The 113,992-nt window shown below is 57.8% G+C and carries 110 protein-coding genes and 14 pseudogenes (1 of these 124 cut by a window edge); 50 read left to right on the forward strand and 74 right to left on the reverse strand.

Annotated features, from left to right (window positions below; all coding sequences use genetic code 11):
- Positions 1-104: 104 nt before the first annotated feature.
- The 3 genes and pseudogenes from istB to istA all read right to left on the reverse strand — a co-directional run bounded on the left by istB (position 105) and on the right by istA (position 2,683).
- On the reverse strand, positions 105-863 hold the full coding sequence (gene istB, locus GAO09_RS11435; RefSeq protein WP_153354357.1) for an IS21-like element helper ATPase IstB: 759 nt from the start codon (positions 861-863) through the stop codon (positions 105-107).
- Positions 864-1,004: 141 nt separating this feature from the next.
- Positions 1,005-1,190, reverse strand: a pseudogene (locus GAO09_RS11440) (AAA family ATPase); the annotation flags it as partial.
- Positions 1,187-2,683 carry an IS21 family transposase gene (gene istA, locus GAO09_RS11445; protein ID WP_338015072.1) on the reverse strand — a complete coding sequence of 499 codons (1,497 nt, stop codon included), beginning with the start codon at positions 2,681-2,683 and terminating at the stop codon, positions 1,187-1,189. The pseudogene GAO09_RS11440 and the gene istA, both read right to left, overlap by 4 nt.
- 13 nt (positions 2,684-2,696) lie before the next feature.
- Here istA and GAO09_RS11450 point away from each other — a divergent pair, with 13 nt between their 5' ends.
- The 6 genes and pseudogenes from GAO09_RS11450 to GAO09_RS11475 all read left to right on the forward strand — a co-directional run bounded on the left by GAO09_RS11450 (position 2,697) and on the right by GAO09_RS11475 (position 6,649).
- Positions 2,697-3,197 carry a Rossmann-fold NAD(P)-binding domain-containing protein gene (locus GAO09_RS11450; protein WP_153354147.1) on the forward strand — a complete coding sequence of 167 codons (501 nt, stop codon included), beginning with the start codon at positions 2,697-2,699 and terminating at the stop codon, positions 3,195-3,197.
- Between the two features lie 7 nt (positions 3,198-3,204).
- Positions 3,205-3,594, forward strand: a complete 390-nt coding sequence (locus tag GAO09_RS11455) for a GtrA family protein (RefSeq protein ID WP_153354148.1) — start codon at positions 3,205-3,207, stop codon at positions 3,592-3,594.
- Positions 3,591-4,577, forward strand: coding sequence for a glycosyltransferase family 2 protein (locus GAO09_RS11460; protein ID WP_153354149.1), 987 nt, complete (start codon positions 3,591-3,593; stop codon positions 4,575-4,577). Before GAO09_RS11455 ends, GAO09_RS11460 begins: the two co-directional genes overlap by 4 nt.
- Before the next feature lie 267 nt (positions 4,578-4,844).
- Positions 4,845-5,001: pseudogene (locus GAO09_RS11465) on the forward strand (transposase); the annotation flags it as partial.
- Positions 5,002-5,052: 51 nt separating this feature from the next.
- Positions 5,053-5,309, forward strand: a pseudogene (locus GAO09_RS30040) (transposase); the annotation flags it as partial.
- A gap of 128 nt (positions 5,310-5,437) precedes the next feature.
- Positions 5,438-6,649, forward strand: a pseudogene (locus GAO09_RS11475) (IS3 family transposase).
- 156 nt (positions 6,650-6,805) lie between these two features.
- Here GAO09_RS11475 and GAO09_RS11480 read toward each other — a convergent pair.
- The 8 genes from GAO09_RS11480 to tssI are packed head-to-tail and all read right to left on the reverse strand — an operon-like array spanning position 6,806 to position 13,584.
- A complete protein-coding gene (locus tag GAO09_RS11480; protein ID WP_153354151.1) occupies positions 6,806-7,105 on the reverse strand; it encodes a PAAR domain-containing protein in 300 nt (99 codons plus the stop codon).
- 25 nt (positions 7,106-7,130) lie between these two features.
- Positions 7,131-7,805: a GAD-like domain-containing protein gene (locus tag GAO09_RS11485; RefSeq protein ID WP_153354152.1), complete on the reverse strand. Its 675-nt coding sequence runs from the start codon at positions 7,803-7,805 to the stop codon at positions 7,131-7,133.
- A complete protein-coding gene (locus GAO09_RS11490) occupies positions 7,805-8,437 on the reverse strand; it encodes a polymorphic toxin type 15 domain-containing protein (protein ID WP_153354153.1) in 633 nt (210 codons plus the stop codon). Before GAO09_RS11490 ends, GAO09_RS11485 begins: the two co-directional genes overlap by 1 nt.
- Before the next feature lie 8 nt (positions 8,438-8,445).
- Complete coding sequence (locus GAO09_RS11495; protein WP_153354154.1) at positions 8,446-9,396, reverse strand: DUF4123 domain-containing protein; 951 nt, start codon at positions 9,394-9,396, stop codon at positions 8,446-8,448.
- Between the two features lie 16 nt (positions 9,397-9,412).
- The gene (locus tag GAO09_RS11500; RefSeq protein WP_153354155.1) at positions 9,413-9,793 is read right to left on the reverse strand and encodes a DUF4279 domain-containing protein; all 381 of its coding nucleotides are present in this window, start codon (positions 9,791-9,793) and stop codon (positions 9,413-9,415) included.
- Positions 9,783-10,232, reverse strand: coding sequence for a polymorphic toxin type 33 domain-containing protein (locus tag GAO09_RS11505; RefSeq protein ID WP_153354156.1), 450 nt, complete (start codon positions 10,230-10,232; stop codon positions 9,783-9,785). Before GAO09_RS11505 ends, GAO09_RS11500 begins: the two co-directional genes overlap by 11 nt.
- The gene (locus GAO09_RS11510; RefSeq protein ID WP_153354157.1) at positions 10,232-11,227 is read right to left on the reverse strand and encodes a DUF4123 domain-containing protein; all 996 of its coding nucleotides are present in this window, start codon (positions 11,225-11,227) and stop codon (positions 10,232-10,234) included. The genes GAO09_RS11505 and GAO09_RS11510 overlap by 1 nt, the downstream gene beginning before the upstream one ends.
- The gene (tssI, locus tag GAO09_RS11515; protein WP_153354158.1) at positions 11,179-13,584 is read right to left on the reverse strand and encodes a type VI secretion system tip protein TssI/VgrG; all 2,406 of its coding nucleotides are present in this window, start codon (positions 13,582-13,584) and stop codon (positions 11,179-11,181) included. Before tssI ends, GAO09_RS11510 begins: the two co-directional genes overlap by 49 nt.
- A 281-nt stretch (positions 13,585-13,865) precedes the next feature.
- Here tssI and GAO09_RS11520 point away from each other — a divergent pair, with 281 nt between their 5' ends.
- Together GAO09_RS11520 and GAO09_RS11525 are read left to right on the forward strand one after the other, a co-directional pair.
- The gene (locus GAO09_RS11520; RefSeq protein ID WP_153354159.1) at positions 13,866-14,813 is read left to right on the forward strand and encodes an AP2 domain-containing protein; all 948 of its coding nucleotides are present in this window, start codon (positions 13,866-13,868) and stop codon (positions 14,811-14,813) included.
- Positions 14,813-15,974 (forward strand): annotated as a pseudogene (locus tag GAO09_RS11525) (site-specific integrase). Before GAO09_RS11520 ends, GAO09_RS11525 begins: the two are co-directional and overlap by 1 nt.
- 182 nt (positions 15,975-16,156) lie before the next feature.
- On the opposite strand, the pseudogene GAO09_RS11530 reads toward GAO09_RS11525, so the two are convergent.
- A pseudogene (locus GAO09_RS11530) lies at positions 16,157-17,258 on the reverse strand (IS3 family transposase).
- Between GAO09_RS11530 and GAO09_RS30350 the strand changes: the two are divergent.
- From GAO09_RS30350 to GAO09_RS11550, 4 genes are all read left to right on the forward strand, one after another.
- On the forward strand, positions 17,249-19,018 hold the full coding sequence (locus GAO09_RS30350; protein WP_153354160.1) for a sensor histidine kinase: 1,770 nt from the start codon (positions 17,249-17,251) through the stop codon (positions 19,016-19,018). The pseudogene GAO09_RS11530 and the gene GAO09_RS30350 overlap by 10 nt on opposite strands.
- Entirely contained in the window at positions 19,015-19,596 is a 582-nt protein-coding gene (locus tag GAO09_RS11540; RefSeq protein WP_324185543.1) for a response regulator transcription factor, read from the forward strand. The genes GAO09_RS30350 and GAO09_RS11540 overlap by 4 nt, the downstream gene beginning before the upstream one ends.
- Positions 19,597-19,689: 93 nt before the next feature.
- Positions 19,690-20,178 carry a GlcG/HbpS family heme-binding protein gene (locus GAO09_RS11545; protein ID WP_153354161.1) on the forward strand — a complete coding sequence of 163 codons (489 nt, stop codon included), beginning with the start codon at positions 19,690-19,692 and terminating at the stop codon, positions 20,176-20,178.
- Between the two features lie 130 nt (positions 20,179-20,308).
- Positions 20,309-20,479 carry a hypothetical protein gene (locus GAO09_RS11550; protein WP_235938054.1) on the forward strand — a complete coding sequence of 57 codons (171 nt, stop codon included), beginning with the start codon at positions 20,309-20,311 and terminating at the stop codon, positions 20,477-20,479.
- Between the two features lie 79 nt (positions 20,480-20,558).
- Here GAO09_RS11550 and GAO09_RS30530 read toward each other — a convergent pair.
- From GAO09_RS30530 to GAO09_RS11565, 3 genes and pseudogenes are all read right to left on the reverse strand, one after another.
- Positions 20,559-20,780, reverse strand: a pseudogene (locus GAO09_RS30530) (CHAD domain-containing protein); the annotation flags it as partial.
- Between the two features lie 182 nt (positions 20,781-20,962).
- Complete coding sequence (locus tag GAO09_RS11560) at positions 20,963-21,361, reverse strand: nuclear transport factor 2 family protein (RefSeq protein ID WP_153354163.1); 399 nt, start codon at positions 21,359-21,361, stop codon at positions 20,963-20,965.
- A gap of 119 nt (positions 21,362-21,480) precedes the next feature.
- Positions 21,481-22,434 carry an NmrA/HSCARG family protein gene (locus GAO09_RS11565; RefSeq protein ID WP_153354164.1) on the reverse strand — a complete coding sequence of 318 codons (954 nt, stop codon included), beginning with the start codon at positions 22,432-22,434 and terminating at the stop codon, positions 21,481-21,483.
- A 152-nt stretch (positions 22,435-22,586) separates the two neighbouring features.
- Between GAO09_RS11565 and GAO09_RS11570 the strand changes: the two genes are divergently transcribed.
- Entirely contained in the window at positions 22,587-23,033 is a 447-nt protein-coding gene (locus GAO09_RS11570) for a winged helix-turn-helix transcriptional regulator (protein WP_235938055.1), read from the forward strand.
- 471 nt (positions 23,034-23,504) lie between these two features.
- Here the strand turns inward: GAO09_RS11570 and uxaC are convergent, their stop codons facing one another.
- The 6 genes from uxaC to GAO09_RS11600 all read right to left on the reverse strand — a co-directional run bounded on the left by uxaC (position 23,505) and on the right by GAO09_RS11600 (position 30,548).
- A complete protein-coding gene (gene uxaC / locus GAO09_RS11575; RefSeq protein WP_153354166.1) occupies positions 23,505-24,911 on the reverse strand; it encodes a glucuronate isomerase in 1,407 nt (468 codons plus the stop codon).
- A 38-nt stretch (positions 24,912-24,949) separates the two neighbouring features.
- Positions 24,950-26,233: a Gfo/Idh/MocA family protein gene (locus GAO09_RS11580; RefSeq protein ID WP_153354167.1), complete on the reverse strand. Its 1,284-nt coding sequence runs from the start codon at positions 26,231-26,233 to the stop codon at positions 24,950-24,952.
- 101 nt (positions 26,234-26,334) lie between these two features.
- Complete coding sequence (locus GAO09_RS11585) at positions 26,335-27,402, reverse strand: ABC transporter ATP-binding protein (protein ID WP_153354168.1); 1,068 nt, start codon at positions 27,400-27,402, stop codon at positions 26,335-26,337.
- 44 nt (positions 27,403-27,446) lie between these two features.
- On the reverse strand, positions 27,447-28,301 hold the full coding sequence (locus GAO09_RS11590) for a carbohydrate ABC transporter permease (protein WP_410769277.1): 855 nt from the start codon (positions 28,299-28,301) through the stop codon (positions 27,447-27,449).
- 13 nt (positions 28,302-28,314) lie between these two features.
- Entirely contained in the window at positions 28,315-29,256 is a 942-nt protein-coding gene (locus GAO09_RS11595; protein WP_153354170.1) for a carbohydrate ABC transporter permease, read from the reverse strand.
- Positions 29,253-30,548 carry an ABC transporter substrate-binding protein gene (locus GAO09_RS11600; protein ID WP_153354171.1) on the reverse strand — a complete coding sequence of 432 codons (1,296 nt, stop codon included), beginning with the start codon at positions 30,546-30,548 and terminating at the stop codon, positions 29,253-29,255. The genes GAO09_RS11595 and GAO09_RS11600 overlap by 4 nt, the downstream gene beginning before the upstream one ends.
- Positions 30,549-30,723: 175 nt before the next feature.
- Here GAO09_RS11600 and GAO09_RS11605 point away from each other — a divergent pair, with 175 nt between their 5' ends.
- A complete protein-coding gene (locus tag GAO09_RS11605; RefSeq protein WP_153354172.1) occupies positions 30,724-31,644 on the forward strand; it encodes a LysR family transcriptional regulator in 921 nt (306 codons plus the stop codon).
- Positions 31,645-31,917: 273 nt separating this feature from the next.
- Here GAO09_RS11605 and GAO09_RS11610 read toward each other — a convergent pair whose 3' ends face one another.
- On the reverse strand, positions 31,918-32,817 hold the full coding sequence (locus GAO09_RS11610) for a LysR family transcriptional regulator (RefSeq protein ID WP_153354173.1): 900 nt from the start codon (positions 32,815-32,817) through the stop codon (positions 31,918-31,920).
- Between the two features lie 128 nt (positions 32,818-32,945).
- Between GAO09_RS11610 and GAO09_RS11615 the strand changes: the two genes are divergently transcribed.
- From GAO09_RS11615 to rsgA, 12 genes and pseudogenes are all read left to right on the forward strand, one after another.
- A complete protein-coding gene (locus GAO09_RS11615) occupies positions 32,946-33,935 on the forward strand; it encodes an aldo/keto reductase (protein WP_153354174.1) in 990 nt (329 codons plus the stop codon).
- Positions 33,936-34,022: 87 nt separating this feature from the next.
- Entirely contained in the window at positions 34,023-35,027 is a 1,005-nt protein-coding gene (locus GAO09_RS11620; RefSeq protein WP_235938057.1) for a multidrug effflux MFS transporter, read from the forward strand.
- Positions 34,994-35,296 carry an MFS transporter gene (locus tag GAO09_RS30045; protein WP_235938058.1) on the forward strand — a complete coding sequence of 101 codons (303 nt, stop codon included), beginning with the start codon at positions 34,994-34,996 and terminating at the stop codon, positions 35,294-35,296. The genes GAO09_RS11620 and GAO09_RS30045 overlap by 34 nt, the downstream gene beginning before the upstream one ends.
- A complete protein-coding gene (locus GAO09_RS11625; RefSeq protein WP_153354175.1) occupies positions 35,278-36,087 on the forward strand; it encodes an SDR family oxidoreductase in 810 nt (269 codons plus the stop codon). The genes GAO09_RS30045 and GAO09_RS11625 overlap by 19 nt, the downstream gene beginning before the upstream one ends.
- A 51-nt stretch (positions 36,088-36,138) precedes the next feature.
- Complete coding sequence (locus tag GAO09_RS11630) at positions 36,139-37,155, forward strand: zinc-dependent alcohol dehydrogenase family protein (RefSeq protein ID WP_153354176.1); 1,017 nt, start codon at positions 36,139-36,141, stop codon at positions 37,153-37,155.
- A 188-nt stretch (positions 37,156-37,343) separates the two neighbouring features.
- A complete protein-coding gene (locus GAO09_RS11635) occupies positions 37,344-38,558 on the forward strand; it encodes a (R)-mandelonitrile lyase (RefSeq protein WP_153354177.1) in 1,215 nt (404 codons plus the stop codon).
- Between the two features lie 25 nt (positions 38,559-38,583).
- Positions 38,584-39,162, forward strand: a complete 579-nt coding sequence (locus GAO09_RS11640; protein ID WP_153354178.1) for a flavodoxin — start codon at positions 38,584-38,586, stop codon at positions 39,160-39,162.
- A gap of 325 nt (positions 39,163-39,487) precedes the next feature.
- Positions 39,488-41,071: pseudogene (locus GAO09_RS11645) on the forward strand (ABC-F family ATP-binding cassette domain-containing protein); the annotation flags it as partial.
- A gap of 201 nt (positions 41,072-41,272) precedes the next feature.
- Positions 41,273-42,795: pseudogene (gene phrB, locus GAO09_RS11650) on the forward strand ((6-4)DNA photolyase).
- A gap of 46 nt (positions 42,796-42,841) precedes the next feature.
- On the forward strand, positions 42,842-43,003 hold the full coding sequence (locus tag GAO09_RS11655; RefSeq protein ID WP_153354179.1) for a DUF2256 domain-containing protein: 162 nt from the start codon (positions 42,842-42,844) through the stop codon (positions 43,001-43,003).
- Between the two features lie 201 nt (positions 43,004-43,204).
- Complete coding sequence (locus GAO09_RS11660) at positions 43,205-43,420, forward strand: hypothetical protein (protein ID WP_153354180.1); 216 nt, start codon at positions 43,205-43,207, stop codon at positions 43,418-43,420.
- Positions 43,421-43,445: 25 nt separating this feature from the next.
- Entirely contained in the window at positions 43,446-44,468 is a 1,023-nt protein-coding gene (rsgA, locus tag GAO09_RS11665; protein ID WP_153354181.1) for a ribosome small subunit-dependent GTPase A, read from the forward strand.
- Positions 44,469-44,768: 300 nt separating this feature from the next.
- Here the strand turns inward: rsgA and GAO09_RS11670 are convergent, their stop codons facing one another.
- Positions 44,769-45,677 (reverse strand): LysR family transcriptional regulator, encoded by a 909-nt coding sequence (locus GAO09_RS11670; protein WP_153354182.1) that lies wholly within the window; start codon positions 45,675-45,677, stop codon positions 44,769-44,771.
- Between the two features lie 133 nt (positions 45,678-45,810).
- On the opposite strand from GAO09_RS11670, the gene GAO09_RS11675 reads away from it, so the two are divergent.
- The 4 genes from GAO09_RS11675 to GAO09_RS11690 all read left to right on the forward strand — a co-directional run bounded on the left by GAO09_RS11675 (position 45,811) and on the right by GAO09_RS11690 (position 48,634).
- Positions 45,811-46,290 (forward strand): carboxymuconolactone decarboxylase family protein, encoded by a 480-nt coding sequence (locus GAO09_RS11675; protein ID WP_153354183.1) that lies wholly within the window; start codon positions 45,811-45,813, stop codon positions 46,288-46,290.
- A 65-nt stretch (positions 46,291-46,355) separates the two neighbouring features.
- Complete coding sequence (locus GAO09_RS11680) at positions 46,356-47,108, forward strand: SDR family oxidoreductase (RefSeq protein WP_153354184.1); 753 nt, start codon at positions 46,356-46,358, stop codon at positions 47,106-47,108.
- A gap of 38 nt (positions 47,109-47,146) precedes the next feature.
- On the forward strand, positions 47,147-47,569 hold the full coding sequence (locus GAO09_RS11685; RefSeq protein WP_153354185.1) for a cupin domain-containing protein: 423 nt from the start codon (positions 47,147-47,149) through the stop codon (positions 47,567-47,569).
- A 66-nt stretch (positions 47,570-47,635) separates the two neighbouring features.
- Complete coding sequence (locus tag GAO09_RS11690) at positions 47,636-48,634, forward strand: mechanosensitive ion channel family protein (RefSeq protein WP_153354186.1); 999 nt, start codon at positions 47,636-47,638, stop codon at positions 48,632-48,634.
- Between the two features lie 2 nt (positions 48,635-48,636).
- Here the strand turns inward: GAO09_RS11690 and GAO09_RS11695 are convergent, their stop codons facing one another.
- The 6 genes from GAO09_RS11695 to GAO09_RS11720 all read right to left on the reverse strand — a co-directional run bounded on the left by GAO09_RS11695 (position 48,637) and on the right by GAO09_RS11720 (position 53,376).
- The gene (locus GAO09_RS11695; protein WP_153354187.1) at positions 48,637-49,125 is read right to left on the reverse strand and encodes an Rrf2 family transcriptional regulator; all 489 of its coding nucleotides are present in this window, start codon (positions 49,123-49,125) and stop codon (positions 48,637-48,639) included.
- Positions 49,126-49,476: 351 nt separating this feature from the next.
- Complete coding sequence (locus GAO09_RS11700) at positions 49,477-50,634, reverse strand: glutathionylspermidine synthase family protein (RefSeq protein WP_153354188.1); 1,158 nt, start codon at positions 50,632-50,634, stop codon at positions 49,477-49,479.
- Between the two features lies 1 nt (position 50,635).
- On the reverse strand, positions 50,636-51,223 hold the full coding sequence (locus GAO09_RS11705) for a DUF1190 domain-containing protein (protein WP_153354189.1): 588 nt from the start codon (positions 51,221-51,223) through the stop codon (positions 50,636-50,638).
- 11 nt (positions 51,224-51,234) lie between these two features.
- Positions 51,235-51,636, reverse strand: a complete 402-nt coding sequence (locus GAO09_RS11710; protein WP_153354190.1) for a DUF350 domain-containing protein — start codon at positions 51,634-51,636, stop codon at positions 51,235-51,237.
- Between the two features lie 28 nt (positions 51,637-51,664).
- Entirely contained in the window at positions 51,665-52,324 is a 660-nt protein-coding gene (locus GAO09_RS11715) for a DUF2491 family protein (RefSeq protein WP_153354191.1), read from the reverse strand.
- The gene (locus tag GAO09_RS11720; protein ID WP_153354192.1) at positions 52,321-53,376 is read right to left on the reverse strand and encodes a potassium channel family protein; all 1,056 of its coding nucleotides are present in this window, start codon (positions 53,374-53,376) and stop codon (positions 52,321-52,323) included. The genes GAO09_RS11715 and GAO09_RS11720 overlap by 4 nt, the downstream gene beginning before the upstream one ends.
- Positions 53,377-53,493: 117 nt before the next feature.
- Between GAO09_RS11720 and GAO09_RS11725 the strand changes: the two genes are divergently transcribed.
- The 6 genes from GAO09_RS11725 to GAO09_RS11750 all read left to right on the forward strand — a co-directional run bounded on the left by GAO09_RS11725 (position 53,494) and on the right by GAO09_RS11750 (position 60,670).
- Positions 53,494-53,928: a YjfI family protein gene (locus tag GAO09_RS11725; protein ID WP_153354193.1), complete on the forward strand. Its 435-nt coding sequence runs from the start codon at positions 53,494-53,496 to the stop codon at positions 53,926-53,928.
- Complete coding sequence (locus GAO09_RS11730; protein WP_153354194.1) at positions 53,925-54,659, forward strand: PspA/IM30 family protein; 735 nt, start codon at positions 53,925-53,927, stop codon at positions 54,657-54,659. The genes GAO09_RS11725 and GAO09_RS11730 overlap by 4 nt, the downstream gene beginning before the upstream one ends.
- Positions 54,660-55,071: 412 nt before the next feature.
- On the forward strand, positions 55,072-57,309 hold the full coding sequence (locus GAO09_RS11735; RefSeq protein WP_209018693.1) for a TonB-dependent receptor: 2,238 nt from the start codon (positions 55,072-55,074) through the stop codon (positions 57,307-57,309).
- A gap of 57 nt (positions 57,310-57,366) precedes the next feature.
- A complete protein-coding gene (locus GAO09_RS11740) occupies positions 57,367-59,085 on the forward strand; it encodes an ABC transporter ATP-binding protein/permease (RefSeq protein ID WP_153354196.1) in 1,719 nt (572 codons plus the stop codon).
- Between the two features lie 20 nt (positions 59,086-59,105).
- A complete protein-coding gene (locus GAO09_RS11745) occupies positions 59,106-59,852 on the forward strand; it encodes a hypothetical protein (protein WP_153354197.1) in 747 nt (248 codons plus the stop codon).
- On the forward strand, positions 59,849-60,670 hold the full coding sequence (locus GAO09_RS11750) for a ChaN family lipoprotein (protein ID WP_153354198.1): 822 nt from the start codon (positions 59,849-59,851) through the stop codon (positions 60,668-60,670). Before GAO09_RS11745 ends, GAO09_RS11750 begins: the two co-directional genes overlap by 4 nt.
- A gap of 100 nt (positions 60,671-60,770) precedes the next feature.
- Here GAO09_RS11750 and GAO09_RS30050 read toward each other — a convergent pair.
- The 9 genes and pseudogenes from GAO09_RS30050 to GAO09_RS11805 form a co-directional block, all read right to left on the reverse strand.
- Positions 60,771-61,759, reverse strand: a pseudogene (locus tag GAO09_RS30050) (LLM class flavin-dependent oxidoreductase).
- Positions 61,760-61,809: 50 nt separating this feature from the next.
- The gene (locus GAO09_RS11770; RefSeq protein WP_153354202.1) at positions 61,810-62,211 is read right to left on the reverse strand and encodes a DUF1622 domain-containing protein; all 402 of its coding nucleotides are present in this window, start codon (positions 62,209-62,211) and stop codon (positions 61,810-61,812) included.
- 54 nt (positions 62,212-62,265) lie between these two features.
- Positions 62,266-62,943 (reverse strand): annotated as a pseudogene (locus GAO09_RS11775) (YoaK family protein).
- 141 nt (positions 62,944-63,084) lie between these two features.
- Positions 63,085-64,683, reverse strand: coding sequence for an MFS transporter (locus tag GAO09_RS11780; RefSeq protein WP_153354203.1), 1,599 nt, complete (start codon positions 64,681-64,683; stop codon positions 63,085-63,087).
- A complete protein-coding gene (locus tag GAO09_RS11785; protein ID WP_153354204.1) occupies positions 64,680-65,123 on the reverse strand; it encodes a DoxX family protein in 444 nt (147 codons plus the stop codon). The genes GAO09_RS11780 and GAO09_RS11785 overlap by 4 nt, the downstream gene beginning before the upstream one ends.
- A gap of 174 nt (positions 65,124-65,297) precedes the next feature.
- Entirely contained in the window at positions 65,298-67,280 is a 1,983-nt protein-coding gene (locus tag GAO09_RS11790) for an amidohydrolase (protein WP_153354205.1), read from the reverse strand.
- Positions 67,280-67,567 carry a XapX domain-containing protein gene (locus tag GAO09_RS11795; protein ID WP_153354206.1) on the reverse strand — a complete coding sequence of 96 codons (288 nt, stop codon included), beginning with the start codon at positions 67,565-67,567 and terminating at the stop codon, positions 67,280-67,282. The genes GAO09_RS11790 and GAO09_RS11795 overlap by 1 nt, the downstream gene beginning before the upstream one ends.
- A 68-nt stretch (positions 67,568-67,635) precedes the next feature.
- Positions 67,636-68,337, reverse strand: coding sequence for a hydrolase (locus GAO09_RS11800; protein WP_153354207.1), 702 nt, complete (start codon positions 68,335-68,337; stop codon positions 67,636-67,638).
- Positions 68,338-68,711: 374 nt separating this feature from the next.
- Positions 68,712-69,620 carry a helix-turn-helix domain-containing protein gene (locus GAO09_RS11805; protein WP_324185536.1) on the reverse strand — a complete coding sequence of 303 codons (909 nt, stop codon included), beginning with the start codon at positions 69,618-69,620 and terminating at the stop codon, positions 68,712-68,714.
- Between the two features lie 185 nt (positions 69,621-69,805).
- Between GAO09_RS11805 and GAO09_RS11810 the strand changes: the two genes are divergently transcribed.
- A complete protein-coding gene (locus GAO09_RS11810) occupies positions 69,806-70,366 on the forward strand; it encodes a hypothetical protein (RefSeq protein WP_153354208.1) in 561 nt (186 codons plus the stop codon).
- Positions 70,367-70,420: 54 nt separating this feature from the next.
- On the opposite strand, the gene GAO09_RS11815 is transcribed toward GAO09_RS11810, so the two are convergent.
- Complete coding sequence (locus GAO09_RS11815) at positions 70,421-71,353, reverse strand: VOC family protein (protein WP_153354209.1); 933 nt, start codon at positions 71,351-71,353, stop codon at positions 70,421-70,423.
- 113 nt (positions 71,354-71,466) lie between these two features.
- On the opposite strand from GAO09_RS11815, the gene GAO09_RS11820 reads away from it, so the two are divergent.
- A complete protein-coding gene (locus GAO09_RS11820) occupies positions 71,467-72,366 on the forward strand; it encodes a LysR family transcriptional regulator (protein ID WP_153354210.1) in 900 nt (299 codons plus the stop codon).
- A gap of 20 nt (positions 72,367-72,386) precedes the next feature.
- Here the strand turns inward: GAO09_RS11820 and GAO09_RS11825 are convergent, their stop codons facing one another.
- The 3 genes from GAO09_RS11825 to GAO09_RS11835 form a co-directional block, all read right to left on the reverse strand.
- On the reverse strand, positions 72,387-73,106 hold the full coding sequence (locus GAO09_RS11825) for a gamma-glutamylcyclotransferase (protein ID WP_153354211.1): 720 nt from the start codon (positions 73,104-73,106) through the stop codon (positions 72,387-72,389).
- A gap of 73 nt (positions 73,107-73,179) precedes the next feature.
- Positions 73,180-73,638, reverse strand: coding sequence for a Rid family hydrolase (locus GAO09_RS11830; RefSeq protein WP_153354212.1), 459 nt, complete (start codon positions 73,636-73,638; stop codon positions 73,180-73,182).
- A gap of 102 nt (positions 73,639-73,740) precedes the next feature.
- Positions 73,741-74,577, reverse strand: coding sequence for an alpha/beta fold hydrolase (locus GAO09_RS11835; RefSeq protein ID WP_235938059.1), 837 nt, complete (start codon positions 74,575-74,577; stop codon positions 73,741-73,743).
- Positions 74,578-74,617: 40 nt separating this feature from the next.
- Here GAO09_RS11835 and GAO09_RS30055 point away from each other — a divergent pair, with 40 nt between their 5' ends.
- Complete coding sequence (locus GAO09_RS30055; protein ID WP_235938061.1) at positions 74,618-74,776, forward strand: hypothetical protein; 159 nt, start codon at positions 74,618-74,620, stop codon at positions 74,774-74,776.
- Positions 74,777-75,076: 300 nt separating this feature from the next.
- Here the strand turns inward: GAO09_RS30055 and GAO09_RS11840 are convergent, their stop codons facing one another.
- From GAO09_RS11840 to GAO09_RS11850, 3 genes are read right to left on the reverse strand one after another with little or no spacing between them, the layout of a single operon-like run.
- Positions 75,077-76,711 (reverse strand): GMC family oxidoreductase, encoded by a 1,635-nt coding sequence (locus GAO09_RS11840; protein WP_153354214.1) that lies wholly within the window; start codon positions 76,709-76,711, stop codon positions 75,077-75,079.
- 14 nt (positions 76,712-76,725) lie between these two features.
- Positions 76,726-77,253 (reverse strand): sugar dehydrogenase complex small subunit, encoded by a 528-nt coding sequence (locus tag GAO09_RS11845; RefSeq protein ID WP_153354215.1) that lies wholly within the window; start codon positions 77,251-77,253, stop codon positions 76,726-76,728.
- Positions 77,254-77,297: 44 nt separating this feature from the next.
- Positions 77,298-78,722 carry a c-type cytochrome gene (locus GAO09_RS11850; protein ID WP_153354216.1) on the reverse strand — a complete coding sequence of 475 codons (1,425 nt, stop codon included), beginning with the start codon at positions 78,720-78,722 and terminating at the stop codon, positions 77,298-77,300.
- Between the two features lie 281 nt (positions 78,723-79,003).
- Between GAO09_RS11850 and GAO09_RS30535 the strand changes: the two genes are divergently transcribed.
- On the forward strand, positions 79,004-79,921 hold the full coding sequence (locus GAO09_RS30535) for a LysR family transcriptional regulator (RefSeq protein WP_153354217.1): 918 nt from the start codon (positions 79,004-79,006) through the stop codon (positions 79,919-79,921).
- A 145-nt stretch (positions 79,922-80,066) separates the two neighbouring features.
- On the opposite strand, the gene GAO09_RS11860 is transcribed toward GAO09_RS30535, so the two are convergent.
- Complete coding sequence (locus tag GAO09_RS11860) at positions 80,067-80,972, reverse strand: LysR substrate-binding domain-containing protein (protein ID WP_153354218.1); 906 nt, start codon at positions 80,970-80,972, stop codon at positions 80,067-80,069.
- Positions 80,973-81,083: 111 nt separating this feature from the next.
- Here GAO09_RS11860 and GAO09_RS11865 point away from each other — a divergent pair, with 111 nt between their 5' ends.
- Entirely contained in the window at positions 81,084-81,836 is a 753-nt protein-coding gene (locus GAO09_RS11865; protein WP_153354219.1) for an SDR family NAD(P)-dependent oxidoreductase, read from the forward strand.
- A 659-nt stretch (positions 81,837-82,495) separates the two neighbouring features.
- Here the strand turns inward: GAO09_RS11865 and GAO09_RS11870 are convergent.
- The 3 genes from GAO09_RS11870 to GAO09_RS11880 all read right to left on the reverse strand — a co-directional run bounded on the left by GAO09_RS11870 (position 82,496) and on the right by GAO09_RS11880 (position 86,852).
- A complete protein-coding gene (locus GAO09_RS11870) occupies positions 82,496-84,541 on the reverse strand; it encodes a response regulator (protein ID WP_338015075.1) in 2,046 nt (681 codons plus the stop codon).
- A complete protein-coding gene (locus GAO09_RS11875; RefSeq protein WP_153354221.1) occupies positions 84,525-86,033 on the reverse strand; it encodes an ATPase domain-containing protein in 1,509 nt (502 codons plus the stop codon). Before GAO09_RS11875 ends, GAO09_RS11870 begins: the two co-directional genes overlap by 17 nt.
- A 207-nt stretch (positions 86,034-86,240) precedes the next feature.
- Positions 86,241-86,852 (reverse strand): NUDIX domain-containing protein, encoded by a 612-nt coding sequence (locus GAO09_RS11880; protein WP_153354222.1) that lies wholly within the window; start codon positions 86,850-86,852, stop codon positions 86,241-86,243.
- A 104-nt stretch (positions 86,853-86,956) separates the two neighbouring features.
- Between GAO09_RS11880 and GAO09_RS11885 the strand changes: the two genes are divergently transcribed.
- From GAO09_RS11885 to GAO09_RS11895, 3 genes are all read left to right on the forward strand, one after another.
- Positions 86,957-87,712, forward strand: a complete 756-nt coding sequence (locus tag GAO09_RS11885) for a DeoR/GlpR family DNA-binding transcription regulator (protein ID WP_153354223.1) — start codon at positions 86,957-86,959, stop codon at positions 87,710-87,712.
- A 187-nt stretch (positions 87,713-87,899) separates the two neighbouring features.
- Entirely contained in the window at positions 87,900-88,430 is a 531-nt protein-coding gene (locus tag GAO09_RS11890) for a hypothetical protein (protein WP_153354224.1), read from the forward strand.
- Positions 88,431-88,526: 96 nt separating this feature from the next.
- Positions 88,527-89,012 (forward strand): lipocalin family protein, encoded by a 486-nt coding sequence (locus GAO09_RS11895; RefSeq protein ID WP_153354362.1) that lies wholly within the window; start codon positions 88,527-88,529, stop codon positions 89,010-89,012.
- A 194-nt stretch (positions 89,013-89,206) separates the two neighbouring features.
- Here GAO09_RS11895 and GAO09_RS30645 read toward each other — a convergent pair.
- From GAO09_RS30645 to GAO09_RS11925, 7 genes and pseudogenes are all read right to left on the reverse strand, one after another.
- Positions 89,207-89,326, reverse strand: a pseudogene (locus GAO09_RS30645) (DUF6481 family protein); the annotation flags it as partial.
- Positions 89,327-89,492: 166 nt separating this feature from the next.
- On the reverse strand, positions 89,493-89,873 hold the full coding sequence (locus tag GAO09_RS11900) for a DUF6481 family protein (RefSeq protein WP_153354225.1): 381 nt from the start codon (positions 89,871-89,873) through the stop codon (positions 89,493-89,495).
- A gap of 29 nt (positions 89,874-89,902) precedes the next feature.
- Positions 89,903-90,193, reverse strand: a complete 291-nt coding sequence (locus GAO09_RS30540; RefSeq protein ID WP_420796156.1) for a hypothetical protein — start codon at positions 90,191-90,193, stop codon at positions 89,903-89,905.
- A gap of 29 nt (positions 90,194-90,222) precedes the next feature.
- Positions 90,223-90,447, reverse strand: coding sequence for a hypothetical protein (locus GAO09_RS11910; RefSeq protein ID WP_153354226.1), 225 nt, complete (start codon positions 90,445-90,447; stop codon positions 90,223-90,225).
- 127 nt (positions 90,448-90,574) lie between these two features.
- A complete protein-coding gene (locus tag GAO09_RS11915; RefSeq protein ID WP_112732451.1) occupies positions 90,575-90,784 on the reverse strand; it encodes a cold-shock protein in 210 nt (69 codons plus the stop codon).
- A 301-nt stretch (positions 90,785-91,085) separates the two neighbouring features.
- Positions 91,086-91,282: pseudogene (locus GAO09_RS11920) on the reverse strand (hypothetical protein).
- Between the two features lie 263 nt (positions 91,283-91,545).
- Positions 91,546-91,725: a CsbD family protein gene (locus GAO09_RS11925; RefSeq protein ID WP_153354227.1), complete on the reverse strand. Its 180-nt coding sequence runs from the start codon at positions 91,723-91,725 to the stop codon at positions 91,546-91,548.
- A 164-nt stretch (positions 91,726-91,889) separates the two neighbouring features.
- Between GAO09_RS11925 and GAO09_RS11930 the strand changes: the two are divergent.
- Positions 91,890-92,108: pseudogene (locus tag GAO09_RS11930) on the forward strand (transposase); the annotation flags it as partial.
- Positions 92,109-92,342: 234 nt separating this feature from the next.
- Here GAO09_RS11930 and GAO09_RS30070 read toward each other — a convergent pair.
- On the reverse strand, positions 92,343-92,762 hold the full coding sequence (locus tag GAO09_RS30070; RefSeq protein ID WP_235938104.1) for a glycosyltransferase family 2 protein: 420 nt from the start codon (positions 92,760-92,762) through the stop codon (positions 92,343-92,345).
- A gap of 854 nt (positions 92,763-93,616) precedes the next feature.
- On the opposite strand from GAO09_RS30070, the gene GAO09_RS11940 reads away from it, so the two are divergent.
- Positions 93,617-93,913 carry a PRC-barrel domain-containing protein gene (locus GAO09_RS11940; RefSeq protein ID WP_153354228.1) on the forward strand — a complete coding sequence of 99 codons (297 nt, stop codon included), beginning with the start codon at positions 93,617-93,619 and terminating at the stop codon, positions 93,911-93,913.
- 315 nt (positions 93,914-94,228) lie between these two features.
- Here GAO09_RS11940 and GAO09_RS11945 read toward each other — a convergent pair whose 3' ends face one another.
- Positions 94,229-94,831, reverse strand: a complete 603-nt coding sequence (locus GAO09_RS11945) for a DedA family protein (protein ID WP_153354229.1) — start codon at positions 94,829-94,831, stop codon at positions 94,229-94,231.
- A gap of 191 nt (positions 94,832-95,022) precedes the next feature.
- Between GAO09_RS11945 and GAO09_RS11950 the strand changes: the two genes are divergently transcribed.
- Positions 95,023-95,841 (forward strand): DUF1206 domain-containing protein, encoded by an 819-nt coding sequence (locus GAO09_RS11950; RefSeq protein ID WP_324185532.1) that lies wholly within the window; start codon positions 95,023-95,025, stop codon positions 95,839-95,841.
- Between the two features lie 11 nt (positions 95,842-95,852).
- Here GAO09_RS11950 and GAO09_RS11955 read toward each other — a convergent pair whose 3' ends face one another.
- From GAO09_RS11955 to paoA, 10 genes are all read right to left on the reverse strand, one after another.
- On the reverse strand, positions 95,853-96,905 hold the full coding sequence (locus GAO09_RS11955; RefSeq protein WP_153354231.1) for a c-type cytochrome: 1,053 nt from the start codon (positions 96,903-96,905) through the stop codon (positions 95,853-95,855).
- Complete coding sequence (locus GAO09_RS11960) at positions 96,902-97,546, reverse strand: cytochrome c oxidase assembly protein (protein WP_153354232.1); 645 nt, start codon at positions 97,544-97,546, stop codon at positions 96,902-96,904. The genes GAO09_RS11955 and GAO09_RS11960 overlap by 4 nt, the downstream gene beginning before the upstream one ends.
- Complete coding sequence (locus GAO09_RS11965; RefSeq protein ID WP_153354233.1) at positions 97,543-97,926, reverse strand: hypothetical protein; 384 nt, start codon at positions 97,924-97,926, stop codon at positions 97,543-97,545. Before GAO09_RS11965 ends, GAO09_RS11960 begins: the two co-directional genes overlap by 4 nt.
- Complete coding sequence (gene ctaD, locus GAO09_RS11970; protein ID WP_153354234.1) at positions 97,923-100,436, reverse strand: cytochrome c oxidase subunit I; 2,514 nt, start codon at positions 100,434-100,436, stop codon at positions 97,923-97,925. Before ctaD ends, GAO09_RS11965 begins: the two co-directional genes overlap by 4 nt.
- Positions 100,436-101,383: a cytochrome c oxidase subunit II gene (coxB, locus tag GAO09_RS11975; RefSeq protein WP_235938063.1), complete on the reverse strand. Its 948-nt coding sequence runs from the start codon at positions 101,381-101,383 to the stop codon at positions 100,436-100,438. Before coxB ends, ctaD begins: the two co-directional genes overlap by 1 nt.
- 142 nt (positions 101,384-101,525) lie before the next feature.
- Positions 101,526-102,146 (reverse strand): nucleotidyltransferase family protein, encoded by a 621-nt coding sequence (locus GAO09_RS11980; RefSeq protein ID WP_235938065.1) that lies wholly within the window; start codon positions 102,144-102,146, stop codon positions 101,526-101,528.
- Between the two features lie 58 nt (positions 102,147-102,204).
- Positions 102,205-103,143, reverse strand: coding sequence for an XdhC family protein (locus GAO09_RS11985; RefSeq protein WP_153354364.1), 939 nt, complete (start codon positions 103,141-103,143; stop codon positions 102,205-102,207).
- Between the two features lie 10 nt (positions 103,144-103,153).
- Complete coding sequence (paoC, locus tag GAO09_RS11990) at positions 103,154-105,358, reverse strand: aldehyde oxidoreductase molybdenum-binding subunit PaoC (RefSeq protein ID WP_153354237.1); 2,205 nt, start codon at positions 105,356-105,358, stop codon at positions 103,154-103,156.
- A gap of 4 nt (positions 105,359-105,362) precedes the next feature.
- Positions 105,363-106,313 (reverse strand): FAD binding domain-containing protein, encoded by a 951-nt coding sequence (locus tag GAO09_RS11995; protein ID WP_153354238.1) that lies wholly within the window; start codon positions 106,311-106,313, stop codon positions 105,363-105,365.
- Positions 106,310-107,002, reverse strand: coding sequence for an aldehyde dehydrogenase iron-sulfur subunit PaoA (paoA, locus tag GAO09_RS12000; RefSeq protein WP_153354239.1), 693 nt, complete (start codon positions 107,000-107,002; stop codon positions 106,310-106,312). Before paoA ends, GAO09_RS11995 begins: the two co-directional genes overlap by 4 nt.
- Before the next feature lie 213 nt (positions 107,003-107,215).
- Here paoA and GAO09_RS12005 point away from each other — a divergent pair, with 213 nt between their 5' ends.
- Positions 107,216-107,647, forward strand: coding sequence for an OsmC family protein (locus tag GAO09_RS12005; RefSeq protein ID WP_153354240.1), 432 nt, complete (start codon positions 107,216-107,218; stop codon positions 107,645-107,647).
- 117 nt (positions 107,648-107,764) lie between these two features.
- Here the strand turns inward: GAO09_RS12005 and GAO09_RS12010 are convergent, their stop codons facing one another.
- The 6 genes from GAO09_RS12010 to GAO09_RS12035 all read right to left on the reverse strand — a co-directional run bounded on the left by GAO09_RS12010 (position 107,765) and on the right by GAO09_RS12035 (position 110,590).
- Positions 107,765-108,091: an antibiotic biosynthesis monooxygenase family protein gene (locus GAO09_RS12010; protein WP_153354241.1), complete on the reverse strand. Its 327-nt coding sequence runs from the start codon at positions 108,089-108,091 to the stop codon at positions 107,765-107,767.
- 24 nt (positions 108,092-108,115) lie between these two features.
- The gene (locus GAO09_RS12015) at positions 108,116-108,325 is read right to left on the reverse strand and encodes a hypothetical protein (RefSeq protein WP_153354242.1); all 210 of its coding nucleotides are present in this window, start codon (positions 108,323-108,325) and stop codon (positions 108,116-108,118) included.
- 75 nt (positions 108,326-108,400) lie between these two features.
- A complete protein-coding gene (locus tag GAO09_RS12020; protein ID WP_153354243.1) occupies positions 108,401-108,703 on the reverse strand; it encodes a hypothetical protein in 303 nt (100 codons plus the stop codon).
- Positions 108,704-108,786: 83 nt separating this feature from the next.
- The gene (locus GAO09_RS30545; protein ID WP_153354244.1) at positions 108,787-109,026 is read right to left on the reverse strand and encodes a DUF982 domain-containing protein; all 240 of its coding nucleotides are present in this window, start codon (positions 109,024-109,026) and stop codon (positions 108,787-108,789) included.
- A gap of 77 nt (positions 109,027-109,103) precedes the next feature.
- Positions 109,104-109,436 (reverse strand): hypothetical protein, encoded by a 333-nt coding sequence (locus GAO09_RS12030; RefSeq protein WP_153354245.1) that lies wholly within the window; start codon positions 109,434-109,436, stop codon positions 109,104-109,106.
- Positions 109,412-110,590 (reverse strand): NAD(P)/FAD-dependent oxidoreductase, encoded by a 1,179-nt coding sequence (locus GAO09_RS12035; RefSeq protein ID WP_235938070.1) that lies wholly within the window; start codon positions 110,588-110,590, stop codon positions 109,412-109,414. Before GAO09_RS12035 ends, GAO09_RS12030 begins: the two co-directional genes overlap by 25 nt.
- Before the next feature lie 356 nt (positions 110,591-110,946).
- Here GAO09_RS12035 and GAO09_RS12040 point away from each other — a divergent pair, with 356 nt between their 5' ends.
- Both GAO09_RS12040 and GAO09_RS12045 read left to right on the forward strand, forming a co-directional pair.
- Entirely contained in the window at positions 110,947-112,812 is a 1,866-nt protein-coding gene (locus GAO09_RS12040) for an ABC transporter ATP-binding protein/permease (protein WP_153354247.1), read from the forward strand.
- 124 nt (positions 112,813-112,936) lie between these two features.
- Positions 112,937-113,992, forward strand: the 5' portion of a protein-coding gene (locus GAO09_RS12045) for a phospholipase D-like domain-containing protein (protein ID WP_153354248.1). 453 nt of this gene lie beyond the right edge of the window; only the first 1,056 of its 1,509 coding nucleotides appear in the window; the start codon lies at positions 112,937-112,939; the stop codon falls past the right edge of the window.

Here is a 113,992-nt window from a genome sequence, read left to right on the forward strand (position 1 = left end):
GCGGCGGAGTAAAACCAGGCCACTATCGGCGCACGCATGAGACCTCCGGGAGGGCGTAGCCCGAGCGGGGGTCTCATGCGTGCGTGGCGATTTTCACGGAGGGTTTAGCCGGCCTTTCTGGCGCGGCTTTGGGCGAGACGATAGCTGTCGCCGTTCATCTCGAGGATGTTTACGTGGTGGGTGATGCGATCGAGCAGTGCGCCCGTCAAACGCTCGGAACCCAAGGTTTCCGTCCATTCGTCAAACGGTAGATTGCTGGTGATCAGGGTGGCTCCGCGTTCGTATCGTTGCGAGATTAGCTCGAACAGCAACTCCGCGCCGGTCTTCGACAGCGGCACGAAGCCCAGCTCATCGATGATGAGAAGCTGGTATGCAGCCATTTGCTTCTGGAAGCGAAGAAGACGCCGCTCATCACGTGCCTCCATCATCTCGCTGACCAGGGCGGCGGCCGTGGTGAAGCCGACGGACATGCCCTTCTGGCATGCGGCCAAGCCGAGACCGAGTGCGACATGCGTCTTGCCCGTGCCACTTGGCCCGAGAGCGATGACGTTCTCGCGTCGCTCGATCCACTCACATCGGGCCAGTTCCAGCACCTGCATCTTGTTGAGTTTGGGGATGGCTACGAAGTCGAAGCTGTCGAGGCTTTTGACGACGGGGAATTTGGCCGCCTTGATACGGCGCTCGACCTTGCGGCGGTCCCGTTCGATCATCTCTCTTTCGGAAAGCCGGAACAGGTATTCGACATGATCGACGCCGTCGGTGGCACATAGCCGGGCCAGCTTCTGGTACTCGCGCTGGAAGGTCGGGAGCTTGAGGGTTTTGAGATAATGGGAGAGCAGGATCTCGGGCACTTCGTCACTCATGCCGCTTCTCCCGCATCCGATGACAGGAGGCGCATGTACGCCTTCGCCGATGTCGTCTCGACCGTCGCCTTCCTTGGGGATGGCGGCGAAGTCGAAGCTGTCCAAGCTTTTGACGACGGGGAATTTGGCCGCCTTGATGCGGCGCTCGACCTTGCGGCGATCCCGTTCGATCATCTCCCTTTCGGAAAGCCGGAACAGGTATCCGACATGATCGGCACCCTCTGTGGCGCATAGCCGGGCCAGCTTCTGGTACTCGCGTTGGAAGGTCGGCAGCTTAAGCGTCTTGAGATAGTGGGCAAGCAGGATCTCTGGTGCTTCGGTACTCATGCCGCTTCTCCCGCATCCGATGACAGGAGGCGCATGTACGCCTTCGCCGATGTCGTCTCGACCGTCGCCTTCGGCAGGTAGGGATAGATAGACAGGTCCAGTCGAGGCGGCCGGCGCTCCACCCGGCATAGGATCAGGTGCTTGACGGCGTCGAAGCCGATAGCTCCGAGCTGCAGGGCCTGCTTCACCGCCGCATGCAGGTCCGTAAGGTCGAAACTCTCCAGAAGACGGAGAACCTGCACGTACTCACGTCGGCCATGCTTTGCCATGCGGCCTTCCATCAGCCGGCGCAGCGTGGCGAATTCCTCTGGCAAGTCCCACCCCTGGAGAGGCGCTGCCTGATCCAGCGAATTGATCTTTTGCTCGATCAGCGGCAGGTAATGCACAGGATCGAAGATGACGTCTTCCCGTTCCCAGCTCCGGGGATGGCGGGCGATGATCTCGCCACGGCAGCCAATCACCACTTCGTCGACATAACCCCGGACCCAGACATCCTGATGGCCGTAGGCGACCGGCACGGAATAGTCGTTGGTCTTGTAGCGAACGAGCGACTGGGCTGTTACCTTGACGCCGGCCTGGTCGCACGCATCGAAAGGCGATGCCGGTAACATGCGCATGGCAGCCAGATCCCGTTGTAGCCGCTCCCCGATCGTCCCGCTCTCGCCGCGTAGCCTGTCGCTCTGGCGCTTGCGGCATTGCTCTTCCAGCCAGACGTTGAACGCCTCCCATGTTGGAAACTGTGGGATCGGGACCATAAAGTTGCGCCTGCTATAGCCGACGAGACCCTCGACATTCCCTTTATCGTTGCCCTTTCCCGGACGACCATAACGATCCCGGATCAGGTAATGGGACAAGAAGCCGCTGAACAGCGCCGCGCGCTTGCGTGTTCCATCAGGCAGGATCTTTGCCACGAGGCAGCGATCGTTGTCGTAGACGATCGACTGCGGCACGGCCCCGAAGAACGCGAACGCATGGATGTGGCCGTCGACCCAGGCCTCCGATACTGCCGCGGGATAAGCCCGGACATAGCAGCCGTCGCTATGCGGCAGATCCAGCACAAAGAAGTGGGCTTTCCGCTCCACGCCGCCGATCACCACCATCGCCTCACCGAAGTCGGCCTGCCCATGGCCCGGCGGGTGAGCCAGCGGCACGAACACTTCCTGGCGACGCTGATCCCGCTCGCGCATGTAATCCTTGATGATCGTGTAGCCACCGGTGAAGCCGCGCTCGTCCCGGAGCCGGTCGAACACCCGCTTGGCCGTGTGGCGCTGCTTGCGCGGCACCTTCACGTCCTCATCGAGCCAATGATCAATTGTCGAGACGAACGCATCCAGCTTCGGCCGCCGGATCGGCAACTGACGCTGATAGCCCGGCGGCGTCGAATACGACAACATCTTAGCAACGCTGTCGCGAGATATGTTGAAATGCTTTGCAGCCTGACGCCGGGTCATCCCCTCCGACACGGCCAAGCGAACCTTGAGATACAATTCCACGGTGTAGATCCCCTTGTCCCTCCTGCTTCCAATGCAGAAGGAAGATAGGTGGCCGGATTTTACTCCGCCCCTACGGCGTGATTATCGCGCCGTTACCGTGGCAGACTTTTGCACCGCCGCTCTCACAAATTGGCTCATCCCGTCGCTAATTGAGAAGATGATTCGCGGCGACAGGCCCCAAACAACAAGCGGCCGTCAGCTCGCGGACTATCTATTTATAGACGATGTCGGCCAAGCCGTTCTTTCTGTCGCCGAACATGCCGCGGCCCAGGGGATCTTCAATCTTGGTTCCGGTCGCCCCGTTTCGGTCAGGACCATCGTAGAAACCATTCGGAATATCATCGCTCCAGACATGAATCTGGTATTTGGGGAAGTTCCACATAGTGCCAACCAAGTCTGGCATATGGAGGCCGATATAACACGGCTCACGTCTTTGACAGGGTTTTCGCCAAGTGTCAGTATTGATGAGGGCTTGCGTCTGACAGCCGATTGGCACAAAGCGCGCCTACCGTGAGGCTGCCATGTTTTCTGTGAAGCCTTTACGCCTAGTTCGCTTGGTGCGTTTCGGCTTTGTCGGAGTGCTTAACACGGTGTTCGGTTATGGCTTCTATTTCCTGCTCGTATATGTCGGGATGTTGCCAGAACTTGCCCTCCTTGGTGCAACGGTTCTCGGAGTCGTGTTTAATTTTTTTACAACGGCTCGACTTGTCTTTCGTAACAGAGACAATCGTTTGATCGGCCGTTTTGCTTTGACCTATGTAATCATCTATCTTGTCAATGCTCTTGTATTGAGACTGCTGATCGCCACTGGCGCAGATCCATTTCTGTCTCAAGCCGCCATTCTTCCATTTACCACGCTGGGCGCGTTTGCCATCATGCGGATTTATGTCTTTCGGGAAGCACAGCCATGAAAACCATTTCGGTGATTTCACCTGCTTATAATGAAGTAGAGAATGTCCGTCTTTGCTATGAACGTCTGAAAGCGATCTTTGCGGAGCATTTGCCCGATTATCGTTTGGAGCATATTTTTGCGGATAACGCCTCCAGCGACGGGACAGTCGACATATTACGGGAAATTGCTGCGGCCGATGCGAGCGTGAAGGTCATTTTGAACTCTCGCAACTTTGGCCCCTTTCGGTCTCTCTTCAACGGATTGCGATACGCTACGGGCGATGCGGTGGTCGTGTTCATGCCGGTGGATATGCAGGACCCGCCGGAACTCATTCCAGAATTCGTGCGCTATTGGGAGCAGGGAATTGAAGTCGTTGCGGGCGCAAGGGCCGTGCGGGAAGAGACCTGGCTGCTACGCAAGTGCCGATCTGTGTTCTATCATCTCGTCAATTCGCTGTCCGATTTCGAAATAACGCCAAATGTGGGCGAGTTCCAGTTAATAGACCGCAAGGTTTGGGATGCCATCATGCAATATGATGACCACTACCCCTATGTGCGAGGGATCATTGCCTCTGTCGGGTTCAAGCGTCTTATTGTTCCTTATACGTGGGGCGAACGTAAACGAGGCATTTCGAAAAACAACTTTCCTCGCCTTATCGATCAAGCCCTCAATGGGATATTTTCGTTCACGAATGCACCCATGCGATTGTGCATCTATCTGGGTTTCACGATTGCAGCGATATGCATCGCATACGCATTATTCTCTATTTCAATGTTCCTGTTCTTTCCCACTCCTGCACCAAGAGGGACAGCGACAATCATAGCATCAATATTTTTCCTCTCGGGAATACAATTAGCATTTATCGGTATGCTGGGAGAATACGTCACCTCAATACACTCGCAAGTCCGAAAGCGCCCTTTGGTCGTAGAGCGCGAGCGATTGAACATAGATGAAAAGTACTCGCCGAAAAGCAGCAATCGGTCTTTGGAATTGATCGAATAGCTTGGGCCAATTAGAGAGTTAAGCTGCGCGATCGGACCGACATTCAATCCCAGCGGGTGCCCGAAGCATAACTGGAAGCTGCCGCTCGAGGTTCGAACACTCCGACAGATCTAGGAGCGGCCTATACATCAGACAATCTTGACTGCATGGCAAGGGTGGCGGAAAGGGTGTTCTGGCTATTGCACCAACCGGCTAATACCAACCGTCATTGATCAGAACCTGAACTGCCCCCCATTTCACCCGGACAGTCGGCATCAGCACAGGCTTATGTCTCACGCGTATCGACACGTTTGAATTGCTGACGGGTGATGTTCGCCGTAGGCGGTGGACAACCGAGCAGAAGCTGACAATTATTGATCAGAGTTTCGAACCAGGCGAGACGGTATCTTCGACCGCTAGCCGCCATGGCGTTGCGCCCAATCTGGACTTGCTTCGGAAAAGTGGAGAGGTTTGCTTCAGTTGAAGGGAAGCCGTAATGATGAAGAGAGTGCCCTTTACGAAGGACTTCGAGCGCGAAGCCGTTCGCCTTGCCGAAACTAGCGGCCGCACGCGGCGCTAGATTGCTGATGATCTGGGGATGGGATTGTCGACGTTGACGTGGCGGCTCAGCTGCAACCGGGATGCCATCATGGATGAACCCGCCGTCGCGAAGGCGATGAGGATATGGCAGATGAACTCAAACGGCTGCGGCGCGAGAACGAGGTTTTGCGTCAGGAGCGGGATATTCTGAAATTTTATGGTAAACGACTTCTTGCAGGAACTCTATCTGAATGTTGTGGTTCGCCAATGAACTGGCCGCACTTTCACCCGGACAGTCGGCATAAGCAGAAAGGCTCAAGCACAGGCTTGAGGACAGGTTTATATCCAACGCGTATCGACGCGTTGAATTGCTGATTGGTGATGTTCGCCGCAGGCGTTGGACAACCGAGCAAAAGGTGACGATCATCGAACAGAGTTTCGAACCAGGCGAGACGGTATCTTCGACCGCTCATCGTCACGGCGTTGCGCCCAACTGCTTTACTGGTGGCGCAGGCTTTTGAGCGAGGGAGGTGCTGCAGCCGTGGATTCTGACGAGCCGGTTGTCGGCAATTCGGAAGTAAAGAAGCTGGAGGATCGCGTCCGCGAGTTGGAGCGTATGCTCGGCCGCAAGACGATGGAGGTCGAAATCCTCCGTGAAGCACTTTCCAAAGCGGACTCAAAAAAACGGATATCGCGGCCGATCTTGTTGCCGAAGGATGGTTCCCGATGAAGACCGTCGCAGAGACGTTGGGCATCTCCCGATCCAACCTCATCGAGCGGCTGAAAGATAAATCAAAGTCGCGTGGGCCATACAACAAGGTCGAGGATGCAGACCTTTTGCCGATCATTCGCAGGCTGGTGGATCAGAGGTCAACCTATGGCTATCGGCGGATCGCCGTGCTCCTCAATCGCGAAAGGCGATCCGCCGATAAGCCTGTCGTCAACGCAAAACGGGTTCATCGCATCATGGGCAACCACGCCATGCTGCTGGAGAAGCATACGGCCGTTCGCAATGGCCGCCTCGACAACGGCAAGGTCATGGTCATGCGCTCCAACTTGCGCTGGTGCTCGGACGGTCTGGAGTTCACCTGCTGGGATGGCGAGGTCATTCGTCTCGCCTTCATCTCGACACCTTCGACCGCGAGATCATCGCTTGGGCGGCAGTCGCAAATGCAGGCATCTCCGGCTCGGATGTGCGCGACATGATGCTGGAAGCAGTCGAGAAGCGCTTCCATGCAACCCGAGTCCCGCATGCTATCGAGCATCTCTTTGACAATGGTTCAGCCTACACAGCGCGGGACACGAGGCTGTTTGCCCAGGCGCTCAATCTGACGCCATGCTTCACGCCGGTCGCCAGCCCCCAGTCGAACGGAATGTCAGAGGCATTCGTCAAAACCCTGAAAGGGGATTACGTGCGCATATCAGCTCTGCCAGACGCCGAAACGGCGCTCCGACTCATCGACGGATGGATCGAAGACTACAACGAAATCCATCCCCATTCCGCGCTCAAGATGGCTTCCCCTCGGCAGTTCATCAGGGCTAAATCAAACTAGCCGATTTGTCCGGCAAAATGGGGGGCACTCCAGCCAAATAGTATGATTGCGGGTTGGGGTTTAACCACCGATAAGCACTGCTTATCGGTGGTCAGCTAATTCCCGCTTCAGTTTGGTTGACCTCCATCGTAGCGTTTGATGGCACCCGTTCAACACCTACTCAAATGTGATCCATGGCACGCCCTGAACGAGCCGCCCGCCATGTTCACAGGCGTCCCCTATCCGCGCTACCTTCTTGCCATTGATCTTTGCGATTGAAGAACCACCGGTAATGCCGGCCGTGGTCGGCACGCCAGTGCAAATGCACTTGTCGTTGACAGTCGCTACCGGCACGCCTTCGACACAGACGAAATTCTGTGCCGTCGAGACAACCGGACCGCCCACATGCGGACGTGGTCCGGGGGCCACCATCGGGCAGATATGCATGTGGCCTTTGAGTGTGACAAAACTGCCCATAACCAGCCTCCTGGAAGATCACGCGTTATTGGCGACCGAGTTCACGCACAAACTCGCTGCCACCGTCTTCTACACGGCTAAGACGGATTGGGCCCAAATCGGCAAGGAGATGAAAATGCTCAATCGCCGAGACTTTTTTCAAACTATCAAGAGCGCCGCTGCCGCCCATCGCAAGCGCAGGAAAGTAGCCATAAACTTCGCCGAACTTCAACGCCCCATGTGTCTTCAGGAATTTCGAAAGGACAAATTTTTCGGTTGCCGGGTCGAGAAGATCGTAGAAGTCATTGTCAAGGTAGAGGACCGAACTAACCAGCACCCCCATGCCTTCTGATTTCTTGTTTCTGTTTATCAGGCCCGTCGCCTCAAGGCGCGGAAGATCGATTTCAAACGTCTCATTCCAATCCGCATTCCAGACAAACAGTCGCCCCGTTGCGCCATAGCCATAAATAAATGTTCGATCCGGTGTGAAATCTGGATCTCCAGCGAAAATCTTTTCGCTGAGCTCGGCCATGTCATGAGGATTGCAGAATTGGAATCGGCCCTGCCGCCAGACTCCTAGACCTGCCTCTCTCCAGAACTGCAGGAATTCCTCCGGGAATGCACTCTGCAGCGAAGCCAAGGTGTCATCGTCGACCGACCGCTGGTCGGAAAACGCACCGTTTTTGGAAAGAAGGTACTCAAAATCCTCATGCATATTCATCAGACTCCCGGCTTGCACCGCTGCAATTTGATACTCATGTTTTCCGCCCCACTTTTCTTCGCATCCTGCGCCATGTCCAGCAATTCTTGCCGGCGACTGGACCAGCTGCCGCCTATGGAGCGGTTTTCACTTTTAGGCCCGACACCCGACATGGAGCCGTCGCCGCCACCAGCCCAGTCGAGCGTATGCAGGGCATCCATGCCTTTCATCATCCGGCTGACCTCGCTTTTGACAACCCGGTCACGCTCTGCAGCGCCCACTCCTCCTTGGCGCAATTCGTTATCCAGCATGCGTTCCAGCTCGCGACTCGCCTTCGCTCTTTCCCCGGCGCGAGCATTACCGTCACTTGGTCTGCCCTTAAAATTCTTGAGCGCGGTTTCCAGTTCATCAGGCGTCAGGTTATTGAGCGCGGCTTCCTGCATTTCGAGCTGACGATCCAGCTCTTCATCTGTGCCTTTCTTGCCTTTTTTGAAGCATTTAACCCGCTGCTTGCAATTTTTGCAGATCTTCCCGCCCCTTTTGCCGAGACGTTTCAACGTCTGCTTGGATTGGTTCTTCAGATACTGCTTGAGCACTTTTTTTGCCGCGAGGCGCACAAGTATCGCGCCGACAATAACAACAGGTGCAGCCATTGGTATCTCTATCCCTCGGTTGCTGCGGCAGCTTCTATCGCCTTGCGAAGCCGCTGCGCCGGTGTACGTTTCAGATCACGGCGATCTCCACCTTCCCCCGACCTGACGTAGTTTATGAGCTTACGGTCGAGTGTTACCTCTCCCTTGCTGGCCACATAAAGGAAGGCCCAGTCACCAAGATCCTCATCCGTATGCAGGCCGATCCGGTTGCCGGATTTACGGGCCTTATCGATTTGCGCCTGGAGTTCGATGTCATCGAGATCGCTGACCACATCCGGCGCCGCATCACGCAGATAGTTCGCGATGGCAGAAGTGCTACTGTTGTCGATTGCCTGCTGAAGCTGATCGATCTGCTCTATTGTCAGCGTCAACGGCCCGGGCAGAGGCGGCGGCAGCGAAACTGAACGCACCGCGCGTTTCACTCTCTCTTCCCCGGTGTTGAACAGGATCGCAGGGGCCGGACCGAAAAAGCGTGCGAGTTGTTCGGGCGACAGGATCGGAAGCAGATGCGACAACACGGTTGGATCCCAGTGACGGAAAAGAACGCGTTCGTATCTCAACGGTTTTCCGTGGCGCTCATCTTTATCCGTCGCATTCTGGTCGGGAATGCGTATTTGGTTGATCGCTCTCAGGTGCCGCAAGAGTTTCTGCTCGCCATCGGGACAGGACCAGAACACCGCACACGGCGCCTCAAGTGCCAGCGATTCGATATGTTCGCGAATTCTGCGATCGCGGAGCATGACAAGCCAGGGACCATCCCGACGCATCTCGCGGTCGCCACCGCTTAGAAACAGAGACTGACAGGCGATACCCGCCTGCTCGAGATCGTCTTCCAGATCCTCGAAACAGCCGCCGTCAAGGACCGCAAAAAGCGGTGCGGGCAGCCTGTCAAGATTTGCACTGAAGCCAAGCACAAAGGCTTCTGAAACTTGTGAATTGGCGTATTCATCATCCTGCAAGAGGAGCACTCCTCTCTCACTCGTAATAATCTATATCGATATTCGCGCCAATTTTTGAAGCAAAAAAAGACATAGAAGGCGGTATTATTACAGAAGGAAGACGTCCATCGACGTTTATTATTATCGTTATTCTCGAAGTCGCGGACGCAGATACGGCTTCGACATCTTCAACAACAGGACCAAGCTTCGAATATATTTCTTTCCAATAGTGCTCGACATCCATATCACCTTCGCTTGACATCAGCGACCATATGCTCTGCCTGGGCAATGACAGTTTTTCATTTCTTTCGCCTTTGCCCACCTCCTTGTCTGGCTTGATGCCCAAGAGTTGTGTCACTTCTCTCGGGTGTTGAGCGGTATCGAAAAGGCTGAAATCAATTCTGATACTAGAAGCCATTGATGTTTATTCCCATTGATTGTGGGGTCCCCGTCCCTTGCCTCGGTCCAAAATACATATCGCCCTTCCTGTCGACGAAAATGTCGTATTTCGAGTCTAGGCCGTATTCGTTCTTCAAGTCATGCGCATCTTTGAAATCGTTATTTTTGGCAGCTCGATCCAGCTCCTTTTTAGACATCCGCTTGGCGTCTTTCCCCTTCTGCTCATCATCATCGTCTTCCGGTGGAATTGGGCAATCGCCGGTCGGACATGTATCGGCAATTGGGCCTGAGCTAAGCTGTTCCTCCGCCTTTTTATCGGCGTTCTGATCGTCTGAGGACATCGCATTGATGCCTTCGCTTACTCCATAGGCAAACCCCATCGCTGAACCGACAAAGGCGACAGCCTTTCCCAGAGCTACCACGGCAGGCGGTATGGCGAATGCAGCAAAAGCAACCATCAGGAGGCCCCTCGCGCATGTTTCTGAGCTTCACGGAGAAGAATTCTCACCCGCATGTCAGGCGTAAACGAGGGGTCGCGCACCGTCATGAAAGAAATGACGTCGGCATTATGCTTAAGCTTGCCCCCTGCTACGACCTGCATGTAGCACCATCGACCAATGTTCGCTTCTGACAAGACGCCATAAGCTTTGGCTTCCTGCATGTAGGAGTGTGTGAGCCTGTGGAGTTCCGGATCGGGTATTTGCCGAGTGCGATCGGGTGCAGCACTTCGCAGATAATTTGAAATACGATGCACATGGTGATCATGACGACCGCTCTCGATGGAGCGAAGTGTCTCCGGATCTATCCGCAATGCCCCCTTTTCGGTCGGCGGCAGATTGGCCGGACGAACGGCGCGCTTGAAACCACCGTAGTTCACCGCATTGACGATGATTGCATCGCCAGGGCCAAAAAACCGCGCGAGTTGCGGACCGTCAAATTTCGATATGAAGGTTCCCACAACATTCGGGTCCCAGTGCCGGAACAACACCCGTTCATAGTAAATCGACCTATCGCCTTCACCTGTGTTGCGGGCAATACGACTGTCGGGAACCAGTATCTGGTTAATCGTGCGTAGATGCTGCCAGAGAACATTACCGCCAGCTGCGCACGACCAAAAGACGGCACAGGGTTTTGCCATGGCCAGTTCAGCGACGTGCGAGCGTATCTTTTCCTCATCAAGATCCACGAGCCATGGGCCGTCACGCCGCATCTCCTCGCTGCCACCGCGCAAAAACAGCGACCGGCTGTGAATGCCGAGATCGGCCAGTTCATCTTCCAGGTCATCGAAATGGCCGCCGTCCATCACCGCGAAAAGAGGCCCGGAAAGCGTATTGAGCGCCTCCAGAAACGCGCCCAAGTCGAGCTCTCTCTCAGTGCAATCGATGTCAGTGTCCTGCATGGCAATCACACGCGTACGAATGGTGTGGACGATTGCGACATCTTTTTCAGGCAAGACGCGCCTTTACCCGGTCCGCCCTTCTTGAAATTGATGCGGTTTCCTTCGACGTCGATCTTAAGAGCGTAAAGTTTTATCCCCTTCTTCGTTATAGAAATGTACCCTCCCGGCGCGGACAGCCTGATCTCCTCATCGGCAAAGATTTCCCACACCTTTGCCTCGCCGTGGTATTTTTCGCCGGAGACGAGGTTGTAAAGTTTGCCGACATCGACGGAAATTTTTTCGCCGACAGAAACATGCTGTTCCTTGCCGACCTGTCTCATTTCGGTCTGGCCGATATTGGTTACCTTGCTCACGCCGATCTGCTCGGCCTTGGCGACCCCGACGCTGGTGGACTGGAATGAGCCGACAATGGTGTTCATGATGCCTGGCAATGGGAAGAGGCCGGATGCAGCGTCGCCAACACCGGTGCCAGATCCGGCAAGCGCGGTGCCGGCATCCGCACGCGGGCTGGAACCAGCAACAACACCTTGCCGGCTGCCGAGACCGCCTGCGCCGAGAAAGCCGAGAGCAGATGATGCAAGCGTGCCAGCGAAGGCTGCGACCCCCGGACCGCCGCCGCCTGCGAGTTGAGCCGCTTGCGAGAGCAAACCGGAAGTCTGCCCCGCCATGCTTTGCACGGCTCCCATCAGTGCCATCGCCATCGGTCCAGTTCCGCCGACAACGGTGTTCATGGAACCACCGACTTCATGCTTCTGGTTGCCACCGACCTCCACCGTGCGGTTCGAGCCAATTGCCGATACTTCGTGCCGGTCGATGCGCTTGGTCCGGTCGTTCAGAACCCGCGTCGTCTGGTCCTTCTGAGCGTGGAAGAACATATTCTCTTGGCCCGCCTCGTCCTCAAACGTCATTTCGTTGAAGCCCTGGCCCTTGTGCGTGTTCGAGCGCATGACCATGCGCGTCTTGTTGGCTGGCAGGTCGTAAGGAACAGAATTGCTAGGATTCGGCACGACGCCTGTCACCAGCGGCCGGTCCGGATCACCATCGACATAGGCGATCATCACCTCCATGCCGATGCGAGGAATGACCTGTGCACCCCAGGTGCCGCCACCCCAGCTTTGTGCCACGCGCACCCAGCAGGTATCGGAACCGTCTTTCTTGGCCTTGCGGTCCCATGGGAACCATACCTTGATGCGGCCATACTGGTCTGGGTGGATTTCTTCACCCTCAGGTCCGGCAACGATCGCCACCTGCGTGCCTTCGATACGCGGGCGCTTGGTTTCGCGATGGGGTGTCATCGGCACTCGGGAGGGAACGGCTTCGAACTCGTTGCGATATTCCGGCTCGTTGCTATTGGTCTCGTAGGAACGATCCACCACCGTCTGCACCAACTTAATGACGACGTGCTCATCGTAGGCATGATCAGGATGAGCGACCTCGTAGGGCGTGAAGCGTCGGCCGGTCTCGATGATGCGGGATGTCGAAGCACCGTAAACCCGGTCATGGTCGGCTTCAGACGCCTGCGACCTGAGTTTTTGCGCACGCTCTGCCTCTGCCACAGAGGAGATGCGAGCCGGGTATTCGTAAAGCTCGCGCTTTGTTGCATCCGGCATCTGCACCAGCGACGGTGTCATCGTGCCCGGCACCAGACGGGGCGTTTCAAAATTCCAGTCGGCACCTGCGCGCTGGCCCGGTACGTAAGAAAACTGTCGTGCCCATTCGTTAATATGGTTGCGATCGGACGAACCCTGTGCCAGGCGCACCCTGCCCTCGCCTTGTGCAGACAGCGACGGTCCAAGCCAGCCATTGGCAGTGTCGGCCACGTGCAGCTTGTGTTTGCCGTCCTCGTGGCTGAACCAGTAGAACAGCCCGTCCTCCTCGAAACGCCTTGATAAATAAGCGAAATCCGTCTCGTTCCATTGAACGGAGTAATGCTGTTTGGCTGGCGATGTAATCACGCCCGATGTGTCCGGTGCCGGAATGCCGTGTTCGGAAAACAAAGCCTCGGCGATCTCCACCGCCGTCTTGTCCATCCAGATGCGGCAGTCGGAACGACGGGTCAGCAGCCACATCTGCGGGCGCAGCACCATCGCATAGGAGCGCAGGCCACGGGTGATCGGTGGGCCTTCGTTCAACTGGGTAACAAGACCGTTGAACGGACGGCGGACAGCCGATCCCTCTTCGCCGTCACCCTGCTGGACCTCCACCGAGACGTCTAGCAGCCGGCCGATCAGCTCTTCTGGCTTGATCTGCACTTTTTTTGTGCGTGCAACGAGGCGGATCTCGAACAGCGAGGATATGCCTTCCTCGATCGTCACGCGCTCGGGCAGAAGCTGGTCTTCACCCAGCGGGGAGTTGATTTTCAGGATACGGCTCGCCTGGATGAAATCAGCGGCGGAAGATGCGTTGTCCATGGTCGGCTCCGGCAATCTGAAAACCAAGAAAAGCACCACAGGAAGCAAAGGCTGGATCCGGTGATGCAAAAAAATGCACGTCTTAATCGCGGCAAAAACTAGAGCCCGGATCCGTGAGGTCAACCCTGAATGGGCATGGTTTTGCAGATAGGGGGAATTTACGGGGCCCTGCAGTTGCAAAAGCGGCTGGAGAAAGAGGGCATTGTCTGTTGCAAAAATCGGCAAGACCGGCATCTTTGGTGCCGTGCCTCGATCGATCCGGGATCGGCTTGGGGTGCGGCATGAGGCAAGGCAGACAGGCGGGCGAACAGTTGGCCAGGAAAAAAGACGACAGGCAAACGATCGCGCCACCCGCAGATGATGCCGACACCTATGCGCTGAACCGTGAGGAACCAAACGAGCGGCGAGGCGGCGGCTGGACAGTGGCGATCCGCCGAAGGGCCAAAAAGATCGTGCGGCTGTTCAAGGATAGCATCTACGGATCGTCCGAAGCGGCTTACGCCCAGGCACGTGCCTATCGTGATGCCGTCATCACCGCCCTGCCCCCGCCGACCAATCTCGAGCAGGCGGTTAAGATCCGTAAGAATAACAAGAGCGGCATCTCAGGTGTTCGCCGGGTCGAGACCGAAGAGGGTGATGTCTGGCAGGCAACGCTGATGACCAATGAGGGTCAGAAACGCGAGAGCTTTTCCATTGGTCGGTATGGAGAAGAGGCTGCCAAGTCGATGGCGATTGCCCAGCGCATGCGCTGGCTAAAGGCGCTGCCGGTCAAACATCTGGCCTATGCCCATCATGCCGAAGAGATCACACGCCAGAATTTTGACCACCAGCTGGATGTCGTTGCCGATGTGGCGCCGCAGGTGCAAATCAGCGAGGAGGAGGTCGTTGCCCGCATCGCTGAGATCAACGCGCGCTTTGATGTTTACCGCCCTCCCCGCCTGAAAGTGCGTGTCAAAAGCTATGGGCCGGCACGGCTGGCCGTCGCCGTCTCTGATGGCGGCTCTCCTGCAAAACGTAAACTGGCACACGTCAACACGGTGAAGATGATGCATGGTGGCGCGCTGGCCGCTGCCGGCAAGGTTCGGGAGGTCGTCGAGGAGATCTACAACGCTGACGTCGCCCGCTGGTTTGCAAAGGAGCATGGTAACGCCCTGCTGGCGCCGGAGAGCTTTGATCCTGCCGTCGGCTTCAACGTCACCGTCTGGGTGCCGGTGGAGCTGATCCGCTGATGCCGCAGCAACGCAAACCGGCAGCCTCCCTCTCCTCCGTTGTCCGTCGCGCGGCCGAGCTTGATACGATTGCGGCAGTCCTGCCAATCGATCGCCGTGATGAACTCGCCGAGCTGCTGACCGATCAGGATGTCGAAACACTTCGCCATCTGGTCAATGAAGGCATGGGTGACAATACACTGCGTGCCCTCACCTCCGATCTTGCCTATCTGCAAGCGTGGTCATTGGCGGCAACAGGCGCATCCCTGCCCTGGCCGGCGCCGGAAGCGTTGCTCTTAAAATTTGTCGCCCATCACCTGTGGGATCCGAACAAACGCAACACCGATCCCGATCACGGCATGCCGGTTTCCGTTGAGCAAAACCTCCGCGCCCAACGCTTTCTGAAATCCACCGGTCCTCACGCACCCGACACCGTGCGCCGGCGGCTTGCCTCGTGGTCGACGCTGAGCAGATGGCGCGGTCTTACCGGTGCCTTCGCCTCCCCTGCCCTCAAGTCGGCAATCCGCCTTGCCGTGCGGGCCACGCCGCGACCACGTAAACGCAAGAGTGCCAAGGCTGTCACAGGTGATGTTCTGGCCAAGCTGTTGGCGACCTGTGGCAGCGACAGCCTTCGCGATATCCGCGACCGGGCTATCCTGATGGTGGCCTTTGCCTCCGGTGGCCGCCGGCGTAGCGAGATTGCCGGACTGCGAAAAGAACAGCTCACCAATGAGCCACCGATCACCACCGAGGACGGCACCACTCTGCTCTCTCTTACGATTCATCTCGGACGCACAAAGACATCCGATGCCGACCACGATGAGGTTGTCTATCTCACCGGCCGGCCCGTCGAGGCACTCAACGCCTGGCTTGAAGCGGCCCGCATCATTACGGGCAGCATATTCCGCGCCATCGACCGCTGGGGCAATGTGTCCAAACGCACGATCGATCCGCAATCCGTCAACGACATCGTCAAGCAGCGGGCAAAACTTGCTGGGCTTGAGCCTGGGGAGTTTTCGGCACACGGGTTGCGGTCAGGTTATCTGACCGAGGCTGCCAATCGCGGCATACCGCTGCCGGAAGCGATGGAGCAGTCGAGGCATAGGTCTTGTGCAGCAGGCGTCGAGCTATTATAACAGTGCGACACGGCGCAGTGGGAAGGCGGCGCGGCTGCTGAGCTGATCGCGAGCGCCACGGTCAAATCGATGGTAGCGCTTCCGGCGCGGGATAGGTGTTCAGCGTTTCGCGAATGTATCCCTCGATATAGGCGAAGACGGCTACCGCACCCTCGTCTGTTTCAACTGCTCTGATCTGCACTGAGCCCCAACTTTGGATCACCGGGAACTGGAGTTTTCCGGCTCTTATCACGATGACGGGCTGGTTGCGCCACCGGTATTATGCATCGCAATCGGGACCTTATACCCGATTGCTGAATGAGGGCGATCCTCATTGTAGTATCGACGCCAAGTCTCCAACTTTTCGCGTGAATCCGCAAAGGTCAGGAACCAATGCGCGTTCAGGCATTCGGCCCGAAGCTTGCTGTTGAAGGCCTCGATGAAGCCGTTATCGGCCGGTTTCCGGGCCGAGAGAAGTCCAGGGTGACGTTGTTGGCATAGGCCCAAAGGTCAAGGTCGCGAGAGATGAACTCGCTGCCATTATCGACCCTGATCGTTTTGGGGTAGCCAGTTCCCTTGCAGATACTCTCCAGCGTCTGAACCACATCCTCACCCCGATAGGTGAACCGTGCGTCGGTGGCGGGGCAGTAGCGAGAATGGGTATCCACGACCGTCAGGATACGCAGTTTTTTGCCTGTTGCGAGCTGGTCGTGAACGAAATCCATAGCCCAGACATCGTTTGGCCCAACCGCTGTCTGGCGGTCATCCCTGAGCTTTGCCTTTACGCGCCGCTTGGGATGCTTGTTGCGCAACTGTAGACCTAACTCGCTGTAAATCCTGCGTGTCTTCTTCATATTGATCTTCCATCCATTACGGCGCAAGTGGACATGGACACGCCGGTAGCCATACCGCACGCGTGTCTCGCAAATCTCCTTGATCCGTATTTCGAGAGGGGCCTGCCCGGTTCTTCGGGACTTGTAGTGGTAGGTCGACGTGTCGAACTTCAGCGCCTGGCAGGCCCGTCGGATCGATATGCCCCAATCCACCAACATCCCGTCGATCAGCTTGCGCTTGCGGACAGGCCTCAGAGCTTTCGGCGGATGACGTCCTGAAGCATCTCACGGTCGAGTGTCAGGTCGGCGACAATCTTCTTCAGCCGACTGTTCTCATCCTCCAGTGCCTTCAGTCGGCGCATCTCGTCGGGCAGCAGGCCCGCATACTTCTTGCGCCAATTGAAATAGGTCGCCTGGCTGATCCCCGCCTTGCGGCATATCTCCGCTACAGGCACACCGTCATCACCCTGCTTCAAGATGAACGCCTTCTGGGCGTCCGAAAAATTCGATGCTTTCATCGTTTCCGCTCCTGTTCCCAGCCGGGAAAATAGTGCGAAAAACTCCAATCAAAAACGATCCAGTTTTTGGGGATCAGAGCAATCAGAGCAATATAGCGAAACAGATCCGGACCCGAGGTGACGTGATTGAGGCAAACCCGCCGAAGCCGGGGACAGTAGGATTACCGATTGCCGCCTCCCACCCAATGAGTATTGCTTTGACAATCATCAACCACGCACGGAGCGGGTGTCTCTCGGCATCCTGTGTCATGAGACTTTTTCCAAACGAGCAACCTCACCTTGTCAGAGCCGCCATCATATGGATCGCGATCAGTTGGCTATCGATCTTGACGCTGGCGGCGTTCGAATATCGATCGGGCCGGCAGGGTCTTTCAGAAAGGGCGAGCAGCGCCGAAACCCTTCTCGCCGAGAAACTGGCACAACACGATGCGCATCTGAGCGCATTGGGCGCGATCGTTCGGATGTCTCCCGTCGAGCCGTCGCCGAGCCTTCAGGGCCTCTCGGAAAACATCCTGATCCGATACCCTCGAATTATCGACATCGCCGCGTTCCGTCTTGATGCCGGCGCAGCGAAACCTTTCCGGTACGGCCAGACTGGCGGCCCCATCGAGGAAGACGGGCGACCGCTCAAAGAATTGCCAAAGCTTTCCAATGTCGGCGAAATTACAACGCGCGCCCTGCCCGACGGGCAAGCATACGATCTCTTCAAGCTTGTCGAGCCCGGCCGCATCCTGCGTCTGCGCATCGACGCGAATGCACTGCTGGACGGCGAGAAGGCGTCCCACGACTATTCCACGAAGCTGACACTGGACAACGAAACGCTTGCAGCGCATGGCGCCACTGGCAAGGCGCTGTTTGCCGCGACGACAACGGTCGCCATGACCAGCCATACCCAACCACTCCAGTTGGAGGTCAGCCGCAACTTCGGCCTTGGTGAACTGGTTCCGTTGCGATTGGCCGTCCCGCCGATCCTGGGCTGGGCAGCCGTCATCTGGCTGGCCATGTCTTATCTGGAAACCAAGGCCGAGCGCCGTCGTCATGAACAACGTGCGGCTCTGTTGAAGCAGGAAGCGACACTGGCGCATGCCGGACGGGTGAACGCCCTTGGCGAAATGGCATCCGGCATTGCCCATGAATTGGCCCAGCCGGTGGCGGCATTGCTCAGCCAGAGTCAGGCCGCCAGACGAGCATTGGCCATGGGGCGCCAGGACATCCTGGAAAAAGCACTCGACGCCAATGTTCGCGAAGCAAAACGCGCCGGCGATATCCTCGGGCGCATGCGGGCGTATATTTCAGGTGCGCCGGCCGACATCCAAATGGTCCCTCTCCATGAGGCGATCACCGAGGCCATGCGCCTTGTGGAAGCGGATATCAACGCGCGGGCAATCGGCCTCAACATGATCGTACCCCCGGGCCTGCCCGCCGTGCCGATTGATGTGGTTTCCTTTCAGCAGGTCATTCACAACCTTGTCCGGAACGCTGCGGATGCGGTCGCCGGATGCCCCTCTCCTCTCATCACCCTGAAGGCCCGGCGGGAGGGTGACGGCGTTGCCATCGTGGTATCGGACAATGGTCCGGGCATCGAAACGGGTTCACTCCACCGGATATTTGAACCGTTCTTCACCACAAAGGCGAACGGAATGGGACTTGGTCTGCCTCTGTCTTCGAGGCTGATCGAGCGGATGGATGGCAGTCTGGAAGCACACAATGACGGCGGCGCCACTTTCACCATCCGCCTGCCACTGGGAGAGCTCTCGTGATCTACCTCGTCGACGACGACCTCGCGGTGCGTGAGGCCATGACGCTTCTGCTCGCTACCTATGGAAAAGAGGTTACAACCTTTCCCGATGCGGCTCACCTTCTTGCCCATGTGAAAAAGGCAAAACCGGGCGTCATGCTCCTCGATCTCAGGATGCCTGCCATCAGTGGCCTGCAGCTTTTGAAGAAGCTTGAGGAGCTTGATATCCGCTGGCCGGCGATCATGATTACAGGGCACGGCGACGTCGAGGCATGTCGCCGTGCATTCAAAGCGGGCGTGGTCGATTTCCTCGCCAAGCCAGTCGATGAACATGTGTTGATGGAAACGATCGCAACCTGCGAAGCAGCACTCGACGAGCTTCTCGTCCGTCATGAGAACAGTCGGCTGCTTGACCATCTTACCTCGCGGGAACTGGAAGTGATCGAACTGGTGTCCAAAGGCTTTGGAAGCAAGGACATCGCCGTGGCGCTCGATGTGTCCGTTCGAACCATCGACAGCCATCGGGCGAGCATTGCCACGAAACTCGGAACCTCGGCGGCCGCGGAGCAAACGCGCATGTGGCTCATGGCGCATCGGTAATTCTACCGATCCCTCTCGGTGACGGCGCGAATTCACCCCGTCGTGGCGGCCTGTAAACTGTGAGCCATCAAAAACGGAATGAAAGTTGCGAAAATGAAAACTCTCCTGATTGCTCTTGCCGCCAGCGCGCTCGTCACGGCTCCCTCGTTTGCTAAGGACACTGTGCAGCAGACCAGCCTCGCAACCACGCTCGCGGTTGATATTGCCCAGGCGGCAGTCTCGGCATGCACCGGCGACGGCTACAACGTGTCGGCAGCGGTGACTGACCGGTCCGGCGTTCTGCTTGCGCTGGTGCGCTCCGAAAACGCAGGTGCACATACCGCCAACGCATCCACGCAGAAGGCGTTCACCTCGGCGTCATCGCGCAACCCTACGAGCGCAATGGCCGATAACGTGGCCAAGAACCCCGGCGCGGCTGGTCTCGCTGATATTCCGGGCTTCCTCGTCCTGGCCGGTGGCGTTCCGATCAAGGTCGGCAAGGACACGATCGGCGCGATAGGTGTTGCCGGCGCACCGGGTGGCAATCTGGACGAAGTGTGTGCAAACAAAGCGATCGAGAATGTTGGCACCCGCCTCCAGTAACACCTAGATATGTGAGGGCCTCGGCTGTATTGGTCGGGGCCCTTGACTGCCTTCACGCTTGAAAGTTTTCGATATGAATTGGGTGCCTATAGTCTTCGCTACCTTCAAGGTTGTCGCGTTAGGGGTGGCGATGTATTTCGCCGTCAAATGGCACTACGATCAAGGGGATAAGAGGGATTGGCGAGCGTCGCTACGCGCTGGCGGCAAGATGATCGCAGCGTTCCTGTTGACGCTGATCGTCGTCGGGCTCATCGCCTTCGTCGTCAGCAGGATGCTGGGCTTGGATCTGAACCTCTCGTGAGGCCAGTCTCACCAGCGCCAAAACCGCTTTGCATCTAACAGATCGTCGAGCGCGCTTATGCTCTTCAGATGAGGTTTAACTAGTCGGCGTGTGAAACCAAATCATCAGCCCTTGGAAGATCGGCCAGACCTTGCGTCTCCAGAACTTTCGGGGCCGTTGCTAGGTCGTTAAGCCTGCCGAGTTCATCTGCGCGTTTCCACTGATCCCGCGGCACGCTTGTGGCGCCGAGCCCACTCTTATGCGAAAATAGCGAACAGAAGAATTTAGAAGCGTAACGCAGCATTTTCGCGGCCTTGCGCGCCTCGTGCCATGCTTGTCATCGACATACGCCAGTTCTCGGCCAGGCTTTTCCAGCTTCTCTCTCGTTCGTTCGAGCGCCCCAACCGCAGACGCGCTTCCACGGTTTGGCGTGGCCAAAACCGCAGCTTAGGGCTAACGCCGCCTAACTTGTCCGCTGATCTAGCATAAGCGCGCGCGGCTTGATCACCCGAACACTTCCAGGACGTGCAGCAAGTCGGTGTACTCCCTTACCTTTGCGATCCTACCGTCCCTGATGGTGAAAAGCAGCGCGTATTCGTTTTCGTACACTTTCCCGGTTCTGGTCGTAGCGTGTGAGCGAGTTTCGGTGGCCACGATGTCGCCTTCGCCGATGATGCTGACGATCCGCATATCGAGGCCGTCGGTATAGGCTGAAAGCATGTTGCGGAACATTTTTGCTGCCTCCTCTTTGGTTTTCATGCCCGACGACGGAAAGAGGTGCGGCTTGCCGTTGACCCACCAGGTGGCATCGTCTGTCATTGCATTGATCAGACCGTCGGCGTTCGATTTCTTGAAGTGGTCGCAGAACTCGCGCACGACGCGCTTGTTGTCTTCAACGCTCATTTCGTTTCGCAATCTTTGGTTGGAGCTGATTTCTGAGTTTAAGTAGAGGCCGGCTGGCGGCGAGAATTGCGGGAGGGCCGAACTTTCTAAGACTTCCCCATGTTGGGTAACAAGGTTTGTCAAAGACCAAGCTGATGCTTACCGCCGCGCCAGCCCGAGGTTTGAAGGAACTGTTCCCAAGAGAGCGTTTCCGGGTCCAAGCGCCGGCTCCATTCCAGATCGTGTTCCCTGCCGAAATAGCCATATTCGACGGCATATTCGACCATTCCGATTAGCTCCTGCACAAGGAGGTCGTTGGCGCCGAACCCAGGGAAGTAATGCAGCAATTCGTCACGCTTGAAGGCGCTGCGGTACTCGGCCTTGATACCTGTTACACGCTGAAACGTTTCTACCATCTCGCGAGGGGAAATGATGTCGCCAACAATCGGTAGCGTCTTGCCCCTAAAGGTGTCTGGGTCTGACAATACCGAAAGGACGGCCGGTCCGGTCGCCGTTGTCGGATCGACAAACGGTGCGCGGAAGTCTTCCGGCAGGTAGATTGGCATGAGAAGCGTATCCGCTTCCATCATGGGAACGTAATATTCCAACAGGTTTGTATAGAAGAATGCGAGCGACACGAACGAATGCGTGACGGGCAGAGTGCGAATATAGTCAGCAACCAGTGCCTTATCGGTAAAGTGCGGCGTAAATTTTCTACCTGCGGTAATTTTGTCGACATTGTCCAGAGTGGAAAAAACAATGTGGCCTACGCCGGCCTCGACTGCCGCATCGGCAAGCTGTTTGCCAAGCGCAAATTCGACATTGTCCTGCGGTACGAGCTGGGGGGTCATCAGATAGGCACCGTCGGCACCCTGAAATGCCGTAACCAGTTCCTTCTGATGCCCGAGACCGAGTGGCGCGACAACGATTTCCGCCCCCAAATCAGCCAAACGACGGGCTGCCGCTGAAACGGGGTTTCTGGTCAGAGCGCGGACCCGATATCGATTGCTTTTGAGGAGCGTCACCGCAACGCTTTGGCCCTGTTTGCTGGTTGCGCCGACAACCGAGATGAGCGGTTTTAATTCTTGAGGCATCAGAACTCAGTTCCTTGTGTGGGTTCAGTCATTGGAAACGGGCACGCTGGTTTTGGTGCACCGTCTTTCCAAGCGAACTACATAAGGGTAAGCTGCTTGCTCGATAAGTACGTACAAAGAGCGCATGTAGTATCATGAATGATAGTACCCCCATGAAGCGGACGCGCCGCGCAGCATCGAAAACGGGATGCGCTGTGGAGGCGACGATCTCGGTTGTTGGTGGCGTCTGGAAACCGGTCATTCTATTTCATTTGCTCGAGGGCAAAATGAGATTCAACGCGATTTGTCGCCTCACTCCTGCTGCGACGCCACGAATGATTACGCTTCAATTGCGGGAATTGGAGGCCGACGGCATTATCAGCCGGACGATCTATCCCGAGGTGCCGCCCAAGGTAGAATACGAGCTCACGGAACTCGGGCTATCATTGGAGCCATTGCTGGTCAGCATGTGCGAATGGGGCGAGAGGCTTCAGGCGTTGTGTGGTATCCCCTGCGACACGGGAAATTGCAAACCTAGGTCGCAGAGGCAGGTTTTGGCGGGTGGGCCTAATCGCTGGACCTCGGCTGCAGATGAGCCGCCTCTCACTGAGGGGCCATGATTTGCGGACTTGACGCGGTGCGTTCACGCCTACAGGCCGGCGCCTGAGGCTTCGCAGTCCTTTAACCTTGATGGGAACTGAAACCCCGATCCATCAGTCGGCTGTCGCAAACGATCGTTTGTCGATACCATCGCCGTAACGCTGGCAAATTTGCTTAGGAATTCATATGCTCCGAAGCGCTACTTGCACGTTGTGCTTCCCGCAAGATATGGCGAATCAATGCTCATACGGACTGAGCGCTTTCGCCCTGCCTCAGCCTCAATGCGTGCCGGACCTGGGTCGAGGAACACAAAGGGCAGGAACGCGAACGCGTATACTGCGCCAATCACATTTCGCGTTGTGAAACGCTAAATCGGCAGGTTAACCATGAGCCAAATGACAGCTATTTCTCGGGACAAGAGGAATGCTTACCTGCGTTGCCCGAATGTTACGGCGTGTTATCGCGACTGTGGTCGGCATAGTAGACGGCCCTCACATTTTATAGGACCGCTTGGCCAACCCATAAGCAAGATCGCAGGCAACATCTGGAGCCTCATCTTCCCCGAGCCGACCAGAGACGATCAGGCTAGCCAGGAAGCTGCAATCCACGCGCCGCGCGACGTCATGGCGCGCCGGTATCGAGCAGAAGGCGCGGGTGTCATCGTTGAAGCCTGCGGTATTGTAGAAGCCTGCCGTTTCGGTGACCGCTTCGCGGTAGCGCCGCATTCCTTCCGGGCTGTCATAGAACCACCAGGCAGGGCCTATCCGCAGGCACGGGTAGGCGCCGGCCAGTGGCGCAAGCTCGCGCGAATAAGCCGTTTCGTCCAGCGTGAAAAGGATCACCGTCAAGTCCGGTCGCATGCCCACCGCATCCAGCAGCGGCTTCAACGCCGTCACATAATCGGTACGACCGGGGATATCGAAGCCCTTGTCGCGCCCGTACATCGCCATCACCTGAGCGGAATGATTGCGGCGCGACCCCGGGTGAATCTGGAGAACCAGGCCGTCTTCGAGGCTCATCCGCGCCATCTCGGTCAACATCTGGCCACGGAATGCATCCGCCTCGGCCGGTGAGCATTCGCCGCGCAACGCCTTTTGGAACAAAGCGGCAGCCTCATGTTGTGGCAAATCCTCGGTGCGGGCGGAGGCATGGCCGTGATCGGAGGATGTCGCACCAAACTGTTTGAAATAGGCGCGACGGGCGCGATGAGCATCGAGATAGCCGGGCCAGGTGGCGGTATCGAAACCAGTCTGCTCACCCATCAGCATGATGTTATCGGCAAAGCCCGCCATCTCTGGATCGACGACATTGTCGGGCCGGTAAGCGGTCACGACCCGCCCGTCCCAGCCGCTGTCGCGGATCATCTTGTGCCAGCGCAGGTCATCGGTCGCGGCTTCCGTCGTAGCGATCGCCTCGATGTTAAAACGCTTGAACAGGGCACGGGGGCGGTATTCCGGCTGCGAAAGGCGCTCTGAGATATGGTCGTAATACCAGTCGGCCGTCTCGGCGTTCAATCGCCGGTCTATGCCAAAGACCTCCTGGAAGGAGTGATCCAGCCAGAGGCGCGATGGCGTGCCGCTAAAGAGATGGTAGTTTTGTGCAAACAGTCTCCAGATCTTTCGGCCGTCTGTTTCGACAGGCCCGCCATCGGCACGCGGCACGCCGAGATCCGCCATGCTGACACCCTGCGAGACCAGCATGCGAAAGACATAGTGATCCGGCGTCACGATCAACTGCGCCGGATCAGGGAACGCCGCATCCTCCGCGTACCAGCGTGGATCGGTATGCCCATGCGGGCTGATGATCGGCAGGTCGCGCACCTGCTCGTAAAGGTCTCGCGCCAGACGCCGCGGACGTTCTTCAGTCGGCAGCAGGCGATCATCATCCAGCAGTTTCATGGGAATTGCCTTTCCTCAATGTGTCTCAACGGGGCGGGTCAGAAATTGACCAGTTCGGACACGTTCACCGGCAGGCCGGTCTGGAACGAACGGTTGGCGGCAAGGCCGGTCAGGATCGACATGGCGCCATCGCGAAAATCCGCAGCAAAGGCAGCGCCCGAATTCGCTGCGCCAAAAATATCCGCCAGCATGCGGTTGTCACCACCGCCATGACCGCCCTCGCCCATGACGACCGGCACGATACGCGGCTCGCCATGCAGCGGGAAATGATAAAGCTGGATGCCCTTGGCTGCCCCTTCCGCATCTGAAGCACCACCGGCATTGATGTAGGACGTTTCGCGCACCATCAGCTCGATGCGTCCCTTCGATCCGTTGAAAGCAACGTTAAAACCTTCCCAGGGCGCGTAGGTGTTGAGCGAATAGGTCATCACCGTGCGGTTCTGGTAGCGCACCATCACCTGCATCGTATCTTCGATGCTGATGCCATCGCCGAAAACGTTCTGGTCGCGCTGATAACCATCCTCATGTTCGGCGTCCCAATAGAGAGATTTCTGCACCGGGCTGTCGGTGAGGTCGATGGCGAAGGGGTCGGCCTTGGCCGCCTGAACCTCGGTCGTTCGGGTATAGGGCGTGAACAGGCCGCGTTCTTCGGCATTGGCACGGCCATAGAAACGCAGGTCACCCATGCCGAACACGGTCTGCGGCTGGCTTTGCAGCCAGAAATTCACCAGGTCGAAATGATGGGTGGATTTATGCACCATCAGGCCGCCGCTGTTGCGCTTGTCGCGGTGCCAACGGCGGAAATAATCGGCGCCGTGTTTGGTGTCGAGCAGCCACTCGAAATGCACGGAGAACACCTCGCCGATGCCACCCGAAGCGATGATGTCATGAACCGCCGCATTGTGCGGCGCGTAACGGTAATTGAACGTCACCCGTACCGAGCGACCGGTACGCTTGGCGGTATCAATGATCTGCTGGCATTTCACCACATCCGTCGTCATCGGCTTTTCGGTGATGACATCACGACCGGCTTCGAGTGCCGCGATGATATAGAGATGATGGGTGCGATCGATCGAGGTGACGATGACGACATCCGCACCGGTTTCATCGAGCATGCGGCCAAAATCCTCGGCCTTGTAGGTCGGCAACTGCTCGAGGCCGAACTCTTCGACCAGCACCTTGTTGGTGTAATCCATACGGGTCTGGTTGGTATCGCACAGCGCCACCAGTTCGCCATGCTCGCGGTAATCGCGCGCCAAAGCCTCATAGAACATGCGGGCACGGGCGCCGGTCCCGACAAGGACGTATTTTTTCTTGCTCATCGAATATCTCCTCTTCCGTTCACGCCAAACCGTTCCGATCGACGATGCCGATCCGGCGGAACCACACGTTTGTTTTCATTTCATGGGAAGAACGCGTCGCCTTATCGCGGCAAGGCGCGGCCTTCTGTATCGAACAGGTGAATGTTTTTCGGATCGATCCGCAATGCGACATCCTCGCCCGACCGGCACGATCGCTGACCGGACAGCATGACGGTAATCGTCTCCTGCTGAAAGGGTGGAAGGACATGCAGAACAGTGCTGCCGCCAAGATGTTCGACCAGCTCGATCCGCGCATCACAGATCACCTGGCCGGGACCATCGCCGATATCGATATGTTCCGGCCGGATGCCGAGCGTCAGTGTCTTGCCCTGCAGCTGTCTGCCGGTCTCGATCCGGTTACCATTCAGGGTAACACCGGTGGCACCTGCAACGCTCACGTTGGCAAAATTCATCTTCGGCGAACCGATAAAGCCAGCGACAAACTGGTTGGCAGGATTGTTGTAAAGCTCCAGCGGTGAACCCGCCTGCATGACCTTGCCGGCCTTCAGCACGACGATCTGGTCGGCCATGGTCATCGCCTCGACCTGATCATGGGTGACATAGATCATCGTGTTGCCGAGGCGCTCGTGCAGCTTGGTGATCTCGACACGCATCTGCACACGCAGTTCGGCATCGAGATTGGAAAGCGGTTCGTCGAACAGGAAAATCTTCGGGTCGCGCACGATGGATCGGCCGATGGCAACGCGCTGACGCTGACCGCCGGACAGCGCCTTGGGTTTGCGCTCCAGATAATCGGTGATCTGCAATGTCGCAGCCGCTTCACGAACGCGGCGATCGATTTCCTCGCGCTTGTAACCCGCCGTTTCCAGACCGAAGGCGAGGTTCTTGTAGACCGACATATGCGGGTAAAGCGCATAGGATTGGAACACCATGGCGATGCCGCGCTTGGAGGCGGCGACATCGTTCATACGTTCGCCGTCGATGAGAAGGTCACCGGCCGAGATCGTTTCCAGCCCCGCGATCATCCGCAGCAGCGTGGATTTTCCGCAACCGGAGGGGCCGACGAAAACCGTGAATGCGCCCGGCTTGATTTCAAGATCGATGCCGCGGATGACATCCAGTGCGCCATAACGTTTTTCGACATTGTTGAGTTTGATAGTCGTAACCATTCGCGTGTCCAAGCTTCAGCCGCCAAGGGCTGACCAAAAGGGTTTCAGCGTTTCATGCCGGTCGTGGCGATACCTTCGATCAGCAGGCGCTGGAAAAACAGGAAGATCAGGAAGATCGGCACCAGAGACAGGACCGACATGGCAAACAGCTCGTTCCAGCTGGATGTGCCGCTCGAGTCGATGAACGAGCGCAGGCCGAGCTGAACCGTGTAGTTGCGCATCTCGCTGATGTAGATCAGCGGCCCAAAGAAATCCTCCCAGGTCCAGATGAACGAGAAGATCGCAGCCGTTGCCAGAACCGGCATGGAAAGCGGCAGGATGATCTTCCAGTAGATGCGCCATGCGCTGCATCCATCCATACGCGCCGCTTCATCCAGTTCCTTGGGGATGCCGCGAAAGAACTGCACCATCAGGAAGATGAAGAAGGCATCCACGGCAAAATATTTGGGCAGGATCAGCGGCCACCATGTATTGACCCAATCCAGACTGCGGAACAGCACATATTGCGGGATCAGCGTCACGTGGTAGGGCAACATCAGCGTGCCGAGCATCAGCGCAAACCAGAAGCTGCGCCCCCAGAACTGCAGCCGTGCAAAGGCATAGGCCACCAGTGACGCCGCCAGCACGTTGCCGATCGTTGCCAGCACGGCGATGACCAGCGAGTTGAGAAAAAACTGGCCAAAATTGATCTGCAGCCCGAACCAGCCCTTTGGATAGGCCTCGACCGTCACTTGCGATGGAATGAGCCCGGCATCGCCGCCGAACAATTCCGAGGCCGGCCGCAGAGAACCGGACAGCATCCACAGGATCGGGTAGATCATCACGAAACAGATCGCGATCAGGATCACATGGCGGACGGTGCCCGACAGTCTTGGATGCGCGGAGCCGCGCCCCGGCATTTGCTGCACAGCATCAGTCATCGTAATGCACCCAGTATTTTGTCGTCAGGAAAGAGATCGCGGTGAACACGGCGATGATCGCCACCAGCACCCAGGCCAGCGCCGAGGCGTAACCCATGCGGAAATAGCTGAACCCTTCCTGATAGAGATAAAGCGTATAAAACAGCGTCGAATTGATCGGTCCACCCGAGCCGCCGGAGATGACGAAGGCAGGGGTAAAGGCCTTGAATGCCTCGATCACCTGAATGACCAGATTGAAGAAGATCACCGGCGACAGCAGCGGCAGCGTGATGCGCCAGAACTGCCGTGACGGTGACGCGCCGTCGAGACTTGCGGCTTCGTACATATCCGTCGGGATCTGGCGCAGACCCGCCAGAAAAATGATCATCGGCGAACCGAACTGCCACACGGATAGAACCACGAGCGTGTAGATCGAATAATTGGGGTTCGAGATCCAGCTCGGCCCGATAATGCCGAACTGCGCCAGAATACCGTTGACCATGCCATCGGCCGCAAACAGCTGACGCCACAGGACGGCGATGGCAACGGACGTTCCGAGCAGCGAGGGTAGATAGAAGATCGCCCGGTAGATCGGCAATCCGCGCATGCCACGGTTCAACACCATGGCAACGGCCAGCGCAAAGGCCAGTTTCAGCGGCACCGAGAGCACGACGTAAATCAGCGTCACCTTCATGGATGCCAGGAATTTCGGATCAGCCGTGACCATGCGGACATAGTTCTGCGCACCGATGAATTCCGGCGCATTCAATAAGTCGAAGCGTGTGAACGACAGATAAAGCGATGCGAGCGCCGGCCCCAGCGTCAGGCAGAAGAAGCCGATCAGCCATGGCGCAAGGAACATGTATCCCGCGCCGTTTCGCCTGATCGCCCCCATGAAGCGGCCCTCCGGCCGCCTCACTATGCTCGTTTCATGTAAATCCTGCACTGCCATCATCCGGCCCGCTTCAGGATGGCGGTTGCCTCATCGACCAGATTGGCACCGGCCTGCTCAGGCGTCACCGCCTCGAACGCGGCCTCTTGGCTGATGCGGATTTGAACTTCGTTGATTTCCCCGGCACCACGCGGCGGTGCTGGCGGCAGGGCTCCAACCAGCGGCGTGATACTCGAGATCAGATCGACCACCTTCCGGGCATTCGGGTTCAGGTCAGCCGCGATGGCGTCGCGAATTGCCGGCGATGCCGGCACGCCGCGGTCGAGCCCAAGAAGTTTTGCGCCTTCCGGTTCGGCAATCAGGAAGTTGATCAGCCGGGCCGTCGCAGCCGGGTTTTTCGAAGCCGCCGATATCGCAAACAGCTGCGAAGGCTTGAGATACTGGCCGGGCTTTCCGCCGTCCTGTACCGGGGTGCCCGTTGCTGTCAACTCGAACTGAACGAGTTTCTGGCAGCCTTCGAACTGGTTGGAGTGCACGAAATCGATTGCCGAGCGGCCGTTTACGATTGGTGTCGTTTCGGGCGACTGCTTGTGCAGGGCCTGCACATCGGCCGCAACGCAGCTACCTGCCTTTCGCATCTCTGCCCAATAGGCAAACCAGCGGCCGGCATCGGCAGCGTCATAGGCCAGCGTGCCATCGGGATTGTAAAGCGCCTTGCCCTGCGTGCGCAGCCAGATTTCGAACAGGGTTTCCTGACCGCTGCCGTCTGCCGTGGCGCTCACGCGCTTGTTCTTGTTGCCCTTCATGAAAGCCGCACATTTTTCGGCAAAACCATCCCATGTGGTTTTCAGATCCGGCGGCGTAGCACCCGCCTCGCCCCATGCCTTGGCGTCGAACACCAGGGCAAAAGCGTTGACGCCGACATTGCCACCATAGAGCTTTCCATCGACCGAGCAGCTGTCGAGATTGACCTTGCCGAAATCCTCGAGCTTCAACTGGTTACCAAGATATTCATCCAGAGGCCGGATCGCGCCACGACGCGCGTATTCGAACATGTAGCGGTAATCCATCTGGATGAAATCCGGCGCATTGCCACCGGCAACCTGCGTGGCCAGACGCGCCCAGTAATCATCCCAGCCCATGAATTCGGCCTGGATAGCGGTCTGCGGATTGGCCTTTTTGAACAGGTCGATCGCGGCATTGGTACGGCGGGCGCGCTCATCGCCACCCCACCAGATCATGCGGATATTTGCGGCATCCTGTGCAGAAGCACGGGTACCGGCAAGCAGTGGCAGAGTCATGGCTGCCAACCCGGCGCCGATGAACCGACGCCGACCAAAATGGCTCATATTCATGTCATCCTCCCGAGATGATATCCATCATGTCCGACAGGCGGACGAGACAGTTGCTGCCAGCAAAACCCCTCCTTGAGCGTGCTGACGATTCAAAGACTAGCCGTCACCGGCCATATGGACAAATAGAATATTTCGGCTCAATCATTAAAATCCTTTATGACTTGAGGAGGTCGGGATGGATAAGGGGTTGGAACATTTCGTGGCGGTGGCAGAGGCCGGCAGCTTCATGGCGGCAGCGGAAATTCTGCACATTTCCCAGCCGGCCCTGAGTTACAACATCAAGCGCCTGGAACAGTCACTTGGCGTCGACCTGTTCATTCGGTCGGTCCGCGGCGTCGAACTGACGCCCTATGGCGAGACGCTTTATAACAGCGCCATCTTCATGTCCCGCCTGCACACCAACGCGCTGGCCGCAATCGCGAGGCAGAAAGCCGAGCTGGAGGAAGGCATCAGCATCGGCACCGGTTATTCCACATGGATACTGCTTTTGAAGGACTATGTAATCGCGCATTTCAATGCGCATCCGGCCGCTCCAATCAATGTCAGCATCGGCAACATGATGCGATGTATGGATCAGCTGATTGCTGGCGACATTGCACTCTTTATGGGGCACCGTATCGATCATTTAAAGCCGGGGCTGGCTGTGGATTTTATTCCATTGGGCCACGCGACGGATGGATATTACGTCCGCAATGGGCACCCACTTCTCGGCCGCACGCGGTCGATTGATGAAATACGTTCTTATCCGACGACAATGGCCAACCCCACCGACGCTAGGCAGAAACGCCTGACCTTAGGTTCGGGAGCACAGGACCTCGACGTTAGCGGGCATGCATTCGCGTGCAATTCCATGAGCGCATGCATTGAGTTCGCCCTCAACACCGACGCGGTGCTCATACACAGTGACGTCCTGAGGGGATACTTTAGCAAAAAGGGGCTGCAAGAGGTGAAGATCGATAGACCAAGTCCGCGTCGTCAGGCGGTGATGGGTTTCTATGTTCTGTCCGAGATGCGAGCGAAACCGAAAATCCAAGAAATTATTGAGTCGATTTCTACGCGAGCCGAGGTAGCAGGTCTGTTTCCGTCGGCGACCTGACAACCAATTCTCTGACCGGAAGCGTCCGAAGCCGAAACAACTGCCCCCTTAAGACACGCAGCGGCTCTTAGCCAAGCCGATAAACTGACATGAACGTTCGACCAACACTCCGCAGTTCTAAAGAGTTGATGCATGACATTTTTTTAGATTGATACTTCGGTCTCGTTATAAGCCAGGCTGATAGGTCCTGTGCGTAAGGGGGATGCAGCCGACGCAGGCGGCGGTCCGCGGACAGCCCGATCATCCCTGAGTAGGCGATTTTTCCCGCCTGGCCTAAACCGCTCCCCGGAAGCGCAAGTGCTCGACAAGCAAGGCAAATGCGGGGGACGCAAGGCGTCGGCTGGGGTAGTAGAGATGATAGCCGGGGAATGGCGGACACCAGTCTTCCAGCACCCGTACCAACCTCCCCTCCTCGACCAGAGGTCCGAGATGATCATCGGGCAAGCAGGCCAGACCTAATCCATCAAGCGCGGCATCAATGATCATCGGCACGTCGTTGCAGATAAACTGACCATCGACGCGAACATTCAGCGGGCGCCCGTCACGCTCGAATTCCCATGCATACAAACCACCAAGTGTGGGCAAGCGCAGGTTGATGCATCTGTGCTGCGTCAGATCGTGCGGTGTGTTGGGCTTCTGATTTCGCTCGAAATAGTCCGGCGAACCGGCGACCACCATCCTGAGTTCCGGTCCGATCCGAACCGCGATCATGTCCTTTTCGATGCTCTCGCCGAGGCGCACGCCGGCGTCATACCGTTCGGCAACCAGATCGACGAAACGCTGTTCGATCGAGATCTCGACATTCACATCCGGATAATCACACATCAACCGCTTGACGGCCGGCATGAGGATCGTTTCGGCAGCATGGCGGCTGGAAGTTATCCGCACGGTGCCGCCGGGTTGCTGCCGCATGGCGCTCAGCGCATCGATCTGGCCGCGAATATCGTTGAAGGCGGGGCGCAATGTTTCCATCAGCCGCTCGCCGGCTTCGGTCGGCACAACGTTGCGTGTCGTCCTCACCAGCAGACGCACGCCCATCCGCTCCTCCAGCCGCTTCACCGTATGGCTCAAGGACGACTGCGACGTGCCCAACTGAGCCGCTGCGCGGGTAAAACTCCGCTCTTCCGCTACCGTCAGGAATGCGACCAGGTCGCCCAGTTCATCGCGCTTCATTCATGAATCCAGAGTATAGGTTCATGCGTGACTTAGCATCTAATCGAATGGACCTGCCAGGACTAAATCTCCATCCAACGACGAGTTGATCGCATGTGATCACCAATCATCGTGAACGGAGACAGAAAATGAAAAAACGTACTCTCGGAAAAGCAGGCCTGGAAGTTTCCGCACTCGGCTTCGGATGCATGGGGCTCGATTTCAGCTATGCCCACAAGCTCACGAAGCAGGACGGCATCACGCTCATCCGACAGGCGGTCGAGCGCAGCGTAACCTTCTTCGATACGGCCGAGGTCTACGGCCCCTTCACCAACGAGGAAATTGTCGGTGAAGCCCTGAAACCCGTTCGCGATCAGGTGGTGATCGCCACCAAGTTCGGCTTCAATATCGTGGATGGAAAGATGGCGAGCACCAACAGCCGGCCCGAACAAATCCGGGCGGTCGCCGACGCCTCACTGAAGCGCCTCGGCACCGATGTCATCGACCTCTTCTACCAGCATCGCGTCGATCCGAACGTTCCGATCGAAGACGTCGCCGGCGCCGTGAAGGACCTGATCGCAGCCGGCAAGGTTCGCCATTTCGGCATGTCGGAGCCCGGCGCCCAAACCGTCCGTCGCGCCCATGCGGTACAGCCGATCACCACTCTGCAGAACGAATATTCGCTTTGGACGCGCGGGCCGGAAACCAACGGCATTCTCGAAACCTGCGAGGAACTCGGCATCGGCCTTGTGCCTTACAGCCCGCTCGGCAAGGGATTTCTCACCGGCGCCATGAGCAAGGATACCAAGATCGGTGAAGGCGATTTCCGCAAGATCCTGCCGCGCTTCACGCCGGAAGCGATGGAAAAGAACCAGGCGCTGATCGACCTTCTGAAAAAGATCGCTGACGGCAAGGGCGCCACGACCGCGCAGATCGCACTGGCCTGGCTGCTGGCGCAAAAGCCATGGATCGTTCCGATCCCCGGCACCACCAAGCTTCATCGCCTGGAAGAAAACATTGGCGCGGCCGAAGTGGAACTGACCGCGTCAGACCTTGCCGAGATCGAGACGGCAGCCGCCGCGATCCAGATCGAAGGCGAGCGTTATCCGGAGCAACTGATGAAAACCACCGGCCTCTGACGGCGCGCACCAGCGTCCAGACTCGAGCCTCCCAAAAGACCGGGAACGTTGGCGTTCCCGGTCAACCCTTGAAGGACCTTATTCTCCATGTCCTCCCAGTCCAAGCCTCAGTCTCATCAGGCAAAGCCCGATGGCGCGGCTAATTCTCCCGCAGCGCGCTGGCAGGTCCTCGCTGTCCTCAGCGCACTGATGGGTTTTGCCTCCATCTCGACGGATTTTTATCTGCCCGCCATGCCGGCCATGGCCGATGCGCTTGGTGTGACGGCCGGCAGCGTGGAATATACGATATCGAGCTTCCTGATCGGGTTCAGCCTCGGACAACTGTTCTGGGGTGCCGTCAGCGACAAATACGGGCGCCGCATTCCGGTGGCGACCGGCCTCGTGCTCTTCATCATCGGTTCGGCCGGCTGCGCCATGTCCCAGAGCATCGAGGCGATCATCGTCTGGCGCATCGTGCAGGCATTCGGCGCCTGCGCGGGCGTCGTGCTGTCGCGTGCCATGGTCCGCGACCTGTATCAGGGTCCGCGCGCCGCCCAGATGCTGTCGACGCTGATTGCCGTGATGGCCATTGCGCCACTGCTCGGCCCGATCCTCGGCGGCCAGATCGACGCATTCGCCGGCTGGCGGGCGATCTTCTGGACGCTGGTCGTTCTCGGTATAGCAATGCTTGCCGCGCTGTCTACGCTGCCGGAAACGCTCGCGCCCGAAAAACGCAATCCGGCGCCTCTGAGTGGCGCCCTCAGGCGTTACGGCCTGCTTCTGCGCCACAAGCGGATACTTGGCTATGCCGGTTCCGGCGCCTTTTTCTTTTCCGGCATATATGCCTATATCGCCGGGACGCCGTTTGCCTTCATCACCTACCATCAGGTGCCGGCACAGTATTACGGATTGCTGTTCGGCGCCGGTATCGTCGGCATCGTCACCACCAACCTTCTCAACACCCGCCTCGTTCACCGCTTCGGCATGGACCGCATGCTGTCCACCGGCACGATCGTCGGCATGATTGCCGGGCTGGCGCTTGCGGTTGCCGCCTATACGGATTGGGGAGGCTGTGGGGATTGTTCATTCCGCTTTTCGTCTTCGTTTCGATGACGGGCTTCATCGTCGCCAATTCCATAGCCGGCGCCATGTCCGACTTCCCCGAACAGGCCGGCGCGGTTTCCGCTCTCGTTGGCGCCATCCAATACGGCAGCGGCATCGCCGGCTCGGGCCTCGTCGGTGCCTTTGCCGACGGCACACCATGGCCGATGGGCTGGGTGATCGGCCTGATGGGCATCGGCAGCGTCCTTTGCGCCGGCCTCGTCACCTCCACATCTCCGCGCAACGGCGAGCAAAAAGCAGCATGTCCGCAAAACGCCTGAACATCCTTGTCATCGGCGCGACCGGCAGCGTTGGTCGTCTTGTCGTGAAAGAAGCCCTTGTCCGTGGCCATGCGGTGCGCGCGCTTGTGCGTGATATCCGCAAGGGCCGCATGCTCGGCGACAAGGTCGAAATTTGCCTTGGAGACCTCGCCGAAACAGACAGTATCGGGATGGCGCTGGAAGGCGTCGATGCGATCGTCTTCACCCATGGTTCGAATGGCGGAGGAAAACTCGGCTCGGAGCGGGTGGATTATGGCGGCGTCCGCAATACACTCGAGGCGCTGGGCGATCGCAAGGCGCGGATCGCGCTGATGACCGCGATCGGTGTCACCAACCGCAGCGGCAGCTACAATCAGTCGACCGAGGCACATGACTGGAAACGGCGCGGCGAGCGGCTGGTGCGGGCCAGTGGCCTGCCCTACACGATCGTGCGCCCCGGCTGGTTCGACTACAACGATGCCGACCAGCAGAAGCTCGTTTTCCTGCAGGGCGACACGCGCCAGTCGGGAACGCCGCGCGACGGCGTGATCGCCCGCCGGCAGATCGCCCAGGTGCTGGTGGAGAGCCTCACCTCGCATGAGGCCACGAACAAGACGTTCGAACTGGTTGCCGAAAGGGGAACAGCGCAACGCGATCTTAATCCGCTGTTTGCGGCCATGTGCGCAGACGCCGCGAACGAACCCGATGCCATCCGCGACCAGGCCAACATGCCGATCGACGCGGAGCCCGAGCGCGTTGTCGCCGATCTGGCGTCTGCCCGCGCACGCCGCGCCGCAACGGCATCATCCTGAAACCAGCCCCCCGCCATTCACTCACCACACCAAAACAAAGGAAATTTGCCCATGTTGGCGACAATGCTTTACGGCCCCGGCGACATCCGATGCGAAGAAGTTTCTGAGGCGAAAATTCTCCACCCGACGGATGCGATCATCAAGCTGTCGGCCTCGTGCATATGCGGTTCCGACCTTTGGCCGTACCGTGGCGCAAACGAAGTCACCGCGCCCATGGCCATGGGACACGAATATTGCGGCATCGTCGTTGAAGTCGGCAGCGCGGTCAAAACCGTCAAGCCGGGCCAGTTCGTCGTCGGCTCGTTCTGCCTGTCCGACAACACTTGCCCGCATTGCCGTTTTGGTTTCCAGTCCTCCTGCGAGCAGCGTGAATTCATGACCGGCGCCCAGGCACCCTATGCACGCGTTCCATTGGCCGACGGGTCGCTGGTGGCAACCGCCGAACTGCCGTCCGACGACCTCATTCCGAGCCTGCTTGCCGTTTCCGACGTGCTCGGCACCGGCTGGTATGCGGCGGACGCTGCGGGCGTGACGGAAGGCTCGACGGCTGTTGTCGTCGGCGACGGCGCCGTCGGCCTGATGGGCGTGCTGGCCGCCAAGCAGATGGGCGCTGCCCGCATCATCGCCATGAGCCGTCACAAGAGCCGTCAGGACCTGGCGCTGGAATTCGGCGCGACCGACATCGTCTCCGAGCGCGGCGAGGCAGGCATTGCGCGCGTCAAGGAACTGACCAATGGTGTGGGCGCCGAAAGCGTGCTGGAATGCGTCGGTATGGAAGAATCCATGTCGCAGGCCATCAATTGTGCCCGCCCCGGCGGCAAGATCGGTTTCGTCGGCGTGCCGCATGGCGTGACCTTCGATGGCCAGCAACTGTTCTTCCAGCAGAAGAGCCTGCTGGGAGGCCCGGCCCCGGTTCGCCGTTACCTGCCCTACCTGATGGATCTGGTTCTCGACCGCGAGATCAATCCCGGCAAGGTTTTTGATCTCGAATTGCCGCTGGCGGATGTCGCGGAAGGGTATCGCGCCATGGACGAACGCCGCGCCATCAAGACGCTGCTGCGTTTCTGAGAACGTCATGGATACGCCGTAGCGCCTATGGCGTATCCTTCCATTCGCCATTCATGAACAGGGCGCATAGGCCCAATCGGTTTGCGCCATCTAATGTCACCGCCTGCCGCAACCCATCTCATATCCGGGATCTGGTGGTTGTGACTGCCCTACTCCCTCGCCATTTCGCGCCCAAAGAGGAACACAGGATGAAAAACATCGCCGCCAGTATCGCCATGTCCACTCTCGCCGCGACCGGCGTGGAAGCACAGGAAGAGCGTCGTCGTGTGGCTCCACCCGCCGTTTATGACGTGGCGCCGGGGCTTGGTCATTTCACCGATGACGTGCTGTTTGGCGAGGTCTGGGAACGCGCAGAACTGAAACCGCGCGACCGCAGTCTTGTGACCGTCTCCGCGATCGTCTCGACGGGCAAAACGGCACAGATCGGCGGACATGTGCGTCGCGCTCTCGATAACGGTGTCAAGTCAGAAGAGATCGGCGAACTGATCACCCAGCTCGCCTTCTATACCGGCTGGCCGAACGCGATTTCTGCTGTTGCCGAAGTCAAAGAGGTGTTCGACGAACGCAATATTGCGCCCGTGGTCAGCAGCGATGCGGCCAGGATCGAACTCGAAGCCACGGCAGAAGCAGCCCGAACCGCAACCGTCAACACAACTGTCGCCCCAACGGCTGCCGCCCTTGCCGATCTGACCAACCGTGTCCTGTTCGGTGAACTGTGGCAGCGACCGGATCTTTCCGCCCGCGACCGCAGCCTGATCACCATGGCCGCACTGATCGCCGTCGGCCAGCCGGAACAGCTGCCTTTCCATGCCAACAGGGCGATGGACAACGGGTTGAGCAACACCGAAGCCTCGGAGGTTATCACCCATGTCGCGTTTTATGCAGGCTGGCCGCGCGCCATGTCGGCGGTGCCCGTGCTGAAGCGCGTCTTCGAAGCCCGCGCCGACAAGGCGGCAACCCCTCAGAACAAAGCCTCCCAAGGAACAGAAATGAACATTCAAATCACCCGCGCCAATACCTCAGCCACACAGGGATCCGCCGATTATTTCACTGGCGAAGTGCATGTTTCCACGCCTTACAAGGGCAATGAGCCCGCCCGCATCAGTGGCGCGACCGTATCCTTCACGGCTGGCGCGCGGACAGCATGGCACACCCATCCGCTAGGTCAGACGCTATTCATCGTGTCCGGCAAGGGCTGGGTCCAGAAGGAAGGCGGCCCGGTGGAAGCGATTGCTCCGGGCGACGTCGTGTGGATCCCTCCGCACGTCAAGCACTGGCACGGCGCCTCTGCCGATCAAGCAATGTCGCATTTCGCAGTGGCTGAAGCCGAGAGCGGCAGCGTCGTCACCTGGCTGGAAAAGGTTTCCGACGAAGATTACGCACAAGGGGTCGCGATCGACTGATCGGGATGCTTCCAGGGAAACAACGATGCCGCATGATCTGCAAAGACGTCATCTTTTGAGGGCTTTGCCCCTGACCGCCGCCGGCCTTCTGCTGGCGGCGAAGGAGGGTGTAGCGCAGCAACGGCCTAACGGCTCGCAGCGTGTCCTCGTCGCCTATTTTACCCGAACGGGAAATACCGAAGTCATTGCGCGCCAGATCCGTCGGGCGCAGGAAGCATCGTTGTTCAGAATAGAGCCTGCCACGCCCTATCCCGAGGATTACGCACTGACGGTGGCCCAGGCGAGAAGCGAAACCCAATCAGGCTATCTTCCGCCGCTAGCGCAGGTGGTCGCCGATATCGGCCGATACCGGACGATCTATCTCGGTTTCCCCATATGGGGCATGACCGTGCCACCGGTCGTTAGGTCGTTCTTGCGTGCTCACGATTTGTCGGGCAAGACTGTGGTTCCGTTCATCACGCATGGTGGATATGGGATCGGCAACAGCACGGAAATCCTGCAATCGTTCGCCACCGGTGCCGAATTGGCCCCAGCCTTCACGATGGAAGCCGATCAGGAGAGGCGGACGCTGGAGCAGGTTACGGGCTGGCTCTCTCGCAAGTGATCTTGCGAAACGCGAGCCTCTTTTCACCCGATCAACCTTGGAGACCAGTCGAAGAGTACTCGGTCATCGGAGGCATCCTCGCCGTTGGGCTTCGGGGCGCTTTCGCTTATTCAAAAGGCGCTTGAAATCAGACGGTGCCCATCTTCGGTCCACTTTCGGTCTAGGAACGCCATCTCACCCGTCCTTTTCACCTTGATGGGATCAACCTTATTGATCTCCAAATTGTCCATATCGAGATATGGCTGAAAACATGTCCCGTGGCGGCCGAATGGGCTAAACATCTACAACGCTTGCCATTCAACAAGACTTTCTCCACAACGGCGCCATGATATCAATTTCCGATCTTTCCACCCGCATCGCCGGTCGCCTCCTCCTCGACAAAGCCAACGTGACGCTTCCAACTGGCACCAAGGCCGGCCTTGTCGGCCGCAACGGCGCCGGCAAATCCACGCTGTTCAAGGTCATTACTGGTGATCACGGCCCAGAAAGCGGCGCTGTATCAATCCCCAAAAACGCCAGGATCGGACAGGTCGCGCAGGAAGCCCCCGGCACCGAAGACAGTCTTATCGAAATCGTCATGGCGGCCGACAAGGAACGCGCGGCACTGATGGCGGAATCGGAAACAGCGACCGACCCCGATCGCATTGCCGATATCCAGATGCGGCTCGTCGATATCGACGCGCATTCGGCAGAAGCGCGTGCATCCAGCATTCTCGCCGGTCTGGGATTCAATCAGGAAGCCCAGCTCCGTCCGGCTTCGTCTTTCTCCGGCGGCTGGCGCATGCGCGTCGCGCTGGCATCGGTGTTGTTTTCCGAGCCAGACCTGCTTCTGCTCGACGAACCGACGAACTATCTCGACCTCGAAGGATCGCTCTGGCTTGAGGATTACATCCGCCGTTATCCCTACACGGTCATCATCATCAGCCACGACCGCGATCTTTTGAACAATGCCGTCAATGCCATTGTGCATCTCGACCAGAAAAAACTGACCTTCTATCGCGGCGGTTACGACCAGTTCGTGCGCCAGAAGGCCGAAAACGACGAGTTGCAGAACAAGGCCAAGGTCAAGAACGATGCAGCGCGCAAGCACCTGCAAAGTTTCATCGACCGCTTCAAGGCCAAGGCATCCAAGGCAAAGCAGGCGCAATCACGCGTCAAGGCGCTGGAACGCATGGGCACCGTCTCTTCGGTCATCGAAGATCACGTGCAGCCCATAACCTTTCCGACACCGGAAAAGCAGCCTGCCTCACCGATCATCGCCATCGATGGTGGCTCTGTCGGTTACGAGCCAGGCACTCCTATTCTCGACAGCCTGGACCTGCGCATCGATGCCGACGACCGGATCGCGCTGCTGGGTTCCAACGGCAATGGCAAATCGACATTCGCGAAATTCATCTCCGGTCGCCTTGCGCCGGAAACCGGTGATCTGCGCATAGCCTCCACGCTGAAGGTCGGCTTTTTTGCCCAGCACCAGCTCGATGACCTGGTGCCGGACGAATCTGCTGTCGAGCACGTGCGCAAGCTGATGCCGCAGGCGCCGGAAGCCAAGGTTCGCGCCCGCGTGGCGCAGATGGGTCTTGCCACCGAAAAGATGGCAACCGCTGCCAAGGATCTTTCAGGTGGTGAAAAGGCGCGTCTGCTGATGGGGCTTGCCGCATTCCATGCGCCCAACCTGTTGATCCTCGATGAACCGACAAACCATCTCGACATCGACAGCCGTCATGCGCTGATCGAGGCGTTGAACGATTACGATGGTGCTGTGATCCTGATTTCGCATGACCGCCACCTGATCGAAGCGACCGTCGACCGCCTGTGGCTGGTCAACAATGGTACCGTCACCACATTCGAAGGCGACATGGACGAGTACCGCGATCTCGTCGTTTCCTCCGGGAAAAAGAAAAAGAAAAAATAACGTCGTCACCGAACCCGCTGAACACACGCCGGCGCGACACCACCATAAGTCGGCGTGTGAACGCGCATGTCGTCAATACCGCTCGGAAGTGTGGAACCACAGGCGCAATAGCGACATTGATGGCTTCCAGCCCATCAATGTCCGCTGCCATGTAGCCGCTTGTGGCCAGCTGAACCGGCAAGGCGGGGAGGTTCGCATTTGACGAAACTGATATTGATACTCGGCGACCAGCTCTGTCCGCAGATTTCCTCGCTGAATGGCGCCATCAAAAACCGTGACACCGTGCTGATGTGCGAGGTGATGGCAGAAGCCACCTATGTCGGCCACCACAAGAAAAAGATCGCCTTCGTCTTTTCCGCGATGCGCCATTTCGCGGAAGAACTGCGAAAGGCGGGATATACGGTGCGTTACACCCGGATCGACGATGAAAACAACGCGGGCTCCTTTACCGGAGAGTTGAAGCGCGCCATCGACGACCTGAAGCCTCAGTCGATCTGCGTGACCGAGCCCGGAGAGTGGCGCGTGCTCGAGGGGATGAAGCTCTGGTCAGAAGCTTTTGCAATACCGGTCGATATGCGGCCCGACGATCGTTTTCTCGCTTCACACGAGGATTTCAAGACCTGGTCAGCTGGCCGGAAATCTCTGACGATGGAATTTTTCTATCGCGACATGCGGCGCAGAACCGGCCTGCTGATGCAAGGCGAAGAACCGGTCGGTGGCCGCTGGAATTTCGACGAGGAGAACAGAAACCCCGCCAAGCCGGACCTGTTTAGGCCGCGGCATCCGCGCTTTTCACCCGACGAGATAACCCGCGATGTTCTCGCCATTGTCGAAAGGCTGTTTCCTGACAACTTTGGAAAGCTCGACGGCTTTGGCTTTGCGGTGACACGCGCGGATGCGCAAAATGTTCTGGAGAGCTTCATCGCAGACTTCTTGCCTGCCTTTGGCGAAACCCAGGATGCGATGCTGCAGGATGACCCCTTTCTCAATCACTCCCTTCTCTCTTTCTATATCAATGCCGGTTTGCTTGATGCCCTTGCCGTATGTCGCGCAGCCGAGCGCGCCTATTTTGATGGCCGCGCGCCGATCAATGCCGTCGAAGGTTTCATCCGCCAGATCATCGGCTGGCGCGAATATATGCGCGGCATCTACTGGCATGCCGGGCCGGATTACGTGGACAGAAACTTCTTCGAGAACGCACGACCCCTGCCGTGGTTCTACTGGTCCGGCAAACGGACATGAACTGTCTGTCCACCGTGATCAACGAGACCATCCAGCACGCCTATGCCCATCATATCCAGCGTTTGATGATCACCGGAAACTTTGCGCTTCTTGCCGGCATCGATCCGAAGGCCGTGCATATATGGTATCTCGAAGTGTATGCCGACGCCTATGAATGGGTGGAATTGCCGAATGTCGTCGGCATGAGCCAGTTCGCCGATGGCGGATTTCTCGGAACCAAGCCCTACGCGGCAAGTCGAAACTACATCAACCGGATGTCCGATTACTGCGGCACCTGCCGCTTCGATCCCAAAAAGCGGATTGGCGACGACGCTTGTCCCTTCAACGCGCTTTATTGGGATTTTCTGGCGCGCAATCGCGCTAAGTTGCGCTCAAACAGGCGGCTGGCGCAGGCCTATGCCACTTGGGACCGGATGGATGAAGGCACTCAACATGATCTGCGTCGGCAGGCCTCGCGGTTTCTGGCTGAGCTGAAATGACCAGGCCGCGACACCGGTCCATATTATGACCGTATAGGGAACGTTCATGCCGAAGCATGTCAAGAAAGCCGACCTGCCGGCCAAGCTCTGCATCGCATGCGGCTTGCCATTCACGTGGCGGCGCAAGTGGGCGAAAAACTGGGACGAGGTGAAATTTTGCTCCGAGCGATGCCGAAACACAAAGCCAGCACCCAAGCAATGTAAATGAAACTGCGCGCTGAGTGGAAGAGGCGTCGATGTGCGGGTATTACGAACCGTTAGTGAGGCCGCATCCTTTCCGAAATGGAATGAGCTGGACAATGCAGTTCGTATTTTGTGCAGGGAGCTGGTAGACCAATGAACTGTTGAGTTAAGCCGTCGATCATCAAGTTCACATCCCGGAACTTCGCACAGGCACTGGAGGGCTTCAATGGGCTGGAAAACACCGAAATTCGAATACGTCAACGGTTACAAGGTCGTTGAGACAGATGAGCCAACCTTTAAAGTCTATGACGGGGACCGCCAGCTAGGGGACGATTTTCCCTACTCAGGCGAAGCCATCGCATATGCGAAGTCCTTGCCCAAACGAGAGCAATCTATGGCTGAGGCAGGCAACCAGAGCATGATGGGTCGCCACCACTCATGACAGTTTCAAAGATTGCGAAGCGCGCTTGACCCATACCCCACTTCTATCACCGCTTGAGCAGCTCGGTTGGTCGGATTTCTTTGCAGAGCAGGTGAAACCGGAAGAGGCTGGGTTCGCACCGAGGCGCATTTCATCGGTTCATCGAGCCCGCATCGAGGCGATCGATGCCCTTGGTCCGGCCGGTCTGGAACTTCCGGCCAATATCAATACGGCCAATTTCGCGGTCGGCGACTGGGTGCTTGCCGATCCGAGCGACGACATGTTCATCCGGTGCCTAGAACGAAAAACCGTATTTCAAAGGCGCCCCGAAAACGGAAGAGCCCAGCAACTGGTTGCGGCCAACGTCGATACTCTGTTTATCGTCACCTCGTGCAACGCCGATTTCAACCTCCCGCGGCTGGAACGTTATCTGATCATGGCCAATGAGGCTGGGAGTAATCCCGTCATCGTGCTGACCAAGGCAGATACCACCGAGGATGCTGTTACCTTCCAGCAACAAGCCGAAAAGTTGCAGCCGGATCTTCCCGTCATACTTTTGAACGGACGCTCGTCAGAGGCGCGCGATCTCCTGGCGCCATGGTGCGGCATTGGCCGCACGGCTGCGCTGGTGGGTTCCTCCGGTGTGGGAAAATCGACCTTGGTAAACACCCTCGTCGGGCCTGACGCGGAAACGACCCAAAAGACCGGGACCATCCGGGAATATGATGCTCAAGGTCGTCATACCACGACAGCACGATCGCTGCACCGGATTCAGGGCGGTGGCTGGGTGATCGACACGCCGGGTATAAGGACGCTGTACGTCAGTGATGTGGCCGACGGTATCGATAGTTTTTTCTCCGACATAACCGAACGCGCATCGCATTGCCGGTTTCGCGATTGCAGCCATGTCCATGAGCCCGGCTGTGCGGTGCAGGAAGCCGTAATGAGTGGAGCACTTGCCGCCGATCGCCTGGATCGCTGGCGAACCCTGTCTTCTGAAAACCGCGAAAGGACGCCGGTGCTTGGCAGGACACGAGATAACAGGAACTCAAAACCGAAGAGATACTGAAGGCATTGTCGCGCCAAGGCATTTCGTACAGTCAGCGTGCATATCGAAGAGGTGATGGCCTGCGTGCTGGTCAGCGGGTCTTTGCTCCTTTAAATGACATTTCATATTCCATGAGATTTTTCAGCCACGACATGTCGTGCCGACGTCAGTCCTCATGCACGATAAACATCAATTTAGAAGGACGCTTCATAATCGCGGTTAGACCGCGTGATGAACCTTCTTCTGCACCCTGAACCACTATGAACCGCCAGCCGGGCAATTTGCGACCAGCGACTGGTCAAGCCCGGGCAAAGCTGCCGGCTAAGAGGCCGCCCCCGTCATCAACGGGTCCTCCTTAACCGCGTCGGCAAGAAAATCGAGGACCATGCGAACCCGGAGCGGCAAGTTTCGGCGCGAGGCATAAACTGCGGTGATCGGCAGCCGTGCCGGCGGTAGATAAGGCAGAACATTGATGAGCCTGCCCGATGCAATGTCTTCAGCCACGAGGATATGAGAAAGGATGGCTAGCCCTCCGCCAGCGATGGTCGCTCTATAGACGGCGGTCGCATTGTTGAACACCATTCGTGGAGCGATCGCTGCACGCACCTGATCGGCGCCGTCGACGAACATCCAGGCCCGTGTTTCTCCCCCACGGCCGTAACAGATGCAGTCGTGCTGTGCGATTTCATCTGGCCCGCTGGGCATACCCCGCTCGCAAACATAGCCGGGTGATGCAACGAGGAAGGCCGTGGTCCATCCAAGTCGACGGCAGATCAGACTGCTGTCGGAAACGTCGCCGAGACGAACCTCGATGTCTATCCCCTCGCCGACGAGGTCTGACGGTTCCTCGCGAAACACGGTCTCGATCGTCAGGCGGGGATGACGTTTCAAAAGTGCAGGCAGCCGCTCACTGATATGCAAGCCGAGCGGAGCCGGAAGGCTCATCCTTACCCTGCCGGACGTTGTTACGCTTTCGGCCGCCGTCGTATCACCCAGTGCCTCCATGGCATCGATGACCTTGCGCGCCATCGGGATCATCTGCTCGCCTTCCACTGTCAGCGACAAGCCATTGGTGCTTCGATGCAGGAGCCTGGTGCTATAGTGCGCCTCAAGCGATGAGATTTGCCGAGAGACCGCTGGCTGCGTCAGGCCGAGGTCCAGCGCCGCGCTCGAAAACGAACCCGTTTCGGCAACCCGCAAGAAGGTTCGCAAAGCGGCGACCACATCCATTTGTCTTCCCCCTCATACTTCCCCGCATAAAGCTTATGCGGGAAACTTAGACCGGTTTTGGTTGCACGTCCATCTATTACGGATATTTTATATCCATAAGGATATTTAACATCCTTAATAGATGGAGAGAGACATGACACAGCGCCTGAACTACGCAGCCCAATCCCCGGAATTTTTCAAGAAGCTGTCTGACCTTAGCCAGTCACTCAGGGACAGCGTCATCGAGCAGTCGATCCGCGATCTGGTGAACATCCGCGCTTCACAGATCAATGGCTGCGGCTTCTGCCTCGACATGCATGTCAAGGAAGCCAAGATCCACGGAGAGAGCGAGCTTCGCCTTTACCATGTCGCCATCTGGCGGGAGTCGAACCTGTTCGCTCCGCGCGAGCGCGCAGCTCTTGCCTGGACAGAAGCCGTTACCAAGCTGGCTGAAGGCGGCATTCCCGACGAGCTTTACGAGCGGGTTCGCGGTCAGTTGTCTGAGAAGGAAGTCTCCGATCTGACCTTCTCGATCATGACCATCAATGCCTGGAACCGTGTCAGCATCGCATTCAAGGCCGTGCTCGGCTCGGCCGACAAGCTCTACGGCCTGGAAAAAGCCGGCCTCAGCTGAGTTGCCCTTCCACGGCGTCAGCCATTCCAGATCCATTCGGCACGCATCCTAAAAGGAGAACAGACATGAAGATCGTGATTATCGGCGGAACCGGCCTCATCGGTTCGAAGACGACAGAGCGCCTTCGCGCCAGGGGCCATGAGGTAATCGCCGCCTCCCCGAACACCGGTGTCAATACCATCACCGGTGAAGGCCTTGCCGAAGCCCTGCAAGGCACCGACGTCGTCCTCGACCTTGCAAACTCGCCATCCTTTGAAGACAAGGCGGTGATGGAGTTTTTCGAGACCTCCGGCCGCAATCTCCTGACGGCGGAAAAGGTCGCAGGCGTCAAGCATCATGTCGCGCTTTCCGTTGTCGGGACCGAGCGACTGCAGGAGAGCGGCTACTTCCGGGCAAAGCTCGCACAGGAGAAGCTGATCAGGGAAAGCGGCATTCCCTTCACGATCGTCCATTCAACACAGTTCATGGAATTCGTCGGCGGCATCGTGCAATCGAGCATGGTTGGAGACAAGGTTCACCTGTCGCCGGCCTTCGTTCAGCCGATCGCCTCCGATGACGTCGCAGATATAATGGCGGATGTTGCGCTTGGTGCACCGGCAGCCGGGATTGTCGAAATCGCCGGCCCGGATCGCTTCCGTCTCAATGAACTCGTCGCCCGCTATCTGGACTTCACCGGAGACAGCCGCCAGGTCGTCGCCGATCCCGAAGCGAAATATTTCGGGGCACGTCTCGAGGACGGATCGCTGGTCACCGACAACAAGCCCGGACTCGGCAAGATCGGCTTCGACCAATGGTTCGCAACGGCACCGCGCCGGTAAGGCAGCCAAACCCTGCAAGTTCGAAAAAGGACACGATAATGATCAAGCTCAACCTTGCGCCCTTCGCCGCATTGTTTCTCCTTGCCGGCACTGCCGGTGCTCACGACACCTCTGGCGGCTCCGCATCGAAGGTGACACTCGTCTACGAACACGAATTGCCGAACGTGCCCGGCAAAAGCATGAAAGGCGTACTCGTCGAATACGGCCCAGGCGGCTTCTCCGATGCGCATACCCATCCGGATTCGGCCTTCATCTATGCCACCGTGCTGGAAGGCTCCGTCTTGAGCCAGGTCAACGAAGGACCGGTGAAGGAATACAAGGCAGGCGAGAGCTTTTCGGAATATCCGGGCGACCGCCACGGGGTCAGCAAAAACGGCAGCGACACAAACCCGGCCAAACTTCTCGCCGTGTTCGTGGTCGACACAGCCCAAACGGAACTGACCTATCCGATCAAGAAGTGAGACCAGCCAGGGACCGGGTGCAAACGCAGCCCCCGGTCCTTCCTCTTTTCAGGGCCAGAGACCACAATGACCTACACTTCGCTGATGCCAGCCTTTCTGACCGTCGACGTCCTCGGCCTGCTTGGGATCCTCGTGTGGCATATGCAGGGACAACATAGGCCAACGGCCCGCCTGATCGTCCAGATCCTGTTCTTCTCCTCCATGACGGCCGTTTTGATCGTCAGCGGCATCCCGCCGCACCGCGTGATCGCCGGAGAAACCAACGGGTTCGCTGTCTATATGGGCACTGCGGCGCGCGTCCTGTGGTGGGTTCATCTTGCCTGGGCGACCATTGGCTTCATCCGTCTTTATATCGTCCTGGATCGCCGTCCGCAGGAAGCGCGGCTGATCCAGGACCTCATCGTAGCCGCGGTCTATCTCGGGGTCACCCTCTCGATTGTCGGCTTTGTGTTCGGCGCGCCGATCGGCACGCTGGTTGCCACATCGGGTGTCGTGGCGATCATTCTGGGTCTGGCGCTGCAAAACACACTCGGCGACCTGTTTTCGGGGATCGCACTAACGCTCGGGCGGCCTTTTTCGATCGGAGACTGGATTCAGCTGGCCGATGGCACCGAGGGGCGTGTCGTTCAGAACAACTGGCGATCAACGCAGGTGCTGACACCCGCCAACAATCTCGTCGTGCTTCCTAACAGCACGCTCGCCAAAGTCGGCCTAACCAACCTGACCAAACCTGACGAAAGCCATCTCGTTATCCTGCCGATCCGCATCACCTCCGACAGTCGACCGGCCGAGGTCGAGGCAATCCTGAAGTCGGAGTTGCAGACGTGCCAGTGTATTGTCCAGTCACCGGCTCCGATTGTCGCACTCAAAGGCATTGACGCGATCGCCATCGACATGGAGCTTCAGTTTCGGGTCACAGCCCCCGCAGCCCGAACGCCGGCACGCAACGAGGTCATCGACATGGTCCATCAGTGTTGTTCAACTCACGGCCTGTCATTGGCTCTGCCTGCGCAGATTTATCTTGGGAATGCCGGAAATTCGTTGGGGAAAAAGCCCGCCGCCTGAGCTTATCCGGCGCGCTTGAGAACCCAATCGAAGGTTCCGGACCAGATCTCCGGGCTAATCTCCTGATGAAGGATCTTGCCGAGATCCGCAAACGTCACCTTTCGAAGAGCCGCGCGCCAGGCCTCGTCTGCTTCCCACATGATGCGAGCGATAGCACATGGACCACTCTCGCAATACCCTTTCGGGCGGCATGGATTGTTGGCTCGGATATTCTGGCAGACAAACGTCCGGCCACTGCCTTCTACGGCCTCAACCACGTCGAGAAAGCTCAGCTCGTTCGCGGCCTTGGCAAGGCGATATCCGCCGGATGGACCAAGCGTGGTGTGAACAAGACCTGCCTGCGACAAGCTTTGCAAAGCTTTCGACAGATATTCCTTCGGAAGCCCATGCAGCTCTGCGAGTGCCTTTGTTGACAGGTATCGGCCTTCTGGGAGGCCCGAGAGAATGGCGCAACAGTGCAGCGCCCACTCGACTTGGCTTTTGAGGATCATGCGGAATGCCCGGTCACGAATTACGGATACATAATGTCCCTATTCGGTGTAAATGTAAATCCGAGCGGGCGCATTTCGGACCGAAAACACGGTGACTTGATTACGTCCTAGCCGTTCCCAAGACGGTTGCCGGTATCTATGGAATGAACTTTGAGACATGCCGGAACTGAAATCCGAATCCGAATACGGATACTACATAGTGTTGGCGGCAATCGTCACCATGTGCGGCATCCTTCTGCTATCGTTCCAAGCGCTCCGGCTGGATCTAACGTGTTGGAAAACGGCCCAAGCTGAACTTTGCGGGTGTTCGTCAAGAAGTATGAAGACAAAGGCGCCGATCGTCGGCACCTATCAATCCAGTATCACGTGAGCTACGAAGCGCGATAGATTGGCGGTAATGCGCGAGCGATCCTCGCGGATACCCAGAGCGCATGCTCGATCACCCACGACCCAGCTGCCGAGCACGGCATGACCGGCCTCGCTTTCGAAAAGCGGGGCGTAGGCCTGCACGACAAAACCTTCCTCGCCGTACTCCCCCGGAGCCGATACCAGTTCCTCGCCTGCCCGGAAAATGGTGACGTTTTCGCCTTCGCGCGACAGTAGCGGTTTGCGCACATAGTCACTCAGACCGGAGGCTTCAGTATCATCAGCGAAAAAGCTGGCGAGCAGATTAGGGTGGTCGCGGTGACGTTGCCACAAAAGTGGCAACAGTCCTTTGTTGGACAGCACCGCTTTCCACGCCGGCTCGATAAAGACATCACCGGAACCTGCAAGCTGCCGCGCATACGGCTCTCGCAGCATATTCTCCCAGGGATAGAGCTTGAAGCAGCGATCTATGACGCGGTCCTGCAGATCAGTATAACGCCCCTTTTCGTCGATACCGATATCGCGAACATCCAGAAGATCGACACGATGGCCGGCCTGTAACGCACAGTCCATCAGATAGACCGTAGTGCCGCGATCCTCTTCGTTGTCGGTCATGGCCGCGAAGTGGAAGATCGGATCCTTAGGAAAGGCATCGAATGCCTCGACCAGACTTTCCTGCAGCAGGTTGTATTGGTCCGCGTCCTCAGGCAGATGCCCTGCAAGAATCTGGTCTGTCAGCCAATTGTATTGGAAATATGCCGTCTCGAAGACGGAGGTCGGCGTATCGGCATTGTATTCCAAAAGCTTGGCCGGACCGGTTCCGTCATATGCAAGATCGAAACGACCATAAAGATGGCGGTCGCCACGTTGCCAGGATCGCAACACTACATCGCGCAGATCCTGCGGGATGGCCAGGCGATCCAGCAGCTCTTCATTACCAACAATGTCGCCAACCATGTCCATGCACATGTCGTGCAATTCCTGGCTCGGCGCCTCGATCATCGTCTCGATTTCCTCTAGCGAGAACGTATAGGCCGCATCGTCAACCCAATAGGGCTCGCCATACATTTCGTGAAAACCAAAGCCGACGGCGCGCGCCTTGTCGCGCCAGTCGTGGCGTGCCGCAATGCTGATACGCTTCATCTTAGCCGCCGAAACCGAAAGATGAACGGCCGCCGAATCCCGATCGTGAAACGCTGCGGGTATTGACGTTGACGGGCTTGGTCGGGCGCGTCGTGGTGATCGCGGCATCCCTGCTGTTTCCGGTGCCGACCGTTGTCACCGTCTGGCCGGAACGGTTGCGGTAGATTGGCGACGAGCCCCAATAGGAACCGGAAGAGCCGTAGGACGAGCCGCCTTGCTGCTGCCGGCGGTAGCTGTAGTAATCGGTGATATTGTTGATCGTCGAAGACAGAAGATAGCCGGTCATGAACGGCGTGAAAAACGAACCGCCGTTCGAACGCTGTTCGCTGCACTGGTTATCGCCGTAAACCGTTTCGCATTCGCCCTTGACGTTGAAGCGTGGCGCATTTTCGACATGCGCCTTCATGGCATCCTCGTAGGCCGTCTGGCACAATTGACGGTCCAAACCTGCGGAGATGCATTGGTCGGGAGAAGAGTACATGACATCCGAAGGCGCATCCTCGCCGCAACCTGCAAGGATGAGGCTGGATGCGGCAATGGTGCCGAGTGCAAGAATGGGCGGCCTGCGACCGCTGAGACGTCTGCGCATCGTGCCCTCCTTCAATAGGTCATGCAGGCGGCGTTGAGAATGCCGACCACGAGCGCGATACCCCCACCCCACAGGCCTGCAGCCACATTGCCATCGGTAATCTTCTCATGCAGGTCTTTCATGGTGAAATTGGCAATATAAAAAGCCAGAACCTGCGCCAGAAGGCCGATCACGGCCCAGATGATAAAGTCGACGATGCTGACCGAATGAGCCGCCGCCGAAGCCAGCGGCAGGCTGAAGCCAATCAAAGCACCGAGGAAGGCGGTCACCGCGGCGAGATTGCCCTCGCGGATCAACTTGGCTTCCTTATGGGGTGTCAGCCGCGTGTAGATGGCAGAGAAGGCACCGTAGGCGAGAAGGCCGATAAAAAAATACCCCAGGAAAGCGGGCAGGCCCGCGACGTAATCGAACATGAAATTCCCCTCTTGAAAAAATGGATCGTCAGACGCGGCGGACATCGGCAGCCCCAAGCCCGTAACCGATCAGGAATTCGATGGAACTGCCAGCCTGTGCCTGCGTATAATTGAGATCGCGCTCGACATTGATGAGCAGCATTTCGCGGGCGGTGCCAAGCGGGCGATAATAGAGCATGCAGGTCTGGTGGATTTCTCGCTGCGCCTCGCCGTCATCGACAGTCTCCACGAACTGTACAAGATCGGCCCTCCCCTGCCCCTCGCTCCAGAAACGGTGGTAGACAACGCCGTCGGCATCATAACGCGGCTGGCCGATTATGCCGTCGGGGCCCGTCCAGCGGTTCCAATCGCCGGGACCGGCGGGCACGACACTGTCCCATGGGTGATAAAAGCTGATGTCGTCGATGGGATCACCCGGCTTTCCCGTGGTCGAAATTACCTGGATCAGGCGGTGATCTTCATCGTAATAACGCGACAGTATCGTCGACGCATCGAGCTCGACCTCGCCATAAGCAGCAATGATGAACGGTCCGCTTTTCGGCAGCGCCATGGCAGGTTCGCCGCCCAGCACATCCGCTTCAAGCGAAAGAAAATCGATTTCCAGCGCTCCACCGATCCCGGCACCCAGCGGACCAAGCTCCTTCGGCAGCGCGGCCTCGTGTTTACTTTTTCCGAACCAGCCGATCATGATGTTTCTCCGAGAAGTGCCCAGCCGATCGCAGCGGGATCCAGCCGCATTCCGCTGATGTAATAAAGCGTTTCGCCACCCTGAAGCATCGCTGCATCACGGCAGTTTAGGTCAGTCACACCGTTGCTAAGCATGCCAACCAGCGTCACATTATGACGGCGCTTGAGGTTCAGGAAAATATCGCCGTAACGCAGTGGCGCCTGCAAGGCAGGGACCGGCAGTGAAAATGCCGTATCCTTTGACGCGACGGACAGAAGACGCGCGGCAACCTCGGAAGAACCCGGATCACGCGCCGAGCGCGACAGCAATTCTTCAGCCAGCGATCCGACGGCTTCAACGCGAGGCCGCAATTGCTTGACCATCTGCGCCGTGCGATCATCGGAAAAGTAAGCGACTATATGTGCATGGGGAGCATGATCCTCGGCGATCAGGACCGCGGCCAGCGTTTCGTCGTCATTGGCACCGCGCACTATGATCGTGCGTGCTCCCGATCCACCGGCCCTAGTCAGCACCTCGGCATCCGCCAGCCTTTCGGTGCGGATATAATCGGCGCAATCGGCTGCCGGATTTTCGGAAATATCCTTCGCGATGAGCACACTCATCGGTTCTTTCGCCAACCGCTCGGCATTGAGCAGCCGCAATGTCTGGTGGGTTTGCCCATCCTGCCAGCCCAGCACGACGATGTGACCCGTACGGTCCGTGTAATCACCCAGTCCACGCATGCGATTTCTCCAGACCGTGCCGATCCCTGTCAACAGTTTGCCAAGAACGGCGGTGAATATGGCGATGCCGCCGGGAAGGACAAAAACGATGGCAATGATACGGCCCAAACCCGATTTGGGGGAAAGGTCCCCATAGCCGACAGTCGTTGCCGTTACCATGTAATAATAGAGAAAATCGATCGGATTGGAGACCAGATCGCTTTCGCCTGCCACAAAGAAAAGCAGATAGGAAACAAAAACATGAATTGCTAAAATGAGCAGAAGTGCCGACCAAGCCAGCTCGCCCAGCGACAGATATACACGCCGCAAAAAAGTCGCGATAAACAGCAATCGACAGTCCCCGTCCCCTGTGGATAATCCACGCGCAATTAAATAGTGCAGAACACCTTTAAGTATAGACCTGAATACCCAAATACCTTTCGCCCTTTTAACCGATGGAGGACTCTTTTGGAGACCTGGACCCTTACCACCCTGACGCGCCTATTTGCCGCCGACCCGGAAGCGCTCGGTGACGTCGATGTTAGCGTACCCGCGCATGGCGACGTTCTCTGCGTCACACTCAAGGAAAAAGGCGACCTCGATGTCTTCGTCGCGCTGAGCGGTGAACGCGACATACTGGTTAGCGTCATTCTTGCACCTTGCAAGGACGTGCCGAACCGCGAGGCTTTCGAGCGCATGGTGCTGAAGACGCACAAGTTCGTCCCGCTTTCCAGTTTTGGCATCACCACCGTCAACGGCGAGGAATGGTACGAGCTGTTCGGCTCGCTCTCCGCCCGTTCACGTGCTGAAATCATCGTTGAAGAAGTTGCCGTTCTGGCGGCCAATGCTGTCGATGCGGCCGACATGATTGCCGAATGGAAGAATGGGGAGTTTGAGGCATGAGCACCTGGAGCAAGATTTTCACAGCCATCCGCGGCGGCGTCAACGAGGCAGCGGAATCCGTTGCCGACAATCAGGCCATGCGCATCCTCGACCAGGAAATCCGCGATGCCGAACAGTCGCTGCGTCAGGCACGCTCTGACCTCGCCGGCATCATGGCCTCCAACAAAAGCGTTGCCCGCCGTTTGGAGGAAAACCGCGCCAAGGAAACCAAGGACAGCGACAGCGCCCGTTCCGCGGTTTCTGCCGGCCGCATGGATCTCGCGCAGGGCCTGGCGCAACGTATCGCGACGATCCGCAGCGAAGTTCAGCGCGATCAGGAGGAACTCGACCGTCTGTTGCCGCGCCAGCAGCAGATGCTGCGCACCATCCAGGACACCGAAGCGCGCATCACGCAGATGAAGCGCGAGGTCGAAAACGTCAAAGCCAACGAGTCTCTGCTCAAGGCGCAGTCTGCAATTGCCCACAGCCAGTCGGGCATCAACACCCGCCTCGGCAGTGCTGTCGAAAGCCTTGAGCGTATCAAGAAGCGCCAAGAGATGACGGCTGGCCGCATCGAAGCAGGTGCCGAACTCGCCGCACTCGAAAACGGCAACGATCTCGACCGCCAGCTGCGCGAAGCCGGCATCGGTGGTTCCAGCCAGTCTGCCGATGATATTCTCAAGCAGCTGATGGCGCCCGGCGGTTCAGGAGAACAGCTGCTTTTGCCCGCACCTTCCGCCAAAGCATATTAAGCATTTCAATTGGCCCCGGCGACGTCCGGGGCCTTCGCTCTTGTAAAAGCGAGGGGCTGGATTGATCATTCAGTGGAACGCGTGCGTTTCAATCTTGCCTAAACGAGCTGATCGAATGGCAGATTTGGAAAATGCCGCAACGGCCTAAACAGATTACCGCATTAAGAGGATGCGCTATTAAATTTCACCATAGGAAACAGTAGGTTGGCGATAAACGCCTTCTCATCCAAAAATATGACCCGACGACTCATGTTTGAACTTGATTTTTAATGTCATGTTTTATAACTCCTGCACCAGTTAATTCGTGGGGGTTTTCATGTTCTGCAATTCGTCAGCGGCGTCGCGCGCGCCGGTGCTCCGTCGCGCCTATCTTGTGTCCACTTTTTGGCTTTCGGCATGGGCTGGTCTGGCCATGGCCACGACAGCGACCGCCCAGGAAAAGCAGGGAAAACCGGCCCCGAAAGAGGCAGAGACAGTTCTCGAACAGATCGTCGTCCTGTCCACCCGAGGAGGAAAACGCCTTCTCGATGTACCGCAGACAGTCAGTGTCATTGGCCGCCAGGAACTGGAAGACCGCAATGTGCGCGACATTCAGGATCTGGTTCGGCATGAACCCGGCATTTCGGTCAATCGTCAGACCTCCATCACCAATCCATGGGGACAGCTGAGCGGCTTCCAGATCCGCGGCATGGGCGGCAATCGTGTGCAATTGAGCGTCGACGGCTCACGCGTGCAGGAAAGCATCACCGACGGCAGCCGCGATTTCTTTGATTTCGGCAACTTCAAGGCCGTCGAAATCGTGCGTGGACCGAACTCCGTTCTCTGGGGCGCGGACGCACTTGGCGGCGCGGTGATGTTCCAGACGCTCGATCCGTCGGACCTTCTAAAGCGCGACCCGAGCAAGCCGTGGGCGCTCGAACTGAAGACCGGCTTCGACAGTTATGACGGCACATGGCGCAAGCAGATCATCGGCGCCTACGATTTCGGCGACCTCGAAGTGCTTGGAAGCTACGGTCAGGCATCCTCGCACGAGGCAAAACTGCGCAACGCCCGCGCCGATGGCGGTATCTGGGGCTGCACACGTCTCTTCATCGGCTGCAATGAGCTGTTTCCGGCCGATACCGATGTCGACAATGTTCTGCTGAAAGCCGTCTGGACACCGACTGCCGATCATACGATCAAGCTGACGGGTGAACTGTTCGGACGAGACACCAACATCCTGCAGCTTTACGACATGTCGGCATCCGCCACAGGCGTGCCGTCGACGACGGCCTATAACAACGATCCCTATACCCGCGATCTGGAAATGAGCCGCAAGCGGATCGCGCTGGAACACGACTGGGATGTTGCGACCGATTGGCTAGACAACGTCAAGTGGCGCGTTTCCTACTCGCCGCAGAGCCGCACGACCAACAGCAACCAGCGCCGTGTCTATTCCAATCGCTACCAGTTGGTGAACCAGTATCGCGACTATAGCGAGGATTTCTTCGAGGCTGACATCCAGTTACAGTCGAGCTTTGACCTTGGAAGCTCCAGCCATACGCTGATCTATGGTTTCGATGGCGATCGCACCAAAGGCGATTATGCCGGGATCAACACCACATACAGCTCGAATACCAACACGACCGTGACAGCCATCAACCAGGGCTTCAGTTTTCCACGTGTCGTCACAGAGCGGGCAGACCTCTATGTTCAGGACGAGATCAAGCTCCTCGATGACCGCCTGACGCTGACGCCCGGCATGCGCCTGGCCTATTATTCGGTCGATCCGACGGGCGACTCGAGCTATCCGGGCCTGCCGGGTTATGCCCCTGCTGAACAGAGCAAAACCGAACTCCTTAAGCGGATCGGCGCCACCTATAAGCTGGATGACACCTATTCGGTCTATGCCTCCTATGGTGAAGGCTTCAAAATGCCGACGTCTGCCCAGCTGTTCCAGTCAAGCACCGATCCATTCTCCGGAACTTCGATCGTTCCCAATCCAGACCTCCGGCCGGAATCGGTACAGAGCTACGAAGCCGGCCTGCGTGGTGAATTCGCCGATGGCTGGTTCTCGCTCGGTGCGTTCTACGCGGATTACACCGATTTCATCCGCTCCCTGCAGCCGACACCGCTCACCCCCCCCGGCGGCGGTACGGTCTTCGGTTATCAGTCACAGAACGTTCAGGACGTGCAACTGTGGGGCATCGAGTTCGGCGGTGAGTACCGCGCGTTCGAAAACACCACGCTTTCGGCAAATATGAGCTGGTCGAAAGGTCGCCAACGCATTGCAGCGGGCGCTGCCCGGACGGCGTTTGACGGCGCCGTGCCGTTTACCGCAGTTTTCGGTGTCACTCAGGAGCTGCCGGATTATGATCTGCAGCTGCAGGCATTTGCTACGCTGGCTGCCGGCCGCACGGAAAATGCTGCAGCCACTGATTATCTTGCATCCGGCTACGCTCTCTTCGACGCTTACGCCAAATGGACGCCGCGCACGAATTTCGAGCTAAGCGTCGGCGTCGAAAACATTCTCGATCGCCGCTACTTCCCCAACACGCTCAGCACGTATGCCAATGTGCCAGGATCGGCTGCCGTCGCCAACGTCAATCCGCTGGAACTGCAAACCGGTGCCGGCCGTGTGTTCAAGGTCAGCGCCACGGTCAAGTTCTGATCGCTTCGACGGCATGACCGGCGGATCAGCTTCGCCGGTTCAATCTTGTGAGACACGATGGTCAAGATACTCGCTCAATTCGTCAGGTTGCTGCGACCCTGCGTCAAGGCTCCGGGTGGCAAAGCCACGCTGACCTTGGTCGCGCTTGCAATCGCCCTCAATCTCGGGTCCGTTTATGCCAGCCTGCGGTTGACTAAATGGACCGGTGAATTTTACTCGGCCGTCGAAAAGGTCAACGCCCCCGAGGTCGTGAGGCAGATCGGCATATTCGCGATCATCGTAGCGCTGAATTCCTGCAGGGGCCTTGCGCACGAATACCTTCGCAAGGTGATCGAGATACGCTGGCGGCGCTCGTTGACCCAGCACGCCATCGAAATCTGGACACGAAACAAGGCCTATTGGCATCTGGCCAATTCCGGCAGCGAGCGCGTCGACAATCCCGACCAGCGCATCGCCGACGACTGCCGACTGTTCACCAAGGGCCTCCTCGGGGAAGCACTCGACCTGATCGGTGAGGTCGTCGGCCTGTTTTCCTATGTCGCACTGCTGTGGAGCCTTGCAAGCTTTCCGCTATCGCTCGCCTTCGCCGGGCTGGATATGGAAATCCCGCGCTACATGGTCTGGGCGGCCTTCATCTACGTGGCCATCAGCAGCGCCATCACCCATATCCTTGGCAAGCCGCTGCAAGGCCTGATGTCCGGACAGCAGAAGCGCGAAGCCAGTTTCCGCTTTTCCATGGCGCGCTGGCGCACATCGTTTGACGAGGTGGCGCTGGCCGGTGGCGAGGCGGCGGAGCGCCGCATCTTCGAGCAGCGTTTCGAAGCCGTTGTCGGCAATTGGCGCAAGCTCATTCGCCGCGAACTGATTCTCGGATGTTTCACATATCCGTTCCGGCATTCGGTTCTGCGCATTCCTCTATTCGTGGCATTGCCCGGTTATCTTGCCGGCCATGTCGCCTTTGGCGGGCTGATGCAGCTGAGCATGGCCTTTTCCAATGTCGTCACCACACTGTCCTGGTTCATTTTTTCTTATCGAGACCTTGCCGATCTAGTCGCCACATCCGCCCGTCTCGATACGTTTCTGCGCGCCGCCGAGCGTGCGGGAGCCCATGCGGCGGATGGCGCCATCGCGATAAGGCCGCAAGGGCGCCGCATGGCACTGCACCGTCTTCGCGTGCGCACGCCGCATGGACGCGAACTGCTGGCGCTCGATCGTCTCGACATCGAACCCGGTGAAACCGTCTGGCTGCAGGCGCCTTCCGGCACCGGCAAGACGACACTCGCAAAAACGCTGGCCGGCCTCTGGCCGCATGCCGATGGCGAGGTGTTCTGGCCCCGCGAGCAAACGATGTTTCTCTCGCAGAAAGCCTATTGCCCGATCGGCACGCTGGCCGATGCCGTCGCCTATCCACACCTTGCCGCCGATATCGCGGTCGACGACCTGCGGGCGGCAATCGACGATGTCGGACTTGCCGGCCTGCCGGTCGATCATCCACTTGCATCGGATGATGGTTCGACCATCCTGTCGGGAGGAGAAATGCAGCGTCTGGTGCTGGCCCGCGTGCTGCTGCACCGTCCCGAAACAGTCATTCTCGACGAAGCGACGAGCGCCCTCGACCCGCAAGCCGAGACAATGCTGCTCGCCACCCTGCGCCGCCAATTGCCGACATCGACCTTCGTCATCATCGCCCATCGGCGGCCGACCGGTCAGGAAAGGCTGCGCACCGTCACCATCATGCCGACAGCACCTTCGGCATGCACACCCACCCTCGCCTGAAGTTTCAAATGAACAAGGACATGAGCGACAAGATGGACCAACAACCGGAAAAGAAGACCCGATGCATCATCGAGGCTGAGGCCGCCACGATTATTCGCAAACTGCCGGCGCTAGGCAACCTGATGATCATCGGCAAGGCGAACGGCGCAACCCACGAGCGCATCGGCCCGGTCGAACGGATCGACGAAACCGACGGCTGGCTAGCCGCAACCGGCGAACATCACGCCAGCAGGATGGACCCATCTCTCGTCTGTCAGGTTATCCTCGACACATCGAGCATCATGCAGAACCAGGTCTATCCGCGTCTCGATTTTCAAGATGGCGAAGGCAAGACCCTGTTCGCGTTTGTCGGCTTTGCCGGCGAGGCGCCCTTCGAGGCAGCACTCGCCGATCTCGCCCGCACCGAACTCGAGCCGACGCAGGCCGAACGCCCACAGAGGCCGGACGTTGCCCAAAACGACCCCGGCGCAGCCCCGCTCAAGGCGGCCATTGGCACCACGCCGCCCATGACCATCGCCTTCGAAAGCCGCGGCTTTGTTCAGAGCTGGACCGGCATTGTCGAAAAGCTTTCCATGGGCATGGGGTTCATCAACATTATGCGCCCCGATTTCCATCTGCACCTGCTCGGCGGCACTGTCTCGGCATGGCTCGAGGAGGTGACCGAGAATGGCGTGCGGCTGGCGGCACTCGACGCCGACAACAATGTGACCGGCCTCACCCTCTCCGCAGCCGACGCGACGGCGTTTGTCGCCAGTGAACAGGCATGATCGGCAAGGTTTCCCACGGACACGGTTGCTGGATTGATTCGGCAACCGGTTCTGTTGTCCGGCACACGACACTCATGCAAGCGATGGCGAAAAGATCGGCCGTGCTGCTGGGTGAAACCCACGATTCTTATGAAATCCACCGCTGGCAACTGCATGTGATGGCCAGCCTGCATGCGCTGCGGGACGATATCGTCGTAGGTTTCGAAATGTTTCCGCGTAGCGTCCAGCCGGCGCTAGATCGTTGGGTGGAAGGTGAAACCGACGTGGACACGTTTTTGGCGGAGGCAAAATGGGCCGAAATCTGGCGGTTCGATCCGGCGCTCTATCTGCCGATCTTCCATTTCTGCCGGCAGTTTCGGCTGCCGATGATTGCGCTCAACTGCCGGCGGTCCTTGGTGACCGAGGTCGGCGAACTGGGTTGGGAAGGCATTGCGCCGGAGGAGCGGGATGGCCTGACGCCATCGGCTCCGGCCACACCCGAATATCGAAATTACCTTTTCGAGATCACTGGCGGCGCTCATCCCGATCGCAAGGCCCGATGCCCGAAAGATGCCGAATTCGATCGTTTTGTCCGCGCTCAGCAAACCTGGGACCGCGCCTTTGCCTGCGGAATCGCCGCTGCGCGCGTCAAGTACGCAGACCCACTCGTCGTTGGCATCATTGGTCGAGGACACCTCGAATTTGGTCACGGAACGCCGTATCAGCTACGCGATCTTGGAATACTGCAGGCCGCCGTTCTTTTGCCCCACCATCCAAAATCCCAGATGCCTCAAACCGGTATAGCGGACGCCTGCTTCAGGTTGAGCGAAGATAGGTGAATGCTGCCGAACAATTATTTATTGAGCCATTTAGGTTAGTGCGTTTATCGAAACATCAGCTCGCCATCATATCTCGAACCAACGGGATGACCTTTGCCCCTTAGAGTTCGATACTCTTCATAAGGTGCTTGTGCGCCATCGGTCCAGTTGAGTACTTCATCTGGAACCGTGAAATGCCAAGCGTCCGTGCTGTGTTGGCGATCTTCCTTGCGACGGTCTCGGGCGATCCCGCATAGAGCGAGCCGTGCTCGATCTCGTTTTCAAAATCCTGCCCGGTTACCGGCGGCCAACCACGCTCCTTGCCAAAGCGGTCCCGGATCTTCTCGAAATGTGGGAAGAGGTCGCTGCGAGCCCGTCCGTCACTCTCGGCAACGTAACCCCGCTAGTGGACGTCGATATCACCTAACACTCGACCCGCCTGCTCGGATGCTTTTGATAAAGCTCGACGTAAGGCGCGAACCACGCCGGATCACTGCCGATGATAGCCATCATCAGGTTCATGTCATGACGGACGGCAGAAATCACAGTTTCCAGGCTGCCGCCGACACCGGTCCAAGTCTTCAGCCTCCCGCCGGCGATCGGCGGATAGATAGGCTGGTCTTCGAGTGGCGCACGCCAGTCGCCGCGGTAGGTGACCACGTCCTACGCCACGATCTGCGAGAACAGGTCGAGTCTCACTTCAAACAGTTCCTCATATCTCGAAAGATCGTAGCCGAAGAGCGGGAAGGATTCGATGAAGGCCCCTCGCCCGGGAATGACCTCCGCGCGCCCGTTTCAACTTGCATCAATCGTCGAGAACCTCTGAAACACACGGATCGGATCGTCGGAACTTAAAACGGTTACGGCTGAGCCGAGGCCGAATCCTGCTGGTACGCGCCGCGATGGCGGCCAGCACCACTTCAGGAGCGGAAATGGCAAAGTCCTTGCGTGATGTTCTCCGACACCGAAGAAGTCGATCCCGTGCTGGTCTGCGAGAACTGCTTCTTCTACGACATTGCGGATAACCCGCGGCTGCGGAAGCATTTCACCGTCTGAACCGATGGTGACATCACAGAAGGTATCCATGCCAAATTCAATGATTTTCGTCATGATGTAGTCCGATCGATTGTAAAGCGGTGATTTCCGTTTCCGTAGACAAATTACGGCACGCGCACGTGTGCTGGCGGGTTCGACCTCTTCGTCCACGGCCATTGCCCGTCGATCTCGCCTTCCAGCGAGAAACTGAGGAACGTCCGGATCAGCACGATGAGACCGAGCAGGCCCACGCTTTCCCAGGTCAGCGGTGAGATGATCGTGGCGATAATGTCCGCACCGATCAGGATTTCCAGCCCCAACAGGATACCTCGCCCGAGATTGGCGCGGTAATTCTCATAGGCCTCCCGACCACCAACCGAAAACAGGTCACGCCCGTAGGCTATCGTTGCGATCAACACTCCAACCAGAATCACGCCGACGCCAAAAAATTCGAGGCCGATTGCGAGCGGCTTCAAAACGGGAGCGATCAGGCTGGAGAGACCGCTCGGATCATGTCCGATATCCATTGGATGTCCTCTTAAACAACGGGTGAGAGGTAATTTTTGGGCTCTCGGCCACTATCAGGACTCAGCGCCTGCACTGCTCGCGAAGAGCGCGATGACGGCAAGGAGGGCCGGCAAGCTGAAGGCGGCCACAGGCGCGAACATGAAACCGGCAGCGCCAAGCCCGCAGCCAAATGCAAACGTAATGACTGCGGCTCCCATTTTCTTCGCCCGCGCCTTGGCGGCCGCAACCTCTTCGGTTTTCGCGTTGGCCAGAATGTCGGCAAGATCGAGCATGATCTGTGTGGTTGTTCCTGTCATCAGCGTGGATGGCGGCGCTTTCGCCAGATGCGCCTTGTGCAGGCCGTTCTGGATCGCCATCGCCGACACGAGGGTCAGCGCAACCACCAGAGTTATCAGGCTGTTATCGCCGTTGAACGGGCCGTATGCGAAAGCCATCACCGCCACCGCCGCCAGCAGGATCAGCTTGACCACCAGCATGGGGCGGATCGGTGAGCGGTCCCGGCTTTGGAGCTTCAGGCAGATCAGTCGTGACACGAAGACGATCACGTAGAACATCGGAAGCGCCAGAAGTTACGACCACGCGCCATCCAGACCATGAGCCATGGTTGCACCGAGTGTGACGAAGTTCCCTGTGATGTGTGCGGTGAACAACCCGGAAAGCGAAAGGAAGCCAAGCGTGTCGACATAACCGCCGTTGAAACTGAGGAGGGTAGGAAGCGAGGGAAGTTTCATGGTCGTGCTCTCTGTCGACGCTACTGTTATCTCGAGTTTTGCCGCTCACAGCTCGCATGTGCAATTGCATCAACTATTTAGAATCATTGCGCCAGACGACATAATGGAAAGGGCGGCCAAAGCCGCCCTGCCCGTTTCGCTTTATGCCGCCCCGGGCCGGTTGATGGTAAGGAAGTGGCGAACCACCGGCTTTTCGGGACCGACATGGTAGGTCAGAACCTTGCCCTGCAGGTCGGCATCGGCATTGGAAACCCGCTTGTGTTGGCGAAGATGCTCCGCCCAGGATTCCACCATGAACCATTCGACGATCTTTTCCGGATCGGCACTGTCTTCGGTCACACCCCATCCATAGGCACCATCACGGCGGCGTTCCTTGGACAGATGATCGATGGCGTGCAGGAACGCGGCGCGGTGTTGCTTTTCTACCTTGTATTCGATCAGGATCAGAACCGGACCACGATCGTGGGCAACGGGTTCGGCGACAAGCGGTTCTGGCCAATGGTTGGACGGCACCATGTCGGCATCACCAGCCGGGAGTTTGATGCGGTGCATGATGAATCCTGCAACGAGCAGTCCGGCGGCACCGATGAGCAGGGTCGACTGGATGCCAACGGCCGTACCGACAGCACCCCAGCCGAGGCTTCCGGCCGTCATCGCACCGTTGAAGACGGTTAGATAGACGGCAAGACCACGACCACGCACCCAGTTCGGGAGCACAGCCTGCGCCGTGCCATTCAGCGTGGTAAGAGCCGTGATCCACGCACCGCCAAGGAAGAGAAGCGCAATGATGGCGACTATCTTTGGCGGGGCAAGCGACAGCACGCCCATGACGGTTGCGGTAATCAGAGCCGCGCCAAGAAGCAGGCCGTCAGCGCTCAGGCGTTCACGCAGTTTCGGCATGACCAAAGCCCCACCGATTGCACCGGCACCAACGGCACCAAGCAGAATGCCGTAGAAGCTGGCATCGCCACCGAGCAGTTGGCGGGCAACGAGTGGAAGCAGCGCCCAGACAGCACTGGCAAAGGCGAAGAAGATGGCCGCACGAAGAAGAACGACATGGAGGGGGCGGCTTGAGCGGGTGTAGCGAAGCCCGGCACGGAACGCGCCGAAGAAGTTTTCCTGAAGCGCATCATTGGCGTTTTTCGCACGTGGCCACCAAACCAGGGCAGCAATCACGAAGATGTAGCTGGCAACGTCCGCACCATAGGTGATGCCCGCACCGAAGGCGGCAAGCAGCAAGCCACCCGCGGCCGGTCCGATGGAGCGGGCGATATTGATGCCGAGCGAGTTTAAAGCGACAGCACTTTTCACGTCCTCCCGCTTCACCAGTTCAGGCACGATCGCCTGCCAGGTCGGCCCCATCAGAGCCGCACCGATGCCACCAAGGAAGGTCAGGCCGATCAGCGCACTGACGGACAGCATGCCCGTCTGGGACAGAACCATCAGCGAGATACTGACGGATGCCAGCAGAAGCTGGACAGCAATCAGGAACTTGCGGCGGTCGAGGATGTCGGTGAGCACGCCTGCCGGGATAGCAAGCAGGAAGATCGGCAGCGTGCCGGCGGCCTGAACCATGGCAACCGCGGCAGGTGACGCAGACAGATCCGTCATCAGCCAGGAGCTGGCGACATCGCGCATGAAGCTTCCGGTGTTACCAAGAACCGTGGCAATCCAGAGAACCGCGAAGACAGGTTGTGCGAGAGGCGCGAAGCTGCCCCCGGAGGACTTTGCGGCACTCATTTGCCTGCTCCCTTCGTGAGGTCAATTGCTGCGACGAAGATGAATGCGCCTGCCAAGCCGAGATGCTCAAAAAAGGCGTTGGTTGCCATCATGCGATCCATACCGGGAGCCATTTCCCAGAACCGGAGAGCGAGGACAGTTGCCAGAAGCGTGAACCCTGCAAGCGCCAGGGCGCCGGCCCAGCGGAAGAAGCCGGAGACCACCAAGGCCGAAGCTGTCAGTTCGAAGGCGATGACGGCGACAGCAAAGAACGCCGCGGGATGAAGACCGAAATGATCCATCTCGGCCAGCGCGCCGTTGAAATCGAAGATCTTGGTGAGCGGTCCCTGGATATAGGCTGCGCAAAGCGCCAGCAGCGAAACCGTTCGAATGACCGGGGAACCGACGATGCGCGCCAGACTGCTTCTGATGGGGTTCAAACTGTGAGATTGGTAGGTCATGACTGCTCCTGCATGATCGCCGATCAGATCGAGCGGCTGCGTTTGATGGAGCAATATTGGCTGGTCATTACCTCGCCAACAATTGCAGCAATAGTTTCGATTTAATTGCGAAATATGAAATTATCGTAACGGTCTTTCGGGCGATCACGTGACCGCCCGAAAGTGATGCCGAGATCAGACTGCCCAGCAGGAGCAACCGAGAGCGCCGAAGAAACCCTTGAGGTCGGCGATCGGCAGCTTGGATGTCCAGGCTCCCGCGTGATCGTGACCATGCACGCCGCAATCGCTGGCGCATCCGCACGTCGAGATTGCCGTACGGCGCAACGAGCGGGCGCCCGCACCGTCCGGCTCGCCCCAAGCAGCGTACCCACCGAACTTACGCACCGGAGACCAGTCGGGCATCGCGGGAGCCAAGTCACTCTCGTCCAGCGCCTTGAAGTCACCAGCGCCATAAACGATCTTGCCGCCGACCATGGTGAGTTCCGATACGAGGAAGGAGATCTCGTCCTCGGCGCAGGAGAAAAAGTCCTTGTCCGGCACGACGAGATCGGCGAACTGGCCCTTTTCGATGCGGCCCTTCTTGCCCTCCTCATTGGAAAACCATGTGACTTTTTCCGTCCACATGCGCAGCGCCGTCTCGCGGTCGAGGCAGTTGGCGCGCGGATAAAGCTGCATGCCGCCGACGGTCTTGCCGGTTACCATCCATGAAAGCGAAACCCACGGATTGTAGGAGGCGACGCGGGTAGCATCCGTGCCGGCCGAAACGTTGACACCCTTGTCGAGCATGCGTTTGATCGGCGGCGTGGCTTCAGCAACACCGTGGCCGTAACGTTCGACGAAATATTCGCCCTGATAGGCCATGCGGTGCTGGGTGGCGATGCCGCCGCCGAGTGCCGCGATACGGTCGATGGAGCGTTCGGAAATGGTTTCCGCATGGTCGAAGAACCAGTTGAGCCCTTCAAGCGGAATATCCTTGTTGACCTTCTCGAACACATCGAGCGAACGCGAGATCGTCTCGTCATAGGTCGCATGCATACGCCAGGGCCAGCGGTTCTCGGCGAGGACTCGGACGACCTCTTCCAGTTCGCCTTCCATCTCCGGGGCCATTTCCGGCCGTGGCTGGCGGAAATCCTCGAAGTCAGCGGCCGAAAAGACCAGCATCTCGCCCGCACCGTTATGTCGGAAGTAGTCGTTGCCCTGCTTGTATTTGACCGACTGCGTCCAGTTGAGGAAATCCTGCTTCTCTTCCTTCGGCTTCTGGGTGAACAGATTGTAGGCCAGACGCACCGTCATCTGGTTCTCGTCGGACAGCTTCTGGATCACCTCGTAATCGTCAGGATAGTTCTGGGAGCCGCCGCCGGCATCGATAACACCGGTAATGCCCAGACGGTTCAGTTCCCGCATGAAGTGGCGGGTCGAGTTGACCTGGTAATCAAGTGGAAGTTTTGGTCCCTTGCCCAGTGTCGAATACAGAATGCCTGCATTTGGTGTGGCCAGCAGCAGACCAGTGGGGTTGCCATTGGCATCACGGGTAATCTCGCCGCCCGGCGGGTTTGGCGTGTCGCGTGTATAACCGACGGCACGAAGGGCTGCACCATTCAGCAAAGCACGATCATAAAGGTGGAGCAGGAAAACGGGCGTATCGGGGGCGACCGCGTTGATCTCCTCGATCGTCGGCAGGCGTTTTTCCGCAAACTGATGTTCTGTAAAGCCGCCGACGACGCGCACCCATTGTGGGGCGGGCGTGATCGCCACCTGACGCTTGAGCATGTCCATCGCGTCGGCCAGCGAACGGACACCATCCCAGCGGAGTTCCATATTGTAATTCAGGCCACCACGGACGACGTGGGTGTGGTTGTCGATCAGTCCCGGCAGGACGCGGCGGCCCCTAAGGTCGACGATCTTTGTCTCTGGCCCGGCCAGCGCCATGATCTCGCTGCCCGAGCCGGCTTCCTGAAACAGGCCGTCCTTGATGGCGACAGCGGTTGCGTTCGGGTTGCTCCGGTCAAGTGTGGTGAGGCGGCCGTTATGAAGGATCAGGTCGGGATGCATCGTGTCTATTCTGGTCTGGTTGGGATCGGCGGCATTTGCCGTTGCGAAGAGGTTCGAGAACGCCAGGCTCGAAGCGCCTCCGAGAAAGGTGCGGCGCGTGGTCATCAGCCCCTCTCCTCGGTGCGGTGCTCGTCGCGATGAGCAACCTTCACATGATCGCCACCCTTCGGCATGTGACCGAACATGTGAGGCTTGATCTGATGAAGCCATGAGACGGCTGCCGGCTCCTTGCTCCACAGGGTCTTTGCGAGTGGAATGATCTGTTCGCCGACCAGAATGCCGAGAAGACCGACCAGTGCGATGACGGGCGGCGCCGGAGAGCGAACGTTCAGGAGGCTGTAGACAATGCCGACAAGCAGGCCTGCGCCGAGAGACAGAAGGTAGATTTTCATTTGGAGATCCTCCACGGGATAGAGAAAGACCACTCCGACGGGGTGATCGGAGTGGTCTGTTCCGGTCCTTACTTGCCGCTGTTCTGGGCGGGGTTCGGACCGATGCGCTTGCCGTGGGTGACGCGCTCGGCGGCCTTGTGGACATGGGTATAGGCATAGTCGATACCCATGCCGTAGGCGCCGGAATGCTCCTTCACCAGAGTGGTGACCGCATCGTAGGTTTCCTTGCGGGCCCAATCGCGCTGCCATTCAAGCAGAACCTGCTGCCAGGTGACCGGGATAACACCTGCCTGAACCATGCGATCCATCGCGCGATTGTGAGCCTCGAGCGACGTGCCGCCGGATGCGTCGGCGACCATGTAGATCTCGTAGTCTGCAACATCATGAAGAGCCGAAAGCGCGAAGGTCGTATTGCAGACTTCCGTCCACAGACCGGCGACCACGATTTTCTTGCGGCCTTCGGCGGCATTTTTCGCCAGCGCGTCGCGAACGTTCTGGTCGTCCCAGGAGTTCATCGAGGTGCGCTCGAGAATATCGTTTTCCGGGTATACGGCGAGCAACTCGGGAAAAGTGTTGCCGGAAAAACTGTCGGTTTCGACCGTGGTGATCGTGGTCGGAATGTCGAAGATCTTGGCGGCCTTGGCGAGACCGACGACGTTGTTCTTCAGCGTCTGACGGTCGATCGACTGAACACCGAAAGCCATCTGCGGCTGCTGGTCGATAAAGATGAGCTGGCTGTTTACCGGGGTCAGGACTTGGAGCTTGGACATGATCTGGTTCCTCGTAACGTGTTGGCCATCATTGTGGCGTCATGAAATGGGTAGCCGCACTCGATCGGACGCCGCAGTACGGCGTTCGCTCTTCAATCCTTGAGGTTTTCCGGTTCCTTGAGGGAGCCGTTCACCCGTTGTCTTGGCTGCTGATAAGAAAACTATCGCGTCTGACTTAGGTGTAGAATTGCAATATTCATTGCGAATGAATTCCACATTTTGCAATAATCGATCGATGTTCCCCGGTGGCATGCGGATAGTCGTCACGCTTGTCGCTTGAACTATCCGGCGAGGTCTTGTCGATTAGTCAGATCTATAGGATGAAAGGCAGGCAAATCTTGGTTGTCTGTAACAAGGGTGTGAGCAACCGATGCTCAGGACGTGCGCCTCCACGTGCCGGGAGTGACGCCGACAACCGTTGAAAAGACCCGCGTGAAATGGCTCTGATCCGAGAAGCCGCATGCGATCGCCACGTCGGAAAGGGAGGCGTCACTTGCAAGAAGAAGCGTCCGGGCACGGCTTATCCGCTCTCGCAGCAGCCATTGGTAAGGGGTCATCCCTGTCGTCTCGCGGAAGGCATGAATGAAGTAGCCGCGCGATAGATTGCATGCCTGCGCAAGCTCTGCCACCGACACCGCACCTTGAAGATTTTCAAGAATCATCGACTTCGCAGTGTTTTCCTGTAGTCGCGATAGCCTCCGTGGTTTGGAGGCCCTTACGAGAGAGCGATCCCCGTACTGCTGAACGACATGGGTTCCGATCGCCGCCGTCAGTTGATCGACAAATAGCTTGCTTGCCTCTTCCGGATGGTCGAGAGCCGGGATCAGTGCCCGCGCCAGATTGGCGAGGACGGGATCGGGCTGCGCGGTGATGGTCTTCAGTGCGGATATTGTTGGCAGATCGGCTTCCTGCGCGATGGTCTCGAGAGAGGAATGCGAGAGTTCCAGGAGCAGGAAATCAAACGGACCATCGAGATCGGCTTTGTAGTCCTCGGCCAGGCCGCGGATGTAGACGGTGTCGTGCAGGAAAACGTGGGTCGTAACGTGATGTGCATGGAAGATGCGTCGCGTATGGCCTGGAAGCGTTGAAACTCCAACGACGAATCCACGATCGCTAGCTGGGCTCTCCACCTGCTGCAGAAACGCGTCGCGAGAACCTTTACGCAAGACGGTCAGGCCCGCCCCGCGGATCATCTGGTTCTTATAGAGTTTATCAAACGGGCAGCCGTAGCTATCGGTCGATTCGTCGGCAGGATTTTTCGAGGCAGTGGTATCTTTCCTCAACAAATACGCTACCTTCCAGTTTGAACGAGCCAGCAGGAAACCTCGGAACCCGTACCTATCCGGGATATCCGCGACACTTCACTACCCCAACACGGCAACAAGCGCCACAACGGCGGATTGAACGAATTTGCAACGCAACGGCTCGGACACTTTGACATTCCGATACCATTTCATACGAGATTATTGTGATTGAAACATCGGCTGCAGCCGAAAACATGGGGGGCTGGTTTCAGGCTGGCAGTGTCCCCACAATCGTAACAAGGCCGCTGGGATTTGCCGAAGTGACGGTTGGCTATGTCGTCCGCGACTACGACGCTCAAGACCCTGCCGTGGTAATTCCGGCCTGCGACGCTTTCCTTATCATGTTGTATCTGACCGATGTCGAGCATTCCGACATATGGCCGGACAAGCCTGCCGCGCCTCTGAAGATGTATCCTGAAGGATCCATCTGCCTGATCAGCCTCGCACGTGGGGCGGCGATTGCTGTTCGTGGCTCGCTGGAGGCGCTGGTGATCCACCTTCCGCGCAGCCACCTGTCCGAACTGGCTGAACACACCGGAGAGCCCTGCGTCGATGATCTGGCAACATGCCGTGGGATGGATGACCCGACGGTGCGTGATATCGGCGCGGCCCTCCTCCCCCTCATCGATCAGGATCATTCCGATGGCTCTCTGGTCAACCATATCGCGCTCGCGCTCAACGCCCATCTGGTTCATCGTTATGGCCGATCGCGCAGCACGCATTGACACGCCGCGATCCGAAGATCGCGACGTTGCTACATATTGACGTTGGTGCTTCGATCAATCCGCTAGAGGCGCGAGGTTTGCCTGGATCTCATCCCGGAACTCCTCATATCGGCTAGGGAGCTTGAGCGCTTCGCCAAGATGTGCGGTGTCTTCATCCCTGTTGAAGCCAGGTTCGTGCGTGGCGACCTCGAAAAGAACGCCGCCCGGCGTGCGAAAGTAGATCGCCCAGAAATAGTCGCGATCGATAACGGGAGTGACCTGATATCCGGTATCCATCAGTGCCTTGCGCACTTCGAGCTGCTTCTCGCGATTGTCGACAGCGAACGCGATGTGGTGGACGGAGCCTGCACCTGGGCGAGCGAATGCCGTCTTGGGAAGCGATGCAAGATCGATCGTGTCCGCTCCGTTACCATTTGGAATGATGAAGCGGGTGACATCCCCTTCCTTATCGGCCTTCTGATAGCCCATGAAGCCAAGCAGCTCCTCGGTTGCGGCGGTATCGTGCAGGCTAAATCGTGCCCCGGCGAAACCGCGGATGGCAGCATCATCAGGGATGCCCTGCGAAAGCCACGGAGCGCGTTTGTCGCCTGCGGATTCGATCAGGGAAAGACTGTCGCCGTCTGGTCCCATGAAGCAGAGACGCTCGGCTCCAAACACGGTATCGGTTTCAAGACCATCGACACCCTGAGCAACAAAGCGATCCTGCCAGAACTTCAGAGAACCCTTTGGAACGGAGAACTGCGTCTCGCCGACCTCACCTACCCCCGGACGGCCCAACATCATGTTCTGGAATGGGAAATAGGTCATGACCGTTCCAGCAGAACCGTTCTCGTCACCGTAATACAGATGGTAGACGCTTGGATCGTCAAAATTGACCGTCTGCTTGACGCGGCGCAGCCCGAGCGTTTCCGTGAAGAAGCGGTTGTTCTGACCGGCATCCGATGCCATCGAGGTCACGTGATGCAGTCCCTTGATATCCTTGATCATGACGAAGCCTTCCTTGGCGTTATTTGATCTGTTGAAATGAAACTACGCCTGTTGATCACCTGCCGGAATTGCAATATTAATTGCGAATGAGTTGCAATATTTGAAATAATGCCATGAACGATTACAAAGCCCTCCGTACCTTCCTCCTCGCTGCTGAGAAGCGAAACTTTGCCCAGGTAGCGCGCGAACTGGACATGACACCCGCAGCCGTCACCCGTGCCATCGCGGCACTCGAGGCAGAGCTCGGTGTTCAGCTTTTCGTGCGCACCACGCGGCAGGTGTCGCTAACCACCGACGGTGCGATTTTCGCCGCGCAGATCCAGCCTGCGGTGAAAACGCTGGAAGACGCACGTCGCGAAGTGATGAATGCGCACAAGAGTGACGAAGGACGGCTTCGGATCAGCGCGCCGACATGGTTCGGCAAGACCGTGCTGCCGCCGATCCTGTCAGGGTTCAAGGAACGTTATCCGAAGATGAGTTTCGAGATCTCGTTGTCCGACGGACTGGTGAACATCGTCGATGACGATTACGACCTTGCGATCCGCATCTCGTCGCAACCATCCGACAAGTTCACGATCTGGCGCAAGATCCGTGTCGTACCGCGTATCCTCGTCGCTGCACCAGGCAGTCGTTTTGCCGACATGCAGCATCCGAATGAGCTGAAACCGGACGACTGCCTCGCCTATAGTGGTGAAAGCCGTCGCGAGAACTGGGTCCTGTCCGATGGTGGCTCGAGCATGAATATCGCTGCGGGCCGGGCATTCAGCGCCAACAGTGGCGAGGTTCTGGCAGACATGGCGGCCGATGGCGCAGGCGTTGCACTGCTGCCGGGGTTCAACATCGCCGATCACATCCGGAGCGGACGTCTCGTCCATGTCTTCAAGGGATGGTCACCGCCGGATCTCTGGCTGACGCTGTTCTATCCGCCCTATCAGGCGCTGCCGCCCCGCATCGCATCATTCTCGAAATTCTTCGAGGAACAGGTTGCGGCTCACATGGTGATGCTGGACTGATGTGCTTCTGAAGACTGATCTCAGTCTTCAGGCATGTCGCGAAGCTTGCTGGCAACCATTTCCTGAAGCTGCCACAAGTTTCGATCGTGGATGTTACGATCCACCAGATCCGAAACCGTTCGGTGCAGATATTCCGCACACGAGCCGGCAGGTCCGCAGGCCTGAGCGATCAGCACCGCAGCATCATCGAGCGAGATTTTCTCCGTGAGCTGGGATTGTTTCGTGCTTGCCCAGAAGGTCAGGGCGCGGCGTGTGCCCGTAGCGGTCCTGACCGTGACCCAACGAACCATGTCGCACACTTCCGAATATCGGATCTCGCGCGCGAGAAGAGTGCGCAGATCCTGCTTCTTGGTCGCACACGGAAGTTTGAGGATAAGCCCTGTACAACTCCCTCCCGGCCGAAGCGCCAGCATGAGGCCCGGCGCATCCGAAGTAGCCCTAAGGCGTTCTATCCTCAGCGAGAATGCACGGTGCCATCCGTGGGCGACCGCTTCCTCGCTGGCCGACACGTCGAACCCCGGATTCCACATCAGGGATCCGTAAGCGAACACCCAGATCTCCTCGTCACCGCCCCCCTGCTCGACGCTGCTGACGAGTTCATCGAGTTGGCGGGATGATATTGGGGTCCAGTTGGGTTCCGGGCCTTCGTCTTCGACAACCCTGATGGTTCTCTCAACAAGATCTGTCGTCAGCTGCATGGCAACAGGTGCACGTGTCTTGGCTACGGGTGTCTTAAGCATCGTGATACCTGCTTCAACGAGGATACCGCCGGAGCGTGTAGGTCCGGCGGGTTATGATATGACTGCTATCGGATCAGTCCGCAGAACCGTCGATCACGGCGCGGAACGTGATCTCCACGATCTGTTCCGGGAATGCCAGCGATGTAACTCCGATCAGGTTGCTGGCGCATTGCGGCATGTCCGTCCCGTACATTTCCTTGCGCACCTTCGAGCCAGCGGCAAACGCACTCGGGACATCGAGAACGAAAAGAGTTTCTTCGACCACATCGTCAAGCGTCGCTCCGTATTCGGCAAGCAGTGTCTTGGCGTTGACATAGGTCTGGCGGATCTGCGCTTCCATCTGCGAGAAATCGGCAGGTCGACCGTCCGCATCGAGAGCGGCCGGGGCAATGAGCTTGCCGTCGCCATCGTGGCTCAACTGTCCCGATATGTAGATCGTGTCCTTAACCTTTACGGCCTGCACGTAACCGAATGCGCGTTCCCAGGCCACACCGAGATTGGCAACCTTCTTGGCAGATTGAGTGTTTGTCATGATATTTTCCTTCGCGTCAGACAGAGGCGCTTCAAGCACATATGAATTTGTGGTCCGACTGGCGACGGGTGCGTGGGAGGCCGTACCCGTCGTCGGTGCCGATCAAGCCTTTACGAAGGCCAGCAGATCGGCGTTGAGGACATCGGCATTGACGGTGAGCATGCCATGCGAGAAGCCGGGATAGGTCTTGAGCGTGCCGTTCTTCAAAAGCTTCGCTGACTTCAGCGCCGAATCCGCAATCGGTACGATCTGGTCGTCCTCGCCATGCAACACCAGCGTAGGAACAGTGATCGCCCTCAGATCATCCGTCTGATCGGTTTCGGAGAAGGCCTTGATGCCATCGTAATGGGCTTTAGCGCCGCCCATCATGCCCTGCCGCCACCAGTTCTGGATCACGCCTTCCTGGACCTTTGCGCCGTCACGGTTGAAGCCGTAGAACGGACCTGCAGGAACGTCGCGGAAGAATTGCGCGCGGTTGGCGGCGAGCGCTGAACGGAAACCATCGAATACTTCCATCGGCAGCCCTTCCGGGTTGGAAGCAGTCTTCAGCATCAGCGGCGGAACGGCGGAGACCAGGACGGCCTTGGCGACGCGACCGGAGGGCTGACCATGCTTGGCGACATAACGGGCCACCTCACCGCCGCCCGTCGAATGGCCGATATGGACTGCATTCTTCAGGTCCAGCGCTTCAACGACAGCGAAGGCATCGGCCGCATAGTGGTCCATGTCGTGACCATCCGCCACCTGAGCCGAGCGGCCATGGCCACGGCGGTCATGTGCGACAACCCGGTAACCCTTGGAGAGGAAGAACAGCATCTGTGCATCCCAATCGTCAGACGAGAGCGGCCAGCCGTGGTGGAACACGATCGGCTGCGCGTCCTTCGGACCCCAGTCCTTGTAGAAGATTTCGACGCCGTCCGTTGTGGTCACGTAAGCCATGGTCTTGTTTCCTTCGATTGGATTTGCAGTAGAGGCAGCCTTGGCTGCGAAGCTGAAAGTGGATGAAATTGCGACAGCCGCTGCGGCAGCGCCTGCGGAAAGCAGCGCTCCTCTGCGTGTCATGGAAGAAATGTTCTGGGTCATCTTGCGTCCTGCGGTTTCGTTATTGAAAACTTCAGGCGACGCTGTGTTCGTCTGACGGGCTGATATTGCCGTCAGATGCATCCGCTCACAATTGCGGGAATAATTTCGAGTTTATTGCGGATTATGAAATAGTGAAAGCGATCTCTGGCTGACGAGCGCGCTCGCGATATGAACCGGTTGCCCAAGCTCAGAAAGAAATGTCACGCGTTTTATAAGCCAAACAGATCTCGACCTTGGGCCATCTGCATCATCGTAACGCGATAATATGCAAACTGCCAGAAAAGCCGATTAGCCCCACAGTTGCACCCCATGGATTTCACATTGCGCAACTGAGGGGCGTGTCCATATTCGACCGTCAAATCTCCTTGATCAACTGCTCGGCGATGCGCACGCTGAGCGCCGCCCCCGTCAATGTCGGGTTCATACAAGAGGCTGACGGCATCACGCTGGTGCCGGCGATGAACATATTCGAATGGTCATGTGTGCGGCAATCGCGATCCACAACAGAGTCCCTTGGATCATCGCCCATCCTGGTTGTGCCCATGACATGCTGGCGGTTCTGCCATTTGACGTCGGTGGAAAGGACCTCGGCATCGAGCAGTTCGGCGATCTTGTTCAGATCCTGCAAACCGCGGTCACGACCGGCGTTCCAGTAATCAGTGACGCTGTAATAGAGGACCGGAACGGGGATGCCGAGCGCATCGAACTTGGTCTTCGACGGCGTCACGCGGTTTTCCGCCAGAGGTAGCGGTTCGAAATCGATCGCCCAGTTGAGCGAGCGAGCCGAATATTTGCGGATCTGCTCGTCCAGCTTGGAGCCGAGAATACCTTTCTTGATGAACCCTTCGGTCATCTGCGCGGTCGGCACGGTGTTGCGAACCTTGATCTTGTAGCTCGGATAGTCCTTGCGGAATTCGCCGTCGCGCTGGTTGAGGTAGACCAGAAGCTCGGTCGGGCCTTCACCCGGCCACATGTCCTCTTTGGTCAGCATGTTCATGCTGATGCCCGTATGGTCCATGAGGTTTCGGCCGACCTGATCCGATGAGTTGGCGATGCCGTTCGGATATTTTTCCGAGGTGGAGATCAGCAAAAGTTTGGCCGATTCGATGCCGTAGGCGGCAAGCACGAAATATTTGGCCGTCAGCCGGTGTTCGGAATTGTCCGGTTTTTTGTACCAGATCGCGGTGATCTTGCCGTCGTCGCCGGCTTCGATCTTGTAGACGGGCGAATTGTCCAAAAGCTTGGCGCCGTGGCGTTCGGCTTCGTCGATATGCATCGACCCGTCATATTTGGCGCCGATCGGACAGACCGGATTGCAGTTGTTGTTGCCGGCGCAGACCGGGCGGTTGCCATATGGGCGCGAGGCGCGGCCATGCGGCTCCAGGACGGGATTGAAGCCGCCGACGAGAAGCTTTTCCGAAAGCGTATCGAACATGTAGCTGGAGTTCAGCTGCTTCATCGGGAAAGGCATGGTGCGAGGCGGCATTGGTTCGCCACCCTGTCCGCTTTCGTCTTGGCCGTCGGTGCCGGTGACGCCGAGTTCCAGTTCAGCCTTGTTGTAATACTGCTCCAGGTCGTCATAGCCGATCGGCCAGTCGCGGCCGCGACCGTAGAGCGTCTGGATCTTGAAGTCGTTGGGGATCATCCGCCACAGGGCAGAGCCGAAATGCCATGTCGTGCCGCCGACGACGCGCAGATACGAGGTGTTGTATTTCACCGGACCTTCGAACTGCAGATAATCGCCATAGGTCGATGGCGCATGCGGCAAGCTCGGGAATGGAGAACCGGCACCCTGCAGCTTGGCATTGGCAAGCGACAGTTTGACCGGTGCGTTACGGTAGGTTTCGACGATCTCGCGGCGATTGACCCGCGGACCGGCCTCCAGCACGATGACCTTCTTGCCGGCCTTGGCGAGATTGGCGGCGACGATGCCGCCCATGACGCCCGAGCCGATGACAATCAGGTCGGCATCATAGGATGTGTTAGCCATTTTCGTGATTCCTGTCAGATCTTGCTGCCGGGTTTTGGTCCCCAGGCGTTGGGGCCGGGTCCATAAGACGGGATGGTGAGGAGGCCCTTGGTCGGGCGGTACATCAGCGAATCGGCATAGGTGATGAGCTCGGCATCTTCCGGCTCGCCGACGACGCCGAGATACCAGGCGGAAACGATCTTGGTGGCGGTCTTCATCAGAGCCGGATCGGTACCGGAAAGGGCGAGAAAACCGTCCATGTTCGGCACGCCGGACTGTTTGATCAGGCTCGAAAGCGCTGCCATGCTGGCATCGAGATCGGCATCTCGTTTTTTCAGCGCCGCCAGAAAGCGGCCGCCGAGGACCGGATCGAGCGTGTAGCCGGTCAGGAATTCAGACAGTTGGGTGAAGGAAGCGACGCCATCATCTGCCGCGACAGCAGAAAGAGGACCGGCAAGATCGGCCAAGAGGGCAAGGCCCGCAATGGCGACTGTGGTGCGCAGCAAACCGCGGCGCGAGACGTGCTGGCCAAACATGGCCGGGGAGGAACGATCGATAGGCATCAGGATCTCCGGGGGAGCGTTCAATGCGGGAAAGGAAGGGTGCTTCAGGCGGTAGCCTGAGGTGAGCGGCGACGGCGCAGCAAAAGCCAAGCGATCAACGCGACGACGATGACGGCACCCGCAATCGCGGCAGGTGCTGCCAGCGGCGCCAGCCGGACGATCAGCGGCTTTTCACCACCTTCACGAATGATCGCGACATCCGCCGCACTGACCTTGACGGCAGGATTGCCGTAATTGGCCAGAACGTAATTGCTGACATCGGCGATATCCTTGTCCGACAGGCGGTCGGTATAGGATGCATCCGGTCCGAATGCCGGCATGAAGGCAACGTTTTCGCCGACCGTGCGGTGCAGCCCGTAAAGAATTGTGGCAATCAGGTTGTCGGGACGGTCGCCACCTGTCGCGGTGTTCTTGAACAGCGACGGATAATGTAGATTGCCCTGTCCTTCAGGCTGGTGACAGGCAGCGCAGCTGCCGCTGAAGACATGGAAGCCGTTCTCATTCGGCGCCTGTCCCGGCAGTCCACGCAAGGAGGCCTCGATCTCCGTGGACGGCTCCCCAAAAGTATCCCGAGCCTTTTTGTCGCCAGAGCCAACCGGCGGAACGTCCCTGAGATAGGTGACGATCGCCTTGATGTCACCGTCGGGCAGATGCTGGAAGCTTTGCTCGATGGCCTCGGCCATCGGTCCTGCTGCCTGCGCCTTGCCCGGTACGTTGCCGGTCTTGAGGTATTGCGTGAGGTCTTCATCCGACCAGTCACCGATGCCGGCAATCTTGTCCGAGGTGATGTTGGGTGCAAACCACGGGCCGACAGCGCCGCCGGCCAACGGCTGGCTGCCGTCTTCCGCCATCAGACCGTTGCGTGGCGTATGACAGGTCGCGCAATGCGTAAGCGCTTCGGCAAGATAGGCGCCACGATTCCATTCGGCAGACTTGGCAGGATTCGGCTCGAAGCGAGTCTTGTCGAGGAAAAGCAGGTTCCACGCCGCCATCGACGTGCGGATGGAGAACGGGAACGGCAGTTCGGTCTGCTGCGGCTTATGATCGTCCGGCTTCACCTCGTTCATGAAATACGCATAGAGCGCCTTCATGTCGGCATCCGTGATCTTGGCATAGGCAGTATAGGGCATGGCCGGATAAAGGTGGCTGCCATCCTTGGCGACGCCATCGCGCACAGCGCGGGAAAAATCCGCTTCGCTATAATCACCGATGCCTGCAGTTTTCGAAGGCGTGATATTGGTCGAGAAAATCTGGCCTAGAGGCGTATCGATCGCATAACCGCCAGCAAACGGCGTGCCGCCATGCGGCGCGGTGTGACAGGCGGCGCAATCGGCCGCGGTGGCGAGATAACGCCCGCGGGCTACAAGATCGGCTGTGTCGGTATCTTCGGCCAGCGCCATGCCGGATGTGGCGGCAAGCGCGGTGAGACAGAGAAGGAGTGGCCGCACTGCGGGAAGGAGCTTGGGCATGGGCAACGTGCTTTCATCAAGCATGAAGGATTGGCGCCAGATCCAGCTTCTCCTCCCACGAGCAAGACTGTTCCGTGTCATCACCAGTCCGGCGCCACACCGGATCAGATGCCAAACCTACTCAAGCGCTTCTTTTATCAGAAACATCTGTGGTTGCCCGCAACCGGGCCGAACGGCGTGTCGATGTGTCGCGGTGGCGACTTGATCTGGGTCATATCGCCGGCATGATGGCTTTGAATATCAATTTGTCGTAGAAGCAGCTTTCACATCAGGTGAAAGCAATGCAAAAATTCGATTTTACCGATCTCAAGATATTCGTCTCTGCGCTCGACCGCGGAAGCCTTTCGGCAGCAGCCGAGGAGAACAACCTCGTCGTTGCTGCTTTGAGCACCCGGCTGAAGCGGCTGGAACGCGCTTTCAATCTCATTTTTTTCGAGCGAACGGGACGTGGCATAAGGCCGACGCTCGCGGGTCACATGTTCGCCCGGCACGCCCGCACGATACTCGACGACGCCCGCAAGCTCGAGGTCAATCTCGAGGCTTTTGCCGAGGGGCGCAGCGGCACTGTCCGGGTTCTTTCCAACACGAACATGTTGTCGGAGCACATGCCGCAGGCACTCGCGCCATTCCTGAAAGACCACCCGGATATATTCGTATCGATGATCGACAAACCCAGCCACGAGGTGGTCAATCTGCTTCGCAACGGTGATGCGGACATCGGTGTGGTTGCCGCATCGGCCGACATGAGTGGTCTCGAGCGCTGGAAATTTGTCCGCGATCGGCTCGTGCTGATCGTGCCCGCCTTGTCGCCACTATCGGAGGCAACCCGTTTTTCGACCATTCTCGACTACCCGCTGATCAGCCTCCCGGAGAAAGTGGCGCTGTCACAGTTCCTTCGTCGTCAGGCCAATGAACTCGGTCGCAGGCCAAACGTTCGGCTTCGGTGTGAAAACTTCGAATCCATGAGCCGCATGGTAGAAAGAGGGGTGGGGATCGGCATCGTGCCCCAGTCCGCCGCACTTCGATATGGGCTGGCAATGAATTTCCGGGTTCTCCAGATCGATGAACCGTGGGCAGAGAGAGAATTGTATCTTTGCGTGCGAAACAGATCTCATCTGCCCAGCTATGCTGCCAATCTGCTGGATCATCTCCTTGCATATGTCGAATTGGTTCAATGCCAGGATATGAAAGTGCTTTAGCAACTTAGGCTCTATATGCCTCTAGCCTTGGAAGGATTCTAACCATTGGCGCCTGTATCGCACCTTATCAAGCACTGAAATAATGTTCTTATTCAAAAAGGGGAATTATCACAGCGATTTTTCTGCGGAATTCCAAGACAGAAGTTCAGATCTTTCCGCCTAAAGCATCCTTTGGGAATTCGGCTGCAAGCCGGTCGATGAATTTTCGCACGGCAGGCGGAAGGCCGCGGCGGGTCGTGAACACGAGATGGACCAGCCCCTTCATGCCGCGCCATGAGGGCAAGACGCGGACGAGCTTGCCTTCTTCAAGCGCCTGCCGGCAGGTGTGATCCGGTAGCAGCGCCACGCCGATCCCGGCGATTGCCGCGGCTCTCACTGCGGTGAAATCCGCGCAGCCCATCCTCGGCTCGTGACGCAGGCTGTGGGTAAGACCGTCCTCCGTTTCCAAAAACCAGTCGATCTCGCCTTGGTCGTCGACCGTCGACAGTGTTGGATGATCGGCAAGGTCCTTGATGCTACCGATCCGACTTGCAATCTGCGGGCTTGCGACAAGAATGCGGATCGAATGTCCGAGCGAGCGCATGGTGAGCGAGGCATCCCCATCCAGCGATGTGCGCACGCGCAGCGCGATATCGATCTGCTCCTCGATCAGGTCGACGGGCCGGTCAATCGCGACGAGCTGCAGGCGAACTTTCGGATATTGCGAAAGGAACCGTGTCACAAGCCCGGAGATCGGCTCAACCAGGCCGGTCGGACAGCTCATCCGGATCAGGCCATGCGGCTCCGACTGCGCCTCCGCAACCAGCCCCTCGGCCCGCTCGGCCTCCGCCAGCATCGCCTTGCAGCGTTCGTAGAAGGATTGGCCGACATCCGTGACCCGGAAACGCCGGCTCGACCGTTCGATCAGCCTGACGCCGAGACGCGCCTCCAACCCGGCAATCCGCCTGCTCAGCTTCGACTTCGGCTCCCTCAGCGCGCGTCCTGCCGCCGCAAAGCCGCCATGCGACACCACCTCGGCGAAATAGACCAGATCGTTGAGATCGGACCGCATAATCGTTCTCCATATGGAACGCTAGGTGATGAAATTGCTGACTATTGCTTTCAGCGTTCTACATTCATGTTCTCCTTCAGCGGCAACGGGCCGTCAACAAGGAGCAGAACAATGACCGGTAAGTTTGAAAACAAAGTCGTCGTCGTCACCGGCGGAACAAGCGGTATCGGCCTCGCAACCGCAAAGGCCTTCTCCAGCCAAGGCGCCTTCGTCTTCATCACCGGCCGCCGCAAGGAAGCACTCGACGCCGCCGTCAGGGAGATTGGTGGACGCGTGACCGGCGTACAGGCCGATATGAGCAAGCTTTCCGATATCGACCGTCTCTATGACGCCGTACAGCAGCAGCACGCCCAGATCGACGTCATCTTCGCCAATGCCGGCGGCGGCGAGATGGCGGTCCTCGGAGCGATCACGGAAGAGCATTTCCAGAAGACATTCGACACCAATGTCAAAGGCACGCTCTTTACCGTCCAGAAGGCATTACCGCTGCTGCGCGACGGTGCGTCGATCATTCTCACCTCGTCTACGACCAGCATTTCGGGTACGCCGGCCTTCAGCGTCTATTCGGCGACGAAGGCGGCCGTGCGGAACTTTGCCCGCAACTGGATTCTCGACCTGAAGGACCGCCATATCCGCGTCAACGCCGTCAGCCCTGGCGTCACCGATACGGCCGGCCTCAACGAGCTGTTCGGCAATGGCGAGAGCGCCGAGAACACCAAGGCCTATCTCGCCAGCCTCATTCCCGCCGGCCGGATCGGCCAGCCGGAAGAGATCGCGAAGGCCGTGCTCTTCCTCGCCTCAGACGAGGCTTCATTCGTCAACGGCGTCGAACTCTTCGTCGATGGTGGGCAGGTGCAGATCTGATCGCCCTTGATTGAAAGGAGCACGACGCTGGCAGACATCGCCACATTGCTGGAGCGAAACCTGCAGGAGATCTTCGCGGAGGGCGACGACGCCCTCCGCCGCAAGGTCGCCGGCGAGATTCTTTACGAAGACGCAGTCTTTGTGGAACCCCATGGGGATCTATCGCGGCCGTGACGAGATTGTCCGCGTTGACGGCGTCATCCGCGCCCTGCATCCGACTTTCCGGTACACGACCATCGCGGCAGCGGACGTGCTCCACGACAAGGCGGGACCGACTTCATCATCGCAAGGGACGGAAACATCGCCGCGGTCTATCTCTTCTTTGACGGTACGCCCGATCCGACAAATCCGCCGATCCTACTCTGATCCCCAAAATCTGGAACAGGTTGTGGCGCTCAGATCAAGCGTCGAGCGACACATGAAGGATCAAGCTCTAGAACATATATGGCATCGCGACCCGTAAGATATTGTGATTAAACAAGTAATCCCCGTCCATTCGGCGCTAACCAACCATAGAATCGCCAATCAACATACGTTTGCGCGCAACGTTTTTATCGCGCCACGGGTTGGCATTGGGTGCCGGTGGGATCAAATGTCACAACAAAATACGAGAATGCCTCTTCAATGCAGACGGAATTTATACGTGAAAGCCACGCCAGTCATATCTTGGCGATCTCGTTCGCCAGTTGATCCTGCGTATATGGCTTTGAAAGCCGCGCGGCATCCACATCCACTCCCGCTGGCAAATCCGCATAACCGGTGGCCAAGAGGACTGGAAGATTGGGCCGCAATTGTTTCGTGTGCCTTACCAACTCTCCGCCGTTCATGCCCGGCATCGAATAATCCGTAATCATCAGATCGAACGCCTCGCCCGTCTGGAGGACATCGAGCGCTTCCGCACCCGAGTGAACCTCGACGACCTCGTGGCCGAGATCCATGATCATATCTGCAGAACTCATGGCGATAAGCACATCGTCGTCGACCAGAAGTATCCGTTTCGGCCCCTGATTGATGATTGGCGTTATCGGCACTGGGGTGAGGTCCAAAGCCTGAATGACGTCTGCCGCAGCCACCGGAATCCATAATTCCGCAGTCGTGCCGACACCGACAGCACTTTCGAGAACAAATTTGCCTCCAAGCTGCAAGGCTAGGCCATGGATCATCGAAAGGCCGAGCCCCGTCCCTTTGCCCAATTCCTTGGTCGAAAAGAACGGTTCAACGGCCTTAGCGAGTGTGGCGCTATCCATCCCGTTCCCGGTATCCGTGAGCGCCAAAACATTATAACGCCCGTCGACCAGATCGCTTTGGTCGCCTTCGACCATCTTCTCCGACAATCGTATCCGGATGGCACCACCATCCGGCATGGCATCGCGTGAATTGACGGCGAGATTGAGCAGCGCCAACTCCACCTGGTTGGCATCGGCAAGTACAGGCGGCAGGTTGTCGGAAAATTCGGTTTCGAGAGAGACCTCAGGCCCGACAGACCGGCTGAGCAATTCCTGCATGCCCTCAACGAGTTGGCGAAGGTCTACCGGCTTGACCTGAAGGTCTTGCCGGCGGGCGAATGCCAGCAATCGCTGGGTCAAAGACGCACCCCGCCGCGCGCCTTGCAACGCGCCGTCGGTCAACCGGACAAGCCGCGGATCATCGGCAACCGATTTCCTGAGCATCTCGAGATTGCCAAGCACAGCCATGAGGAGGTTGTTGAAATCGTGAGCGACGCCACCCGTCAACTGGCCGATCGCTTCGAGTTTCTGTGACTGCCTGAGCTGATCCTCCGCCTTTTGTCGTTGAGCGACCTCCGCAAGCACGACCGAATGTGCATCCTCCAGTTCGGCAGTTCGGGCAGCAACCCGCTCTTCAAGGACTTCATTCAGCCGTCTCTGGTGTTCTTCGGCGTTTCGCCTTTCAGTAATATTGGCGGACACTCCAACAAGTTTTACAGCCTGCCCTGCCCGATTTCGGTAGAGTTGTGCCCTGATTTCCGCCCAATGAACGCTACCATCCGGCCAGATCGTCCGATATTCGATCGCGTAGTCGATACCCGTTTCGATTGTCGCCGCAACGGCAGTCTGCATGCGCTCCTGGTCTTCCGGATGGATGCTGGCGATAAGATCACCGTAGGTGAAACCATCGTCTGCGCTGCGGCCGAATATTGATCGACATGTGGTCGAGGTCGTCAGGACCAGACTATCGAGATCAAGTTCCCAGGCACCGAGCCGGCCGGCTTCCAGCGCTGTCGCCAATCGGCGCTCGCCCTCGTCGAGAGCTTCAATTCTCGAACGCGCTTCATATTGGCGGCGTCGCCCGCGCATGGCCGTGCGCGCGACGCTGACGAAGGTCGTTGCGTGAAACGGCCGTTCGATAAAGTTCACATTGCCCAAAACTTCCAAAAGCCGCGCTGCGGCCGGATTTCGCTCCGGCCCTCCGCCGCGCTGAGTCAGGACGATGAACGGTATATCCGACCAGCTCGGTTGGTTCTTGACCCACTGCGAAAGCGGTCGAAGGTCGGCACTACGCACAGCCTCTTCAGTGACCACGACGAGACCGACATCCTCGTTCATCTGCCTGAGCAGATCCGGCAGATCTCGAACAACGGCCGCCTTGTACCCCGCCTCAAGCAGAAGCGAACAAGCGATCTGAGAATCGCGCCCGGTCGGCGCGAGGACAAGATTGAGAATGCCGCTGTCAGGAATTGCCGTCACCCTCTTCGGACGCAACCATGAGTGTCTTGTCGCCTCCGACAAATGTCGGAACGCCGCGCAGAACACCCTGGAAGGACGAAAGCGGTTCGCCAAGTGTCAGACCGTTACCACCGATAGTGAATTCGCGGATAGTATCCTCGTGTTTTCCTGTTCGTTTTTTGATGACCGAGACCGCTCTTCGAACCTTGCCGAGAGCTTCGAAGTAGCGAAGCAAAATGACGGTATCGGCAAGATAGGTGACATCTACCGGCGACTTCATGTCTCCGACGAGGCCATGTTGCGCAACCGTCAAGAAAGTGGTCGCCCCTTGACGGTTCAGGAATTGCAAAAGCTCGTGCATGTGCAGGATGAGGGCGTTTTCTTCCGGCATCGATGCCTGATAGCCGTTGATGCTGTCGATCACCACCGTCTTTGCCTCGAACACTGCAACGCGATCGCGGACGCGTTGTGCAAACTCACCCGGCGACAACTCAGCAGCGTCAAGCTGCTCGATGTGGAGCTTTCCTTCGTCGCGAAGTCGCTCGAAATCGAAGCCCAGGGCTTTCATCCTGTCGAACAGCAATCCGAGTTCTTCGTCGAATACAAAGACCGCCGCTTTCTCGCCGCGCCGAACCGCCGCATCGACAAACTGCAAAGCAAAAAGGCTTTTGCCAGTGCCCGCCGGGCCGATCAGCAACGTGCTGGAGCCGCGCTCGAGGCCACCACCCAGCAGACCATCGAGAGCCGGGACGCCACTTCCCACCGGCTCTCTGGTAAAACTCGTCTTGTGCTCGATGGCACGCAGCCGCGGAAAGACGTCCACGCCTCCTGTGCGAATGATGAAATCATGAAAGCCGCCGCGAAACGCCTGACCGCGATATTTGACGACACGTACGCGCCGACGCTCGGAGCCGTAGTCGGGCGCAAGTTGCTCGAGGTGAATGACACCGTGCACCACGCTATGGACCGTTTTATCCAGAACGTCGGACGTCATGTCATCAAGGAGCAGAACGGTGGCACCTGACCGCGCGAAGAAGTGTTTCAGGGCAAGTATCTGGCGCCGATAACGCAATGAACTCTGTGCCAGCAGACGGATTTCAGACAGGCTGTCGATAACAACCCGACTTGGCTTCAAGCGCTCGAAGGATTCAAATATCAGTTTTGTCGTTTCGCCGAGCTCGAGGTCTGACGAATAGAGAAGGCTTTGTTGCTGATCCGCGTCAAGAAGACTTTCAGGCGGAACAAGCTCGAATATCTTGAGATTATCACCCAGTTCGAAGTCATGGGAGACGGCAGTATCCCTTAGCTCCTCCTCTGTTTCCGAAAGCGTAATGTAAAGGCACGGCTCGCCCAGATTTACACCTTCCATAAGAAACTGAAGCGCAATCGTGGTCTTTCCCGAACCGGGAGCACCTTCCAATAGAAAAACATGCTTCCGGGTCAGTCCACCCGCCAGGATTTCATCAAGACCGGCGACGCCTGTCCTAGCTTTGGCTTTACGCCCTTCTGTCATTATCTACTCCGCTCGATATCTGAACGGGTTATATCAATGAAATCCCGTCAGGGCATTCAATATAAGATTGGTCTGATAGCGTACAATTCAAGTTTTTGGCGACGGACGGCACCAAAAAATCTTGGAGGACCTCGACGACAACAGAGCGGCAATACCGCAACACGCGATTGCCTGAAGATCTCATCGGACAGCAAGAAACATCCGGAATCACGTCGCGACCGGCGCCGGCAACACCCGTGCAGGAAAAATGTTGAGCGCAGCATACTGCAGCAGCATGATCGTCTTCGCGTCTCGAATGGCGCCGGCTGCGATCATCGCCAGCGCTTCCTCGATCGTCGTCTCCATCACAGCAATATCTTCGCCCTCATCCTCATTTCCACCGCCCTGTGACCTGCGATCGTCAGGTTCGTATTCACCAACAAAGAAATGCAACCGCTCCGTGACCGAGCCTGGGCTCATGAAGGCATCGAATATCTGGCGGACGTCGCGAACCTGAAACCCCGTCTCTTCCTCGACCTCCGCCCGGATCCGCACGTCCGGCTCTGCATTGTCGAGAAGCCCCGCGGGTGCTTCGATCAGCAGATCATCATGGCCGTTCACGAAAGCCGGATAGCGGAACTGCCGCGTCAGGATCACAGTCCGTCGGGCAAGATCGTAGAGCAGGATAGTCGCGCCGTTTCCACGGTCATATGTTTCGCGCGATTGCTTTTGCCAGCTGCCGTCTGTCCGGCGAAATGAGAAGATCGTCTTTCTCAGCACGTACCAATCATCGGAGAGGATAGTCACGTTTTCAACGCGAATGCGATCGGCAATGCTCATGGCTGGCTCCATTTAAACGAGCGCGCGTCAGGCGGGCTCTGGATTAGCGCGAGCATTCGTGCAATATCGTGCAGAGTCAAGAAATTTCCTGCAGTGAGTGATTTATGCTGACGACCGAACGAAAAGCGTTGATTCAACAGGTCCTTCGCCGCGACGGACGATTGATCGCCAAATCATTCGCCCACGAACTCGGCGTATCCGAAGATACGATCCGCCGAGACTTGCGTGAACTGGCGACTGAGGGGTTGTTGCAAAGAGTGCATGGCGGCGCCCTTCCTGCGTCAGGAGCCACCGCGGATTTTCCATCACGCCAGACGACTGCGTCGTCGGCCAAGAACGCCCTTGGGCTTGCGGCCGCTCGCATGATCCAACCGGGCCAAATCGCCTTTCTGGATGGCGGCACGACGAATGTGCAACTCGCGCGGCAACTGCCTCCCGGTCTGAAAGCGACGATCATCACCCACAGTCCCAGCATCGCCGTGGAGTTGGCACAACATCCACTGGTAGACGTGGAGCTGATTGGCGGCAGAATTTTCAAGCATTCGATCGTCACGATGGGATCGATCAGTGCGGAGGCAATCTCGCGCATTCGCGCTGATCTGTTTTTCATGGGCGTAACGGGCCTCCACCCCGAAACCGGAGCGACCACAGGCGATGGTGAAGAAGCTGCAATCAAACGGTTGATCGCTTGCCAGTCTGCCGAAACAGTCGTCCTCGCAACCCGTGAGAAGCTTGGTGCAGCATCTCCTTACCGGATCGTCCCATTGGCTGAGATCACGACCCTGGTCGTGGAAACTGGAGATTATGCGGACGCAAAGCAGATGTTCCAGCATGAAACTATTAGCGTCGTGAACGCGTAATCTGCGTAAGGCCAGCGAACGGGAGCGGTTCAAGAGATGCTGCATCGTCCGCAAAGTGGACTTTGGACGAGGAAAGAGACCGCTATCGCGGCTATCCAGCCGGAGGGATGGATTTGCAAGGTGCAGCTATGATCCGCAAAAATAATTACAATAGGATTGGAAGCCGTACAACCTCGCTGGTTTGCGCATGAGCGGCGAACGGGCAGTTATCGACCCACTGACCCAGGCTTCGGTTACGATCGCCTGGGTCATTCTGCTGAACAAGCCATTCTACCCACTCTATGTCTGGTATCTCGCTGGCAACGGCGTGATCGCTTCGCTCGCCACTTTGATCGCCGCTCCATTCTATCTCGCGATCCCTCTCATCGCCCATCGTTCGTCACTTGCTGCACGGGTCGCCCTTCCCGTTATCGGAACGCTGGACACGCTGTTCGAGACAAAACTGTTTGGTCAGGGGTCCGGCACGGAACTGTTATTTGCGGCCTGCATCATGCTGGCAGCGCTTTCCTTTCGGGACCAGGAAAGATGGTGGCAGCGCGGCGTTGCCGTTTTGGTGTTCGGCGTCTTCGTGATTTCGCGTAGCTTCGCAGCATCGCCCCTGTATCACTGGTCAGAGCACGATCTTGCTGCATTCTTCAATCTGAACACTTTTGCAGCTGCGAGCCTGATGACCTTCATCGCCTTACGGTACGCAGGCAGCAGAGACCGTGGGACCTAAAACACCGGACAATTGTTAGCTTGGCCAGAAGACTTAATAGGGAGGAAGGCGATGAGGATCTTTTCGAAACTGTGCGGTGTGGGAGCTTTTGCGACAATGACGCTGTTCGGCACTGCCGCCGTAGTATCCGCCGAGCCCAGTGTCGTCGCCGTCGGCAAAGAGCACTACCGCGGAACGTGGCTGGAGATCGGCCGCACCCCGATGTGGCTGACCGACGGCTGCGTTGCAGGATATTCCACCTATAAGCCTGGCAAGACGGCAGGCGAAATCAACGTCGAGGATGGATGCCGTGTCGATACACCGAAGGGCCGCTTGAAGACGGTGACCGGCACAGGACGTATTCTGGATTTCGGAAAAACCAATGCCAAGATGCGGGTGCGCTATCCCTTGTTCGTCACGTTCAACTACTGGGTCCTCTACAAGTCGCCGGACAGATCGTGGTTCATCAGCGCCGATCCAGACATGAAAAACTTATGGATCTACGCGCGGTCCGTTCCATCGAAAACAAAGCTTAAAACGATGGTGCGCAAGGCGAGCGAGCTTGGTTACGATGTTCGAAAGCTCGAATTCCCGCGGCAGTAATACACCTTGGTCGAGAAAACCGATGCTCAGGATCGGCGGACGGATACCGCCTGCCCAATGCTCTTCAATCTTGAAGGGTTCCATTGCTAGGTTCGGGTGACAGGCGGGAAAAGCCGAGATTGATCAGGGTGTAAAACAGTACCTGATATGCGCCATTTCTCGACTTTCTCAATCAACGAACAGGCGCGAGGTGTTCACGCCTGCCTTGCCTTGCGGTTCGCATACCGCTTGTCTCGTTCGGCTTTGCGAGCAGCTTCATCTTCGATTACACGGGAAATGCGAGTGTTCTCGGCCGACGCGCGCGACCGATGCTCCGGATCGGCGTATGGACACCGCCTGCCCGACGCTCTTCAATCTTGAAAGGTTCCATTACCAAGGTAGGGTGATAGGCAGGAAAAGCCGAGATTGATCAGGGTGTAAAACAGTACCTGATCTGCGCCATTTCTCGACTTTCTCAGTCAACGAACAGGCACGGGGGGCTCAGGCCTGCCTTGCCTTGCGGTTCGCATAGCGCTTGTCTCGTTCGGCTTTGCGAGCAGCTTCATCTTCGATTACACGGGAAATGCGAGTGTTCTCGGCCGACGCGCGCGCTCTGGCATCTGCTGTCGCAGCGTGCTCAGCTGCCGCCTGCTCTTCAGCCGCCTTTGTCTCATGGAGTACGCGCTCCTCGTGCTTCAAACGGTCTCTCTCGACGCGGCGGGCTTCGCGCGCTTCAATGAGCGAAGCCCGCTCGGCTTGCTTCGCCGCCTGCAACGGCGCTGCCACCGTCCTGGCAGCCTGATAGGCTTTCAAAAGAGAGGCCTTTGCATCCGCAGCTGCAGATCTGCGGTCGGCAAGTTCGTTTTGTCTAACGTTCTTCAAATTGACTTCCTAAAAGTTGAGAGGGGTAATCAACGCATCGGATAGCGTTTGGCGAGCAAAGCAGATGTTGCAGCGGCCTGGTCAGCCTGTTCTTTGGCGTGCCGTGCCTCCCGCAAACGTTGCGTCTTGGCGTCTCGAGACTGGGTGATCGCTTCCAGTTCGTCCATTGCGTGATTTTTGGCGAAAAAAGGAGCCTGGAGACTGTTGAAGGCAATCTCCGCCGTCTGGTTGGCAGCCTGATAGGCGTTCAGAAGAGAGGCCTTTGCATCCGCAGCTGCAGATCTTCGGTCGGCAAGGTCGTTTTGTCTAACGTTCTTCAAATTGACTTCCTAAAAGTCGAGAGGGGTAATCAGCGCATCGGATTGCGTTTGGCGAGCAAAGCCGATGTTGCAGCGGCCTGGTCAGCCAATTCTTTGGCCTGTCGTGCCTCCCGCAAACGTTGCGTCTTGGCGTCTCGAGACTGGGTGATTGCTTCCAGTTCGTCCATTGCGTGATTTTTGGCGAAAAAAGGAGCCTGGAGACTGTTGAAGGCAATCTCCGCCGTCTGGCGTGATTTGCTATGGCTTTGTGTCATCGAAAAATCCTGACGGGTCCACGCCGTGAACCAAAATGAAAAGGCCAGGCAGAATGCCTGGCCCGAGATCGAAAACGTGCTTCCGGCAGTGCCAGTACATCCGTGGTCAAAGGGAAGCAGATACCGATCAGGCTGCCTGCAAGTTGCAAGCGGACATTTTGCCCGACTTTGCGTCACGCTCGAGTTCGAAGCCGATCTTCTGGCCTTCGATGAGCTCGCGCATCCCGGCGCGCTCGACAGCGGAGATGTGGACGAACGCGTCAGCGCCGCCATTGTCAGGCTCGATGAAACCGAAACCCTTGGTGGAATTGAACCATTTTACAGTGCCTGTGGTCATGATGAACCCTTTCAAAGCAACGTTGATCGATCGCGGAACCCAAGGTCACGCGAGTGGTGAAACCGATGTTCTGAAGAGGGAAGTTCGTTCAAGACGCGGTGCTAAGGCGCAATAAGCAAAGCTCAGAAAGCAAAAGATCGATGAGACAAAAGTAGGTCGGACAACGCGAAATGTCAACTTTTAGTTTTTTTCGAGCGCGACGGCTAGCGAATACGTTGTGTTTTTTGCTTCGTATCTCATATGCAAGCGAAGGTTTCTGATAACGTTGTCACGCGCGATATTCTGCGCGTAAGATGCAGGTTCAAAAGCGCGGTCCAAGGTTTACCGGGCGGGTATCGTCTGGCTGCGGAAGCGAGTTTGCAAAAGCGGCGGCCTCACCTGAGTAGGGGAAATCATCACCAACCTGGTTGGTTCCTTCGTAAACTGGAAGGTCGGGCCATCGATCTCGACGATCTTGTAATCGTTGACGTATTCGAATTTCGGTGTTCTCCTACCCATGCGGTACTATTCCTCGTCAAGATAACTCGGCACATTTGATTACACCACATTCCTATAGCACGCACGTCTAAGAGCCAGGACCGGTTTATTTGCAGGTTCGCCTGCTGTGTTTCTTTAGCCTTTGAGCAGCAGTACTACCTTGGAGTAGCATTTCGACTGCGTAATCTCACACAGGAACCATCGGCTGGCAGGTTCTACTTCGGGATCGGACATAAAAAGGCCCGCTAATAAGCGGACTTTCTGTCTACAGGAATGCCTCGAGTTTAAGTTTTGTCGACGACGTCCTTGGCATGGCCCTTGGCCTGCTGAGCATCACCCTTTACGCCTTGTGCAGCACCTTTGGCTTCCATGCCGCGGCTGTCGGTGGTGTCGCCGACCGCTTGCTTGGCCTTGCCGGCCAACTCGTTCACCTTTCCCGAAACGCTGTCGGATGTCGAACCCATATTGGTATTCTCCTATTCGACGGTATCGCACGGCATTCAAGTTGCTTACTGATTGCTCTGACCCCACAAAACTGGACCGTTCATAGCTGGAGTTTCCACGGTAATTTCCCGGCAGGGAAAAGGAGCGGAAGCATGAAGGCCTCTCGCCCGCCCAGAAAGCGTTCATTTTGAAGCAGGGCGATGATGGCGTGCCGGTTGCCCAGATCTGCCGGAAGGCAGGGATCAGCCAAGCGACCTATTTCAGCTGGAGTAAGAAATATGCGGCCCTACTGCCGGACGAGATGCGCCGATTAAAGGTATTGGAGGACGAGAATAACCGCTTGAAGAATATTGTCGCCGACACACGTATTCAACAGCAAGCTGCGTCCCGAGTGCCTGAACGCCCATTGGTTCTTGACCCTTGCGGATTCGCCCGAAAATTCGAAGACTTGGCGTCGATACTACAAAGTAGGATCGTCCTCACTCGGCAAATGGCTAGGTCCCGATTGCCATGCATAATCCCGGTGGCGCAACCAGCACGTCATCATGATAGGAGCCGGAAAACGCCAATTCCCGGCGATCCTGGACTTGGTCCCAGAGCAAGCACACGGTGGACGCGTAAAAATGTCGCAAGCCATTCATTGATCACCAGACATGCCATACAGGAGTTTTATTCCGTGTGTTGCATAGAAGCGTGTCGCACTCTTTATGAATTCCCGAACGTGCCATGGCCCCTTGCGAGAGGCATACCCACCCGCATGAACAGTTTTTATGCCGGGCACATAGGCTATATCCGCAACTTCCCCGCATCTGATTGATAGATAGAAATCCTCGAAATAGAGAAAATATTCTGGATCAAACTCCTTCAACTCGCGAAGCATTGAGCTGCGAAACAACATGAAGCAGCCGCTAGCTATCGGTGGGTTCCAGAGTACGTCAGCTTGCGTTTCGCCCTGCATTTCATAACGGGCCAGTCGCCTCCTGAAGAGATTCCCTATCTTCTGCGGCGCATAGCCTCGGATGAAAAGATCAAAGGCGGCTGGATAGCGCTTGCACAAATATTGTCGCTCTCCGTCGGGCCAAACCGCATGAGGCGACAACTGGGCGCACGACGGATTTTTCGCATGAAGTCTAGTGCGAGTTCTAAAGCCTCGGGCGCCATTTCGACATCGGGATTAAGAACAAGATGATATTCTCCGAGCCCGCGAGCGCGAGATTATGCCCGCGAGCAAAGCCGATGTTCCCCTGCCCGTGAATGAGCGAAAAATTCCATTCCGACAATGCAGGTTGCAAGAAATCAGAAAGCGTATTCTGCTCAGAATTATCGATGATCGTTATTGGAGAGCGCTCTTTGAAGGCTCTCAAGTGTCCAATTCAGTTCGGAAAGATCTGGCTTGTAAATGACGATCGACACGGTCAGTAAGGGAGGCGAAGAGTGCATGATATTTCAGCATTTCATGGGTTTTGATCACGCGTAATTACGCATCATCCATTCACGCTTGCGCTGTTTTCATACTGGTCTTCTGGCAACGCATATTTACGCCTCGTGCAATGCATAGGCGTCGTCATCTGAATTTCGGCGGCGCTATAACATTTTATCGAGGGACGGAAAAGGGCGTAGCTGCAGGCACTCTGCTAAAAACCCATGGATTTTCAGGTATACGCTCAATGGCAGCGCGTCCGGCATAACCTAGCAGCATTCTTCGGATGCAACCGCAAAATGCTGGATCGGTTCCAGAAGGTGACGGTCAGGGACCGGTCGAGCCGATCGCCCCTTGCAAATTTCGAGGCTCCGAACTCATGCCACGTCTGCTTCACAGTGACTGAGCTTCGATGTCTCCAAAAAATATCTGGAACAAAACCTGAGGCAGGAGGTTGGTTTTTCAGAACAAATCGAAAAGGAGGATTTCCCATGGACCATACCAATCACGTTCGCCTCAGCACCGCTGAACTCATTCCCGGCACGCTTGAAGGTGCGACCATTTACGGTGCGGACGACCATAAGGTCGGCAAGGTTGATCATATCCACGGCGCCGGTGCTGGCAGCACCGCGATTATTGATGTGGGCGGCTTTTTGGGTATCGGGGTAAAGCCGGTCGCAGTACCCCCCACCGATCTGGAATTCATGCGAGATGAAGATGGCGACGTTCATGCCGTTACGAGTTGGACAAAAGATCAGCTGAAGCAGATGCCTGAGCACAAACACTGATCAGGCGGCAAACAATTGGCAGAAAGGCCCGGCTTAACACCGGGCCTTTCTGTTTGGGGTCGCCCCCTCCTACCTCATTAAAAATTGATATTTTAAGGAATACCCTTCACTTTCCGGCGCGGAAAATTTGAAGTTCGGCATTACTTTGTGCCGTTGCAAAATTCACAATCGACAAGACGAAAGCGGATGCACCTATTGCGCCGGCCTTCCACAGGCTGACAGCCGCAATCTCAATAAACCGTAGGCCACGATCGCGACGACGGCAGATCAGCAGCTATTGCTGCGTTCATTTCTCTCCATGTCCTTGCCACGTGCTCACGCGCGTTCCTCCTTGTAGGTGATGACGCGGTAGATGTAGACGGCGACCAGAACGACGAGCACACCAGTGGAGACCGGATCGACATAATCTGCGACAACACTGTAGGCCTGCCCCAAAAGGTATCCGGCGACTGCGAGTGCTGCTGTCCAGACAAGCGTGCCGACAAAGGATAGTGCCAGAAACTGGCCAATCGGCATGTTCGCGACACCCGCTGGCACAGAGATCAGTGTGCGAACTGTCGGGATCAGCCTGCCAACAAGCACCGAAACCGCACCATGTCGCTTGAAGCGGTCGGCAGCCGCATCCACATCGGACGCAGTCATGGTCAGCCATCGGCCGTGGCGCGCGGCAAATTTCCGCACGCCATCGTGACCGAGCTTTCGCCCCAGAAAATACCAGGGAAGTATGCCGAGCATCGACCCGATGGTTCCGGCCGAGATAACGACAAAAATATTCATGTCCCCCCGCGTCGCAAGATAGCCCGCAAGTGGCATTATCAGTTCTGACGGAATGGGGGGGAAGACATTCTCGAGAAACATGAGAAGCGCGATGCCCACAGGCCCGAGCTTTTCCATCAGCATATGCACCAGGTTTTCCATTCTTGACCTCGACTGTGGCTGCGTTGCCAAACGTTCGACGGGTCGAAAAGTTACATCGGACCATAAGCTGACCGTAGCCAATCGCCGGCGGAGCTCCACTCCGGGCAGATATCCCCCAGTGATCACAGTGACGACAACCTTCCCGTTTCTGGCGCGTTGTCATGCAAATTCCAGATTTGCGGAGCAAACCAGTGCCGACAAAACCTCGTTTCGAATGGCTCGCCAAAGCCGGATACACCGCACGCGGCGTCGTCTTTTTGCTGATAGCGGGCCTAGCGCTGTTTTCCGGTGTGTCCGGAGGAAAACCGGAAACAAAATCGGCACTCTCGACGCTTCTCGACCAACCCTTTGGTCGCGTCTGGGTTGGTCTGATTGGCCTTGGACTTCTTGGTTTTGTGGCCTGGCGGCTCGCTCAGGCTCTTACTGATAGTGACGGTCATGGCAGGGATGCGAAAGGCGTCGTCATTCGTGGCGCGCTGTTGGGGAGCGCAGTGACATATCTCGGTTTGGCCGGTTACGCACTCGGCCATGCCGTGAACATGGGCGGCGGCAACGAGGGATCAGGTGAGCGTGGCCTTGCGGAATGGATCATGGCGCAGCCCTTTGGATCCTACCTTGCGATTGCCATCGGACTTGGCTTTATCGTTGGTGGCGTAGTCACAGCTTCCAAGGGTGTCATGCGCAAGTTCGAGAAATACATCCGCATTCCCGATCAAAAAGGTATTCTAACGACGATCTGCATCTATGGCCTTGTTGCGCGCGGCGTGGTGTTTGCCGTTACCGGCCTTCTATTTGCCTATGCGGGCTTCCGGGTCGATCCGAACAGAGCGGGGAGCATGTCCGATGCGCTGGATTGGTTGAGCCAGCTTCCGTTCGGTTCGGTGATCTATGTCGTGATCGCAGTCGGGCTGGCGGCATTCGGCGTCTACAATCTCATCGAAGCACGATACCGGACCGTCCGTGGACCGACAAAACATGATGTTGAGAGCGCGATACCATTCCGCAATTAAATTACGAGGCTCTACCTTTGGCTGAAATAGGCAGACAGCGCGTCGATATCTTCCGGTGCAAGCCCCTTTGCCGCATCGATCATCAGGTGTCCATAGGATGATCCGCCCCGTGTCCCGGCCTGAAACAATGCCAGTTGCTGACGCAGATAAGCGGCATTCTGGCCGGACAGCTTTGGATAGGCCGGATTGGCACCTGCCCTGTCGTGACAACTCAAGCAAGCCGGCACTTTGTCCGATACCCGCCCGCTCTCGGCAAGCACCCTGCCCTTTTCGATCAGCGCAGGATCTTGAGCCGTCTTTTGTCGAACGGCCGGTGCTTGCCCGGCGTAATAGGCAGCGAGTTCGGGAAGACTTTCTACAGGCAATGTGCCGACCGCCACCTGCATGATGCCGCTTGGTCGCTCCTTGGCCGTGTATGACTTCAAGGCGTTGAGAAGATAGAGTTCCGACTGCCCCGCAAGCCTTGGAATGTGGCTGCCGTCGTTTAGCTTACTTTCGGCGTGGCAGCTTTCGCAGGTGATCGGCAAGGGGGACACTTCGCCAGAATGGCCAATGCCGTGCAAACCGGAAGCCTTGATGTAGTCCTCGGCATTCATCTCCGGCAGTTTTTTCAGAAAGGCCACCATCGACCAGACCTCGTCGTCGCGTGACTGTGCAGGCCATGCCGGCATGCCGGTAAAACGCACACCATGCTTGACGATTTCGAACAGTTCGCCGTCAGACCATTCAGGCACGACCGTCTTCAAGTCCGGCGGCGGCGGCAGCATGGCCATCACCGAAGCCGGCCGGCCTTGCGCTGGCGAACCGTGACAGATGGCACAGCCGGTCTCGAAATGCCCCGCGGCGCCGGGTATCAGGGCGAGGTCATCCAGAGGCGGCGCCTTTTCAGTCGTGACAGCGCGCGCGGAAACGGAATTGCGCATCACCCAATGCAGGAACCAGTCAGTGACGGCCCAGTGACCGGTGGAGGCGCGTACGCTCATCAGGCCGGACCAGCCGAAGGCAAGACCCAGAAGTGGCGCAAGGATAGCAAGCACAATCAGGTGCTTCCAGCGGATGCTCATTCGCCTCTCCCTCTCGAAACCTCGGGGATCCCGGTATTGAGTGTCGTGGCCAGCAATGAGACGCCACCGGCAAGGTAGACTGCGGCTCCCACCAGCAGCATGATGACACCTCCGGCCTGTTGGTCGACGACCGGGCTGAGCGGAATGCCGAAACAGGTCACCTCATCTGATCCATAAAGAGCGCGTGGTGAAAGGGCGAGAAGCGCACCGAGAAGCGTCATGTGCATGGAAGTGAACAATAGGCCGACCGCACCTGCCAGACGCCGCGCGTCTCTTCCTGTTTTCAGCCCGCCGAGGCAGGACAGCCAGAGCATCAGGCCAGCGAGAAGAAACGTTATCTGCTCCAGTCCCGCAACCGGTGCTGATTTTTCCGATAGCGCTCGCAAAACAGGGATATGCCATGCCCAGACCGCAATAAGCTCGATGATTGAAGCCAGGATCGGCGAGAACCACGGCAAGCGTGCCGGAAAATCGAAACGCGTCCCTGACAGACTGACGGCGATCAGAGGCGCAGCACACGCGACCACACCCATATGGACGAGCATATGCACGGTGAAGGAAGACCGATCCGCAAAGGGCAGCACCACACCCCATAAGATCGCAAGCAGGATCAGACCTGCGAGGAATGTCGCTCGTCTCATCGCTGGCACTCCGCAATGAAGATCAGCGGGATCGCCGCATAAACGACGGCCACGAAGCTGAGGCCGGACAGAAGAAGCGTTGCAAAGCCCTGAAAAAGCGCGCGATCCTTGCGCGTCGGCTCGTCATGCGGCGGATCGCCGGAACCGAAACCCCATTGCCGCCATGCGAGATAAGCCGAGAGCACGATGACAGCAAGCGCGATGATCGTGAAGCCACCCAATGCCAGCCGTACCGTGTCGAAGCTGATATCAAGCGTGGCGGCCTTGGCGCAATAGACGGCGACGGCGGCATAACAGCCGATGAAATGCATTGCCCAGACTGTCGGAGCCGTGAACAGGGTCCAGAGGCTCTCCACCTCGCGCGGAATAAAGCTTTTCATGTGCTCACCATCGGGAAGAGGCCGAGAACGGCGAAGGTAACCACGGCAGTAAAGGCCATGAAATGCCAGTAGAGCGTGACGTTGCGGATATCCTGATCATGCTCAGCCGTCATGCAACCTGCGAAACTGCGGGCCAGACAATAGGCCAGCATCACAACGCCCACTGCACCGTGAACAACCGTCCAGATCGCGATCACCCAGACCGTGGCGGGATAGACGTTGGATGTCGGATCCATGCCTTGGAGATATGGTCCTGCGAGACCTGCGAGGCAGGCGGCGATCGTGACGATGATGCCGGCAACCAGCGCGATGCGGCAGCCCGCCGGCCCCTTCTCGTTGAGCGCCCGTGCGGCAATGGTCAGAAGCCACGCGATAACGAACAGGACGAGCGCCACCATCGGCCAGAACGCACCCGGTCCAGCAGAGCCGGCTGTAAAATCGTCATGCACCGTCCAGTAGAAGAAATAACCGAAGATCAGGCTGGCAAAGGCGGTGCCGTCGCCGACCATGGTGATGAACATTGCCCACCAGCCAACGGAGGCGGGACCGGACACATAGGCGGGGAGTTTTTGTCCGAGCCCGACATCGACTTCCTCCGCCTCGGGGATCTGTGCAGTACCGGTCCATAGCCACCAGATGATGGCAATGAAGGTGATAACGGCGCAGATGATGGTAGGTATCCACCAGTGGAAGGTGAGTGCAATAAACACGCCACCGAGCGCCATCGCCGAAATCATCGGCACGTAAGATACGCCGCCGACACGCAGGCATTGGATAGGTTCGGCATCGAGAACGGACGTGACGAGGGTTTCGCGTTTGCCGGATTTGGCGTCCGGCAGGTAATAGCGCCCTGCCTCGATATCGGCCTGCAGGTTTTCCTGTTCCCAGAGCGGATAACGGCTGGTGATAATCGGCACCGAACGCATGCCCCAGTCCTCTGATGGATCATTGGTCCATTCCAGCGTTCCGGCATTCCATGGGTTGAGGTTGCGTGTCTCCGGCTCGGGCTTCGGGCGGAAAATGTCGATGACGAAGGTCAAAACCCCGGCGGCGAAGATGAAAGCACCGATCGTCGAGACGAGATTGAACAGGTCCCAGCCAAACTCTTCCGGATAGGTGAAGACACGGCGCGGCATGCCGCGCAGGCCGGAAAAATGCATGGGGAAGAACGCGATGTTGAAGCCGACAAACATCAACCAGAAGGCAACCTTACCCCAAGCATCCGACAGCTTCTTTCCCGTCACGAAGGGGAAGTAATAATAGATGCCCGCCACGATCGGGAAGAACATGCCGCCGATCAGCACGTAATGCAGGTGGGCGACGATGAAATAGGTATCATGCGCCTGCCAGTCGAAGGGCGCGAGCGCCACCATGACGCCGGTGAGGCCGCCGATGGTGAAAATCGCCAGCCCCCCTGCCCCGAACAGCATCGGCACGGAAAAGATCACACGGCCCGCCAGCATGGTGGCGACAAAGACAAAAATCTGCACGCCTGTCGGGATCGCCACCGCTTCCGATGCGGCGGAGAAGAATGCGAGTGAGATCTGCGGCAGACCTGTGGTGAACATGTGATGCACCCACAGACCGAAACTGAGGAAACCCGTTCCGACGGCGGCCAGCACGATCCACGAATAACCAACGATCGGTCGCTGCGAAAAGGTTGGCACGATCATCGCCATCAGGGCGATGGCCGGCAGGAAGATGATGTAGACTTCCGGGTGGCCAAAAATCCAGAACAGGTGCTGCCACAAAAGCGGATCGCCGCCACGCGAAACGTCGAAAAACGGCCAGTCGAACATCCGCTCCATTTCGAAAAGGATGTCGCCGGCGATCAGCGGTGGAAAAGCGAAAAGGATCATGCCGGCGACGATCAGCAGATACCAGGCGAACATCGGCATCATGTTGATACGCATGCCCGGCGCGCGGCATTTCATGATGCCGACAATGATCTCGACGGCCGCCGCAATAGACGCCACCTCGATGAAGGAAAGACCGAGCAGCCAGATATCCGCGCCGATGCCAGCATATTCCTTGTCGGTTGCGAGCGGCGGATACATGAACCATCCGGCATTGGGAGCGGCGTTGAAAAAGATCGAGCCGCAGACAAAGATGCCGCCGAGCAGAAAGCTCCAGAAACCGAAGGCCGAGAGACGCGGAAACGGCAATTCGCGTGCGCCGAGCATGGAAGGCAGGAGAAAGATCGCCACCGCCTCGAAGATCGGCACGGCAAACAGAAACATCATCACCGTGCCGTGCAGGGTAAAGGCCTGATTGTAGAGCTCAGCCGAGATGAGGTTGTTGTTGGGAGTGGCGAGCTGGGCGCGCATGAGAAGCCCGAGCGCGCCGGCAAACAGCATGAATACGAAGGCGGTGACACCGTACCAGAGGCCGATCTCGCTATTGTTGACCGAGGTCCAGTATCGCCAGCCGCCCGGTGTCTTCCAGACCTTGCGTAAGCGCTCTTCCTGTGCGGCCCGCTCTTCGGGCGAAAAATTGCCGAGCTCCACCATCACCTGAGCTCCTTCAGAAAGGCTGCGATTTTCTTGATGTCGTGTTCGGGAAGCATGCCGAAATGCGGCATCTTTACACCCGGCTTGATCCTGCCTGGATGGGCAACGAAGCGCGCGATGTCTTCTGCGGTATGCGGCAATGTTCCGGCGGCCAGCGTGCCGCGCTCGCCGAACGCCGTCAGGTCCGGGCCTATACGGCCACTGGCTGCCGTGCCGGAGATCGCGTGACAGGCACCGCAGCCGTTGTTGAGAAAAACGGCCAGCCCTTCAGCATCCTGCGGATCTGATGTCCGGCGCTCGGCAAGCCATGCCTCATGCTCCGCAGGCGCGACTGCCCGGACAGTGAAAGCCATCAGCGCATGGGACTCGCCGCAGAATTCGGCACAGACACCGCGATAGGTCCCCTCTCGGTCTGCCGTCAGCGTCAGCGGGTTGGTGCGACCCGGGATCATATCCATTTTCCCTCCGAGCGAGGGGACCCAGAAGGAATGGATAACGTCCGCTGCCTTGAGCGAAAAATGTGTGGGTTGGCCGACCGGTATACGCACCTCGTTGGCCGTCTCGAACACCACGCTGCCTGCTTCATCCAGATAGCGTACCCGCCACCAGAACTGTTCGCCGGTCACCTCGACACGACGCACCTGCTGGTCGTCCGGCACCCATGGCCGGATCGCCGGCATCAGCCACATGCCATAGGAAAGAAGAGCGCAGAGAATGACCGTCGGAATGATCGCGCCGCACCAGAGAATGACACGCCCGGCGGTCTGTTCACTATGCTGATGTTTCTTGCGTGCGGAATAGATGAGGGCAGACACAAGCCCGATCCAGATCACCGCGCCACCAACCAGCATTACGTAAAATAGCTGCGCGACTTTAGCCGCCTCCGGCCCGGCAGGATCGAGCGTGGAATGGTTGCCGGAGCAGGAACTGACGAGACAGGTAGCCAAGAGGAGTGCGATCGGACAGAGCGGCGCCGAAAATCTTCTGTTTCGGGTTGGCCGACATCGGTCGGTCAATCGCTCATCCGTCATCTATGTCAGCACCCCTGCCGGTGCGCGAATCTCGGTTTCGCGCCTGTCCATTCGGTACTTAACTCGCAGATGACCAAACAGTTCCCTGAGCATTCCGCGCAGACGGCATGCCGCCTGCCGCGCTCAGGTCTTCCGGTGTGTCGACATCCAGCAAGGCCGCCTCGCCGATTTCGACATCGACAATGACAGCCGCGCTATCCTTCAGTAGTGCTCGCGCTCCCACATCCCCGGAAAGACCTTTAAGGCGCTCGAACCATGTGGAGGGAAAAACAACCGGGTTGCCGGGCTTCCTATTGCCCGTGGCACGTATAACGCATGCGCCTTGCTGCTTGCGAAAGGCCGCCATAAGCTGATCCAGTTGCGAGGCTTCGATCCCCGGCATATCGGCAAGAGCGATCAAAACGCCATCCGGCTTGTTTTCCTGCGCCGCCATCACCCCAACACGAATGGAGGATGCCATGCCGGAGGCGTCATCAGGATTTTCAACCACGCGCACATCCAGATCTCCGATGGTATCCTTCAACGCGTTGTGTCCCTCGCCTATGACGACCACTACGGCCAGGCGGTCACTTCCGATGGCAGACAGGACCGATTTTCTGAGAAGCGGCACGCCGTTAAAACCTGACAGGAGCTTATGCCCCGCTTGTTTCATACGGCTAGACCGACCGGCCGCCAGCATAACGATGCTGACGGACGGAGATGTGTTCCGTTCGGTATTCTCGACCGTTTGCATAATGTCATCCATATAAAGCCAACCGACTGGCTGCGATATCCGCGACAACCGAAAGTGCCAATGCCGTCGCATCCCGAGTTGGCCCAAAGATCCCAATCGGCGCCTTGATCCGATCGATGTCCTGTCGGGAGAAACCCCGTCGTTGCATGCGCTCCGAGCGTTGGTGGTGAGTACGAGCGCTGCCCAAAGCTCCGACATAGAAGGCTGAAGACACCATGGCAGCGTCCAGGAGACGCTCCTCGGCATCGAGGTCATGGTGCAACAGCACAACGGCCGTAAAAGCATCCATCGTGCTGGCGAGATCTTGTTGAAGACCATTCTGTAAAATGACATCCCAACGAGAGGTCGTAGCGAGCCGGGCAACCGCGTCGGCCTCCATGTTAGCTCCCGAAATAACGACACGCGTCACCGGGCGGTAGACCGTGACGAATTCGGCACCTTGCCAACAGGGGCGTTGAGGACATTCAGAAAGCTGGAGCAACTGGGCCTCGGGAGAATATCGCAGAGCCATCGGCATTCTGTCGGCAACGCCATCGAGAATGGCGCGCAGCGGTTCAGCGTTCCGCAGCACATGGATCGCCACCGTTATTCCGCCACCGCAAGGCAGCACGATATCGAAGAATGGCGAGCCTTCACCATAGGTGACGCTGCGGTCCTTGCCTTTGGCAATCGCCTGCATGGCTTCCGACGCCACAGCGGCCTCAACACAACCGCCTGAAACATACCCGCAGAAACGTCCATCGGCGGCGATGGCGATATGCGAGCCGAGTGCCCTCGCCGCACCGCCCCGAATGTCCACCAGCGTCGCCAGTGCAACTCCCCCCTCACCAAAAGCGTCGACAGCAAACCTCAGGATGTCGGCAGGCTGATCTCCACCATCAATTCGAACCGGCGTTGGTCTGCCCCCACTGTCATTGTCGAATTGCGATGGAGGTTTTGCCATCATGGCTCCGTCAAGCGACATCAGGCAGTCCTCCAATCAGCTTGTCGAGCGTAATCGGATAATCCCGCACCCGCACGCCCGTCGCATTGTAGATCGCGTTGGCGATCGCGGCTGCCACGCCACACAGACCAAGTTCACCCACGCCCTTCGCCTTCATCGGCGACGAATAGGGATCCGTCTCATCCATAAAGATGACCTCCTGATGCGGAATGTCGGCGTGGACCGGCACTTCGTAACCGGCGAGATCATGATTGACGAAAAAGCCGCGACGGGTATCCACGGCAAGTTCTTCCGAAAGCGCACCGCCCGCACCCATCGTCATCGCGCCGATCATCTGGCTGCGGGCCGTGATCGGATTGAGGATGCGACCGGCAGCGCAGACGGCCAACATGCGACGGATACGGGTCTCGCCCGTTGCAACATCAACTCCGACCTCGACAAAATGCCCGCCGAATGTCGATTGCTGATGGGTCTCGGTCAGATCGCCCCAGGTCATCGTATCCTCGCCTACGAGACCATCCGCGCCTGCGGCCTCCGCAAGGGGCACGGTCCTGTTGCCCGACCTGACACTGCCGTCCTCGAAAATAACGTCCACCGAATTGAAGCCGAGCTTGCGAGCAACCGCTTCGCGCAGCTTGATGCAGGCCGCATAAACACCGGAGGTCGAGGAGTTGGCACCGAACTGGCCGCCGGAACCGGCCGAGACGGGAAAACGGGAATCCCCAAGCTGCACGGCGACCCTGTCGATACCGACGCCCATCATTTCGGCGGCGGTCTGGGCAATGATCGTGTAGCTGCCGGTGCCGATATCAGTCATGTCGGTTTCGACCGTGACAATCCCATCGCCATCCAACCGCACACGTGCACCGGATGGCAGAACGAGGTTGTTGCGGAATGCAGCGGCCACACCGAGACCTATCATCCAGTTTCCTTCGCGACGCGCGGCAGGCGCCTTGCGTGCATGCCATCCGAAACGTTCGGCACCCAACTTGAGACAGCCAATGAGATCGCGGTGCGAAAATGGCCGTTCAGGGTTTTCCGGGTCGACCTGGGTGTCGTTGATGATACGAAATGCGATCGGGTCGATCCCAAGTTTCTCTGCCATCTCGTCAACGGCGATTTCCAGCGCCATCAGCCCCGGAGCCTCGCCCGGCGCACGCATGGCATTGCCTTCCGGCAGATCCAGCGCGGCAAGCCGCATCGCTGTCATACGGTTTTCCCCGGCATACAGAAGCCGGGTCTGCATGACGGCGGTTTCCAATGATCCGTCCGGAAGATTGCCTGACCAGCTTTCATGCCCGATGGCGGTGATTTTTCCATCCCGCTGCGCGCCTATGCGGATACGTTGCAGCGTTGCCGGGCGATGCGTCGTGTTGTTTGCAATGAATGGCCGCGGCAGTGCGACCTTGACGGGCCGCCCACAGGCCTTCGCTCCAAAGGCAGCCAGAACCGCATCGACACGCAGAAACAGCTTTCCGCCAAACCCTCCGCCGATGAAGGGCGACATCAGATGCACCTTTTCCTTATCAATGCCGAGCGTCTGCGCAAAATCGCCGCGCCACCAGTCGATCATCTGGCTTGATGTCCACAATGTCACCTCGTCGCCATTCCAGGCGGCGATGGACGCGTGCGGTTCCATCATTGCATGCGACTGGTCCGGGGTGGCGTATCTCGCGTCTAGCGTGACCGGAGCGGCCCGGAAAGCTGCATCGAAATCACCGGCAGCGCTGTCGGGCTGTTGTGATTCATCCGGTTTGACAGCCTTCTCTGCCGCCGTTTCGAGATCGAAAACGCCCTTTTCCTCAGCGTAGTCGACCTTGATCAGAGACGCTGCGGATCGGGCCTCCTCAAACGTTTCGGCAACAACCACCGCGATCGCCTGATGATAATGCTGGATCTGGGTTCCACCAAAAAGGTTTGCTGTGTTGAACTGCCCTTTCTTCAGGTCCCCAACGTCAAGCGTTGTCACGACCGCCAAAACGCCGGGTGCAGCCTTCGCGGCAGACGTATCCATCGATGTGATGCGGCCCTTGGCGATGGCGGAGCCGACGGGATAACCATAACCATAGGCATAGGCGACATCCGCATCATGCCACTCATACGCATATTTGGCGCGCCCGGTGGTTTTGAGTTGCCCATCGATGCGGTGGATCGGTTTGCCCACGACCTTCATCCGGTCGATCGGATTGGTAGTTGCCGGTGTGTCGAACTGCATGGCCTTACCCCCTTGCTTCTGCGATCACGGCACCGAGCGTGCGCTCGACCAGATCGATCTTGAACCGGTTATCGTCGGTGGGACGAGCGCCCTCGAGCAGAATGCCGGACGTTGCTCTCGCACCATTGGACAGTTCAGCGTCTGCTGCCTCCAAGCGCCACGGTTTCGGCGCCACGCCTCCCACCGCCACGCGCCCTCTCCCGTCAGGCTGGACCACGGCAGCGATGGAAACGAGTGCAAAAGCGTAGGATGCCCGGTCGCGCACCTTTCGGTAGATCTGTTTGCCGCCGATCGGCTTCGGCAAAACGACGGCCGTGATAAATTCGCCGTCTTCAAGCGCCGTCTCGATATGCGGCGCATCACCCGGCAGGCGATGGAAATCAGCAATCGGTATCGAGCGCGTCGCACCATCGCTTTTCACGGTTTCGATCTCGGCATCGAGCGCGCGCATGGCGACGGCCATATCGCTAGGATGCGTTGCGATACAGGCATCGCTCGTGCCGATCACGCCGAGCTGGCGCGTCACGCCGCCAATGGCGGAACAGCCGGACCCCGCCAGCCTTTTGTTGCAGGGCTGGTTGGGATCGTAAAAGTAGGGACATCGCGTCCGCTGCAACAGATTACCGGCTGTCGTCGCCTTGTTGCGAAGCTGACCGGAAGCGCCGGCCACGAGCGCACGCGACAGAAGTCCGTAATCCCGCCGGACAGTTTCGTTTGCGGCCAGATCGGTATTGCGCACCAGCGCGCCGATACGTAGCCCACCTTCGGGCGTTGCCGCAATTTTATCCAAGCCGGTACCGTTTACGTCGATGAGATGCTGCGGCGTTTCGATCTCCAGCTTCATCAAATCGAGAAGGTTGGTGCCGCCAGCAATATATTTGGCGCCGGGATTTTCGGCTGCGGCCCTTGCTGCCGCTTCCGCTGTCGAGGCGCGTTCATAGGTGAAGGCTTTCATGGGCGTGCCTCCGCAACCTCGACAATGGCGTCGAGGATGTTGGAGTACGCCCCGCATCGACAGAGATTGCCGCTCATGCGCTCGCGAATTTCGGCCTCCGAAATTTTTGCCTGTTGGGTCAGATCGGATGTGGCGTGGCTGGGAATATTGGCCCTGATCTCCTCCAGGACCGCCAGGGAGGAACAGATCTGGCCGGGCGTGCAATAACCGCACTGAAACCCGTCATGCTTGACGAATGCTGCCTGCATCGGATGCAGATTACCGGGCGCGCCCAATCCTTCGATCGTCGTGACATTGTCGCCTTCATGCATGACAGCGAGCGTCAGACAGGCATTGATGCGCCGACCATCGACGAGAACGGTGCAGGCGCCACACTGCCCGTGGTCGCAGCCCTTTTTGGTACCGGTCATGTGAAGATGTTCACGCAGCGCATCGAGAAGCGTCGTACGGTTGTCGACGTTCAACTGCTGTTGCTCTCCATTCACCGTAAAGGAGACCTGGGTTTTGTAATCCGTACTGGTGCTGTAATCCATATCGCTCCCCATCGATTGTGCCGCCACGGGACTGGCGGCGTGTCCGCTTACCGCGACTGTCGCGGCTGATGAGATAAGCAGGTCTCGGCGTGAAAGTTCCAAATGAAGCGGGCTTGTCACGTTCACCTCCGTGCTGAAGTCAGGCCCGCGCAGCATTGCGGGCGTCTCACATCAAACAATACGGTTCAAGCGAGGGCTTCGTTCCGAAACGATCAGGCAAGGATGTCAGCAAGGCCATATGCGCCTCATTCATGAATGACGCTTCAGGGCGGCCCCGCTGATATCCCGTGAAGAACACCAAAGGAGAGGTGGAACGATCCCTCGCCCTCTTCCGTTGAACCATCTCCAACGACAAACGAGGAGATAATCATGGCGATCAATAAAAGCGGTTCCGCGCACTGGGTCGGCGGCATCAAGGACGGCAAGGGCGAAATTTCGACCGAGAGCGGCGCGCTGAAAGCGCAGCCTTACGGCTTCAACACCCGTTTCGAGGGCGTGCCGGGCAGCAATCCGGAGGAACTGATCGGCGCAGCGCACGCCGCCTGCTTCACCATGGCGCTGTCGAAAATTCTCGGTGAAGCCGGCTTTACGGCAACCGCACTCGATACCAAAGCAACGGTCACGCTGGACAAGGTCGGAGATGGGTTCGGCATCACAGCCATCAAGCTCGATCTCACCGGCACCGTTCCCGGCACAGATGAGGCGACATTCAAGGAACTGGCAGAAAAGGCGAAAGCCGGATGCCCTGTTTCAAAGGCATTGGCGGCCGTGCCGATCAGCCTTACTGTTTCGTTTTCTTGACAAACAAGGCGACCGGCCATTGTGTCCGGTCGCCTTTCAACGCCGGGCAACGTCGCGCTTCGCGGCATCATCTGATCCAGAACCGTAAACCAGCGCGAATGTTAAGTCGGAGGAAACTCAGCGAAGATGCTGAAGATCCACCAGGATTCGATGGATCTGGATACGCGCCGGCAATTCGATCAGCAATTCTGCATCACGCGGCAGATGATGAACCGCCACCGGATCGCCCTTGGTAAAGCTGGTCATTGAATCGATGTCGGCCCAATAGGAGATGGTCGTAAACCACGTCTCCTCCTCACGATCCTCCCGCAAAAGCTGAACACCCAGCGCCGCCTTTTCAAGGGGCGGAACGCCATAAGCGCGGTTATATGCTTCGTATTCATCGGCTCGGTCTGGCCGGGTTCGGCCCCGCCAGATACGGGCAACTGCCGGTTTTTGTGCCATGGCCCCGATCTCGCTGCTGTCGTTTCAAGAGTTCATCGATTTCAGATGACTGACGACTTCCGCCTGTTTTTTGTCATCGAGAATCTCGACCTTTTCCTTCCAAAAGGCCGAGGCTGCATCTGGCTCGTCTTCCCATTGACGCGTGGAGACGACGTTGTCGTCCATCTTTGCCAGCCTTGTTCCGCCGAGCTTTTTATATTCCTTGGCAAGGTCCAATGCTTTTGCTTCTGTCATGACAGTCTCCATTGCTGGGTAATTCCTAACCGGCCTTCACTACCGCTTCGCGGACAGCAAAACCCGATCATGCCGTTACCGGCTGGTGATGTGGAGCGCTCCGGCGTCTCCAAGACTTCTCTGAACGGCCGAATACTGATTTGAGGTGATGTCTGCAGAGACTTCGATTTCACCTTTAATTGGTGCATCGCCGAGACGGCTCTCACCGGCGTCGCCACCTGATGGACGCGTGCCTACGGTATTTTTTTTATCGGCAGCCTGGATAAAAATGTCCGACCTCGGCACACCGTGTTGCTGCACGAGATGCTCGACGGCGATATCAGCATCCGCTCGCGTCTCGAAAGTGGCCCGAATTGTCATCGTGCTGGTGTCAGCCATTACAATCTCCTTTGGTTACAGTAACCAAACGCCGACAAGCACACATGGTTTCGAGGTCCGGCCATTGTTTTAGGCTGAAGATGTCAACCGCGCAGAAGACCGGCATTTTTTGCGGCACTTCGGAAGACAGCAGCAGCCACTTCGGAGTCGACTTGTCCTTCTGTCGCCTTGATGCAGACCTTCCGGGCTTTGCCGGCCTCGGTACACTCCTTGGGGAAATCATGAGACAAGGACACAAGCGCGTCCCGGCTGTTTCGCACGCAGCGGGGTCCACCTGAAACGTCGCTCAGGACTTGCACGGGATGTTCCCAGAATTCGGTCATTTGTTATTCCAATCATTCATATGTACGGGCGAGCAGCGCGGCCTAACCAGCCTCAGCTCCGTTCCAGACAGCCGACTTCAGAATGAGCCTGCCGCATAGGAAACGTTCAAAAATCCCTTTGCGTAGATGCCTGCCGAAAAAACAGCGGCAAACAGCGCAAGCGCTGGTACAAAATCTTCAGCCAAGGTTCTTGTGCCGGCCATAACTGTGACTGCAACCTTACGCATTACCCCGACCTCGAAACTGTTTTTTCGTTCCGTCGACATAATTCCGTGAGTAGCAATCAGTTCCCATGAATTTTGAGGTATATGCGCATTGGCAATAGCGACAGTCCAAATGGATGGTCGGGCATTGAATGCACGTTGCTCCCAAGCATCGGAAAAGCCTATTCCGCGGGGAAAAGGTCCCAATCTGAATCCTTGGCGCCGAGAATGGCCGAAGATATGAGACTTGCCGCAATTTGCGAGAAGGTGATGCCATTTCCGCCGTAGCCCATGGTCACGAACACGTTGCGCATGCCCGGCGCATGATCGATAATCGGAAGGCCGTTTGGGGTCACCCCGAAAGCTGCCGACCATACGAAGTCGGGTCTGCCGATTGATATGCCGGTGAGGTCGTGAAGCTTTTCCGTAAGCGCCCTCACCTTCCCCTCGGTCTTACCGGCGTCCTTATAGGCCTCCGGGCTATCCTCATCTTCACCTCCGGCGATCACGCGACCGTCGGGCGTTGAGCGGAAATAGAGATATGGGTCAGCTCCCTCCCAGACGAGATAGTCGTCCAGCCATTCGGGTCGCTTCAGGTGCGGGCGGCTCGCCAAAGCCCAGGTCGAAATGATGGTGTGTTTCCGATTGGCGACGCCTTCGAGGAACTCATAGCCCGTGCAGAACACGATATTGCGCGCCGAGATTATCTGCCCCTGCGACGTCGCGACGAAAGCCGCACCGCTATGTTCACGCACATCCGTGATTTCGACATCGGAGACGATCTCGACACCTTTTTGCCGAGCCTGACGCAACAAGCCGGCTGTCAGTTGCACGGGATTCGCCGATGCGGATATGGCGCTAACGATCGCAGCTTTTCGCGACGCGATGCCATATCGTTCTTCAAGTGCCACATGATCAACAAATTCGGCCTTGATACCGGCGCTCTTGCGCGCCTCCACTTCTTTTTTCAAAGCGCGAGCACCGTAGCTCTCGCCCGCGAGAAACAGGCTGCGCCGGCGTTCGAAGGAACATTGAATGTCGAGGTCGCGCACGATGCCTGAAAGCTCCTCGACCGCGCGCGCGGACCGCCGCCAGACCCGCGCTGATTTTTCGGCTCCCATCTGTCGCTCAAGGCGATGGAGGGGAATGTCGATTTCATGCTGGATCATGGCGGTGCTTGCGGCGCTGCTGCCTCGCACCGGCATTCTGCGATCTATGATGAGCACGCTCAGATTTGTTCCCGACAATGCATGCGCCATGAGTGCACCGCTGATGCCGGCTCCGACGATGATAACGTCATATGTCCGCGCAGACGGGCTCTTGCGCGTGACAATCGAAGTTCGCGTTCCGGTCAGCCACAAAGGCTGATCCTGTCGCAGCTTCTGTTTATGGGTCAGGCTTTGGGGATTGTTCAAGTGAAAATTCCAGATGGGAATGGAGATTGGCTGATTTTGCCGGGTAACGGACGCGATCGCCTATTGTTCCGCGCCCAAACATCTCTGCAAACAGGCATGACCAAAGCGGAACACAGCGTCATGCGGCGCGTTGTTGCGCCACCCACAACAGCGTGGGCCAGTTTCTGGATGCACTTGATGCCATCAGTTCGCACTACCCTGCAAAACTCCGTCAGCCAGCGCCCACACCACCAACTGGCCTGCTTCTGCTTCAGCTCGCTCAATGCGGCCCCCATGTATTTTCCGATCAGGAGAGCACGTTGATGTCCGCCACAGAAACGTCACCCGAAGCTCTCGACAGCAAGACCGACATGACACCCGAAGAGGCTGAACGTGCTCGCAAGCGCTATCTGCTAAAACGCTTCTGGATAAGCGCGCGTGGTTACTGGAGCCGCAAGGGGGACCGGCTCGCCTGGCCCTGCACCATTGCGCTTCTCGTTCTGATCGGCATCAACGTTGCCTTCCAATACGGCATCAATGTCTGGAACCGCGAACTCTTCGACGCTATCGAACAACGCAATGCATCGACGGTCTACTATCTGGGCACCGTTTTTCCGTTGCTTGTGCTTGGCAGCGTGACGCTTGTTACCACCCAGGTTTTTGGCCGCATGATGATTCAGCGGCGTTGGCGGTCGTGGTTGACCAAGGCGCTGATTGCACGCTGGCTCGACCACGGACGCTATTATCAATTAAACCTCATCGGCGGTGATCATCAAAACCCGGAGGCCCGCATCTCGGAGGATATGCGGATCGCAACCGAGGCCCCGGTCGATTTCGTTTCAGGTGTGATCTCGGCTTTCGTATCCGCATCGACGTTCATCGTCGTGCTCTGGACAATCGGCGGCGCACTGACCCTGCCCATTGCCGGGTCATATGTCACCATCCCCGGTTTTCTCGTCATCGCCGCAGTCATCTATGCCACAGTTACATCGGGATCGATTGCCTTTATCGCTCGTCACTTTGTCCAGGTGTCCGAGGTAAAGAATCAGGTCGAGGCAGAGTTTCGTTATTCGCTGACACGCGTGCGGGAAAACGGCGAGAGTATCGCGCTGCTGGGCGGCGAAGAGGAAGAACGCAACGAACTCGACCGCTCCTTCAAGACCGTTCGCAAACAATGGCGTCTGCTCGCGCATCAGTACATGCGGACGACGGTTGTCTCCCATGGCTCCCTGCTGATTGCGCCCGTCGTGCCCGTCCTGTTGTGCGCTCCCAAATTCCTTGATGGCAGCATGTCGCTTGGCGAGGTGATGCAGGCAGCATCCGCATTTACCATCGTGCAGACGGCCTTTGGCTGGCTTGTCGACAACTATCCGCGCCTTGCCGACTGGAATGCCTGTGCCCGGCGCGTCGCATCACTGATGATGTCGCTTGATGGGCTGGAGAAAGCCGAAGAGAGCGAAACGGTCGGACGCATCAAGCGTGGAGGGACTGAGGGGAACACCATTCTCAGCCTCAATGACCTATCCGTCTCGCTCGGCGACGGCACCGCCGTGGTCAAGGAAACAGAGGTCGAGATTGAGCCGGGTGAGCGGGTCCTCGTTGCCGGAGAGTCCGGTTCGGGCAAAAGCACTCTGGTTCGCGCCATTGCCGGGCTTTGGCCATGGGGCGATGGAAGCGTCAATTTTCGCGATGGTGCAAATCTCTTCATGCTGCCGCAAAAACCATACATTCCATCCGGGACACTCAAACGGGCCGTTGCCTACCCCCACGGGGCAGACGAGTGGGATACGGAGACCATGACGACCGCACTCGAAAAGGTCGGGCTCGGTCATCTTGCCGACAAGCTTGAGGAAGATGCGCCATGGGACCACACATTATCGGGTGGAGAAAAGCAGCGTCTGGCTTTCGCACGGTTATTGCTCCATCATCCCGAAATTGTCATCATGGACGAGGCAACTTCAGCCCTCGATGACAAAAGCCAGGACAAGATCATGCAGATGCTGATCGACGAGTTGCCTGATGTGACCATCGTCAGCGTCGGACACCGGACAGAACTGGAAGCATTCCATAGCCGCAAGATCACGCTCGAAAAACGTGAGGGCGGAGCGCGGCTGGTGAGCGACATCGACCTCATTCCACATGTCAGAAAACGGACGGTATTGTCACGGCTTCTGCCGCGGTCTCGGTGAATTCGAAAGCGAGACGAAAATCGCAAGATAGCAATCGTGTTGATTGCCCCAAAAGGAGTTCCGGCGGAACTTTTATCGCGCAATCGAATTCTTTCCATTCTTTAGGGGGCATTTGCGCGGAACCATGGACCAGCACATCTTCAGGATCGGTAACAACGTCTCAACAACAGCAAAAGCCGAAAGCGTTTCATTCCTGATCGATGCGGCCGACTACTACTCGGAATTGGCCTGCGCCATACGATCCGCAAAGAAGCAGATCTGGATCGTCGGCTGGGATTTTCATGCGCATCTTGCGCTCACTCCCGATCGAGAAGATCCGACATGGCTCGATGAGCTTCTGCTCGCGCAACTCGAAGCTTCGGATGATCTCGTCATCCACATTCTGGTCTGGGGAATGGGACCAATATATTCTGGAAAATCCCTAAAAATTTTCCGCAGAGAAGGCTTTTTGAGCCACCCTCGCGTCAAGATCTGTTTTGATTTCAAGCACCCGTTTATGGCGTCTCATCACCAGAAGATCGTTTCGATCGACAGCGAGGTCGCATTCATGGGCGGCATCGACCTGACGGAGGGGCGCTGGGACGACAGCCGCCACCTCGCACGCAATCCACTGCGGGTCAAACGAGACGGAATACCATATGAGCCGGTCCACGATGTTCAGGTGCGGGTGACGGGCGAGGCCGCAACCGCAGTTCAGGATATAGCGCGTCAGCGGTGGCTGCGGGCAACCCGCGAGCAGGTGGCGAATGCCGAACGTAACACCGCGGCCTCACCGTGGCCTGTGAACAGACCCGCCGATCTGTCCGATGCGACGATTGCCCTCTCCCTGACCGATCCTCAAGCGAGAGGTGGCAAGTTCCAGTCCCTGGCTCTTGCGCTGGACGCCATTGCCGCCGCAAAATCGCATATCTACATCGAGGCTCAGTATCTTGCGTCCTTTCGGGTCGCCCGGGCTCTTGCAGCCCGGTTGCAGAGCATGGATGCCCCCGAGATCGTAATCATCGTCACCCGCATATCGCATGGCTTTATCGAACGACAGATCATGGGCCGTAACCGAACCCGGATCATCCGCAAGCTGAAACGTCAGGACCTCTATGATCGTCTCTGGGTAATGTATGCCGTTGTTGCGGATGAAGACAGCGCCAACAGCCAGGACATTCTCATCCATTCGAAGCTTATG

This window comes from Endobacterium cereale, assembly GCF_009617585.1.
Taxonomy (GTDB): Bacteria; Pseudomonadota; Alphaproteobacteria; order Rhizobiales; family Rhizobiaceae; genus Neorhizobium; species Neorhizobium cereale.

Coding starts and splice junctions, on each gene's coding strand:
- GAO09_RS11715 (WP_153354191.1), bottom strand. CDS start 52,324: ATGATCGGCTGGTTCGGAAAAAGTAAACACGAGGCCGCGCTGCCGAAG.
- GAO09_RS11615 (WP_153354174.1), top strand. CDS start 32,946: ATGAAAAAACGTACTCTCGGAAAAGCAGGCCTGGAAGTTTCCGCACTC.
- GAO09_RS12015 (WP_153354242.1), bottom strand. CDS start 108,325: ATGACAGAAGCAAAAGCATTGGACCTTGCCAAGGAATATAAAAAGCTC.
- GAO09_RS11895 (WP_153354362.1), top strand. CDS start 88,527: ATGACGCTGTTCGGCACTGCCGCCGTAGTATCCGCCGAGCCCAGTGTC.
- GAO09_RS11880 (WP_153354222.1), bottom strand. CDS start 86,852: ATGAGCATTGCCGATCGCATTCGCGTTGAAAACGTGACTATCCTCTCC.
- GAO09_RS12010 (WP_153354241.1), bottom strand. CDS start 108,091: ATGGCACAAAAACCGGCAGTTGCCCGTATCTGGCGGGGCCGAACCCGG.
- GAO09_RS11485 (WP_153354152.1), bottom strand. CDS start 7,805: ATGAATATGCATGAGGATTTTGAGTACCTTCTTTCCAAAAACGGTGCG.
- GAO09_RS11675 (WP_153354183.1), top strand. CDS start 45,811: ATGACACAGCGCCTGAACTACGCAGCCCAATCCCCGGAATTTTTCAAG.
- GAO09_RS11480 (WP_153354151.1), bottom strand. CDS start 7,105: ATGGGCAGTTTTGTCACACTCAAAGGCCACATGCATATCTGCCCGATG.
- GAO09_RS11980 (WP_235938065.1), bottom strand. CDS start 102,146: ATGCTGGCGGCCGGTCGGTCTAGCCGTATGAAACAAGCGGGGCATAAG.
- GAO09_RS11505 (WP_153354156.1), bottom strand. CDS start 10,232: ATGGTTGCTTTTGCTGCATTCGCCATACCGCCTGCCGTGGTAGCTCTG.
- paoC (WP_153354237.1), bottom strand. CDS start 105,358: ATGCAGTTCGACACACCGGCAACTACCAATCCGATCGACCGGATGAAG.
- GAO09_RS11625 (WP_153354175.1), top strand. CDS start 35,278: ATGTCCGCAAAACGCCTGAACATCCTTGTCATCGGCGCGACCGGCAGC.
- GAO09_RS11940 (WP_153354228.1), top strand. CDS start 93,617: ATGGACCATACCAATCACGTTCGCCTCAGCACCGCTGAACTCATTCCC.
- GAO09_RS12005 (WP_153354240.1), top strand. CDS start 107,216: ATGGCGATCAATAAAAGCGGTTCCGCGCACTGGGTCGGCGGCATCAAG.
- GAO09_RS12020 (WP_153354243.1), bottom strand. CDS start 108,703: ATGGCTGACACCAGCACGATGACAATTCGGGCCACTTTCGAGACGCGA.
- GAO09_RS11850 (WP_153354216.1), bottom strand. CDS start 78,722: ATGCCCAAGCTCCTTCCCGCAGTGCGGCCACTCCTTCTCTGTCTCACC.
- GAO09_RS11740 (WP_153354196.1), top strand. CDS start 57,367: ATGGTCAAGATACTCGCTCAATTCGTCAGGTTGCTGCGACCCTGCGTC.
- GAO09_RS11655 (WP_153354179.1), top strand. CDS start 42,842: ATGCCGAAGCATGTCAAGAAAGCCGACCTGCCGGCCAAGCTCTGCATC.
- GAO09_RS11735 (WP_209018693.1), top strand. CDS start 55,072: ATGGCCACGACAGCGACCGCCCAGGAAAAGCAGGGAAAACCGGCCCCG.
- GAO09_RS11595 (WP_153354170.1), bottom strand. CDS start 29,256: ATGATGGCAGTGCAGGATTTACATGAAACGAGCATAGTGAGGCGGCCG.
- GAO09_RS11955 (WP_153354231.1), bottom strand. CDS start 96,905: ATGAGCATCCGCTGGAAGCACCTGATTGTGCTTGCTATCCTTGCGCCA.
- GAO09_RS11945 (WP_153354229.1), bottom strand. CDS start 94,831: ATGGAAAACCTGGTGCATATGCTGATGGAAAAGCTCGGGCCTGTGGGC.
- GAO09_RS11780 (WP_153354203.1), bottom strand. CDS start 64,683: ATGAGTGCCGCAAAGTCCTCCGGGGGCAGCTTCGCGCCTCTCGCACAA.
- GAO09_RS11565 (WP_153354164.1), bottom strand. CDS start 22,434: ATGCCTCAAGAATTAAAACCGCTCATCTCGGTTGTCGGCGCAACCAGC.
- GAO09_RS11705 (WP_153354189.1), bottom strand. CDS start 51,223: ATGCGCAGACGTCTCAGCGGTCGCAGGCCGCCCATTCTTGCACTCGGC.
- GAO09_RS11785 (WP_153354204.1), bottom strand. CDS start 65,123: ATGACCTACCAATCTCACAGTTTGAACCCCATCAGAAGCAGTCTGGCG.
- GAO09_RS11490 (WP_153354153.1), bottom strand. CDS start 8,437: ATGGCTGCACCTGTTGTTATTGTCGGCGCGATACTTGTGCGCCTCGCG.
- GAO09_RS11925 (WP_153354227.1), bottom strand. CDS start 91,725: ATGGGTTCGACATCCGACAGCGTTTCGGGAAAGGTGAACGAGTTGGCC.
- GAO09_RS11840 (WP_153354214.1), bottom strand. CDS start 76,711: ATGGCTAACACATCCTATGATGCCGACCTGATTGTCATCGGCTCGGGC.
- tssI (WP_153354158.1), bottom strand. CDS start 13,584: ATGGACAACGCATCTTCCGCCGCTGATTTCATCCAGGCGAGCCGTATC.
- GAO09_RS11610 (WP_153354173.1), bottom strand. CDS start 32,817: ATGAAGCGCGATGAACTGGGCGACCTGGTCGCATTCCTGACGGTAGCG.
- uxaC (WP_153354166.1), bottom strand. CDS start 24,911: ATGAAACTGCTGGATGATGATCGCCTGCTGCCGACTGAAGAACGTCCG.
- GAO09_RS11965 (WP_153354233.1), bottom strand. CDS start 97,926: ATGAAAAGCTTTATTCCGCGCGAGGTGGAGAGCCTCTGGACCCTGTTC.
- GAO09_RS11600 (WP_153354171.1), bottom strand. CDS start 30,548: ATGAATATGAGCCATTTTGGTCGGCGTCGGTTCATCGGCGCCGGGTTG.
- GAO09_RS11890 (WP_153354224.1), top strand. CDS start 87,900: ATGAGCGGCGAACGGGCAGTTATCGACCCACTGACCCAGGCTTCGGTT.
- GAO09_RS11885 (WP_153354223.1), top strand. CDS start 86,957: ATGCTGACGACCGAACGAAAAGCGTTGATTCAACAGGTCCTTCGCCGC.
- GAO09_RS11455 (WP_153354148.1), top strand. CDS start 3,205: ATGTTTTCTGTGAAGCCTTTACGCCTAGTTCGCTTGGTGCGTTTCGGC.
- GAO09_RS11815 (WP_153354209.1), bottom strand. CDS start 71,353: ATGATCAAGGATATCAAGGGACTGCATCACGTGACCTCGATGGCATCG.
- GAO09_RS11825 (WP_153354211.1), bottom strand. CDS start 73,106: ATGCTTAAGACACCCGTAGCCAAGACACGTGCACCTGTTGCCATGCAG.
- GAO09_RS12040 (WP_153354247.1), top strand. CDS start 110,947: ATGTCCGCCACAGAAACGTCACCCGAAGCTCTCGACAGCAAGACCGAC.
- GAO09_RS30535 (WP_153354217.1), top strand. CDS start 79,004: ATGCAAAAATTCGATTTTACCGATCTCAAGATATTCGTCTCTGCGCTC.
- GAO09_RS11690 (WP_153354186.1), top strand. CDS start 47,636: ATGACCTACACTTCGCTGATGCCAGCCTTTCTGACCGTCGACGTCCTC.
- GAO09_RS11960 (WP_153354232.1), bottom strand. CDS start 97,546: ATGAGACGAGCGACATTCCTCGCAGGTCTGATCCTGCTTGCGATCTTA.
- GAO09_RS11670 (WP_153354182.1), bottom strand. CDS start 45,677: ATGGATGTGGTCGCCGCTTTGCGAACCTTCTTGCGGGTTGCCGAAACG.
- GAO09_RS11820 (WP_153354210.1), top strand. CDS start 71,467: ATGAACGATTACAAAGCCCTCCGTACCTTCCTCCTCGCTGCTGAGAAG.
- GAO09_RS11660 (WP_153354180.1), top strand. CDS start 43,205: ATGGGCTGGAAAACACCGAAATTCGAATACGTCAACGGTTACAAGGTC.
- GAO09_RS11875 (WP_153354221.1), bottom strand. CDS start 86,033: ATGACAGAAGGGCGTAAAGCCAAAGCTAGGACAGGCGTCGCCGGTCTT.
- GAO09_RS11835 (WP_235938059.1), bottom strand. CDS start 74,577: ATGGCTTACGTGACCACAACGGACGGCGTCGAAATCTTCTACAAGGAC.
- GAO09_RS11845 (WP_153354215.1), bottom strand. CDS start 77,253: ATGCCTATCGATCGTTCCTCCCCGGCCATGTTTGGCCAGCACGTCTCG.
- GAO09_RS11630 (WP_153354176.1), top strand. CDS start 36,139: ATGTTGGCGACAATGCTTTACGGCCCCGGCGACATCCGATGCGAAGAA.
- GAO09_RS11590 (WP_410769277.1), bottom strand. CDS start 28,301: ATGCCGGGGCGCGGCTCCGCGCATCCAAGACTGTCGGGCACCGTCCGC.
- GAO09_RS11550 (WP_235938054.1), top strand. CDS start 20,309: ATGTATTTCGCCGTCAAATGGCACTACGATCAAGGGGATAAGAGGGAT.
- GAO09_RS11700 (WP_153354188.1), bottom strand. CDS start 50,634: ATGAAGCGTATCAGCATTGCGGCACGCCACGACTGGCGCGACAAGGCG.
- GAO09_RS11680 (WP_153354184.1), top strand. CDS start 46,356: ATGAAGATCGTGATTATCGGCGGAACCGGCCTCATCGGTTCGAAGACG.
- GAO09_RS11770 (WP_153354202.1), bottom strand. CDS start 62,211: ATGGATATCGGACATGATCCGAGCGGTCTCTCCAGCCTGATCGCTCCC.
- GAO09_RS11460 (WP_153354149.1), top strand. CDS start 3,591: ATGAAAACCATTTCGGTGATTTCACCTGCTTATAATGAAGTAGAGAAT.
- GAO09_RS11635 (WP_153354177.1), top strand. CDS start 37,344: ATGAAAAACATCGCCGCCAGTATCGCCATGTCCACTCTCGCCGCGACC.
- GAO09_RS11750 (WP_153354198.1), top strand. CDS start 59,849: ATGATCGGCAAGGTTTCCCACGGACACGGTTGCTGGATTGATTCGGCA.
- GAO09_RS11745 (WP_153354197.1), top strand. CDS start 59,106: ATGAGCGACAAGATGGACCAACAACCGGAAAAGAAGACCCGATGCATC.
- GAO09_RS11570 (WP_235938055.1), top strand. CDS start 22,587: ATGAAGCGGACGCGCCGCGCAGCATCGAAAACGGGATGCGCTGTGGAG.
- GAO09_RS11910 (WP_153354226.1), bottom strand. CDS start 90,447: ATGACACAAAGCCATAGCAAATCACGCCAGACGGCGGAGATTGCCTTC.
- GAO09_RS11790 (WP_153354205.1), bottom strand. CDS start 67,280: ATGACCACGCGCCGCACCTTTCTCGGAGGCGCTTCGAGCCTGGCGTTC.
- GAO09_RS11685 (WP_153354185.1), top strand. CDS start 47,147: ATGATCAAGCTCAACCTTGCGCCCTTCGCCGCATTGTTTCTCCTTGCC.
- ctaD (WP_153354234.1), bottom strand. CDS start 100,436: ATGGTGGAGCTCGGCAATTTTTCGCCCGAAGAGCGGGCCGCACAGGAA.
- GAO09_RS11710 (WP_153354190.1), bottom strand. CDS start 51,636: ATGTTCGATTACGTCGCGGGCCTGCCCGCTTTCCTGGGGTATTTTTTT.
- GAO09_RS11865 (WP_153354219.1), top strand. CDS start 81,084: ATGACCGGTAAGTTTGAAAACAAAGTCGTCGTCGTCACCGGCGGAACA.
- GAO09_RS11640 (WP_153354178.1), top strand. CDS start 38,584: ATGCCGCATGATCTGCAAAGACGTCATCTTTTGAGGGCTTTGCCCCTG.
- GAO09_RS11520 (WP_153354159.1), top strand. CDS start 13,866: ATGAGGCAAGGCAGACAGGCGGGCGAACAGTTGGCCAGGAAAAAAGAC.
- GAO09_RS11860 (WP_153354218.1), bottom strand. CDS start 80,972: ATGCGGTCCGATCTCAACGATCTGGTCTATTTCGCCGAGGTGGTGTCG.
- GAO09_RS11545 (WP_153354161.1), top strand. CDS start 19,690: ATGAAAACTCTCCTGATTGCTCTTGCCGCCAGCGCGCTCGTCACGGCT.
- GAO09_RS11620 (WP_235938057.1), top strand. CDS start 34,023: ATGTCCTCCCAGTCCAAGCCTCAGTCTCATCAGGCAAAGCCCGATGGC.
- istB (WP_153354357.1), bottom strand. CDS start 863: ATGAGTGACGAAGTGCCCGAGATCCTGCTCTCCCATTATCTCAAAACC.
- GAO09_RS11995 (WP_153354238.1), bottom strand. CDS start 106,313: ATGAAAGCCTTCACCTATGAACGCGCCTCGACAGCGGAAGCGGCAGCA.
- GAO09_RS11500 (WP_153354155.1), bottom strand. CDS start 9,793: ATGGCTTCTAGTATCAGAATTGATTTCAGCCTTTTCGATACCGCTCAA.
- GAO09_RS11580 (WP_153354167.1), bottom strand. CDS start 26,233: ATGAGCAAGAAAAAATACGTCCTTGTCGGGACCGGCGCCCGTGCCCGC.
- GAO09_RS11730 (WP_153354194.1), top strand. CDS start 53,925: ATGAGCACCTGGAGCAAGATTTTCACAGCCATCCGCGGCGGCGTCAAC.
- GAO09_RS11830 (WP_153354212.1), bottom strand. CDS start 73,638: ATGACAAACACTCAATCTGCCAAGAAGGTTGCCAATCTCGGTGTGGCC.
- GAO09_RS11605 (WP_153354172.1), top strand. CDS start 30,724: ATGGATAAGGGGTTGGAACATTTCGTGGCGGTGGCAGAGGCCGGCAGC.
- paoA (WP_153354239.1), bottom strand. CDS start 107,002: ATGCTGCGCGGGCCTGACTTCAGCACGGAGGTGAACGTGACAAGCCCG.
- GAO09_RS11795 (WP_153354206.1), bottom strand. CDS start 67,567: ATGAAAATCTACCTTCTGTCTCTCGGCGCAGGCCTGCTTGTCGGCATT.
- GAO09_RS11985 (WP_153354364.1), bottom strand. CDS start 103,143: ATGGCAAAACCTCCATCGCAATTCGACAATGACAGTGGGGGCAGACCA.
- GAO09_RS11585 (WP_153354168.1), bottom strand. CDS start 27,402: ATGGTTACGACTATCAAACTCAACAATGTCGAAAAACGTTATGGCGCA.
- GAO09_RS30545 (WP_153354244.1), bottom strand. CDS start 109,026: ATGACCGAATTCTGGGAACATCCCGTGCAAGTCCTGAGCGACGTTTCA.
- GAO09_RS11695 (WP_153354187.1), bottom strand. CDS start 49,125: ATGATCCTCAAAAGCCAAGTCGAGTGGGCGCTGCACTGTTGCGCCATT.
- GAO09_RS11800 (WP_153354207.1), bottom strand. CDS start 68,337: ATGTCCAAGCTCCAAGTCCTGACCCCGGTAAACAGCCAGCTCATCTTT.
- GAO09_RS11915 (WP_112732451.1), bottom strand. CDS start 90,784: ATGACCACAGGCACTGTAAAATGGTTCAATTCCACCAAGGGTTTCGGT.
- GAO09_RS30350 (WP_153354160.1), top strand. CDS start 17,249: ATGCTTTCATCGTTTCCGCTCCTGTTCCCAGCCGGGAAAATAGTGCGA.
- GAO09_RS11560 (WP_153354163.1), bottom strand. CDS start 21,361: ATGAGCGTTGAAGACAACAAGCGCGTCGTGCGCGAGTTCTGCGACCAC.